Here is a 115,343-nt window from a genome sequence, read left to right on the forward strand (position 1 = left end):
CGCCCGGTTACATTCCGAACCCGGAAGCTAAGCCTCACAGCGCCGATGGTACTGCAGGGGGGACCCTGTGGGAGAGTAGGACACCGCCGAACAATTCTTGGGAAAACCCCCGCACCACACGGTGCGGGGGTTTTCTGCGTTTCAGGCCACGGGTGGCCCGGCAGGCCGGCGCTTCAGAGTCGCCCCGCCGCCTTGAGAGACAAATACGCATCGGCCAGCGCCGGAGCCAGATCATCCGGTGCCGCGTCGACGACCGTCACACCATGACGACGGAGTTGCTCGGCCGTCCAGTGCCGTTCGCTCTGGGCCTGGGCGGCGGCAGCAGCCTCGTACACCGCCTCGGCGCTTCCACGAGCCGTCGCCATGCGCGCGACATGCGGATCTGCCGCCGAGGCCAGCAGTACGGTGTGGCGCTGGGTGAGCTGCGGAAGGACAGGGAGCAGACCCTGCTCGACCGGGGCCGCGTCCAGGGTGGTGAACAGGACGATCAAGGAGCGGCGCGGGGCTGCCCTCAACGCCGTGGCCGTGAGGCCCCGGGCGTCGGTCTCCACGAGTTCGGGTTCCAGGGTCGCCATTGCATTGACGAGGGACGGCAGCACGTCCCCCGCGGCACGGCCCTGCACCAGGGCGCGGATCCGGCGGTCGTAAGCGAGAAGGTTCACGCGGTCGCCGGCCCGGGAGGCGAGAGCCGCGAGGAGCAGCGCCGCGTCCATGGAGGCGTCCAGCCGGGGTGCGTCGCCGACGCGTCCCGCAGAGGTGCGGCCAGTGTCGAGAACCAGGAGGATGTGCCGGTCGCGTTCAGGACGCCAGGTGCGTACCGCGACCGCCGACTGCCGGGCAGTGGCCCGCCAGTCGATGGAACGGGTGTCGTCGCCTGGAACGTACTCGCGCAGGCTGTCGAATTCGGTGCCTTCGCCGCGGGTCAGCACGCTGGTGCGGCCGTCGAGTTCACGCAGTCGAGCGAGTTTCGACGGAAGGTGCTTGCGGCTGGTGAAAGGAGGCAGGACCCGTACGGTCCACGGAATTCGATGCGCGCCTTGGCGGGCGAACAGACCGAGGGGTCCGTACGAGCGGATGGTCACACGGTCGGCCTGCCGGTCGCCCCGGCGAGTGGGCCTCAGCCTGGTCGTCACGCGGCGCCGCTCGCCCGCCGGCACGGTGAGGCGGTGCCGGGATGCCTCGACCTCCGTGCCGGGCAGCCAGCTGCTCGGCGGCCAGGCATCCCTCAGCCGGGCCCGCAGCGGGCGCCGGGACGGGTTGGTGACGGTGAGTGTCACGTCGACGCTCTCGCCCAGGCGCACGGAAGTGTCTCCGGAGCGGGTCAGCACGAGGCGTCGTACGGGCGCCGCGAGGGCGAAGTCGCAGGCGCAGGCCACGGCCAGCGGTGCATTGACCGCGAGGATCCCCGTCCAGCCGGGTCCCCAGATGCCGACGGGAACCGAGCCGAGGGCCGCGAGGAGAGCGGCGCGTCCGGTGAAGGCCATCAGCGGGGCACCGGGACGTGGGCGAGGATCGCGTTGATGACGGAGTCGGCCGTGACGCCTTCCATCTCGGCCTCCGGGCGCAACTGGACGCGGTGGCGGAGAGTGGGCAGGGCCAGGGCCTTCACGTCGTCGGGGATGGTGTAGTCGCGGCCGGTCAGCCACGCCCAGGCGCGTGCGGTGGCCAGGAGGGCGGTCGCGCCGCGGGGCGAGACGCCGAGGGTCAGCGACGGGGACTCGCGTGTGGCGCGGCAGATGTCGACCACGTAGGCGGTGATCTCGGGGGAGACCGTCGTCTCGGCGACGGCGGCGCGCGCGGCTTCCAGATCGGCGGGGCCTGCGACGGGGCGTACGCCGGCGCCGCGCAGGTCGCGTGGGTTGAAACCCTCGGCGTGGCGGGTGAGGACGTCGATCTCGTCCTGGCGTGAGGGGAGAGGGATCGTCAGTTTGAGGAGGAAGCGGTCCAGTTGTGCCTCGGGCAGGGGGTATGTGCCTTCGTACTCGACCGGGTTCTGGGTGGCGGCGACCAGGAACGGCTCGGGGAGCGGACGGGGAGTGCCGTCGACGGTGACCTGGCGCTCCTCCATGGCCTCGAGGAGGGAGGACTGGGTCTTGGGGGGCGTGCGGTTGATCTCGTCGGCGAGCAGCAGGTTGGTGAAGACCGGGCCGGGCTGGAAGGAGAACTCGGCGGTGCGGGCGTCGTAGACGAGGGAGCCGGTGACGTCGCTCGGCATGAGGTCGGGGGTGAACTGGACGCGCTTCGTCTCGAGTTCGAGCGCGGATGCGAGGGCGCGGACGAGCAACGTTTTGGCGACCCCGGGGACTCCTTCTAGTAGTACGTGTCCGCGGCAGAGGAGGGCGACGACGAGGCCGGTCACGGCGGGATCCTGACCGACCACGGCTTTGGCGATCTCGGCGCGCAAGGCCTCCAGGGAGGCCCGGGCGGCGCCCGGATCCCCGGTGTACCCGGCGTTGTCGGTGGTCGGATCCATCATGGACGGCGTACCTCTCTTTCGAGGGCGTCGAGTTGGTCGGTGAGTGCGACGAGAGCGGCGTCGTCGCCGGGCGGCGGGCCGAACAGGAGGGAGTGCAGGGACTGTCCGTCGCCGTGGAGATGGGCGGACAGTGCGGGCAGCAGGGCCTCGGGCGCGTGTGCCTGGGTGACGGGGACGCCGACGAGGGGGGCGAGGCGGGCGCGGGCGGTGGAGCGCAGCGCGGCGGCGGCGCGGTCGCGGGCGTTGGCCTTGCGGTAGAGGCGGGCGCGGCCTTCCACGGTTTCGGAGGCGCGGATCGCTACGGGGAGTCGTTCGGGTACGAGGGGGCCGAGCCGGCGTGCCCGCCAGAGGGCGGTGAGGGCGGCGGCGATGAAGAGCTGCAGTGTGCCCCAGAGCCAGCCCGAGGGGAGCAGGTCGAAGAAGCTTCTGCGGTCGCTCGTGTCGGTGGCCGAGGTGTCGGAGAGCGAGGGGAGGTACCAGACCAGATGGGGGCGCGAGCCGAGGAGTTGCAGGGCGAGCGAGGCGTTGCCCTGCTCGTCGAGACGGTCGTTGAAGAGGATGTCGGGCGCGCCGAGGACGACGGTGTCGCCACCCCCGGAAGCCGCTGGCAAGCGGATCAGGGTGGCCAGGCGCTCGCTGGGGTAGCAGGAGTCGGCGTCGAGGTGGCTGGTGGTGTAGCGGATGCCGCCCGTGTCGGCGGTGCCCGCGCGCCGGGCGGCGGGCAGGGCGCAGTGGGGGGTGAGCGTGGAGTCGAAGCTGTGGGCCGGGTCTGCGGTGACGCCGGGGGCGAGCCGCCCGACGGACGAGTTGCCCGCGGCGACGAGGACGGTGCGGCCGCCGGAGTCGGCGGTGGCGGAGTGCAGTTCCGACTGTTGCCGACGGGTCAGCAGGTCGGGTTCGGCGACGAGGAGCGTGGTCTTCGGGCCGGCCGAGGCGCGCGCCTCGGCAAGGGTGGTGACCACACGGGTGGAGACGCCGCGTTGGGCGAGGAGCGCGGAGACCGCTCGGCTGCCGTAGGGGTCGGCCGAGCGGGGGTCGAGCTCGCCGTGTCTGGCGCCGGAGCGGACGACGGCGATCGCGACGGCACCGATGAGGAGCAGCACCACAGCGATGGCCACGCCTCGAGCACGGGCCCACACCTGGCGGGCGGTGAGCGAGGCGGAGGTGGACGGAAGGGCGGCCCCGGCGGTCATCCGGCGGCCCCTCGGCGGTTGTCGGCAGGCGCGCTGCCGGCGCTGCTCGCCAGGGCCGGGCGGGTGCTTTCCAAGTCCTGGTCGAGTTCGGCGATGCGGTGGTACGACTGCTGGCTTGCCCGGCGTCCGCCGTATGTGACGTCGTCGAACTCGCGGGCGGCGGCCCGCAGCCGGTCGGTGTGCGAGGGCAGCGAGCGGCCGGCCTCGGCGGCTGCCTCGTCGGCCGTGCGGCCGGGCCGGACGTCGAGCAGGGCGCGTTCCTCCAGGGCGCGGACGATGGCGCGCATGCGTTCCTGGACGGCCTGGTTCCAGTGGCCCTGGGCGGCGTGTGCCTCGGCGGCCGCACGGTGCTCGGCGGCACTGCGGGGCCGGTCGTCGAACAGGGCTGCGGCGGATGCCGGTCGGCGGCGGGGGGTGCCCAGGCGCCACCACAGCGCGACCAGGACGGCGACGACGGCCAGAATGGCGACGGCCAGGCCCAGTGTGCCTCCGGGGGTTGCCGACGAGGCGGCGTCGAGTACCCGGCCGACCCAGTCCCAGAAGGCGTTGAGGGCGCGTTCGAAAAGGCTGGGGTCGTTCTGGTGGTACATCCGCTTGGCCAGTTCGCGCCGTGCCGCCTCCCATGCGGGGTCGCGTGAAATGGTCACCGGCGGCTCGTCGCCGGAGCTCGCCAGTGATGCGAGAACTCCCCCCGTGAGGCTCACCGCATCAGCTCCCCGAGGTCGTGCCGGTGCCGTAGCCCTGGACGCCGGCGGCGCGGGCCAGTTCGAGGTCGAGGGCCTCGCGGCGGATGCGCTGGTCGATGTACAGGAGTACGGTGACGCCCGCCGTGATCGGGAAAGTGATCATGGAGCCGATCACCGAGCCGATGCCGCTGATGATCAGGAAGGTCCAGCCGAGGTCGCCACTGGTGCCGCTGACGAAGTCGGCGAGACCGTTGCCGCTGACCGCGGCCGCGATCACGGCGAAGGGGATGGCGATGATCGAGGCGACGATGTTCGCGATGATCGCGGCGAGCAACTGGATGCCGAAGACCCGCCACCAGGCACCGCGGACCAGCTTCGCGGACCGGCTCATCGACTTCAGGATGCCCTGCTTCTCCAGCATCAGCGCCGGCGAGGCGAGGGAGAAGCGGATCATGAGCCAGAGCGCGACGATCGCGGCACCGAAGAGACCGAGGACGGCGAGCGCGGCTGCGCCGTCCGTGCTTCCGCCTGCGACCGCGACGAGGATGCCGGGCAGTGCTCCCGCGAGAGCGATGCCGAAGGTGATGAGCAGCAGCAGGAAGATGAGGCCGAACAGCTTCGGGATCTGCGGGCGGGCGTCCCGCCAGGCCTCGCCGGTGGTCACCGACTTGCCCAGTACGGCTCGGCTGGTCACGGCCGTCAGCATGGCGGTCGCGACGATCGTGCCGATCAGGGAGATCAGGACGACGGCGCCGGAACTGAGCATGACGTCACCCATGGCGCGGGTCACTTCGCTGAGGGTGGCGCTCGAATCGTTGAGGGCCGCGCTGTCGGCGGTGTTGTCGAGGACGAGGCCCTGGAGGAGGACGACGAGGGTTTCGGTGAGCACCGCGACGGTCAGCGAGATGCCGAGGACGGTGCGCCAGTAGGTGCGCATGGTGGAGACGGCGCCGTCGAGGATCTCTCCCACGCCGAGCGGGCGCAGCGGGATCACGCCCGGCTTGGCCGCGGGCGGGGGACCGCCCCAGCCGCCCCACGCACCGTATCCGCCGGGCCGGCCGTAGCCGCCGTGGCCTCCGGGAGCACCGGGGCCCGCGTACCCACCGGGAGGTCCGTATCCGCCGGGCCCCGGCTGCCCGCCGCCGGGGTACTGGCCGCCCCAGCCCGGGCCGGGGGGTGGAGGCGGCGGTGCAGGTGCCTGCTCCGGGCCGGAAGCGCCTGCGGGTGCGGACCACTGGCCGGGCGGCGGCTGCTCCTTGGACCACTTCGCGCCGGGGTCCTGCGCGTCGGTGCCCGGTTGTCCGGCAGGCTGTGCGGGGCTCGGCCGGTCGGCTGGCTCGGGAGGCTGGGGCGGGCCGGCTTCCTGCCCGTCGGAGGGGACGGATCCGGGCGAGGCCCAGCCCGGAGTGTCTTTCATCGAAGCTCCTTCACGGTGCCCGCCCGCGGTCGCGGCGGAAGGTTGGCAGCCATCGTGCCATGGGGCGGTCCTGGGGGGATCGGCCGCGGTATGCGCTGCGCACCTTCAATTGTCCGCTGGATCCGGGGCAGACTGACGGCATGGCTGATCAGTACGCGCAAGCCCACGAGGACACACGGCCGACCGAGAAACCGGCGATCCGATGGGAGGAGCCACCCGAAGGCCCCGTACTGGTCCTTCTCGACCAGACGAGGCTGCCGACCGAGGAGGTCGAGCTGGTCTGCACGGACGCGGCGGCGCTGGTCGAGGCGATCCGTTCGCTCGCCGTGCGCGGTGCGCCGCTGCTCGGTATCGCGGGTGCGTACGGTGTTGCGCTGGCCGCCGCGCGGGGGTTCGACGTGGAGGAGGCCGCCGGGGCGCTCCAGGGTGCACGGCCCACCGCGGTGAACCTGTCCGTCGGCGTGCGCAGGGCCCGGTCCGCGTACCAGGCCGCGCTCAGCAGGGGCGGGGACGGGCGGCAGGCGGCTGCGGCGGCGCTGGCGGCGGCGCGGGCCCTGCACCGGGAGGACGCCGAGGCCAGCGCCCGCATGGCCGAGCACGGGGTGGCGCTGCTGGACGAGTTGTTGCCCGGCGGCGGGCACCGGATCCTCACCCACTGCAACACGGGATCCCTGGTGTCGGGTGGTGAGGGCACGGCGTTCGCCGTGGCGCTGGCCGCGCACCGGACCGGCCGCTTGCGTCGGCTGTGGGTGGACGAGACGCGCCCGCTGCTGCAGGGTGCCCGGCTGACGGCGTACGAGGCGGCCCGCAGCGGCATGGCGTACACCTTGCTGACCGACAACGCGGCGGGCTCGTTGTTCGCGGCCGGGGAGGTGGACGCGGTGCTGGTCGGGGCTGATCGCATCGCGGCCGACGGTTCGGTGGCGAACAAGGTGGGCAGCTACCCGCTGGCGGTGCTGGCGCGGTACCACCATGTGCCGTTCATCGTGGTGGCGCCGGTGACGACGGTCGATCCGCAGACGCCGGACGGTACGTCCATCGAGGTCGAGCAGCGTCCAGGCTTCGAGGTGACCGAGGTCGCCGCGCCGCAGATGCCGGTGACGGGACCGGGCGGCGGGATACCGGTGGCCCCCTTGGGGACGCAGGCGTACAACCCGGCGTTCGACGTGACGCCGCCGGAGCTGATCACCGCGATCGTCACCGAGGAGGGCGCCGTCTCACCGGTGACGGCCGAGGCGCTGGCGGAGCTGTCCGCCGGGTCCCGCGGGGCGGTGATCGGCTGACGAGGGGGGAGCGCAGACAGTAGTAGTCCCGTACGACTATCGTCACAGGCCAGTGACCCTGCTCACCAGCGCCCCGGTCACCGTTACGAGAATGGGATGATGTCGTTTATGAAGGGACGAGTCCTTGTCGTCGACGACGACACCGCACTGGCCGAGATGCTCGGCATCGTGCTGCGTGGTGAAGGTTTTGAGCCGTCTTTCGTAGCCGACGGCGACAAGGCGCTGGCTGCGTTCCGGGAGGCCAAGCCGGATCTGGTGCTGCTGGACCTGATGCTGCCCGGGCGGGACGGCATCGAGGTGTGCCGCCTGATCAGGGCCGAGTCCGGGGTGCCGATCGTGATGCTCACGGCGAAGAGCGACACCGTCGACGTCGTCGTGGGCCTGGAGTCCGGCGCCGATGACTACATCGTGAAGCCTTTCAAGCCGAAGGAGCTGGTGGCCCGGATCAGGGCGCGGCTGCGGAGGTCGGAGGAGCCGGCGCCGGAACAGCTGGCCATCGGCGACCTGGTCATCGATGTGGCCGGTCACTCGGTGAAGCGGGAGGGGCAGTCGATCGCGCTGACGCCGCTGGAGTTCGACCTGCTGGTCGCCCTCGCGCGCAAGCCGTGGCAGGTGTTCACGCGCGAGGTGCTGCTGGAGCAGGTGTGGGGTTACCGGCACGCGGCGGACACCCGGCTGGTCAACGTGCATGTGCAGCGGCTGCGCTCCAAGGTCGAGAAGGACCCCGAGCGGCCGGAGATCGTGGTGACGGTGCGGGGTGTCGGTTACAAGGCGGGACCGAGCTGACATGTCAGGAGACAGTGCCGCTTCGGCTCCCGGCCGATCCGGGGACCGTCCGGGGCGGTCTGTCGGCCGTAAGGCCGCGGCGTCGCGCTGGGGTCGTCTCCTAGAGGGCGGACTGCTGCAGGGCGGGGTCCAGGGCAGCCCGGTCCTCCGGTTGCTCATGCGCTGGGTGCGTCGGCCGTTGCTGCCGATGATGCGGCTGTGGCGGCGCAACATCCAGCTGAAGGTCGTCGCCACGACGCTGCTGATGTCGCTGGGCGTCGTCCTGCTGCTGGGCTTCGTCGTCATCGGGCAGGTGCGCAACGGCCTGCTGGACGCCAAGGTGAAGGCGTCGCAGAGCCAGGCCACCGGCGGGTTCGCGGTGGCCAAGCAGAAGGCCGACGAGGCGGCGGGAAGCACCAACATTACCGACGACTCCTCGACCGCGGACGGACGGCAGTCCCAGAACGTCACCCCGTGGATGAGCGATCTGGTCGAGTCGCTCTCCAGCGGCGGTCAAGGCGCGTTCGACGTGGTGACGCTGCCGGCCGGCGACGGGAGCGGAGGCGGGCGCAGCCCGCGCGGCCCGCGGTACGTGGACGCCACGAACAGCGTGCCGGACGACCTGCGCGCGCGGATCGACGAGAACACGACGGCGGCCCAGAGCTACACCCGCATCGTCTACAACAACGGCCAGGAGTCCCAGCCGGCGCTGGTCATCGGCAAGCAGGTCAACGACCCCAACGGGGACCCGTACCAGCTCTACTACCTCTTCCCGCTCACGCAGGAGGAGAAGTCCCTGAGCCTGGTCAAGGGCACGCTGGCGACCGCCGGGCTGTTCGTGGTCGTGCTCCTCGGGGCCATCGCATGGCTGGTGGTCCGGCAGGTCGTCACGCCCGTGCGGATGGCGGCCGGGATCGCCGAGCGGCTGTCCGCGGGGAAGCTGCAGGAGCGGATGAAGGTCACCGGCGAGGACGACATCGCGCGGCTCGGCGAGGCCTTCAACAAGATGGCGCAGAACCTGCAGCTGAAGATCAGCCAGCTGGAGGACCTGTCACGGATGCAGCGGCGGTTCGTGTCGGACGTGTCTCACGAGCTGCGCACCCCACTGACGACCGTGCGGATGGCCGCCGACGTCATCCACGAGGCCCGCGAGGACTTCGACCCGGTGACCGCCCGGTCGGCGGAGCTGCTGGCCGACCAGCTGGACCGGTTCGAGTCGCTGCTCGCGGACCTGCTCGAGATCAGCCGCTTCGACGCGGGCGCGGCCGCCCTGGAGGCCGAGCCGATAGACCTCAGGGAGGTCGTACGGCGGGTCGTCAGCGGTGCCGCGCCGCTCGCGGAGCGCAAGGGCACGCACGTACGTGTCGTCGGCGACCAGCAGCCGGTCGTGGCCGAGGCGGACGCCCGGCGCGTGGAGCGGGTGCTGCGCAACCTCGTGGTCAACGCCGTGGAGCACGGCGAGGGCAAGGACGTCATCGTCAAGCTGGCCGCGGCGGGCGGCGCGGTCGCGGTCGCGGTACGCGACTACGGCGTCGGGCTCAAACCCGGCGAGGCGACCCGCGTCTTCAGCCGCTTCTGGCGTGCGGACCCGGCACGCGCGCGTACCACCGGCGGTACGGGTCTGGGCCTGTCGATCGCGCTGGAGGACGCCCGGCTGCACGGCGGCTGGCTGCAGGCCTGGGGCGAGCCGGGCGGTGGTTCGCAGTTCCGGCTGACGCTGCCGCGGACCGCGGACGAACCGCTGCGGGGCTCGCCGATACCCCTGGAACCCAAGGACTCGCGACGCAACCGCGGACTGGACGACGCCGGCCTGCCGGGCGGGGGCGACGACAAGCGCGCCACCGTCCCGATGCAGCCGACCGGCGGGCAGACGCCGCCGCTGCCGCCGCGCGCCCCGATCGTGCCCCGGCTGGCCACGGTGACCCCCGCTGCCGACCCGACGGCGCTGCCCGGCAACGGCGCGCGCGTGGTGCCTCGGCCCACCGGGGGCGCACGGCGGCAGGACGACCCGTCGGCAGGGACGGCACGCGAGGATGCCGTGAGCCGTGAGGACGTCGTTGAGGACTCGAACGAGCCAGGGGAGGCATTTCGTGGGCGCTGACCACGAGGGGGGCGTGCGTCGGCGGCCGGTGCGCGCGGTGGTGTACGCCGCGTGTGGCGTCGTACTGCTGGCGGGGTGCGCCTCGATGCCCGACAGCGGAGACCTGCGCGACGTCGAGTCCACGCCCCGGCAGGACACCCAGGTGCGGGTCTTCGCGATGCCGCCCGCCGAGGGCGCCCAGCCCTGGGAGATAGTGCAGGGCTTCCTGGAGGCGCTGACCAGCGACGACCCGCACTATGACACGGCACGCAAGTATCTGACCGCCGACGCCGCGCGCCGCTGGCAGCCGGAGGAGTCGGCCACCGTGCTCGCGGACGGGCCGAACATCGAACCCGACGGACGGCCGGGCGGTCGTGAGAACTCCGGCAGCCGCTCGTACACGCTGGCCGGGGACAGCGTCGCCACGGTGAACGCGCAGCAGGCCTACGCGCCCGCCGACAGGCCCTACAGCAAGAAGGTGCGCCTGGCGCTGGACGCGAAGACCAAGCAGTGGCGCATCAGCGAGCTGCCCCAGGGCGTGGTGATGGGCCAGTCCGACTTCCAGCGCAACTACAAGTCCGTCAACAAGTACTACTTCGCCTCGAACACCTCGGTCGGGGCGAGCGGGCAGCCGGTGGCCGTCGCCGACCCGGTCTTCGTGCGTGAGGGCGTGGACCCGATGACCCAGGTGGTGCGATCCCTGATCGACGGACCCACGACCCGGCTGTCGCCCGTGGTCCGATCCAGCTTCCCCACCGGTGCGGCGCTGCGTAAGGGCACCGCCTCGCTGACACCCGACGACCAGAACAAGCTGACGGTGCCGCTGAACGGCAAGGCCTCCCGGGTGGGCAGGGCACAGTGCGCCGAGATGGCCACCCAGCTGCTGTTCACCCTGCGCGACATGACGCCCGTGGTGGACACGGTGGAACTGCGGGGCGCCGGCGGCGAGAGGCTGTGCGACCTCGACGAGGAATCCGCCGAGCGCACCACCTGGGACGCCGCGGCGAAGAGCCCCGCGTACCTGTACTTCCTCGACGGCAAGCACCGGGTGGTACGGATGGCCGGCCACAGCAGCGGGGCCGGCGCCACGCCGGTGCCGGTGCCGGGCGCGCTGGGCGAGACCGTCAAGGAGCTGCGCTCGGTGGCCGTCTCCCGCGACGAGCGGACCGCGGCCGGGGTCGGCATCGACGGCAAGTCGCTGTACGTCGCGTCGCTGACCCCGGGGAGCCCCATCGGTGACCCGTTGGTCACCAGCCAGGGTGCGACCGAGGCCGACCGGCTGACCACGCCGAGCTGGGACGCCCGGGGCGACCTGTGGGTGGCCGACCGTAATCCGCACAGTCCCAGACTGCTCCTGCTGGAGCAGGGCAGAGGGGAGCCGGTCACCGTGCAGACCCCCCAGCTGCCCGGACGCATCAAGGACGTGCGGGTGGCCGCCGACGGGGTGCGGATGGCGCTCGTGGTGGAGAAGGACGGCAAGCAGTCCCTGCTCGTCGGCCGCATCGAGCGGGACGAAGGGGCGGCGGGGCACTCGGTCTCGGTCACCGAACTGCGTTCGGTGACACCGGAGCTGGAGCAGGTCACCGCCATTTCCTGGGCGGGCGACAGCCGGCTCGTGGTGGCGGGACAGGAGCACGGGGGCGTGCTGCAGATGCGGTACGTCCAGATCGACGGTTCCACACCGGACGGGCCGGCGCCCGCTGCTCTTTCGGGTGTGCGGGCGATCACCGCGTCCGAGGACGACCAGCTGCCGCTCGTGGCGTACTCGGAGGACGGGATCGTACGGCTGCCGTCGGGGGCCCAGTGGCAGAAGGTGGTCAAGGAGGGCTCCGCGCCGGTCTATCCGGGCTGAGGTTGTCCACAGGGAGTTGTCCACAGGGGTGGCCGGTCCGGTCGGGCGTTGGCACAGTGGAGGCCATGCGGGGGTGGTGGCAGGACCTCACCGACCTGGTGCTGCCGGCCGAGTGCGGAGGCTGCGGAAGGCCTCGCACGGTGCTCTGCCCTGAGTGCCGTGCCGCCCTGAGCGGGGCCGCACCGCGCCGGGTGCGACCGGTGCCGGAGCCGGCTGGGCTGCCGGAGGTCCATGCGGCGGCTCCCTACGGGGACGAGGTGCGGGCGGCTCTCCTCGCCCACAAGGAGCGCGGCGCGCTGACCCTCGCGGGTGCCCTCGGGACGGCCTTGGCGGGGGCTGTGCGGGCGGCGGCCGCCGGGCCGGACGGTGGGCCCGTGCTGCTCGTGCCGGTGCCTTCCGCACGGCGGGCCGTGCGGGCGCGCGGGCACGACCCGGTGCGCCGGATCGCGTTGGCGGCGGCCGGCGAGCTGCGGCGCGTCGGGACGCCGGCCCGGGTGGCGGCGGTGCTGCGGCAGCGGCGTTCCGTGGCCGACCAGTCAGGGCTCGACTCGCGCCGGCGGCTGGACAATCTCGCGGGCGCGCTGGAGGTGCGGGCGGGCGGTGCCCGGCTGCTCGGCGGGGGGCGTCTCGTGCTCGTCGACGATCTGATGACTACGGGCGCCTCCCTGACGGAGGCGGCGCGTGCCGTACGGCACGCCCTCGTCCACGAGGGCGCGAGAACGGCTGTGTACGCCCACCCAACCCGGGAAGAGATGGGGGAACGGATGGCTGGATCAACGGGAGGAACGGTGGTCCGCGCGGCAGTGATCGCGGCGCCGCCGGATTCCTTCGAAACGAACCGGAACTGACTTAGAACTTACGACGTTGCAGGTTGTGAGAGGGCTAATTCACCTGAACGGAGGTACGCCGCAGTAGAGGGTGACGACATCCGTCCGGGCGAGATATGTTCGGTTGTGAGGGAAAGCCGCAGGCCATACCCCTCGTATTCCAATGCCGTGCCGCGGGTTTCCTGCAATCACCCGCACCGGCGGGGTGGAGATCTCGCCCGTGGGGGAGGAGGTGGACGTCACCGAGTCCGAGGGTTCCGGGGCTGACCGGAACCGGGTGCAAAAAGGAGATGCTCCGCCGTTGATGCGGAGCGATCCGGGAACGGAGTTCTGCGTGGACATCGTCGTCAAGGGCCGCAAGACCGAGGTGCCCGAGCGGTTCCGCAAGCACGTGGCCGAGAAGCTGAAGCTGGAAAAGATCCAGAAGCTCGATGCCAAGGTGATCAGCCTCGATGTCGAGGTGTCCAAGGAGCCCAACCCCCGACAGGCCGACCGCAGCGACCGGGTGGAGATCACTCTGCGCTCCCGCGGTCCGGTGATCCGGGCGGAGGCAGCGGCCAGTGATCCGTACGCGGCGCTCGACCTGGCGGCGGAGAAGCTGGAGGCCCGGCTGCGCAAGCAGCACGACAAGCGTTTCTCGCGTCGTGGCCGCCGGATCTCGGCAGCCGAGGTCCCCGACCACGTCCCGGACGCGGCGACGCTCAACGGCAACGGCCATCCGGTCCACGAGGAAGAGACGGGCGGAGTACCGACGAAGAAGATCGGCTCGCTGGAAGTGCAGGGCGAAGGCCCCCTCATCGTCCGCGAGAAGACCCACGTCGCCTCCCCGATGACCCTCGACCAGGCTCTCTACGAGATGGAACTGGTCGGGCACGACTTTTATCTGTTCGTCGACTCCGAGACCAAGGAACCGAGCGTCGTCTACCGACGGCACGCCTACGACTACGGCGTCATTCACCTCAACACCGACCCGATGGTCGCTCAGGCGCAACCCCCGGCGGCCGGCGGCACGCTGGGCGGCTGAATCATCCGGCTGACAGCCGATCAGGTGCCCCTGGAGCGCTGTGCGCCCCCAGGGGCACCGGTGTGCGACCAGTTCGCGCCCCGCTCTGTCACCGCAGCGGCGTCCCGGCATGAAATCATGGCCGCACCGGCCCAACCGGTGGGCCGCTGCCTTGGGTTGGCGATGGCACAGGACCACAGGCCACAGCCTTCAGGGGGAGGAACGATGGCGGACAGTTTCGGACCGATGCAGGAGGAGGATGCCGACGACGGCGTCGTCGGCATGGGCCCGGACGCGGGCACTCCACGCAAGGAGCCGATCAGAGTCCTGGTCGTGGACGACCATGCCCTCTTCCGCCGTGGTCTGGAGATCGTGCTCGCCGCCGAGGAGGACATCCAGGTCGTCGGAGAGGCGGGCGACGGCGCCGAAGCCGTCGACAAGGCCGCCGACCTGCTGCCCGACATCGTCCTGATGGACGTACGGATGCCCAAGCGCGGCGGGATCGAGGCGTGCACCTCCATCAAGGAGGTGGCCCCCAGCGCGAAGATCATCATGCTGACGATCAGCGACGAAGAGGCCGATCTCTACGAGGCGATCAAGGCCGGCGCGACCGGATACCTCCTCAAAGAGATCTCCACCGACGAGGTGGCCACCGCCATTCGCGCGGTTGCCGACGGGCAGTCGCAGATCAGCCCCTCCATGGCGTCGAAACTCCTCACCGAGTTCAAGTCGATGATCCAGCGCACGGACGAGCGCCGACTGGTGCCTGCGCCGCGGCTCACCGACCGGGAGCTCGAGGTGCTCAAACTGGTCGCCACGGGCATGAACAACCGGGACATCGCCAAGGAGTTGTTCATCTCCGAGAACACCGTGAAGAACCATGTCCGCAACATCCTGGAGAAGCTGCAGCTGCACTCCAGGATGGAGGCGGTGGTCTACGCGATGCGGGAGAAGATCCTCGAGATCCGGTGAGCCGGCCCTCCGTCGAGGCTCACGCGAGCAGGCGGGCGAGTTCCACGGTGAGGGGCTCGCGCAGTTCCGGCGCGTCGACGCGTTCCACCCGTACGTCCGTGCAGTCCACCCAGCTCGCGGCCTCGACGAGGGCCTGGGCCACGGCCTGGACCGCCTTCGGGCCGTCCAGCGTCACCTGCTTGGCCACCAGGGTGCTGCCCTCGCGGGCCGGGTCCACCCGGGCGACCAGATGGCCACCGGCCAGGACCGGCATGGCGAAGTAGCCGTACACCCGCTTCGGCTTGGGGACGTAGGCCTCCAGCCGGTGCGTGAAGCCGAAGATCCGTTCCGTGCGGGCTCGCTCCCAGATCAGTGAGTCGAACGGGGACAGCAGTGTGGTGCGGTGCCGGCCGCGCGGGGGCGTCTGAAGAGCCGCGGGATCGGCCCAGGCGGGCTTGCCCCATCCCTCGACCGTGACCGGGACCAGGCCCGAGTCCGCGATCACCGCGTCGACCTGCTCCCCCTTGAGGCGGTGGTAATCGGCTATGTCCGCGCGCGTGCCCACACCGAGGGACTGGCCCGCGAGCCGGACCAGACGGAGCAGGCATTCGGTGTCGTCCAGCTCGTCGTGCAGCAGCGCTTCAGGGATGGCGCGTTCGGCCAGGTCGTACACGCGCTTCCAGCCGCGGCGCTCCACACAGACCACCTCGCCGTACATCAGCGCACGCTCGACGGCGACCTTCGTCCCGGACCAGTCCCACCACTCGCTGGTCCGCTTGGCGCCGCCCAGCTCCGTGGCCGTGAGCGGGCCTTCGGCGCGCAGTTGCTTGATGACCTGGTCGTAGACGCCGTCGGGCAGCTGGTGGTGCCAGTGCGGGCGGTCGCGGTACGCGCGGCGGCGGAACGCGAAGTGCGGCCACTCCTCGACCGGGAGGATGCAGGCGGCGTGGGACCAGTACTCGAAGGCGTGGGTGTCCCGCCAGTAGGCGTGCTCCACCGTCTTGCGGCCGACGGCGCCGAGGCGCGCGTAGGGGATGAGCTCGTGGGAGCGGGCGAGCACGGAGATGGTGTCCAGCTGGACCGCGCCGAGGTGGCGGAGGACGCCGCGGACGCCCGTCCGACGGTCCGGTGCGCCGAGGAAGCCCTGTGCGCGCAGGGCGATACGGCGGGCGTCGTCTGCGGAGAGTTCGGTGGCGGGTCGCGGGGTCGTCATGGGTTCGGACGATAGGGGATGCCACTGACATTGATGTCGCGCGCGGGCAGGTAGGGGGACGTGGACGGCAGGCCCAGGTCCGACGGGAGCAGGGAGCCCACCCAGCAGTCGCGTCGCACGCCCTTGTTGTTGATCGCGGAGCGCAGGGTGCCCTCGACGGTGAAGCCGACGCGTTCGGCCACCGCGCGGGAGAGTCCGTTGCCGACTTCCGCACGCCACTCCAGGCGGTCGACGGCCAGTGCGGTGAAGGCCCAGCGGGCGGCGGCGAGCGCGGCCTCGGTGACGTAACCGTGTCCGCGGTGCTCCTTGGTGGCCCAGAAGCCGATCTCGCCCACGCCCAGGCCGCGCATGGTGATGCCGAGCATGCCGGCCAGCCGGCCGTCGGGCAGGAAGAGGCCGAAGGTGTACATCGAGTCGTGCGCCCAGCCGTCCGGTGCCGTCTGCCCGGTGAAACTCTCGGCGTGCTCGCGCAGGTAGGGCGAGGGGAACTGGGCGATCCAGCGCTGCGTGTCGGGGTCCTGGGCGGCGGCGTACACCGCCTCGGTGTCCTGCGGGCCCACGGTGCGCAGCAGGAGACGGTCGGTGGTGAGCGTCACGGGTTCCATCGGCCGATTGTGCTCGGGCGGGAGGTGGGAACGCCATGGGATATGCCGTGCGTGAGCGCGTGATCACGGTTCGCGCAAATCCGTGCGACGATGCGGCACCATCCGCGTGGCCCGTCCGTTGTCCCGGGTGGAGCAGCCCCCGGACGGCCAGGCCCTCCCGGCGTGGCCGGGTCCTCGCATACGATGGCCGTTGCTCAGTACGTCAAATGGAAACCGACCGTCCCAAGGCCCGACCGGCAAGGAGACCAGCCCCCGTGTCCGTCCTCTCGAAGATCATGCGTGCAGGCGAAGGCAAAATCCTGCGCAAGCTGCACCGCATCGCGGACCAGGTCAACTCCATCGAAGAGGACTTCGTCGACCTCTCCGACGCCGAGCTGCGGGCTCTCACCGAGGAGTACAAGCAGCGGTACGCCGATGGTGAGACCCTCGACGACCTGCTCCCCGAGGCGTTCGCCACCGTCCGCGAGGCCGCCAAGCGCGTCCTCGGCCAGCGGCACTACGACGTGCAGCTGATGGGCGGCGCCGCCCTGCACCTCGGCTACGTGGCCGAGATGAAGACCGGTGAGGGCAAGACCCTCGTCGGCACGCTGCCCGCGTACCTGAACGCTCTTTCCGGTGACGGCGTCCACCTCATCACGGTCAACGACTACCTGGCCGAGCGCGACTCCGAGATGATGGGCCGCGTCCACAAGTTCCTGGGCCTGAATGTCGGTTGCATCCTCGCCAACATGACGCCGGCCCAGCGCCGCGAGCAGTACCTGTGCGACATCACGTACGGCACGAACAACGAGTTCGGCTTCGACTACCTGCGCGACAACATGGCGTGGTCCAAGGACGAGCTCGTCCAGCGGGGCCACAACTTCGCCATCGTCGACGAGGTCGACTCCATCCTCGTCGACGAGGCCCGTACGCCGCTGATCATCTCCGGCCCGGCCGACCAGGCCACCAAGTGGTACGGCGACTTCGCCAAGCTGGTCACGCGCCTGAAGAAGGGTGAGGCCGGCAACCCGCTCAAGGGCATCGAGGAGACCGGCGACTACGACATCGACGAGAAGAAGCGGACGGTGGCCATCCACGAGTCCGGCGTCTCGAAGGTCGAGGACTGGCTGGGCATCGACAACCTGTACGAGTCGGTGAACACCCCGCTGGTGGGCTACCTGAACAACGCCATCAAGGCGAAGGAGCTCTTCAAGAAGGACAAGGACTACGTCGTCATCGACGGCGAAGTCATGATCGTCGACGAGCACACCGGCCGTATCCTCGCCGGCCGCCGCTACAACGAGGGCATGCACCAGGCGATCGAGGCGAAGGAAGGGGTGGACATCAAGGACGAGAACCAGACGCTCGCCACGATCACCCTGCAGAACTTCTTCCGCCTCTACAAGAAGCTCTCCGGCATGACCGGTACGGCGATGACCGAGGCCGCCGAGTTCCACCAGATCTACAAGCTCGGCGTGGTCCCGATCCCGACCAACAAGCCGATGATCCGCAAGGACCAGTCGGACCTGATCTACCGCACCGAGGTGGCCAAGTTCGAGGCGGTCGTCGACGACATCGCCGAGAAGCACGAGAAGGGCCAGCCGATCCTCGTCGGTACGACGTCCGTCGAGAAGTCGGAGTACCTGTCGCAGCAGCTGAGCAAGCGCGGCATCCAGCACGAGGTGCTCAACGCCAAGCAGCACGACCGTGAGGCGACGATCGTCGCCCAGGCCGGCCGCAAGGGCGCGGTCACGGTCGCCACGAACATGGCCGGCCGCGGTACGGACATCAAGCTCGGCGGCAACCCCGAGGACCTCGCCGAGGCCGAGCTGCGCCAGCGCGGCCTCGACCCCGAGGAGCACATCGAGGAGTGGGCGCACGCCCTGCCCGCCGCCCTGGAGAAGGCCGAGCAGGCGGTCAAGGCCGAGAAGGAAGAGGTCGAGGAGCTCGGCGGCCTGTACGTGCTGGGTACCGAGCGGCACGAGTCGCGCCGTATCGACAACCAGCTGCGCGGTCGTTCCGGCCGTCAGGGCGACCCCGGCGAGTCCCGTTTCTACCTCTCCCTCGGCGACGACCTGATGCGGCTGTTCAAGGCCCAGATGGTCGAGCGCGTGATGTCCATGGCGAACGTGCCGGACGACGTGCCGATCGAGAACAAGATGGTCACGCGCGCGATCGCGTCGGCGCAGTCGCAGGTCGAGCAGCAGAACTTCGAGACCCGTAAGAACGTCCTGAAGTACGACGAGGTGCTCAACCGGCAGCGCGAGGTCATCTACGGCGAGCGCCGCCGCGTCCTGGAGGGCGAGGACCTGCAGGAGCAGGTGCAGCACTTCATGGACGACACCATCGACGCGTACGTCGACGCGGAAACCTCCGAGGGCTTCTCCGAGGACTGGGACCTGGACCGGCTGTGGGGCGCCTTCAAGCAGCTCTACCCGGTGCGGGTCACCATCGAGGAGCTGGAGGAGGCGGCCGGCGACCGGGCCGGGCTGACCGCCGAGTTCATCTCCGAGTCCATCAAGGACGACATCCGCGAGCAGTACGAGGCCCGTGAGGCGCAGCTCGGCTCCGAGATCATGCGTGAGCTGGAGCGCCGGGTCGTGCTGTCGGTCCTGGACCGCAAGTGGCGTGAGCACCTCTACGAGATGGACTACCTCCAGGAGGGCATCGGCCTGCGCGCGATGGCGCAGAAGGACCCGCTGGTGGAGTACCAGCGTGAGGGCTTCGACATGTTCCAGGCCATGATGGAGGGCATCAAGGAGGAGTCCGTCGGCTACCTGTTCAACCTGGAGGTCCAGGTCGAGCAGCAGGTCGAGGAGGTCCCGGTCGAGGACGCCGCGCCGTCCCTCGAGAAGCAGCCGCAGGACACGGTTCCGGCGCAGGCCGGGGCCCGTCCCGAGATCCGCGCCAAGGGGCTGGACGCCCCGCAGCGCCGGAACCTGCACTTCTCCGCCCCGACCGTGGACGGTGAGGGCGGCACGATCGAGGGCGACTTCGAGAACGACGACGAGCCCGTGCGCTCCGAGGCCGACGGTCTCACGCGTGCCGAGCGGCGCAAGCAGGCCAAGGCGGGTCGTCGCCGCAAGAAGTGACCGCACCGCCGGTGACGCACCGGTGACGGGAAGGGCCGGGACCCCTCGAGGGCCCGGCCCTTCGGCTTGCCCTCCCGGTGCTTCAGTCGTCGTCCGGGTGCGGGGTGCGCGGTCCGTCCAGTTCCACCGCCGTGCAGCGCCAGCGGAGGTCGGGGCCCTGCTCCAGGCGGAAGGCCATGGCGCGCAGTTGGTCGCCCGCGCCGATACGGGCGAAGGCCTCGACGGCGCCCGGTCGGGGGACGTAGTAGCCGATGTCCCGGACGACGGGATGGGCGCCACGGGTGCGCAGGGGGCCGGCTTCGGCGAGCCGGGCCAGGTCGTCATAGGCGCGGCCGACGGTGTGCCGGAGCATCCAGTGGACGGGGCGCCGACCGCTCAGCACGGCGAGGAGACGGTCGGCGAAGAGGTCGGTGGGGCGGGGGAGCGGGCGCGGCGCCGCAGCGGTGCGGCCGCCGCCCGGGGCCGTGCCGGCCGTCGGCCTGGCCGGGTCGCGAGGAGGGGCGCCGCCCGGGCGGCGGGGGTCGCGGCGGCTCGGCGGGCGGGTGCCCGGGCGGTGCTGCGCCGCTGCTCTGGTCATGACCTTGTTCATGGGAGTCCCCGTTCGGCGGGCCCGGCTGGTACCGGGCGGTAACTTGCTGGTGGGGACCTTGTACGGGGCCCGGGACGGCATCGGCAAGGAAGGCCCGGCCGGTGTCGGGGGGCGGGGAAGTTCACCTATCCGAGTGGTCGGGAGGGGTTTGGGCCCGGTGCCGAGGGGGTGTGCACGGGTGAACCGGGGGGCGGCGGGTGGACGTGTGGGGCGTCATGGGCGGCAACTCGAAAGAGGACTCCCGCGCGTATCCTGTAGGCCGCTCCTGGAGCGGAGCCCGTCGACCAGAAAGAGCGGCCAGCATGCGCGTCTACGTCCCCCTGACCCTGACCGGGCTCGCCGAGGCGTACAAGACGGGTGAACTGGGAGGCGGCCCGCTCGCCGCGTACGCCGTCACGCCCGGGCTGCGTGAGTGGTACCTCTCCGACGACATCGAGGAACTGGAGTACGCGGCGCTGAGCCGGGCCGCGCTGGCCTCGCTCCGGCTGCTCGCGGCGGATCCGGATGCGGCGCGGCGGCGCGTCGTGGTCGCCGTCGACGTGCCCGACGGCGCGGCCACGGCCGACCCGGACCGCGGGCTCGACCCGGCGGCACTCGGCGAGGTCCGGCTGGCGGGGCCGGTGCGGCTGGCGAAGGCGGCCGCGGTGCACGTGGACGCGGAGGACGCGGAGGACGACGTGGCCGCGGCGGCCGGGGCGCTCGAGGCGGCGGACGGCGGGGACGACGACGCGCAGTTCGTGGTGGACGGTGCCGAGGACCACGAGCTGCTGTGGTTCGCGACGCAGGAGATCCCGAACCTGGTGGGGCTCGGCTGACCCCATCCGTCCCTGATCGTCACTGATTGTCAGTGGCGGCGGGTACGTTTTCAGGCATGGGGATGCACTCAAGCGCGCACATCGTGTGGGACTGGAACGGAACGCTGTTCCACGACAACGAGGCGATCATCGGGGCGACGAACGCGGCCTTCGGCGAGCTGGGACTGTCGCCGATCACACTGGAGCAGTACCGGGCGCTGTACTGCGTGCCGGTGCCGAAGTTCTACGAGCGGCTGCTGGGCAGGCTGCCCACCGACGCCGAGTGGGAGGTCATGGACGACGTCTTCCACCGGTACTACGCCGAGCATCGGGTGCGGTGCGGGCTGACCGAGGGGGCGGTGGAACTGCTGGCGGGGTGGCGGTCCGCGGGGCGCAGCCAGTCGCTGCTGAGCATGTACGTGCATGACGAGCTGGTGCCGCTGGTGCGGGGGTTCGGGATCGAGGCGCACTTCATACGGGTCGAGGGGCGGACCGGGCCGTCGGGCGGCAGCAAGGCCGAGCACATGGTGCGGCATCTCGAGGCGCTGGCCGAGAACGGGGTGGAGCCGGCGCGTACGGTGGTGATCGGCGACGCGGCCGACGACGCGGTGGCGGCGCGGCACGTGGGGGCGCGGGCCGTGCTGTACACCGGCGGGTCGCACAGCCGGGCCAGCCTGGAGTCGGTGGGGGCGCCGGTGGTGGACACGCTGGCGGAGGCCGTGGCGGAGGCGGAGCGCTGCGCGGCTCCGGCGAATTGATCTGCGCCGGGACCGCTCGAGCGAAGCCGAGAGTGGGGGGACCCCCACCGCCCACGTGCCACCCTGGGGCCCCCAGGCCCTTAAGGCACTGGGGGAGGCACGATTGCCCGCAGCCAGGGCGGATGCGCTCGCACGGGCGGATACGCCACCTAGCTCCTCGCCGCCCCTGTGCAGAACGTCAAACTTCCACCCCCCGTTTTGTACGCGAGTGGCTCATGACGAGCCCCCCTCGGGGAGCGATAGCCTTGTGGCGTGATCAGCGCGATAGTTCGCGGGGGCCCTGGTGTCTCCGCCCCGCGCCCGGGGAGCACGGACCGCATCCGTGACCGGGCGGCGGTCGCTGGTCTTCGCGGGCGGGACGGGGGCACGAGGGTCCCCGAGGCACCGCGCACCCCCCGGGCCATGACGTCGCAGAGAGCAGCGTCACACCCGTCGGGCACGCCGAGAATGGCTGATAACCCCCCGCTCATCTCCCCTTGCGGCATAGCGTCGGATCGGACCGGACACCCCGGGCCGTGGCGTCGAGCCGGAAGGAAAGGGACCGTACTTCCTTCTACGTCACGCAACGGCGCGCGACAGGAGCCAGAGGACAATGCAGACCAAGCTGGACGAAGCCAAGGCCGAGCTGCTCGAGAGGGCTGCTCGGGTAGCTGAGAACAGCCCGGTCGGGGGGCACCTACCGACTGGGACCGCGGGCGAGGGCGTACCGGGCACCCCGGGCAGCCCTGACCAGGAATCCACGCTCGCGTTCCTCCAGCGCTACTACCTGCACACCGCCCCCGAGGACCTCGCCGACCGCGACCCGGTCGACGTCTTCGGCGCCGCGGTCTCGCACTACCGCCTGGCCGAGAACCGACCCCAGGGCACGGCCAACGTGCGGGTCCACACCCCGACCGTCGAGGAGAACGGGTGGACCTGCAGCCACACCGTCGTCGAGGTCGTCACCGACGACATGCCCTTCCTCGTCGACTCGGTCACCAATGAGCTGACCCGGCAGGGACGCGGCATCCACGTCGTCATCCACCCGCAGTTCGTCGTCCGGCGCGACCTCACCGGCAAGCTCATCGAGGTGCTGCCCACTGCGCCCGCTGGCGGCGAGCGCCCGCACGACGCGCACGTCGAGTCCTGGATCCACGTCGAGATCGACCGTGAGACCGACCGCGCCGACCTGAAGCAGATCACCTCGGACCTGCTGCGCGTGCTGTCCGACGTCCGCGAGGCCGTCGAGGACTGGGAGAAGATGCGCGACGCGGCCCTGCGCATCGCCGATGAACTCCCGAAGGAATCCGTCCCCGGCGATCTCGCCGCGCCCGAGGTCGAGGAGGCCCGCGAGCTGCTGCGCTGGCTGGCCGCCGACCACTTCACCTTCCTCGGCTACCGCGAGTACCAGCTGCGCGGAGACGACTCCCTGGCCGCCGTCCCCGGCACCGGCTTGGGCATACTGCGCTCGGACCCGCACCACTCCGACGACGAGCAGCACCCCGTCAGCCCCTCCTTCGAGCGGCTCCCGGCCGACGCCCGCGCCAAGGCCCGTGAGCACAAGCTGCTGGTGCTCACCAAGGCCAACAGCCGGGCCACCGTGCACCGGCCGTCGTACCTGGACTACATCGGCGTCAAGAAGTTCAACGAGAACGGCGACGTCGTCGGCGAGCGCCGCTTCCTCGGCCTGTTCTCCTCCGCCGCCTACACCGAGTCGGTCCGCCGGGTACCGGTGATCCGGCGCAAGGTGGACGAGGTGCTGGAGCGCGCCGGCTTCTCGCCGCACAGCCACGACGGCCGCGACCTGCTCCAGATCATGGAGACCTACCCGCGCGACGAGCTCTTCCAGACCCCGCCCGCCGAACTGCAGGCCATCGTCACATCGGTGCTGTACCTGCAGGAGCGGCGACGTCTCCGCCTCTACCTGCGGCAGGACGAGTACGGGCGCTACTACTCCGCGCTGGTCTACCTGCCCCGCGACCGCTACACCACCGGTGTCCGGCTGCGGATCATCGACATCCTGAAGGAGGAGCTGGGCGGCACCAGCGTCGACTTCACGGCCTGGAACACCGAGTCGATCCTGTCCCGGCTGCACTTCGTCGTCCGTGTCCCGCAGGGCACCGACCTGCCCCAGCTCAGCGACAGCGACAAGGAGCGCATCGAGGCCCGCCTGGTGGAGGCCGCCCGGTCCTGGGCCGACGCGTTCGCCGAGGCACTGACGGCCGAGTGCGGCGAGGAGTACGCGGCCGAGGTGCTGCGCCGCTACAACAACGCCTTCCCGGAGGGCTACAAGGCCGACCACAGCCCGCGCGCCGCCGTCGCCGACCTCGTCCACCTGGAGCGGCTGAGCGAGGACAAGACGTTCTCCCTGAGCCTGTACGAGCCGGTGGGCGCCGGGCCCGAGGAACGCCGCTTCAAGATCTACCAGAAGGGCGGCACGGTCTCCCTGTCCGCGGTGCTGCCCGTGCTGAGCCGGCTCGGCGTCGAGGTCACCGACGAACGGCCGTACGAACTGCGGTGCACCGACCGGACGACCGCGTGGATCTACGACTTCGGCCTGCGCATGCCCAAGTCCAAGGCGGCCGGCGGCGCGGAACAGTTGGGCGACGACGCCCGTGAGCGCTTCCAGGACGCCTTCGCCGCCACCTGGACCGGTCACGCGGAGAACGACGGCTTCAACTCCCTGGTGCTCAGCGCCGGCCTGACCTGGCGGCAGGCGATGGTGCTGCGCGCGTACGCCAAGTACCTGCGGCAGGCCGGCTCCACCTTCAGCCAGGACTACATGGAGGACACCCTCCGCAACAACGTCCACACCACCCGGCTGCTCGTCTCCCTGTTCGAGGCGCGGATGTCGCCGGAGCGGCAGCGCGCCGGCCTGGAGATCGTCGAGGCCCTGCTGGAGGAGCTCGACGCGGCCCTGGACCAGGTGGCGAGCCTCGACGAGGACCGCATCCTGCGGTCCTTCCTCACCGTCATCAAGGCGACGCTGCGCACCAACTTCTTCCAGGAGACGCTCGGCGGCAAGCCGCACGAATACGTCTCCATGAAGTTCGACCCGCAGGCCATCCCCGACCTGCCGGCGCCGCGCCCGGCGTACGAGATCTGGGTGTACTCACCGCGCGTCGAGGGCGTGCACCTGCGCTTCGGCAAGGTCGCCCGGGGCGGCCTGCGCTGGTCGGACCGCCGTGAGGACTTCCGTACCGAGATCCTCGGCCTGGTCAAGGCGCAGATGGTGAAGAACACCGTCATCGTGCCGGTCGGCGCCAAGGGCGGCTTCGTCGCCAAGCAGTTGCCGGACCCGAGCGTGGACCGGGACGCCTGGCTGGCGGAGGGCATCGCCAGCTACAAGACGTTCATCTCGGCGCTGCTGGACATCACCGACAACATGGTGGCCGGCGAGGTCGTGCCGCCGCAGGACGTGGTACGGCACGACGGGGACGACACCTACCTGGTGGTCGCGGCCGACAAGGGCACCGCGACGTTCTCCGACATCGCCAACGAGGTCGCGCAGTCCTACAACTTCTGGCTCGGTGACGCCTTCGCCTCCGGCGGCAGCGCGGGCTACGACCACAAGGGCATGGGCATCACCGCCCGCGGCGCCTGGGAGTCCGTCAAGCGGCACTTCCGGGAGCTGGGTGTGGACACCCAGAGCCAGGACTTCACGGTCGTCGGCATCGGTGACATGTCCGGTGACGTGTTCGGCAACGGCATGCTGCTGAGCGAGCACATCCGGCTGGTCGCCGCCTTCGACCACCGGCACATCTTCATCGACCCGAACCCCGACGCGGCCGTGTCCTACGCCGAGCGGCGCCGTGTGTTCGAACTGCCCCGCTCCAGCTGGGCCGACTACGACACCGACCTGCTGTCGGCGGGCGGCGGCGTGTTCCCGCGCAGTGCCAAGGCCATCCCGGTCAACGCACACATCCGCGAGGCCCTCGGTATCGAGGGCAAGGTCACCAAGCTGACCCCGGCCGACCTGATGAAGGCGATCCTCAAGGCCCCGGTGGACCTGCTGTGGAACGGCGGCATCGGCACGTACGTCAAGGCGTCCACCGAGTCCAACACGGACGTCGGTGACAAGGCCAACGACGCCATCCGCGTCGACGGCGCCGACCTGCGCGTCAAGGTCGTCGGCGAGGGCGGCAACCTGGGCCTGACCCAGCTCGGGCGCATCGAGTTCGCGATGCACGGCGGCAAGATCAACACGGACGCGATCGACAACAGCGCGGGCGTGGACACCTCCGACCACGAGGTGAACATCAAGATCCTGCTCAACGGCCTGGTCACCGACGGCGACATGACCGTCAAGCAGCGCAACAAGCTGCTCGCCGAGATGACCGACGAGGTCGGCCGTCTCGTCCTGCGCAACAACTACGCGCAGAACACGGCGATCGCCAACGCGCTGGCCCAGTCCAAGGACATGCTCCACGCCCAGCAGCGCTTCATCCGCCACCTGGTGCGCGAGGGCCACCTCGACCGGGCGCTGGAGTTCCTGCCCACCGACCGCCAGATCCGCGAGCGGCTCGCCCAGGGCCAGGGCCTGACCAGCCCGGAGACTGCCGTCCTGCTGGCCTACACGAAGATCACCGTCGCCGAGGAGCTGCTGCACACCTCGCTGCCGGACGACCCGTACCTGCGGGTCCTGCTGCACGCCTACTTCCCGACCGAGCTGCGCGAGCAGTTCGCCGACCGGATCGACAGCCACCCGCTGCGCCGCGAGATCACCACGACGGTCCTGGTCAACGACACGGTCAACACCGGCGGTACGACCTACCTGCACCGTCTGCGCGAGGAGACCGGCGCCTCCCTGGAGGAGATCGTCCGGGCGCAGACCGCGGCCCGTACGATCTTCTGCTCCGCGCCGGTGTGGGACGCGGTCGAGGCGCTCGACAACAAGGTCGACGCCGACGTCCAGACCCGCATCCGGCTGCACTCGCGCCGCTTGGTCGAGCGTGGCACGCGCTGGCTGCTGAACAACCGGCCGCAGCCGCTGCAGCTCGCGGAGACCGTCGAGTTCTTCGCCGAGCGGGTGGAGCAGGTCTGGCAGCAGCTGCCCAAGCTGCTGCGCGGCGCCGACCTCGAGTGGTACCAGCACGTGTACGACGAGCTGGCCGGCGCCGGTGTCCCGGACGAGCTGGCCACGCGGGTCGCCGGGTTCTCCTCGGCCTTCCCGACGCTCGACATCGTCTCGGTGGCCGACCGCATGGGCAAGGAGCCGCTGGACGTCGCCGAGGTCTACTACGACCTCGCCGACCGGCTGCACATCACCCAGCTCATGGACCGCATCATCGAACTGCCCCGCCACGACCGCTGGCAGTCGATGGCCCGCGCGTCCATCCGCGAGGACCTGTACGCGGCCCATTCGGCCCTCACCGCGGACGTCCTGGCCGTCGGCAACGGCACCTCGACCCCCGAGCAGCGCTTCAACGCCTGGGAGGCGAAGAACGCGGCGATCCTGGGCCGGGCGCGCACCACCCTCGAGGAGATCCGCAGCTCGGAGACCTTCGACCTCGCCAACCTGTCGGTGGCGATGCGGACGATGCGCACCCTGCTGCGCACGCATTCATAGGTCGCCCCCCTCACCGGGCGACGCAGGCACCCCCCGAGCCGCACGGCTCGGGGGGTGCCTCACTTGGATAGAGTCCGGAATGTGAGTTTTCGTCGGACGAGCGTCGCACTGCCCGGCAGAGCCCTTCCGCAGGCCGCCGCCGCGCTCGTCCTGCTCCTGATGCTCCTGGTGATCGTCCGCCTTCCCTGGGTGGGCGACCTCGGGATGCACGCGGCGACGATCCAACGCCTGCGGCACAGCCTGCTGCACCCCGGCAACCCGCTGGTCGACGCGGACACGCCCAGCCCGTACTACTCCCCGTGGATGCTGCTGCTCGGCTGCCTCGCCCGGGTCACCGGGCTGTCGGTGTTCGTGGTGCTGCGCTTCGCCGCGGTCATCGGACTCGGGCTGCTGGTCAGCGGGGTGTGGCGGTACGTCCGGACGCTCAGCGCCGCGCGGGCCGCGCCGGCGGTGGCGCTGCTGTGCCTGCTCCTGCTGTGGGGGCCGAGCCTGTTCGAGTGGAGCGGGTTCCTCGGGCTGAACTCGCTGGCGCTGACGGTGTCGTACCCGAGCGTCTTCGCGCTCGGTCTCGCCTTCCACTTCTGGGCCTGGCTCACGAGGGCGCTGCGCGGCGGTGCCGGGACCGGGCGGGCGGTGTGGCCGGGGCTCGGAGCGCTGTGGGCGCTGATCCTGCTGTGCCACCAGTTCACCGGTGTCGTCGCGTCACTGGGCGCGCTGGCCACGCTGATCGCGGCACGGCCCGGGCGGGCGGTCCTCGTGCGGTCGGCGGTGGCGGTGCTGCTCGGCCTGTTGGTGCTCTGGCTGTGGCCCTACTACGACTTCTTCTCGCTGTTCTCCGCCGGAGCCGGTCTCGAGGCGATCCACCGACCGCTGTACGGGCATCTGCTCGGCCGGTTCGGGCTGGTGCTGCTCGGCGTGGTGGCACTGGGACTGCGGTTCAGGCGTGACCGGTGGGATCCGCTGGTGATCTTCTTCGCGCTGGGGGTGCTCGTGTTCGCCGCGGGCGGGGTGAGCGGCCACTACTCGTGGGGACGGGTGCTGCCGGCCGCGCTGATTCCGGCGCAGCTCGCGGCCGCGCTGGAGGCGGTGGACGCGGTGAACGCGGTACGGGGCGGGCGGCGGAGGACGGTGTGGGCGTGTGCGCTGGGCGCCGCGCTGGCCCTCGGGGTGTGGACGCAAGCGGGGACGGTCGGATATGTCGTGCGGCCGAGTGCCCTGCCCGAGGTGGTGGCGGCACGGTACCGGGCGCCGTGGGCGGGATACCGGTGGATCACCCCGTGGGTGAGGTACGGGGACGTGGTGATGGCCCGGACGAGGCCGGCGCGGCAGATCCCGGCGTACGGGGCGTACACCGTGGCGCCGGGGTATCCCGATGTGTTCCTGACGGACGCGGGGCGCAGGGAGACGGCGGTGCGGCGGTACTTCGCGGCGGGCACTGCGGGGGACGTGCGGCGCGGGATCCTGCGGGCGTACGGGGTGCGGTGGGTGGTGGACCGGGGGAGCGACGCGGGGACCGGCCCGGGGCTGCGGGTGGTGGCCCGGGGGCCGGACGGGCAGGTGCTGTACCGGGTGGCCGGCTCTTGAGTCACCGCAGGGCTTGAGTCACCGCAGGACGCTCGCCACCAGCCGCGCGGCCCTCCGGATCCGGGGTCGCGCCATCCGTCGTACGACCGGCCGCACGACTCTCGCCGTCACGCCCGTCGGCTCCCACCGCACCTGGAGACGCCCCGGGTTATGGGGTTCGGGTTCCACCGTCAGCCGGTGCCGGCCGACCCGGTAGGAGAGGGACGGGAAGGCGATGGGGGCGAGGAGCATGCCCGTGTGGGCGAGGTCCTGCTGGGTGATGCGCAGGACCGGATGCCGTATGCCTTCGAAGCCGTGCGGGGGGAGCGACGCCGCGGTCAGGTCCAGGTGGACCCGGCCCTCGTAGACACCGGGGCGGACGGGGGTCAGCCGGAAGGGGACCGTGACGCGGCGGCGGCCCGGGGTGAGGAGGAGGGCGGCGCGCTGGGGGCCGACGGGGAGCCGCAGGCCCGGGTCGTAGGTGCGGATGCCCAGGTCGATCGAGGCGCCGGGGCCGGGGGTGAGCTCCGTGATCTCGTGGCGGAACAGGGCGCTGTGGAAGGGGCGCGCGTCCAGTTCGAGGTCGGTGACGTCCAGTTCGCAGCGGGCCCGGACGGTCCCGGGGATCCGGTCGCCCCAGTACGTGGCGTCACCCTCGGGCGAGGGGGTCACCTGTCTCGGCGCGACCGCGTGCCCCAGACCCCTTGCCGCCTCCCGTGCCTCGGGCAGGCGGCGATCCCGGACGAGCTGCAGGACGACCCGTTCCGGGCGGGGCAGCCGGGCGTAGGCGCCGGGCGCGAGCGTGCCGAGGTACGGGGTGACGATGTCGGCGAAGGACGCCAGCCACGCGTCGTCGCGATAGGGCAGGTCTCCGGCGTACATGCGGAAGTCGTGCTTGAGGAACTTGTAGTCCTTGTCCTCCCGCAGCGACTCGTGCCCGCTCTCCCTCAGGAACCCGTCGATCAGGCGCTGGACGTGGATCCGGTCGCGGACGTTGCCGAGTCTGTGGCGCTGGTTGGAGATCGAGGCCGAATCGGCGGCCGCGTGCGGCTCTATGTACCAGTGGTAGACCGGCTCGGGGATGACCGTGAACGACTTCGCCAGGCAGTACGCCTGCGCGGTGAAGAGCTGGTCCTCGTAGTGGATGCCCTCGGGGAACCGCAGGTCGTGGCGGTCGAGAAAGGAGCGGGCGTACATCTTGCTGGTCGACAGGTGCTCGAACAGCAGCCGCGGTTCCGACTCTATGCCGTTCACCGTGCGGCGCTCGGCCACCAGGTGCGGCATCCAGGTCGAGCGGTGGCCGTTGTCCACCCGTATCCGCCGTACCGCGCCCATCGCGAAGTCGATCTCCCGCTCCCGGTGGGCGGACAGCAGGAGCTCGACGGCGTTCTCGGGCAGTTCGTCGTCGCTGTCCAGGAACATCAGGTACGGCGCCCGGGCGATCTCCAGGGCCCGGTTGCGCGGGGCGCTGCAGCCACCGCTGTTCTCCGGCAGCCTCAGGCAGCGGATACGGCGGTCGCCGGCCGCCAGCCTCCGTGCCACGGCCGGGGTGTCGTCCGTCGAGTGGTCGTCGCTGATGATGATCTCGATGCCGGGGTGGGTCTGCCGCCGCAGCGAGGCGACCGCCCGGGGCAGGCGCGCCGCGTCGTTGTGGACGATCACGGTGACGGTGACGTCGGGGGTCATGCGTCGGCCTCCTCCGGACGGGGCGCCGGTGTGCGTTCCTCGAGCGGGACCACCGGGGGGAGCGACTCCTCGCTCTCGCCGAGGAAGACCCGCCGTACGACCCGCTCGGAGGCGCGCCCGTCGTCGTACTCGCAGAAACGCCGCCGGAAGGCGGCCCGTGCCTTCGCGGCGCCCTCGTCCCGCCAGGCGCCCGTGGTGAGGATCTCCGCCAGTTCCTCCTGGGTGCGGGCCACCTGGCCCGGCGGTTCGGCCATCAGGTCGAAGTAGACGCCGCGGGTCGTCGCGTACGTCTCCCAGTCGTCGGCGTAGACAACGATCGGGCGGTCGAGGTTGGCGTAGTCGAACATGATCGACGAGTAGTCGGTGACCAGGACGTCCGCCGCCAGGCACAGCTCCTCGACCGGGTCGTACGCCGAGACGTCCACGACCCTTCCCGCGCGGCGCAGTCCGGCCAGGGGGGAGGCCGCGCCACCGTAGAAGTAGTGGGCGCGCACCAGCAGGACGGTGTCCTCGCCGAGGCGGTCGGCCAGGGCCGCGAGGTCGAGCCGGGGGGTCCAGCCCGCCTCGTAGTCGCGGTGCGTGGGGGCGTACAGGACGGCCCGCCGGCCGGGGGCGATGCCGAGGCGCTCGCGGACGGCGCGCACTCCCCGGGCGTCGCAGCGGTAGTAGACGTCGTTGCGCGGATAGCCGTAGTCGAGGGACGTGTAGCGGGACGGGTAGGCCCGCTCCCACATGCGGGTGGAGTGGCTGTTGGCGGAGACGCTGTAGTCCCACTTGTCGACGCGGGCCAGCAGCGCGGCGAAGTCCATGCCCTGGGCGGCGGCCGGGTGCCGCATCTGGTCCAGGCCCATGCGCTTGAGCGGGGTGCCGTGGTGCGTCTGGAGGTGGACGGCGTCGGGGCGCTTGACCACCGCGTTCGGGAAGTTGACGTTGTTGGTGAGGTACTTGGCGGTGGCCAGCACCTCCCAGTAGCGGCGGGTGCCGGGGACGACGTGGTCGGTGCCGGGCGGCAGGAGCGGCACGTTCTCCTTGGCCACCACCCACACCGGGTGTATGTGCGGGGCGAGTTCGCCGAGCTTGGCGGCGATCGCGGCCGGGTTGCAGGCGACCCCCCGGTCCCAGTAGGCGGCGAAGACCGCCAGACCGGGGTCGACCGGCCGGCCGAGCGCGCGGCGGTACTGCTGCTCGCGCAGCTTGGTGCCGAGCTGCCGTTTGCGGGTTCCCAGGGTCGCCTTCGCCGCGCGGCGGGTGCGGTTGGCGGCCTGGAAGGCGCGGTAACGGGTGTAGGCGCCCTCCTCGAGCAGGGCGCGGCGCACGCCCTCCAGGCCGGCCGGGCGGCGGTGGTCCGCAGGGCGCCAGCGGACGGCCGCCAGGGAGGCCCGGCGGAAGAACTCCCGGGCCACCGGCTCCGGCAGGTCCTCCCGGGCGAAGGTGCGCAGCAGGTCGCGGACCATGAGGTCGTAGAGGACCGCGCGAGTGGCGGGGCGGTCCTTGACCAGGGGGAGCAGCCTCTCGTAGCGGTCGACGAGGCCGTAGCGGTCCTCGGGGGCGACGGGCGGGAGGCTCTCGGGGCGCAGCAGGCGGTCCTCGTACGCCACCTGGTTCAGGCAGGCGACCCGGCCGGCGTGCAGCAGTGCCGTGTACGCCGCGTGGGGTTCGTCGTCGGTGGCGAGCCGTTCCTGGTGGGCCTGCCAGAAACCGGCGCGCAGCGCTCGGTTGCCGAGCAGCGGGGGCAGGCGCAGCAGGTGGGGGGCTTCGTCCAGGGGGAGTTCGGCGCGGCCCGCCCGGGCCAGCAGGCGGCCTCCGCCGGAGGGCCTGCCGGAGGTCTCCCAGGTGCTGGTGACGTGGTCGAACAGCAGGACGTCGACCTCGTCGGGCAGTTCGGCGGCCCGCTCGGCGACCATGCGGGGGGCGCCGGCCGGCAGGCCGTCCTTGGCGTGGACGAAGTGCAGCCAGCGCCCGGTGGCCCGTGCGGCGCCCGCCGTCCGGGCCACCGCGTCACCCGTTCCGGCCGGCAGGGGCAGCACCACCGTCTCCGGGGAGTGCGCCTCGGCGGTCTCCCGGGCCCAGTCGCCGACCGCGGCCACGATCACCTCGGCGTCCGGGAGCGGGTGGGCGTCGAGGGAGTCGAGGAGTCCGGTCAGGTGTCCCTGGGTGTTCGGCCCGTAGACGATGACGCTGAGCTCGGGCATCGCGGGCAACTCCTTCACCTCGTCACCGGGTCGCATCTATCAGCTCATAGTGCCACCAACGGGATGAAAGGCGCGGGGCCTGTTGCGCCGACCGGGGGAGTCGGGTCAGGCGGTCTGCAGGGCCGTCGGCTCCGGCTTCTTCGGCGCGGCCTTCGGCCCCTTGTCGCCGGTGAAGGCCTCGTACTCCGCCATGACCTCCTCCGTCGGCCCGTCCATGCGCAGTTCGCCGCGCTCCAGCCACAGCACCCGCTCGCAGGTGTCGCGGATCGACTTGTTGTTGTGGCTGACCAGGAACACCGTGCCCGCGTGCTGGCGCAGCTCACGGATGCGTTCCTCGGAACGCTTCTGGAAGGAGCGGTCGCCGGTGGCCAGTGCCTCGTCGATCAGCAGGACGTCGTGATCCTTGGCGGCGGCGATGGAGAAGCGCAGGCGGGCGGCCATGCCGGAGGAGTAGGTGCGCATCGGGAGGGTGATGAAGTCGCCCTTCTCGTTGATGCCGGAGAACTCGACGATGTCCTCGTAGCGCTCCTTGATCTCCTCACGGGACATGCCCATGGCGAGGCCGCCGAGGTAGACGTTGCGCTCTCCGGTCAGGTCGCTCATCAGGGCCGCGTTGACGCCGAGCAGGGACGGCTGGCCGTTGGTGTAGATCTGGCCGTTCTCCACCGGAAGCAGACCGGCCACCGCCTTCAGCAGGGTCGACTTGCCGGAGCCGTTGGTGCCGATGAGCCCGATCGCCTCACCCTTGTAGGCGACGAACGAGACCTTCTTGACCGCGTGCACCGTGCGCACGCCCGCCGCCTTCTCGGCCTGCTTGCGGCGCAGCATGCGGTTGAGGGCGGCGGTGGCGGTGCCGCGTCCGGCGCCGGTGCCGTTGACCCGGTAGACGATGTCGACGCCGTCGGCGACGACGGTGGGGATGGGGGTGTCGTTCATGGTGTCAGCCACGGCCGTACGTCTCCTCAGCCTTCCAGAAGTAGATGAAGCCGCCGACCCCGGCGAGCAGGGCCCAGCCGGCCGCAGCCGGCCACACGTGCGGGGGGAGCTGGCTGGAGTGGAAGCTGTCGATCAGCGCGTAGCGCATCAGGTCGATGTAGACGGCGGCCGGGTTGGTCTCCAGGGCGACCGTCACGATGTGCGGCAGGTGGTCCTTCTTGGTGAGCTTGTCGATGCTCCACATCACGCCGGAGACGTACATCCAGGTGCGCAGCACGAACGGCATCAGCTGTGCGATGTCCGGGGTCTTCGCACCCATCCGGGCCATGATCATCGACATGCCCGCGTTGAACGTGAACTGCAGGACCAGTGCCGGGACCGCGAGCAGCCAGGAGGCGGAGACCGGGACGCCGAAGCAGAGCAGGATGACGACCAGTGCGGCCATCGAGAACAGCAGCTGCTGGAGCTGCTGGAGGCAGAAGGAGATCGGCAGCGCGGCCCGCGGGAAGTGCAGCGCCCGGACGAGGCCGAGGTTGCCGGAGATGGCCCGGGTGCCCGCCATGATCGAGCTCTGGGTGAACGTCCAGATGAACACGCCCGTGACCAGGAACGGGATGTAGTCCGGAACGCCGTGCTTGGTGCCCAGCAGTACACCGAAGATGAAGTAGTAGACCGCCGCGTTGAGCAGCGGGGTCATGACCTGCCAGACCTGGCCGAGCTTCGCCTGGCTGTACTGGGCGGTGAGCTTGGCGGTGGCGAAGGCACTGATGAAGTGCCGCCGTGCCCAGAGCTGGCGGACGTACTCGGGCAGGGAGGGGCGGGCGCCGCTGACCGTGAGGCCGTGCCGTGCGGCCAGGGCCGCGAGGTCGTCGTCGGCCGGGACCTCGGTCGGGGGCGGTGTGTGGAGAACCTGGCTCACATCCGCTGCTTTCACTCGGGGGGAGAGGGGGGTGCGTGCGGGCTGCCGCCGGGGCCGCGTCGCCCGGCGTTTCCTTACGCTTCTCTTCACGTTTTCTTACGTCGGGACGGGACCGTATCGTCGCAACGTGAGAGTAGGGCCAATCGACGTCGCAACGCAACCGTTTCGTCGCAACGGCCTATGCTGGACGCATGACGACGAACGCCGACGAGCCCCAGACGCGTCCGCGCCGCAGGACCCCTGCCGGGGCGGCCGTACTGCGGGAGGACGTGACCGAGGCGATCCGGGCGGCTGTCTTCGAGGAACTCGCGGCGAGCGGCTACGCGCGCATGTCCATCGAGGGCATCGCGCGCCGCGCCGGGGTCGGCAAGACCGCCGTCTACCGGCGCTGGCGCTCCAAGCTGCACCTCGTCCTCGACGTCGTCTCGGCGCTCGCCGTGATGGGCCTGCCCGTGCCGGACACCGGCTCCCTGGAGGGCGACCTGCGACTGCTGTACGAGCTGACCTCCCGCGCGCTGCGCCACCCGGTCGCCTCGCAGATCATCCCCGACCTCCAGGCCGAGGCGGCCCGCAACCCCGAGATCGCCGAGGCCATGCAGAAGGCCCTGCGGGACGGCCAGGAGGGCGTCGCCAGCAAGATCATCGCGGCGGCCGGACAGCGCGGCGAACTCCGCGTGGCCGCCGACGACGAACTGGCCCTCGACCTGATCTCCGGCCCCCTGTACTGGCGCTCGGTGGTGATCCGCAGCCCGAAGCTGCCCAAGGACTACCTGTCCGCCCTGGCCAAGGCGACCACCGCGGCCCTCAAGGCGCTCTGAGTCGTTCGGGTACGGCACCGCTGCCGTGCCCGGCCCCCGGGGCTCACCCGCCCGCCTCCGCATCGGCGGCCTCGAGCAGTCCGCCGGCCAGCCGGGCCAGCTCCGCCGCACGCAGCACCCGCCCGAACCCGGGCAGCGGCACGTGCAGCGCCTCGGTCCACCGCGCCGGCACCGCCCTGATGCCGTACACGGCCCCGGCCAGCCCACCGGTGACCGCCGCGACGGTGTCCGTGTCGCCGCCCAGGTCGACGGCCGCGCGTACCGCCTCCTCGTACGAGGAGGTCGTACGCAGCGCCCAGACGGCGGAGCCCAGACAGGGCCAGACCGCCCCGTTGAACTCGGTGGCGAGATCCGGGTGCCAGTCGGGCGCGAGGACGACCGCGTACCGCTCCCGGTGGTCGGGATGGACCGCCCGCAACGTCTCCGGCACGGCGGCGAGGGGGTCGCCCCCGTCCACGGCGGCCCGCACCAGATCGTGGAAGACGGCCGTGCCCTCCCAGGCCGCGCGATCCCCGTGGGTGAGCGCGGACAGACGGCGGGCGGCGTCCATCGTCGCCTGCCGCCCCAGGGTGGCGAAGCGCACGGCGGAGGGCGCCGCCCGCATCAACGCCCCGTTCCCGGCGGCCCGCTGACTGCTCTGGAAATGCAGCGCCGCCGCGAGATCCCACGGATCGCCGCTGCCGAGCACCGCCTCGGTCTGCAGTCCGATGTCCTTTGGGTCGGCGGCGGCCCACCGCCGGAACCGCCGGAACACGTCCGGCGGATCCAGTCCGCCCCGCTCCAGCAGCGACTCGGCGGTCAGCACGGCCATCTGCGTGTCGTCGGTCGCCTCGCCGGGATCCCAGCCGCCGCCCCCGCACATCTCGCCGCCCTGCCCGGACCGCGGGAAGCGTGCCGAGAAGGCGCCCTCGGGTCCGAACTCGAAGGGTGCGCCCAGGGCGTCGCCGACGGCGGAGCCGACGACGGAGCCGACGGCGCGCTCGACGCGGTGTGGATCGGTCACCCGGGCAGCGTAAGGGCGCCCGGCCGCCCCGGGCTCAGGAACGTGCCGACCTGCGGATCAGGAACGCGCCGCCCGCGGATGCAGGTGTACCCAGCCCTCCCAGGCCGAGGTGATCATGTCCTCGACGTCGTGCTTGGCCTGCCAGCCGAGTTCCGCGGCGATGCGGTCGGCGGAGGCGACCACGCGGGCGGGGTCGCCGGGGCGGCGCGGGGCGATCGTCGGGGGGTGGTCGTAGCCGGTGATCGCGTTGATGCGGTCGATCATCTCGCGCACCGAGACGCCCTCCCCGCGGCCGATGTTGAAGGTCAGGTGGGCGCCCGGGGAGGACTGCAGGGCACGGGCGGTGGCCACGTGCGCCTCGGCCAGGTCCACCACGTGGATGTAGTCGCGGACGCAGGTGCCGTCCGGGGTCGGGTAGTCGTCGCCGAAGATCCGCGGCGAGGTGTTCTCCGTGAGCTTCTCGAAGACCATGGGGATGAGGTTGAAGGCGCCCGTGTCCGCCAGCTCGGGGGCGGCCGCGCCCGCCACGTTGAAGTAGCGCAGCGACGCCGTGGACAGCCCCGTGGCCCGGCCGGTCGCCCGCACCAGCCACTCGCCGGCCAGCTTGGTCTCGCCGTACGGGGACATGGGCGCGCACGGCGTCTCCTCCGTCACCAGGTCCCCGGGGCCCGAGGTGTCCGGCGCGCCGTAGACGGCCGCCGAGGAGGAGAACACGAAGGACAGGACACCCGCCGCCGTCACCGCCTCCAGCAGGACGCGCAGGCCCTCCACGTTCTCCCGGTAGTAGTGCAGCGGGCGGTCCACCGACTCGCCCACCTGCTTCTTGGCCGCGAGATGGACGACCCCGGTGACGGAGTGCTCGGCGAGCGTGCGCGCCAGCAGGCCGGCGTCCAGCGTGGAGCCCACCACCAGCGGCACCCCGTGCGGGACGCGGTCGGCGATGCCGGTGGACAGGTCGTCGTACACGACGGCCCGTTCCCCCGCCTCGGCCATCGCCCGCACGACGTGCGCCCCGATGTAGCCGGCGCCGCCGGTGATCAACCAGGTCATGTGAGGTCGTCTCCTCGTTCCGTGGCCGCGGTGGTGCGTCGGTCGGCTGCCGGCGCCGGCTCTCAGTGAAGCAGGCGGTGCAGTCGTCCGCGGACAAGCTTGCCGACTCCTCGTGCCCCCGTGGCCACGCGCAGTGCCAGCGCGCCGGAGCGTGTGGCGTACGGCCGTACCAGCAGCACGCCGTGCCGGACGCTTGGGAGGGCGCGTGGGCGCAGCAGACCGGCGCCCGCGACAGCGTGCGCCGTCACCTCGCGCTGCGCGCCGTCGGCGAAGCGCACGCGCAGCCGCAGGTCCCACGTGCCCGCGCCGAGCGCGCCCGGATCGACGGACGCCTCCGCGGTCCAGGAGACGCCGTCACCGGCCGGCGTGAGCACGGACGTACGGTGCCGGTCCGGGTGCCCGCCCTCCCGTCGCCGCCACTCCACGTCCACCGCCTGCGGCCCGGCGCGCGCCACCCGGCCGTACAGGTCGTGCAGCCGCAGCCGCAGGCTCGTGGCCCCCGCGCGGGGGCGCAGTTCCGCGTCGACGGCGAGCGGCAGCGACGGGAGCGGGCGGGTGAGGAAGGGGGTGAGGGTGACCTGCGGGATGTCGCCGGCCCAGACCGGGGTGCCGTCCGGGGTGCGGGCGTAGGGCGGGAGCAGCCGGGCCGGGCGGGCGGCGAGCTCCCTGAGGCGGGGCAGGTCACGGGGTTCTGGGGACTCCAAGACGACTCGTGCGATCAGCCGACCGGGTGCCGTCGGGTTGAGCTCCCAGTCGGCTGCGTCGTACGCGGCGAGGTACGCGCGCGTGTGCGCCCACCACGCCCGCCGGTACTGCGCGTCCCGGTCCGGAAGCTCGCGTACGTACATGCGCAGCTCGTGGTCGAGGAACTTGGCGCGGGCCGCCCGGGCCAGCGCCTTCTGCCCCGCTTCCAGCAGGATGTCGTACACCAGGGCGCACGCCCGCGTCCGTGCCCGCCAGTTGTCGATGCCGGCCCGGTCGAGGGAGAGCGACAGCCGGCCGGCCGAGCGGCGCACGTGCCAGACGTACACCGGATCCGGCACCAGGGCGATGCGCGGTCCGGCGGCGAGCACGCGCGCGGTGAAGACGAAGTCCTCGTAGAGGAAGCGCCCCTCGGGGAAACGGATGCCCTGCTCCCGCAGGAAACCGGTGCGGTAGAGCTTGTTGACGCAGAGGGTGTCGTGGACCAGGCGGGGGAGCCGGGCGGGGTGCGCAAGGACGGCGTGCGCCTGGTACAGCGGCGCCTGCCACGGCTGTTCGAGCCCCGAGGGCAGCTCCCGGCGCACGCACAGTCCGGACGCGACCTCCGCGCGGGCTGCCGTCGCCGCCGTGAGCAGTGCGTCCACCGCGCCGGGCGGCAGCACGTCGTCGCTGTCGAGGAACATCACGTACGGCGCCGTCACCGCGTCCAGCCCCATGTTGCGCGGGCTGCCGCACCCGCCGCTGTTGACCGGGCGGCGCAGCACCTTCAGCCGCGGCTCCTCGGCGGCCAGCCGGTCAAGGGCCGCCACGCTGCCGTCCGTCGAGCAGTCGTCGACGGCCAGGACCTGCTGGACGGCCGGCCCCTGAGCCAGCGCGGAACGCACCGCGTCCCTCACATGGGCGGCGTCGTTGTACCCGATGACGACCACACCGACGTGCGGAGACTGAGGGGCACCCTGGTGCATAGCGCGCATACCGTGCATAGCGGTCATATAACGGAATCGTACGAATGATGACCGGTCATTCGCTAATGGGGGACCGGTGCTCGATGGGGAAGGCGGGCGGAGGCGGGGCGGGGTCCGGTCACGGGCGCGGCGTCCGCCGCCGGGAGCCGTGTGGAGCGCCACAGCCGGACGAGGGACAGTGCGGCGGCGGCCGCGAGGAGTCCGTTGCGCAGGAGCATCAGCGCGCATCCCGTCCAGGTGCAGCCCACGACCTCCCGGTAGAGCGCGGGATAGGCCACGGCGCTGACCGCGCTCGCCGCCACCACCAGCGCGGCCACCGGACGCTGCACGGTGTGCCGGGAGGTCAGGCAGACGGCGGCCAGGCCGAGCAGCCAGACCATGTACTGCGGACTGATGACCCGGCTGGTGACGGTGAACAGCAGCACGGCGCACAGCGCGGTGTCGTACGGCGTCGACTCGGTCCAGCGCCGGGCCCGTACGCGCCACAGCACCAGGAGCCCGAAGGCGATCGCGGTGAGCGCGAGGCAGGCGGTGGCGACGGCGGAGACGTGCGGGCCGACGAGCTCGACCGCGCCGTACCGGTAGCGGGACCTGCCGCTCCAGCCCGCGTGGGTGGCCAGGCTGAGCGCCGTACCGCCGAGGGACTCGATCTGGATCCCGCGGCCCCCCTGCTGACGCAGAAACGCCAGGGGGTTGTCGAACAGTCCGGCGAGGATCCCGAAGGCGAGCACCCCCGCTCCCGCCGCCCATGTCCACGCCGACCGGGTCGCACGCCCCCTCTCCACCCCGAGCAGCACCAGCGCCGGCCACACCTTCACCAGCCCGCCCAGCACCGCGAACACCCCGCCCGCGCGCGGGGAGCGCGGCAACGTCAACAGGGCGATGACGGCGAACGCCGTGACCTGCACGTCGTAGCGGGCGAGTGGGAGGTGCAGCAGCAGCGGCAGGGCGCCGACCCACAGCGCGGCCCCTCGCAGGCTGCGGCCCGGCCGGGTGCCCGCGCGGACCAGCGCCAGCGCGATCAGCGCGTCGGCGGCGAGCGTGAGCACGACGAACGCCTGGAAGTACGTCAGCCCGGGCAGCAGCCCCGGCGCCAGCAGCACCGCGCCGGCGCCCGGCGGGTACTGCCACAGCGTGTCGTGCGCCGGGAAGGCGCCGCGCGACAGGACGCCGAACCAGTGGAAGTACAGCCGCCACACCTCACGCGCGACGGAGCCCCGGCCCAACAGGGGGACGGAGTCGTGGACGAGCAGCCACAGCATGGTGGCGCGGGTCACCGGCCAGGCGACGGCGAGGGAGAGCACACGGCGGTTCATCCCAGGGAGGGTAAGCCGCGCGGATGGTGTATTCATGCTGATACGCCGTCAATACACACCAAACGTTTGCTAATCGCAAAAGATCGGGCTGTGGTGAGCATCCGTTCCCTGGTCGACCCGGAGTCGAGTCGTGTCCGCCGTGGCGCGGCGGTGGCCGTCCCCGCGACCGTGATGCTCGTGGTCGGGCTGTGGGGGATCGACCGCGGCGGCATGTGGCGCGACGAGGCGGTCACCTTCCAGGTGGCGCGGCGCACGGTGCCGCAGATCTGGCGCCTGCTGCACGGGGTCGACGCGGTGCACGGCCTCTACTACCTCTTCATGCACGCCGTCCTCGCCCCCCACCCCGGCGAGGTCCTGCTCCGGCTGCCGTCGGTGTGCGCGGCGGTGCTGGCCACGGGGCTCGTCGCCGCACTCGGCAGCCGGCTGGCCGGGCCCCGCGCCGGGCTGTGGGCCGGGCTGCTCTACGCGGTCACGCCGATGGTCGGCCACTACGCGCAGGAGGGCCGCTCCTACGCCATGGTCGCGGCCGGAGCGGCCGGGGCCACCCTGCTCCTCGTGCGCGCGGTGCCGGCCGGCGGCCGGTCCTGGTGGGCGTACGGCACGGTCCTCGGCATCACCTGCTGGCTGCACGAACTCGCGGTCCTGCTCCTGCTCGCCCACGCCTCGACGCTCGCCCTGGCCCGGGTGCCGAGGAGGGTGTGGCGCGGATGGGGCTGCGCGGCCGCGGCCGTGGTGGTCGCGCTGCTACCGATGGTGGTGGTCTCGCACGCCCAGTCGGCGCAGGTCGCCTGGGTGCGGGAGCCGACGGCGGACACCGCGTGGGAGCTGCTGCGGCAGTTCGCGGGACCGACCGACGGCGTGTACTGGACCTGCCTGGTGCTGGCCGCCCTCGGGCTGACCCGGCTCGTGGGCGGACGCGGGGAGCTGACGTGCGCGGGCGTCGCGCTGCCGCTGGCGGTGGTGCCGCCCGGGGTCCTCATGCTGGCCTCGCTCCTCACCCCGCTGTACGTCCCCCGGTACGTGCTGTACGCGCTCGCGGGGGCGCCGCTGCTGGTGGCGGCCGGGGCCGACCGGGTGGCCTGCCTGCTGACCCGAGCCGGCGGGCCGGAGCTCCTGCGGGCCCGCCTTCCCCTCCTCGCCCTCACCGGTGCCCTGGCCGTGGCCCTCGCCTTCGTCCACCAGCTCCCGGTGCTCCGCCAGGACCGCTTGCCGGAGCACCGCCCCGACAACCTCGCCGCGATGTCCTCGGACGCCGCCCGCGCACTGCGCCCCGGCGACCCGGTGCTGTTCCTCCCGTCGCAGGCGCGGAGCGCGGCGCTGGCGTACCCGGCCGGGTTCCGCGGCACCCGGGACGTGGCCCTGGCGGCCGGCGCGCCCGCGTCCGGCACCCTGTACGGGCGCGAGGTGGGCCCGGGGCTGCTGCGTCGCAGACTGGCCGGCCTCGACCGGGTCTGGGTCATCGCCGACCGGCGCACCGCCGGCGGAACCCGCTATCCCCCCGACCCCACCGACCGGGCCAAACTGACCGTCGTACAGGACCGTTTCGTGCTGCGGGAGGAGTCCGCACGCGACGGGGTGATCATGCGGCTCTATGTCCGCGGCTCCCTCGCTACAGGCGCTCGGGCATGTCCAGTGCGGCAGCGTCCAGTGCGCTCGTGAGCCGGTCGAGGCGGGCGCGCAGCTCACCGATCTCGTCGAGGTCCAGGCCGGTCACCTCGACGATACGGCGCGGCACCTGAAGGGCCCGCTCACGCAGCGCGGTGCCCTCCTCGGTCAGCCGCACCTCCACCGAGCGCTCGTCGCGCGCGCTGCGCTCCCGGCGGACCAGCCCGGCCCCCTCCAGGCGCTTGACCAGCGGCGAGAGCGTGCCGGAGTCCAGACGCAGGTGTTCGCCCAGCTTCTTGACCGGCTGGTCCCCGTGCTCCCACAGGACCAGCATCACCAGGTACTGCGGGTAGGTGAGGCCGAGGTCCTTGAGGATCAGGCGGTAGACGCCGTTGAAGGCGCGGGACGCGGCGTGCAGGGAGAAGCAGATCTGGCGGTCCAGGCGGAGCCAGTCGGCCTCGGCGATCGGGGAGGGGGACGAAGTGGCGGTCATGGTTCCAGGATAGCGCTGGCGAATGATTTAGTTGTGCACAACTGAATTGTGTGCTCTACTTGTGGTCGTGCGGCGGCCACCGAAGGACCGCCGGGACATGACGTTTCGAGAGGGATGGTCATCCATGGACGCGCTCTACACCGCCGTCGCCACCGCCACCCACGGCCGTGACGGCCGTGCCTTCACCAACGACGGCAAGATCGACGTGAAGCTGGCGCCGCCGGTGGAGCTGGGCGGCGACGGCCAGGGCACCAACCCGGAGCAGCTCTTCGCCGCCGGCTACGCCGCCTGCTTCGGCAGCGCCCTGGGCCTCGTCGGCCGCCAGGCGAAGGTGGACGTCAGCGACGCCGCGGTGACCGCCGAGGTCGGCATAGGCAAGCAGGGCGAGGGCTTCGGCCTGAAGGTGACGCTGCGGGTGGAACTGCCCGACACCGTGGACGAGGCGACCGGCCGCAAGCTGGTCGAGACCGCCCACCAGGTGTGCCCCTACTCCAACGCCACCCGCGGCAACATCGAGGTCGACCTCGTCATCGAGTGACCGACGTTTCCCTCGGCCTTCCTCACTTCGCCGAGTGAACCTCCCGGCCGGCGTGTCCCTGCGCGGGCACCGGCAGCGGACGCCGGCCGGGGCGTTCCAGCAGAAGCGGCACGCCGACCACCGGAAGCAGCCAGGCCAGCACGATCAGCCGGTCGCCCCCGATGGAGATGTCGGGGTGCGCGGCCTGGGTGAGGACGCCCGTGAACGCCGCCCCCAGCAGGAAGCAGCCGAACGCGGGCCGGCGCACCGCACCCCACGCCCCGGCCGCGAGCGCCGCCGCGAACAGCGGCTCCCTCAACTGCCGACGCGTCCACTCCAGCCAGAAGTTCCCCTCCAGCTGCAGCAGCTCAGCCCACGGGTGGACGCGGTCCGGACGGGCGAAGTGGCCGGTCAGCAGATCCTGCACGCTCATCGACTCGGACGGGTAACCGAGCAACCGCGCCAGCAGCACCGTCCCCAGCGCGGCACAACAGCCCACCGCCGTGACCGCCACTACCCCGCGCCCCGGGGGCCCGCCGCGGCACCGGCGCCGTACGGCCACCACCGCACCCGCACCGGCCAGGCACAGCCCGAGGAACAGCGCCTGTGAGTGCTTGACCGCGAACAGCGAGACCAGCGAGCAGGCGGTCAACGCCGTCCCGGCCCGCGCCCGGCCGGTCAGGGCGAGCGCGCAGCCCCACACCGCCGCCAGGGACAGCGCCAGCAGGAGACCCTCCGTCATCGGGCGCATCGCCGTCGCCCCGCACGGCAGGACGTAGAACAGGGCCTGGCCGGCCAGCGCCCACCGCACGGACACGGACAGGGCGCGCAGCACCAGGAACGCGAGGACCCCGCCTGCCGCCGCGACGACCACACTCGCCAGCCACACACCCCAGGTCACACCGAAGACCACCACGAACGGCAGCAGGAACAGCGGGTAGCCGGGCCGCACCTCGAAGATCGGCCGCATCCGGGCCGACATGAACGGCGCCACATGTCCCACGGACTCCCCGGCCCGCAGCCGCCGCTCCACCCGCCGCCACTCGTCGGCCCGGCACTCGGCCAGCACCCGCGGGGCGGGGTCCGGCCGGTGGAAGTGCACCACGTCCACACTCTGACCGCGGCGCGCGAGGGAAGCCTGGCCCGCACACGACCAGTCGATGGTGGCGCGGGTCGCCGACCGTGTGTCCTCGCCGCTCAGACTCAGCGCGTACGACACGTAGTTCTCGGAGTCGGGGGTTCCGCGGCCGTCCACGTTGGCCGACTGCAGCAGCGCGAAGACGGCGGCCAGGACCGCGGCCCAGGTGCGTGCCCTCATGTCGAGGCGAGCTGGTCGTGACCGGCGGTCGGCTCCGGCACCCGGACCGCGGCGGCCGGCTCCGGCATCGACTCACCCAGCAGCAGGGTCCGCACCACCCGTTCCGCGGCCCGCCCGTCGTCGAACTCGCAGAAACGTGCCCGGAACTCCGCCCGCAGCCGCGCCGACTCCTCGTCCCGCCAGCCTCCGGAGGCGAACAGCCACACCAGCTCCCGGTGGGAGCGGGAGACATGGCCCGGCGCCTGGGCCGTGATGTCGAAGTAGGCGCCGCGGGAGGCCGCGAACGCACCCCAGTCGTCGGCGTGGACCACGATCGGCCGGTCGAGGTTGGCGTAGTCGAACATCAGGGACGAGTAGTCGGTGACCAGGACGTCGGAGGCGAGCATGACCTCCTCCACGTGCGGTTCGTCCGTCGCGTCGACCAGCGCCCCGCGCCGGTGCAGCTCGGCGAGCCCGAAACGGCGTGCCGGGCCGGTCGCCAGCGACGGATGCAGACGGACGACGAGGGTGTGCCCCTCCCCGAGGTCCGCGGCGAACCGGGCCAGGTCGATCCGGTCGACGTGGCCGCCCCGGCGGTAGTCGCGGCGGGTGGGGGCGTAGAGCACTACCGTGTGGTCCTCCGGGATGCCGTGCCGGGACCGGAATTCCGCCCCCGCCCCGTCGGGCGCGGCCACGAGGACGTCGTTGCGCGGGCTCCCGGTCCGCAGCGAGGTGAAGTGGCACGGATACGCCCGGTCCCACACCAGTTCGGAGTGGCGGTTGGCGACCAGGCTGTAGTCCCAGCGGTCGGCGCGGCGCAGCATCTGCGGCACGTTGAACCCGTGCCGGGCACCCGGCTTCGTCAGCAGATCGGCCGCCATGTACTTCAGCGGCGTGCCCAGATGGGTGTGGATGTGGACGCTGCCGGGCCGCTTGACGACCGTGCCGGGCCAGTTGACGTTGTTCACCCAGTACGTCGCCCGTGCCATGACCTGGTGGTAGCGGCGGGAACCCGGCGGCACATGGTCGATGCCGGGGGGCAGCGAGGCGACCGCGTCCTCCCTGACCACCCACACGCCGTGGATGTGCGGCGCGATCTCAAGGGCCTTGGCGTGGATCGCGGCCGGGTCTCCGGACACTCCCCCGTGGTGGAGCGCCGAATAGACGGCCAGGTGCGGGTCGAGCGGGCGCCTCGACTGGGCCGCGTACCACGCCTTCCGGGCGGGCCGCGCGACCGTCCCCGCCGCACGCCGGCCCTGGTTCGCGGCGGCCCTGCCCAGCCTGCCCAGACCGGTCAGCGCCGCGTACGACACGTAGGGCGCCGTCGCCAGCAACCGCATCTTCAGGCCGGAGTCGCCGTCCGGCGCGGTGAACCCCGGGGGCAGGTGACGGCGGTGGAAGGAGCGGATGGCGCGGTAGAAGTCCGGTCGGTCCGCCGGGGTGACGCGGTCCTCCTGGGCCAGCACGAACAGCATGTGGTTCAGGGCCCGTTCGAACAGCAGCGGGCGCGCCCAGGCGAGGTCCGGACGCTCCGCCAGGAACGCGAACAGGCCCTCGTACTGCTGGAAGATGTCGAAGTGCCGGCGCCCCGGGGTCTTCGTGATCGCGCCCTGCCGGCGTTGCCGGTACTCCACCCCCACGCGGTCCAGGCAGACGATCCGGTCCGCCAGCACCATCGCCCGGTACGTGACCGGCGCGTCCTCGTACAGACCGGGCGCGTACCGCAGACCGTGCTCCAGGAAGAAGGACCGCCGGAAGGCCTTGTTCCAGGCGACCAGGAACAGATGCAGATACTGCGGGCTCTGCCGGATGCTGAAGGCGTCCGTGCCCGCGGCGGCCAGCAGCTCGGCCGTCGCGCTGGGGCCGCCCCGGCCCCACCAGTGGGTGCGCACATGGTCGAAGACCAGGATGTCCGGGTCCCCGGCCGCCCCGAGACGTGCCGCGACGGCTTCCAGCAGTCCCGGCGTGTAGTGGTCGTCGCTGTCGAGGAAGAGGACGTAGTCGCCGCTCGCCTGTTCCAGGCCCGCGTTCCGGGCCCGGCCGAGGCCGACGTTCTCGGGCAGGTGCAGCACCCGCACCCGGGAGTCGCGGTCGGCGTACTCGTCGAGGATCGCGCCGCAGCGGTCGGGAGACCGGTCGTCGACCGCGATCACCTCGAAGTCCGCGAAGGACTGGCCGAGCACCGAGTCCAGGCACTCGTGCAGGAAGCCCTGCACCTTGAAGACGGGGACGATGATGCTGAAGCGAGGCACTTCGGTCAGCTCCTCTCGAGGACGGGCGTCGGGGCCGGAATCCGCTCGGCCAGCGGGATCACGGGCGGGATCGACTCGGGCGGTTCGCCCAGCAGCACCCGGCGCACCACACGCTCGGCCGCGCGTCCGTCGTCGAACTGGCAGAAACGCTCCCGGAAGGCGGCGCGCAGGGCGGCGGCGCGCTCGTCCGCGTAGGAGCCGTCACGGAAGAGGGCTGCCAGTGCCTCGGGTGTCGCGGCCACCCGGCCCGGAGGGGCCTCCATGAGGTCGAAGTAGACGCCCCGGACCTCCCGGTAGACGTCCCAGTCGTCCGCGTACACGACGATCGGCCGGTCCAGGTTGGCGTAGTCGAACATGATCGACGAGTAGTCCGTGATCAGGGCGTCGGCGGCCAGACACACGTCCTCGGAGGAGCGGTGGCCCGTGACGTCGATGATCCTGCCGTCGGCGCGGGCCGCTCCCCGGTCGTAGAAGTAGTGGGCGCGCAGCAGCACGACGTAGTCGTCACCGATCGCCTCGCAGAACGCCTCCAGGTCCAGGCGGGCGTCGAAACCGGAGGCGTGGTCGCGGTGCGTGGGGGCGTACAGGATCGCCGTCTTGCCTTCCGGGACGCCCAGTTCGCGGCGGACGCGGACGACGTCGTCGGCGGTCGCCGTGTAGTAGACGTCATTGCGCGGATAGCCGTATTCGAGGGCCTCGTACGAGCTGGGGAACGCCCGTTCCCACATCTGGGTGGAATGGCTGTTGGAGGACAGGTTGTAGTCCCAGCGGTCCACCCGGGCCAGCAGCTTGGCGAAGCTGCCGGTCGCGGCCGCCACCACGGGATACGTCGACTGGTCGACGCCCATCTTCTTCAGCGGGGTGCCGTGCTGGGTCTGCAGGTGCACGCTGCCGGGGCGTTTGACGACGGCGTCCGCGAAGTTGGCGTTGTTGATCAGGTACTTGGCGCGGGCGAGCACGTCCCAGTACTTCCGGCTGCCGATGATCGCGTGCTCGACGTCCGCCGGCATGCTGTCCACCGCGTCCGGCTCCACCAGGAACACCGAACGGACGTGCGGGGCGAGTTGACGGGCCTTGGCGTGGATCGCCGCCGGGCTGCAGGCGTATCCGCGGCCCCAGTACGCGCAGTACACGGCGAGGTTCGGGTCGATCGGGCGGCGCAGCCGGCGCCGGTAGAACAGCCGGGTGCGCAGCATGCGCGGGCGCGGGCCGAGCTGGGCGGCCCGCGCCGCGAGCTGGTTGCCGGCGCGCAGCGCGCGGAACGCCGTGTACGCGCCGGCCGCCAGCAGCCGGTGCTGCACCCCCAGGCTGCCGCCCGGCGCCCGGAAGCCGGCGGGGCGGTGCCGCCGGTAGAGCCGGCCTGCCTTTCGGAAGAAGGTGCGGCGCAGCCGCGGGGGCAGCCGCCGCGGATAGGCGACCGCCTTGAGGACCGTGGCGACGACCTGCTCGAACAGCGCCGCCGACCGCTCCGGCGACAGCCCCGCCTCCGCGGCGAGGGCGAGCACCAGCTCCGCCTGGTCGAGCAGGTCGAGCTGGTGCTCTCCCGGCGCGTTGAGCCGGTTGCCCTGCCGGCGCAGCCGGTGCCGTACGACCACCCGGCGCAGCACCGCCACACGCTCCGCCCGGATCGCGCTCAGCCCCCCGAAACCGAGGTCCGTGAAATGCCCGGCCGGGAAGGTGAGTCCGTGGTCGGCGACGAACGCCGCGCGGTAGGCCGCGCTCCAGGCGGGAAGCCGCACGCCGGTCAACCGGGGGGCCTGGTCGGGGGAGAAGGCGCCGTCCGGGGCCCGCTCCAGCAGCGGGGCGGCCGTGTTGGCCGGCTCGCCCGTCCACCAGGGCGCCCGCTCGTGCTCGAAGTACAGCACGTCGACGTCGCCGGTCTCCCGCAGCCGGGCGTCGAGTTCGGCGAGCGCGCCCGGGACGAGCATGTCGTCGCCGTCGAGGAACAGCAGCCAGTCACCGGTCGCCGCCCGCATCCCGGCGTTGCGCGCCCCCGCCAGCCCGTCCGACGGCGGCGAGTGCACCGGGGCCACCCGGGGATCCCGCTCGGCGTACCCGGAGGCGACACCGCTCGCCGGTGCGTCAGGCGCGTCGCAGACCGGAAGCAGCTCGAAGTCGCCGAAGGACTGGGCGAGAACCGAGTCCAGCGCCTGGGACAGCCGGCCGGCGGCCCCATGGGACGGGACGATGATGCTGAAGCGGGGCATTCTGTTCTTTCTGTTGTTGTCCTGATCCCCTGGGGCCGACTCGGTCCGCCCTGGTGCTCAGGCCGTACGGGCGCGGCCGGGCCGCCCGGCCGGCCGCCAGGTGGACGGCCGGGACGGAGTGGGCCGCGAGGTGCTGCGGGGCATGGGAACTCCCGGAAGGGCAAACGGTGTTCAGCGGCTATCGGTGACGGGGAGGGAGCCGGAAGGTTGCGGCACGGTGGCGAGCGGGGAGCGCGCGAGCCCCGACGCCGCCGACGGCACCGGGTGCCGGGCCTCCAGCGGCACGACTCCTGGCAGCCCCGCCGACTCGCCCAGCACGACGTGCCGTACGACCCGCTCCGCGGCGCGTCCGTCGTCGTGCGGGCAGAAACGCTCCCGGAACGCGGTGCGCAGCTGGGTGGAGCGGGAGCCGCGCCAGTGGCCGGTGGCGAAGATGTCGATCAGTTCGTCCTCGCTGCGCGCGACCGCGCCGGGCGGGAAGGCACGCAGGTCGAAGTAGGTGCCGCGGGCCGCGTCGTACGCCTCCCAGTCCTCGGTGTGCACGACGATCGGGCGGTCCAGGTTGGCGTAGTCGAACATGATGGACGCGTAGTCGGTGAGCAGCGCGTCCGAGGCGAGGCAGAGCTGTTCGACGCTCGGGTGGTCACCGACGTCGATGATCCGGCCGCCCTCACCCGGCCGGCCGGCGTCCCGGTGGTGGGTGCGGGCCAGGATCACATGGCGCGGGCCCAGCCGGCGCAGGATCCGTTCCAGGTCGAGGGCGGGCTGCTGGGTGCGGCGGTAGTCGCGGTGGGCGGGGACGTACAGGATCGCCACCGCCCCGTGCGGAACGCCGAGCGACTCGCGCAGCCGGGTCACGTCCGCGGTGGTGGCCCGTTGGAAGACGTCGTTGCGCGGCCGGCCGTACTCCAGGGTGGTGTAGCGGCCGGGGAGGACACGCTCCCAGGTGAGGGTGGTGTGGCGGTTGGCGGACAGGACGTAGTCCCACTTGTCGACCTCGTCGAGGAGTTCCGCGAAGTCGGTGTCCCGGGCGGCCGCCGGGCGTTCCTGGAGGTCGAGGCCCATGTGCCCCAGCGGGGTGCCCTGCAGGGTCTGCACGAACACCTGGCCCCGGCGCTTGACCATGCGCCGGTCGAAACCGGCGTCGTTGACCAGGTACTTGGAGCGGGCCAGCGCCGTCCAGTGGGCGGCGCTGCCGGGACGCACCCGGCGCGTGCCCGGCGGGATGGTGTGGTGCTGCTCGGGACGGGCGATCCAGACGGTGCGGATGTGCGGGGCGTGCGTGCGGAACGCGGCCTCCAGCGCGCCCGGGTCGCCGCCGTGACGGCCGTGGTGGGCGGCGAACACCGCCCGGTCGGCGCGCAGCGGGAGGCGTAGCTGGATCCGGTAGTGCAGCCGGAGCGCGGCGGACCGCACGATGCGGGCCGGCTTGGCGGCGAGCCTGCCCGTGCGACGGCACCCGGCCCCCGTGAGCCGGAGGGCGCGGTAGGTGCGGTGCAGGCCCAGGCGGAGCAGGGCGTGGCCGAGGCGGGCACGCAGGGGGGCGGGAGCGCCGGGGGCGTGGTGGCGGCGGAGCCGGTCGCGGGCCAGCCGCAGGAACTCGGCGCGGGTGCCGCGCGGCAGCCGGTCACGGCGGGTGAACACCGCAGCGAAGTGGTCGGCCATGCGGCGGAACAGCGCCGGCCGCCACCGGGCGAGCTCCGGCCGCTCCTCGACGTAGGCGAACACCCGGTCGTACTGGTCGAAGACGTCGAAGTGCCTGCGGCTGGTGGTGCGCAGGATGCTGCCCTGCCGGCGTTGCCGGTAGTGCACGCACACCCGGTCGAGCGTGGCGATCGACTCGGCCGTCATCAGTACCGGGAACGTCCAGGGGGTGTCCTCGTAGTAGCCCGGCGGGAAGCGGAAGCCCGCGCGTTCCACGAACTCCCGTCGGCACGCCTTGTTCCAGGCCACCATCAGCACCTTCAGCAGACCGGGCCGGTCCTCCAGGCGGAAGGGCGCCGGGCCCTGCTCGGCCAGCTCGGACGCGACGTTGTTGCGGACCGCCTCACCCGTCCAGAACGTACGCGCGTAGTCGTAGACCAGGACGTCCGGCTCGCCGGTCTCCTTGATCCGGTCGGCGATCGCCCGCAGCGCGCCCGGGGTGAGGGTGTCGTCGCTGTCCAGGAAGACCAGGTAGTCGCCCCCGGCCTGCGCGATGCCCGCGTTGCGGGCGCGGCCGAGGCCCTGGTTCTCCGGCAGGTGCACCGCCCGCACACGGGGATCCCGGGCCGCGTACTCGTCGATGATCTCCCCGCAGGCGTCCGGTGAGCAGTCGTCCACGGCGATCAGTTCGAGGTCGGGGTACGACTGCGAGAGCACCGAGTCCAGGCACTCGGGCAGGTACGCCTGGACCTTGTACGCGGGGACAATGACACTGAACCTGGGCAAGGGGCATCCATCGGTCGGTCGGCGCGGACGTTGTGGCCGGGAACGGCCGATGGAGTGATTTGGTTACGGTTCGTACGGCATGTGGGGGACATCCGGGCGAATGCGAAGGGGTGGGCCCACGTGTCGGCCCACCCCTTGCGAACAGCGCTGCGGCCGCGTCTACTTCACCGCGCCCGCCATCACGCCCGTCACGAACTGCCGCTGGAAGGCGAAGAACACGGCCAGCGGGATCACCATGGAGATGAACGCGCCGGGTGCCAGGACGTCGATGTTGTTGCCGAACTGGCGTACCTGTGTCTGCAGCGCGACCGTGATCGGCTGGCTGCCCGACTTCGTGAACACCAGCGCGACCAGCATGTCGTTCCACACCCACAGGAACTGGAAGATGCCCAGGCTGGCGATGGCCGGCCCGCCGAGCGGCATCACGACCCGGGCGAACAGGCGCAGTTCACCGGCGCCGTCCAGGCGGGCCGCCTCCAGCAGCTCGCGGGGGATCTCCGCGAAGAAGTTCCGCAGCAGGAACACCGCGAAGGGCAGCCCGAAGCCGACGTGGAACAGCACCACCCCGAGGATGGTCCCGAACAGGCCGATCTTGCCGAACAGTTCGGCGATCGGGATCAGCGCCACCTGTACCGGCACGACCAGCAGGCCGACGACGCCCAGGAACCACCAGTCGCGGCCCGGGAACTCCATCCACGCGAAGGCGTATCCGGCGAGGGAGCCGATGACCACGACCAGGACGGTCGCCGGGACGGTGATCAGGACGGTGTTCCACAGGGAGCTGGTGATGTCGCTGTTCTCCAGCAGCTTCTGGTAGCTGTCGAAGGTGAGTTGCGACGGCTTGCTGAAGACGTGCCACCAGCCCGTGGCGCTCATGTCCTCCGGTGCGCGCAGCGAGGAGACGAGCAGACCGATGGTGGGGACCAGCCAGAAGAGGCCGACCACGATGAGGAAGACCCGGACCAGTCCGCCGCCGAGCTTCTCCACGAGCCTGGACCCCGGCGACTGCCTGGCCTTCACCCCCTCCGCGGGCGCCACCTTGCCGATGCTCCCGGCGTGCGTGGTCATCGCCGCACCTCCCGCCGCAGCCGACGAATGTTGCTGTGTCTTCCCGGGGGGCGCCCCCCGGACCCCCGGCAGTTGCGCGGCCGGCGTGTCGTCATCGCCGCACCTCCCGCCGCAACCGACGGATGTTGAACAGCATCACCGGGATCACCAGCAGCAGCAGGAACACCGCGATGGCGCTGGCGATGCCCGGCTGGCTCTCCGCGAAGCCCTTGCGGTACAGCTCCAGGGCCAGCACGTTCGCGTCGTCCTGGGAGGAGCCCGGCGCGATGATGAAGACCAGGTCGAACACCTTCAGCACGTTGATCATGAGGGTGACGACGACGACCGCGAGGACGGGCGCGAGCAGCGGCACGGTGACCTTGCGGAACACCTGCCACTCGTTGGCCCCGTCCACCCGGGCGGCCTCCAGCAGCTCCCGGGGGACGCCCGCGAGCCCGGCCGCGATCAGCACCATCGCGAAGCCCGCCCACATCCAGACGTACGACCCGATGATGGCCGGGGTGACCAGTGACGGGCCGAGCCAGTCGACGCCGTTGTACGGCTCCTTGAAGTTGCTCGCGGGCAGCCGCAGTTGCGCCCCGTCCGCCTTCCCGGGCAGGGAGAACGTGCCGTCGTCGGCGGCCTTCGTGGAGGCCACCACCTTGCCCTCCTTGACCGCCTCGATCCGCATGCCCGCATAGCCCAGCTCGGACGGGTCGGGGGCGCCCAGCTTGCCGACGCCCTTGCCACGGGTGAAGTCCTGCCAGGTCGTGCCGGTGACCTTCCCCGGCTCGGACTTCGCCGCCACCGCCTTCTTCGCGCTGTCCGGCATCTGGTCGGGGGCCACACCGACCAGCGGCAGGGTGACGACCTGGCCGGTGTGCACGGGCGCCGAGGTGATGAAACCGCCGCCGTCGGGCTTGAGCGGCGACTCGCGGCCCGGGTGCGCCCTCGGGAACGCCGACGACTGGGCGAAGGTGTCGTGGACGCCGACCCACACCGCGTTGGCGACGCCCTTGTCCGGGTCCTGGTCGTACACCAGCCGGAAGATGATCCCCGCCGCCAGCATCGAGATCGCCATCGGCATGAAGACGACCAGCTTGAACGCCGTGCCCCAGCGCACCCGTTCGGTGAGCACCGCGAAGATCAGACCGAGCGCGGTGGAGACCGTCGGCGCGAACACCACCCAGATGATGTTGTTCTTCAGGGCGGTGCGGATGCCGTCGTCGGTGAACAGGGCCTTGTAGTTGTCGATTCCGGCGAAGCCGTCACCGTTCGCGTTGTAGAAGCTGCGGACGAGCGAGTACCCGATCGGGTAGACCACGAGCGCGCCGAGCAGCACCAGGGCGGGCAGCAGGAAGAGGGCTGCCACGGCTTTGCGGGTGCCGGTCACGCTCTTGCGGTTCTTCGGTGCGGCGGGGCCCGGTGGGGCGCCCGCCGCCGCTGCCGACGCCATGGCCGGATCAGCTCCCGTTCCCGTACGCGGCCGCCGCGTCCTTCTCCAGCTTCGCCTGGGTTCCCGCGACGTCCTTCGGGTTCGTCAGGAAGTCCTGCAGGTCCTTCCACTCGCCCTTGCCGGGGGTGCCGCCGAAGGCCTGCGGGGCCTGGTCGGACATGTCGAACCGGAAGTCGTCACCGGCGGCGATCAGCGCCTTGGCGATGGTCTGCTGCACCGTGTTCGGGTACGCCGAGTTCGGCACGTTCTTGTTCGGGGACAGATAGCCGCCGAGCTTCGCCTGGATCGTCGCCGCGTCCGGCGAGGCCAGGAAGGTGACCAGCGCCTGGGCCGCCTTGGAGTCCTTCAGGACGACGGCCGCGTCACCGCCGGAGACCACCGGCGCCGAGGAGCCCACCGCGGGGAAGGGGAACACCTTCGCGTCCGTGCCCACCTTGGCCTTGGTGTCGCCGATGTTGACCTGAGCGAAGTCGCCCTCGTAGACCATGGCGGCCTTCGGCTGGTCGCCACCGGTGAACGTCTGGGTGACGGACTCCGGGAACTCGGTCTGCAGGGCGCCCTTCGCGCCGCCCGCGACGTAGTCCTTCTTGCCCCAGATCTGCGCGAGCGTGGTGAGCGCCTGCTTCACCGAGGGATCGGTCCACTTGATCTTGTGCTGGGCGAGCTGGTCGTACTTCTCCGGGCCCGCCTGGGACAGGTACACGTTCTCGAACCAGTCGGTGAGGGTCCAGCCGTCGGCGCCGCCGACGGAGAACGGGGTGACACCGGAGTCGTACACCGCCTGCGCCGTCTTCAGCAGGTCCTGCCAGGTCTTCGGCTCCTTGGCGCCCGCGTTCTCGAACGCCTTGACGTTGTACCAGACCAGCGACTTGTTGGCGGCCTTGTAGTAGGCGCCGTACTGCTTGCCGTCGACCTTGCCGATGTCCTGCCAGCCCTGCGAGTAGTTCTTCTGCAGCTCCTTGACCGCTTCCGCGCCGAGCGGCTTCGCCCACTTCTTGTCCACGGCCTGCTTGATGGCGCCGGGCTGCGGCAGCAGCGCGACGTCCGGCGGCTGACCACCGGCGATCTTGGAACCGAGGAAGTTGATGATCGGGTCCTGGGCGGGTACGAACGTGACCTTGGCGCCCGTGCGCTTCTCGAACTCCGCGAGGACCTTCTTGAAGTTCTTCTGCTCGGTACCCGTCCAGACGGCGGCGATCTCCAGCTTCGCGCCGTTCAGCTTCGGGAGGGAGACGGTGGCGCCGTTTCCGGTGGCACCGGTGCTGCTGCCGCCGTCGCCCTTCTTGTCGTCGCTGCCGCTGCAGGCGGTGAGCGCCAGGGCTCCCGCGAGCAGCGTGGCGATGGTCGCGACGGCCCTGTTTGTCCGGATGGTGTTGCTTTTGCTACGCATCACTGCCCCGTTCTTCGTTCTTCGTTGAACGCATGAGCACTGTCCCGTGACGTCCGGTCTACGCCGGGTGACTTGACGCCTGCAAGAGCGCCTGCCGTGTCGACCGGGAGATCGTGACCGGCTCGTGATTACGCCCGCGACTACGCCCTGAGGCCTACAGGAGGGACGGCACTTCCGCCGCCGCCACTTCCCGTGCCGCCCGCTCCACCGCGCTGGCGAGCAGGGCCAGGTCCGTCGGGCCGTTGCCCAGCTCGCGGACCGGTCGGCGGGTCGGCGGGTCGCCCATGCGGTGCCAGTCCAGGGGGACGACCGTGGGGCGCTGGGTGGCGGTGCGCGGTATACGGCCGGTCACGCGGCCCCCCTGGAAGGGGGTTATCTGCCCGTCGGCGCGCGTCAGGCGCCCGCGCCCCGGCGCCGGCTCGTCCGGGCCGGAGGACGGTGCGTCGAGCGTGACGCGGAGGCTGGCCCGGCGGGCCGGTTCCGTCTCCGCCGTGCGGCCGCCGGGGCCGGTCGCGGCCACCAGGTGGACGCCGAGCCGCTCGCCTTCCTTGGCCACCGCCTCCAGCGCGCGTATCACCGAGCCCGCGGCGGGCCGGCCCGGTGAGCCGAGCGCGGGGGAGACCAGCGCGTCCAGGTCGTCCACGACCACCACCAGCCGGGGCAGCGGCGGTGCCGCCTCGGTCCGGCGCCGGGAGGCCGCTCCCGGCCGCAGCCGCATGGTCGAACTCGGCGGTGAGTCGAGGTCCCCGGCCCCGCCGGAGCCGGACGCAGCTGTCCCGGACGCACCTGTCCCGGAGCCGCCGGATCGTCCGGCGGGCGTGCGCTGCGCGACGATGCGGCCGGACACCTCGCGGTGCGTGTGCCACTCGGTGAAGTCGACCCGCCCGAGCAGCTCGGCCCGCCGCTTCAGCTCGGCGCTCAGGGACTGGGCGAACTCCCGCATGCGGACCGGGTCGTTGGCCGTGAGATGGGTGGTGACGTGCGGTATGTCCGTGCACGCCCGCAGGCCCTCGCCGTGCGCCGGGCCGGTGCCGACGCCGTCCCGGCCGTCGATCAGGACGACGCCGAGGCGGTCGGGGCGCTCCGCCGCGGCCAGCGAGGCGACCACCGCGCGAAGCAGCTCCGTACGGCCGCTGCCGGGTGGTCCCTCGACCAGCAGATGCGGTCCCTCGGCGACGAGGTCGACGCTGAGCGGCCCGCGCGGCCCGGCGCCGAGCACCGCCCAGGCCCGCCCGCCGAGCGCCTCCGTGTCGTCGGCGGCGTCGGCCCAGCGCGCCATCAGTGAGGCCGGGGTCGCCCGGGCGAGACCCAGCTCGTCCAGGAGCCGCGCCGACAGCGGCAGCGGTGCCGCCACGCGCGCCTGCCCCTCACCGAGGGTGCCGTCCGTCCTGAGCGGCGCCAGCGCCCGCGCGAACCGCTCCGCCCAGGCCGGGGAGACCGCGTCGACGGCGGCGACCGTACCGTGCCCCACCGGTCCGGCGGGGGCGGTGGGGGTGTCGGTCCGGGCGACGCGCACCAGCCGCAGGGCGGTGGCGACATCGCCGCTCAGCAGCGCGACGGCCCCGCACGCGCGGAACGTCGGCGCCGCCGCGCACGCCGCCTCGTACGTCTCCGTCACCGGCGAGGCGGGCGAGGCCGGTGCCGTCTCGGCCAGGCACACCACGTGGACCCCGGCCCGCGGTCCCTCCAGGGCCAGCCGCGCCACCGACTCGCGCAGGCCGGCGCCCCCGGGGTCGCCGTCCACGACCACCACCGTGTACGGCCCCGGGACGCCGGGGTCCTTCTCGTCCGCGCCGGTGTCGCCGCGCGCCCAGGAGGGGCGGGGGCGGTCGTCCGGCTCGGTGGGCCTCGCGGGAGGCGGCCGGTCGAACGCCGTCCGGGTCACCGGGTCGTCCACGCGGCGCAGGAGTTCCTCGGTGCGGGCCGCCGCCTGCTCCCGGTCGTAGGCCAGCAGGAGGCGGCAGTCCTGGCCGTGCCCGGGCCGTACATGGGGCAGCCAGCCGAGCCAGGACCACTCGGCGGTGCGCTCCTCCAGGGAACGGCCGCGGTCCGGGCTGATCAGCACGATCTCCAGCACGTCGGGGGAGTGCAGCGCGGCCAGCTGGGCCAGCACCGCCCGCGCCAGCCCGGACAGCCGCGCGCGGGGTCCCGCCAGACCCAGCGCCCCGGCCTCGCGCAGATCGGCGGTCACCGGTACGGCGGGCAGCAGGCCCGAGCCGTCCGGCACGGCCCGGTCGGCGGTGCCGAGCCGCACCGTGAGCGTCTCCGGGTGGCCCGGCCGGCGCTCCCACAGCCGGGGCCCGGGGCCGAGCGCCGTGAGCAGCAGTGCCGCCGGGTCCGGCCAGGTGTCCGGCTGCTGCGCGGGGACAACGGCCGGCGGTGGGACGGCTCCCTCGGGGCCCTCCTCCTCGTACGTCCGCGGGCCGGCCGCCGGCGGCTCGCTCCGGCCGCCGGTCAGGCGCCGCGCCCACAGCGGGCCGGCCGCCGGCGGCTCGCTCCGGCCGCCGGTCAGGCGCCGCGCCCACGCGCCGAGCCCGCCGCGTCTGCGTACGCCCTGCGGGATGTCGGTGCCGCGCAGGGGCGTGGCCTTGCGGCCGCCCGCGGCTGGGTCCTGGAGGTCCTGGGCGGTGGGATCGTCCGCCGGGACCCGTGCCGCGAAGGCTCCGGCCACTCCGCCGACGCCGAAGGGACCGGCGTGCGTGTCCCCGCCGTCCCGGCTCTCGATCCGGTGCGCCGCGCCCTGTCCCGGCACGACCGGCTCCCCGGGCCCGTGGCCCCGGGCGTCCGGTGCGGCGCCGGGGGCGCCCCAGCCCGCCGAGCCGTAGGCGTGGTGCGTGCGCTCCAGCAGCGTGTCGCCCACGCGCGTGTGCGCCGTCCCGGCCCCGGGGGCGACCCGGACGCACCCCTCTCCGTCCGGCGTCGTCTCCAGCCGTGCCCCGGGTCCCCCGGACGGAGTCAGCCGCAGCGCCGACTCGCCGATCCGCAGCAGCGCCCCGGCGGAGAACCGCACCGGCTGGTCGCCCACGCGCGCGCCGTCCAGCGCCGTGCCGTTGGTGGAGCCCAGATCGGCGACGGAGACGCGGCCGTCGGCGGCGACCGTGACCGCGCAGTGCAGCCGGGAGACGTCGGGGTCGTCCAGCGGGACGTCGGCGTCGGCGGAGCGGCCGATGGTGACCTGGCCGCCGTGCAGCAGATGGACGCCGCCCGCGTCCGGGCCCGCGACCACGTGCAGCTGGGTCGGGGCGTCGTCGAGCTCGGGGTGCGGTTCCGGCTCGGCGGGAGCCCCGAGGGACAGCACGGCGCCGTCGACCAGCGGGGGCTCGCCGACGGTGGCCCGGCCGGCGTCCAGCCGCTCCGCGCCGGCGTACAGCACGACCGGGGCGCTTCCGGTCTCCCGGCCACCCTCACCGGCGACCGCCGCGGCCAGCCCCGACGCCACCACGGCCAGGGCCGTGCCGGCGGGCGCTGTGACCAGCACGTCGCGGCTCGCCGCGCGGCCCCGCTGCGGGGACGGGGCCAGCGGGTCTACGACGGTCAGCCGGATCTGCATCGCCGTCAGCGGTCCCTTCTGCGCGGGCGCGGAGAACCCCCCACCACACACGAGCACGTCGGCCAGTACGCCAGCATCCTCGCACCTGCCACTGACAACGCACCCCTCGCCCGGCGTCAAGTGATCTTGATTGGTCAGCTCTGCCCTGAAAAGTGCCTGACCGGTAATGCACCGGCGATCACTTGAGATCGGTCACGTCCGAGCCCGGCAACCTGGAGACCGAGGCGAGCGTCTTTCCTTCGAACGTGCACCGGAAGGCTTACGTAGTGCCTTGGGGGGCGGCACTACAGTGGGTCGGAACAGGTAAGCAAGCAGCAGGGAGCGCATGACGTGCGGCCGGTAGGCAGCAAGTACCTGCTCGAGGAGCCGCTCGGACGCGGCGCCACGGGCACCGTCTGGCGAGCCCGCCAGCGCGAGACCGCGGGCGCCGAGGCGGCCGTGCCCGGCCAGCCCGGCGAGACCGTCGCCATCAAGGTCCTCAAGGAGGAGCTGGCGAGCGACCCCGACGTCGTCATGCGGTTCCTCAGGGAGCGGTCCGTCCTGCTCCGGCTCACCCACCCGAACATCGTCCGGGTGCGCGACCTGGTCGTCGAGGGCGATCTGCTCGCCCTCGTCATGGACCTCGTCGAGGGCCCCGACCTGCACCGCTACCTGCGCGAGAACGGCCCCTTCACACCCGTCGCCGCCGCGCTGATGACCGCGCAGATCGCCGACGCGCTCGCCGCCAGCCACGCCGACGGGGTCGTCCACCGGGACCTGAAACCCGCCAATGTGCTGCTCCAGCAGTACGACGGCCAGCTGCACCCCCTGCTGACCGACTTCGGCATCGCACGTCTGGCGGACTCCCCGGGGCTGACCCGCACCCACGAGTTCGTGGGCACGCCCGCGTACGTCGCCCCGGAGAGCGCCGAGGGCCGCCCCCAGACCTCCGCCGTGGACATCTACGGCGCGGGCATCCTGCTGTACGAGCTGGTCACCGGCCGTCCGCCGTTCTCCGGCGGCTCCGCCCTGGAGGTCCTGCACCAGCATCTGAGCGCCGAACCGCGCCGCCCGTCCACGGTCCCCGACCCCCTCTGGACGGTCATAGAGCGCTGCCTGCGCAAGAACCCCGAGGAACGACCCAGCGCCGAGAACCTCGCGCGCGGTCTGCGCGTCGTCGCCGAGGGCATCGGCGTCCACGCGAACAGCGCGCAGATCGCCGCCGCCGAGGGCGTCGGGGCCCTGCTCGCCCCCGACCCGGCGCCGACCGCCGTCCCGGGCGTGCCCGGGGCCGCCGACCCCACCCAGGTGCTGCCAACGGGCTCGGCGCAGGGTGCGTACGACCCGAACGCGGCGACCAGCTACCTGCCCCACACCGGAGGTCCGCCGGGCGCGGCCGACCCCACCGCCGTACTGCCGAACACCGGCGCGGCCGACCCCACCGCCGTACTGCCGAACACCGGCGCCGCGGACCCGACCGCCGTCATGCCGCCGGTGCCGCCCAACCAGCCCGGCGCCGGGCAGCAGGGGCAGCAGCCGCCGGATCAGCCGCACCCCTGGCAGAACCAGATGCGCGCCGCCCGCGACCGCAACGAGCAGACGCAGGTCCAGTACCTCGACCCGGACGAGGACCCGCTGCGCCGCCGCCCGCAGCGCCAGGTGGCCAGGCCGCAGCAGCAGCCGCGCCAGCCGCAGCAGGGCCGCCCGCAGCAGCCGCAGCCGCGCCAGGCCCGGCAGCGCCGGCAGCAGGGGCCGCCGCCCGGGTACGCCCAGCAGCAGCCCCAGCAGTACGCACCGCAGCAGCAGCCGCAGCGGTACGCCCCGCCCGCCCCGGCGGAGCCCCGGCGGCCGGCCCGGGAGCCCCGGGAACCGCGGCAGCGCAGCGCCAACCCGATGAAGATCCCCGGCCTCGGCTGCCTGAAGGGATGCCTGTTCACGATCGTCATCCTGTTCGTCGCGGGCTGGCTGATCTGGGAGCTGAGCCCCCTGCAGGACTGGATCGGGACCGGCCGGAGCTACTGGCAGGAGCTGAGCAACCTGATCGGCACGGCGACGAAGTGGGTCAAGGACCTCGGGAACGCCACCGGCAAGTGAGCGCGGCGACTGATCACGGGGTTGGGGATTTGTCGACATCTGACGGGTGATTTCCGCCTCCGCCGTGAAGGTTGGCTCGTCGGACGCGTAGTTTTAACGACAACACGCGTCTGTAGGAGCAGCCTTGGCACGGAAGATCGGCAGCCGGTACACCGCCCACCAGATCCTGGGGCGGGGCAGCGCCGGCACGGTGTGGCTGGGCGAGGGGCCGGACGGCCCCGTCGCCATCAAGCTGCTGCGCGAGGACCTCGCGTCCGACCAGGAACTCGTCGGACGCTTCGTCCAGGAGCGCACCGCGCTGCTCGGCCTGGAGCACCCGCACGTCGTGTCGGTGCGCGACCTGGTGGTCGACGGCAACGACCTCGCGCTCGTCATGGACCTGGTCCGCGGCACGGACCTGCGCACCCGCCTCGAGCGTGAGCGGCGCCTCGCGCCCGAGGCGGCAGTGGCGATCGTCGCGGACGTCGCCGACGGGCTGGCGGCGGCGCACGCGGCCGGGGTCGTGCACCGGGACGTGAAGCCGGAGAACGTGCTGCTGGACATGCAGGGCCCGCTCGGCCCCGGCGGCGCGCACCCGGCGCTGCTGACGGACTTCGGCGTGGCCAAGCTGATCGACTCGCCCAGGCGGACCCGGGCCACGAAGATCATCGGCACCCCGGACTATCTGGCACCGGAGCTCGTGGAGGGCCTGCCGCCGCGCGCCTCGGTCGACATCTACGCCCTGGCCACGGTGCTGTACGAGCTGCTGGCCGGCTTCACCCCCTTCGGGGGCGGGCACCCCGGGGCCGTGCTGCGGCGGCACGTGACCGAGACGGTCGTACCGCTGCCCGGGATCCCCGAGGAGCTCTGGCAGCTCCTCGTCCAGTGCCTGGCCAAGGCGCCGGCCTCGCGCCTGCGGGCGTCGGAGCTGGCGGCCCGGCTGCGGGAGCAACTGCCGGTGCTGGCCGGAATGCCGCCGCTGGAGGTGGACGAACCGGACGCGGAGACCTCCGAGGAGACCACGGCCGAGGAGCCGGCGTCCCCGGCGTCGCCCGGAGGCGAGCCGGTGCGGCGGCGCGGGGCGGTGTCCCTGGTGCCGGGGGCCAAGCCGGACTCCAACCGGGACACGCACACCTCGATGCGCGTGCCGGGGCCGGACGAGCTGGCCGGAGGCGCGCGAGGCACCGCACGTGCCCCCCGGGCCTCCGGAGCGCCCCGCCCCGGCTCGGCACGGCACCGGGCGGCGGCGCGGCGGCGCAGGATCACTCTCGGGGTGGCCGCGGCGGCGCTCGCGGCGGCGCTCGGGGTCGGCGCGTGGCTGGCGACGTCGGGCGACGACCCGGAGACGTCCCCGCAGAACACGCACACCTCTTCGACGCCATGAGACGAACGAGCCGAGGCGGGGGCCCGGAGGCGGCAGCCCCCGGAGCCCGCCCGCACCGGCCCGGGCGCCCCCTTTCGGCCGGGGACGCCTGAAGGAACCGTTAGTCTGGATGACGTGGCAGTCGTCGATGTATCCGAAGAGCTCAAGTCCCTCTCCTCGACCATGGAGTCGATCGAGGCCGTTCTGGACCTCGACAAGCTGAGGGCAGACGTCGCCGTGCTCGAGGAGCAGGCGGCCGCGCCGTCCCTGTGGGACAACCCGGACGAGGCGCAGAAGATCACCAGCAAGCTCTCCCACCTCCAGGCCGAGGTCAGGAAGGCGGAGGCGCTGCGCGGACGGATCGACGATCTCGCCGTGCTCTTCGAGATGGCCGACGAGGAGGACGACCCGGACACCCGTGCCGAGGCCGAGTCCGAGCTCGCCGCCGTCCGCAAGGCGCTCGACGAGATGGAGGTCCGCACGCTGCTGTCCGGCGAGTACGACGCCCGGGAGGCGCTGGTGAACATCCGCGCCGAGGCCGGTGGCGTCGACGCCGCCGACTTCGCGGAGAAGCTCCAACGCATGTACCTGCGGTGGGCCGAGCAGCACGGCTACAAGACCGAGGTCTACGAGACCTCGTACGCGGAGGAGGCGGGCATCAAGTCCACCACCTTCGCCGTACAGGTCCCCTACGCCTACGGCACCCTCTCCGTCGAGCAGGGCACGCACCGGCTGGTGCGCATCTCGCCCTACGACAACCAGGGGCGCCGCCAGACCTCCTTCGCGGGCGTCGAGGTCCTGCCCGTCGTCGAGCAGTCCGACCACGTCGAGATCGACGAGTCCGAGCTGCGCATCGACGTCTACCGGTCCTCCGGTCCCGGCGGTCAGGGCGTGAACACCACCGACTCCGCCGTCCGCATCACGCACCTGCCCACCGGCATCGTCGTCTCATGCCAGAACGAGCGGTCGCAGATCCAGAACAAGGCCACCGCCATGAACGTCCTCCAGGCCAAGCTGCTCGAGCGGCGCCGGCAGGAGGAGCAGGCCAAGATGGACGCCCTCAAGGGCGACGGCGGCAACTCCTGGGGCAACCAGATGCGGTCGTACGTGCTGCACCCGTACCAGATGGTCAAGGATTTGCGTACGGAGCACGAGGTCGGCAACCCGGAGGCCGTGTTCAACGGCGAGATCGACGGGTTCCTCGAGGCTGGTATTCGCTGGCGCAAGCAGCAAGAGAAGTAACTTTGTCGACTTGGCAACTGCCGCCTTCCGGGCGGCAGTTGCTGTTTTGTCTGGGTTTTACATCACACTCACACGCTGCAACTCCCGGCATACGCACCACGGTCGGACATTGCGCACGCAACGGCCTTGACGTTGCTTTGAAAAATGGAAAAGGTGAGCGTGGCATGCGTATCTCAGGGGCGCATGTGAACCGGGGGACCCACACGGAGAGTTGAACTTCTCCAGCCGCCCCCCGTCGATCACGGCAGACCCCGCGCGCCGCCCCATTGACCGACAGCTACTGGGGGTAGCAACCATATGACGAAGAAGACGCGGATCCGGATCGCGCGGATAGCCGCCGGCGCCGTGATCGCCGCGGGTGCCTCGCTGACCGCCGCGGGTGTCGCCTCCGCCACGGAATCGGACTGCACGCTCGGCATCCTGTGCGCCGACGGACCGGCCCCGGCCCCGGGCGACCCGACGCCCCCGACCGACCCGGGCGACCCGGGCGACCCGACGCCCCCGGCGCCGACCACGATCCCGGGCGACCCGACGCCGCCCGCCGACCCCACGGACCCCACGGACCCGACGGAGATCCCGACCGAGCCCACCGAGGACCCGGCGACGACCCCGCCCCCCGCCACCTCCGCGCCCACGCAGGGCCCCGGTCACCACGGCAACGGCGGCGGCAACGGGAACGGGCACGGCAGCAGCGGCGGCGGCAACAAGACCAACCCCGACGGCGGCTCCAACACCTCCGCCCAGGACGAGGGCACCTCCGCCCTCACCGACACGGGCTCGGACGCCACCCCCGCCGGTACCCAGGCCCAGGGCGGCGGTGACCAGCTCGCCGAGACCGGTGCCGGTCAGACCGCGTTCCTGGTCATCGGCGCCGCCACCATGATCGCCGGCGGCATCGGCTTCCGCGTCCTCCCGCGTCTCGTGGGCGGCCGTGGCGGTGCGGCTGCCTGACGGTAGTCATTCGGGTACCATGCGTGCCCACCGCTTACCGCGAAGGGCCCGGAGCTTGGCGCTCCGGGCCCTTCGGGCGTACTCGCAGTGTCTTTACGCGGTCTGGTGCGCCAGCAGCGCGACCGCGGCGATCAGCATCGCCAGCAGCGCGATCAGCGCCATCGGGTTCAGCCCCGCGAAGAAGTTCTCCTGCTGCAGTCGCTCACGGTTGGCGCGGCACACGGGGCACCGGCCTTCGTTCACGGGCGCCGCGCAGTTCGCGCACACCAACCGGTCGTACGTCATGCGCTCGCCCTCCTTGCACCGGCCATCACTCGTTCAACGCTTCCGGAACCGAGAACGTTCCCCCTCCACTTTGCCAGGTTCCGGCGATTCCCGCGGGGCCGGTGCGAAGATGCGGTGCGTGACCCGGGGAGACGTCACCCGGTACAAAAGCGCACAAGGCCCCCACAAACGCGACCGGCGACTGCGCTTCCATACCCGATTCGCGTATGGTCACGCACATCTACCCCCGGCGACCCGTGGTGCATCCGTGATCCGATTCGACAACGTCTCCAAGGTCTACCCCAAGCAGACCCGCCCCGCACTCAGGGATGTATCCCTGGAAGTGGAGAAGGGCGAGTTCGTGTTCCTGGTGGGGTCCTCCGGCTCCGGAAAGTCCACCTTCCTGCGGCTGGTCCTCCGCGAGGAGCGGTGCAGCCAGGGCCAGGTGCACGTACTGGGCAAGGACCTCGCACGCCTCTCCAACTGGAAGGTGCCGCAGATGCGGCGCCAGCTGGGGACGGTCTTCCAGGACTTCCGGCTCCTGCCCAACAAGACGGTCGCCGAGAACGTGGCCTTCGCGCAGGAGGTCATCGGCAAGTCCCGCGGCGAGATCCGCAAGTCCGTGCCGCAGGTGCTCGACCTGGTCGGGCTCGGCGGCAAGGAGGACCGCATGCCGGGCGAGCTGTCCGGTGGTGAGCAGCAGCGCGTGGCCATCGCCCGGGCCTTCGTCAACCGCCCCAAACTGCTGATCGCCGACGAGCCCACCGGCAACCTCGACCCGCAGACCTCCGTCGGCATCATGAAGCTGCTCGACCGGATCAACCGCACGGGTACGACCGTCGTGATGGCCACGCACGACCAGAACATCGTGGACCAGATGCGCAAGCGCGTCATCGAGCTGGAGAAGGGCCGCCTCGTCCGCGACCAGGCACGCGGCGTCTACGGCTACCAGCACTGACGAACCCCCAGGGGGTCCTGGATCACGGAAAGGCTTGACAAGACGCCATGCGCGCCCAGTTCGTACTCTCGGAGATCGGTGTGGGTCTCCGCCGCAACCTCACCATGACCTTCGCGGTCATCGTCTCCGTCGCCCTGTCCCTGGCCCTGTTCGGTGCTTCGCTGCTGATGAGCGACCAGGTCAGCACGATGAAGGGCTACTGGTACGACAAGGTCAACGTCTCGATCTTCCTCTGCAACAAGAGCGACGCCGAGTCCGATCCCAAATGTGCCAAGGGCGCGGTCACCGACGACCAGAAGAAGCAGATCCTCGCCGACCTGAAGAAGATGGCGGTCGTCGAGAAGGTGACGTACGAGTCGCAGGACGAGGCCTACAAGCACTACAAGGAGCAGTTCGGCGACTCCCCGCTGGCCAGTTCGCTCACCCCGGACCAGATGCAGGAGTCGTACCGGATCAAGCTCAAGGACCCGCAGAAGTACCAGGTCGTCGCGACCGCCTTCGACGGGCGTGACGGCGTGCAGTCGGTACAGGACCAAAAGGGCATCCTGGACAACCTGTTCGGGTTGCTGAACGGTATGAACTGGGCCGCCCGGATGGTGATGGCGCTGATGCTGGTGGTCGCGCTGATGCTGATCGTCAACACCGTGCGCGTCTCGGCGTTCAGCCGTCGGCGGGAGACCGGCATCATGCGGCTGGTCGGTGCCTCCGGCTTCTACATCCAGGCGCCGTTCATCGCCGAGGCCGCGGTCGCCGGCCTGATCGGCGGCACGGTGGCCTGCGCGTTCATGGTCGGCGCGCGGTACTTCATCATCGACCACGGCCTGGCCCTGTCGCAGAAGCTGAACCTGATCAACTTCATCGGCTGGGACGCCGTGTTGACGAAGCTTCCGCTCATCCTGGCCACGAGCCTGCTGATGCCGTCGCTGGCCGCGTTCTTCGCGCTGCGCAAGTATCTGAAGGTGTGACGCACGTCAAGAGGGCCGTACGTTCAACCGAGCGTACGGCCCTTCACGTTGTCCTAGACTCACCCGCATGTCGGGCCGCGACCTGTTCTGCCAGCCCCGCCGTTTCGGCCGCGGGGCCGCCCTGACATTGGTCTTCGCGGGCGTGCTGGTCGCCGGAGCCGCCACCGGCTCCCTCCCGGACGGCGACCACCCGGACACCTCCGGCCGCAAGGCCGCGCAGGCGGCCGCCCGCACCGGCACCCGGCACGACGACGTCGAGAAGGCCGCCGCCGACGCCATGGCCGACGGCAAGTCCCCCATGGAGGCCGCCGAGCGGGCCGTCAGCCGCAGCGGCGACCGCTGGGGCGCGGTGTACTCCGAGGGCGAGTACCAGGAGTTCCAGGAGGCACTCGACGGCGAGTACACCGGCGTCGGCCTGTGGGCGCGGCGCGAGCGGAACGGGCGGATCGAGGTGACCCGGGTGCAGTCCCGGTCGCCCGCGGCCGCCGCTGGGATCCGCAAGGGCGACCGGCTGCGCAGCGTCGACGGCCACAGGGTCGACGGGCGCCCCATCACCGAGGTGGTCGCCTTACTGCGCGGTGACGCCCAGGACGCCCCGGCCGGCACCACTGTCCGCCTCGGCCTAGAGCGCGGCACGCGCGCGTGGAGCGAGACACTGCGCCGGGCCCGCCTGTCCACCGACTCCGTCACCGTCCGCAGGCTCCCCGACGGGGTGACCGTCATCAGGATCGCCGCCTTCACCAAGGGCTCCGGCGACGACGTCCGCGCCGCCGTGCGGCAGGTCCCGGCCGACGGCGGCATCGTCCTCGACCTGCGCGGCAACTCCGGCGGCCTGGTCAGCGAGGCCACCACCGCCGCCTCCGCCTTCCTCGACGGCGGCCTGGTCGCCACCTACGACGTCGACGGCAAGCAGCGCGCCCTGCACGCCGAGTCCGGCGGCGACACCGCCCGGCCCCTGGTCACGCTGGTGGACGGCGGCACGATGAGCGCGGCCGAGATGCTCACCGGCGCCCTCCAGGACCGGGGGCGCGCGGTCGTCATCGGCTCCCGCACCTTCGGCAAGGGCTCCGTGCAGATGCCGAGCAAGCTGCCCGACGGCTCCGTCGCCGAGCTGACCGTCGGCCACTACCGCACCCCTGCCGGCCGCGCCGTCGACGGCCGGGGCATCACGCCCGACCTGGAGGCCGGGCAGGACGCGCTGCAGCGGGCGGAGACGGTGCTCAGCGGCCTGGGCGACCCGTCGTAAACGGCTTTCCCGGGCCCCCCTCCGTAGTGCGAAAATGGACGGCACTATGAGCAAGGGAATGTACGTACCGAAGGAGTCCCAGCCCAAGCAGGGCGGAGGGGCCGCGAAGGCGGCCAAGGACGGCAAGCGCAAGATCGTGGCGCAGAACAAGAAGGCACGGCACGACTACGCGATCATCGACACCTACGAGGCCGGGCTCGTCCTCACCGGCACCGAGGTGAAGTCGCTGCGCCAGGGGCGCGCCTCGCTGACCGACGGCTTCGTCCAGATCGACGGGAACGAGGCGTGGCTGCACAATGCCCACATCCCCGAGTACAGCCAGGGCACCTGGACCAACCACTCCGTGCGCCGCAAGCGCAAGCTGCTCCTGCACCGCGAGGAGATCGACAAGCTGGAGTCGAAGTCCCAGGAGACGGGTCACACGATCGTGCCCCTCGCCCTGTACTTCAAGGACGGCCGCGCGAAGGCGGAGATCGCCCTCGCGCGAGGCAAGAAGGAGTACGACAAGCGGCAGACCCTGCGCGAGAAGCAGGACCGGCGGGAGTCGGACCGGGCGATCGCGGCGGCGAGGCGCAAGCAGCGCGGCTAGTACCGCCCGGTCGCCCGGCCGGGGGAATACGCTGGCACCGACCCGCGTTGGTCACGTACGATGGCATCTGCACCGCACAGCAGGTGCGTGAGCCTCTCCGCTCCGGCGGGGAGGGTTGAAAAAACAACATGGGGATGATCGGTTTCGACAGCGGCTGTCGAAGCAGGGGAAGCGTGTCGAGGAAGCGGCAATGATCTCGTAAACCATATGTCGCAAAAAATAATCGCCAACACCAAGCGCGATTCCTCCTCGTTCGCCCTCGCTGCCTAATTAGCAGCTAGCGAACTCTCATAGGAGTGTCAGCCCGGGGCTGTTCCCGACCCGGATCCTGGCATCAGCTAGGGGACTAAACCTTGATCCCGGTCACGGGGTGAAGAGGGAAACCAAACAGTGACTGAGCCCGTCGGAGACTTGTCCGCGTGATCTCCGGGGCCGAGAAAATCGAAGCGGACTGCACACGGAGAAGCCCTGATTCCGCACCGTTGGACGCGGGTTCGATTCCCGCCATCTCCACTCATCCCATGTGGCCGAGGCCCTGTCGCTCGCGAGCGGCGGGGCCTTTGTCGTGCCCCGCGTTCCTGCGCGGCCCGGCCGCCCCGGCGAGTGGTGGGCCGTCGACCGGACCCGTCGTGGTCGTACTGGCGCCCGCCGGCCGTCGACACCGTCCGGGACGGGATCCTGGCGGAGATCCGGGCGTCCACCGGAGAACTACCCGGCCTGGCGCCGGCGCTCGAGGAGATCGCCGCCCGGGTCGACCTCGATCTCGGCTTCCGGCTCTACCTCAGGGCGCTCAAGACGGCGGCGGTGCCGGTCCCGGAGGAGCGCTGCATCCAGTTCGGCGACCTCAGTGCACCGTTCGGATATCCCTTCAGTGTCGTCTACGAGGGTCTCACCGTCGTATGGCGGCCCCTGGAGGTCGCTCGGCGTTGCTTCGACGAGGACTTCGGGTTGTCCGAACTGGCCAGGGAGTGCAACCCGGGGTGGGAGCTGTATGTTCCTGCGCCTGAACTCCTCCACCGGGCCGTCGTCGCCGACGGCTATCACATCCCCGGCGTCCAGGCGCTCGTACTGTGGGAGGACGCCGTCCGGCTGCTCGAGTCCCCGTTGTCCGGCGACACTCTCACCATGCTCTGGACCGCCGCGTCGGACACGCACCCCGAGAGCTTCGGAACCGACGGACCGGGCTGGCTGCGCCGGATCGCCGAGGCGTGCCGGCATCGGCTCACCGAGGTCGCCCCCGAGCACACCCCCGTGCTGCCCCCGGTGCGGGCCGACCTCGCGGACGCTGTCCTGCACGAAGTCCGGGAAGCCGCACCCCAGCTGAAACCCGAGCACGCGACCGCGTTGGAGCAGGTCGTCGTCAAGGTCGACCCCGACCTCGGATTCCGGCTGCTGCTGAGAATCCTGCAGGCGGTGTGGGGGGAACTCACCAAGCGGCAGTACACCCGCTGTCTGGCCCTCGGTGAACGCTTCGGCTACGGCGAGGATCACGTGCCCTACACGATCGAGTACCTCGCCCAGGACGAGTGACCCCGCGGCACACGCACCGCCGTACGGGCCTGACCGAACGGAGTGCGGTGAACGCATACGGTCACGGCGCGCGTGCATATGCCGCTAACCTTGCCCCGTGACGCACCCGACGGGTGCGTCCTCCCTTCACACCGGGTCCCGTCCCCTCGGGGCCCGGCCCGACGAGAGCGGTCCCGGGACCCTGTGAGGCCGCCTCACGTCGAAGGGAGGACGCCTCCAGATGGGGTGTCACCGTGAGCAAGAGCCGACTCTCGTCATGCGGCTGGTCCGGCGCCTGCCGGAGCGGGCGGCAAGGCACGTGAGGAGGTGGCTGCTCTGGTGGCTCAGCAGGTAGTCGGATGTCCCCATACAGGGTGGGGGCATCCGACCAGCTCCGGCTGAGCTTGGGCCTCCGCGCGGATAACCGGTCCGGTGCGGGGGCCCTCCTTGCGTCCCAGTACAGCACACCGGGCGCCCCGATGGCAGCACACACCGACGGCTCATCACGCGAGCGCCCGCGGCGCCGTGCTGGCCCGTTCCGTCATCCGGGGCGGCAGCAGCGTCGCCCCGGGTACGTCCGACCCGCCCAGCTTGGCGATGAGCAACTCCACCGCCTTTTCACCCAGTTCGGTGGACGGCAGGGCCGCCGAGGCGACGGGGCAAGGAGGGGGGGCGGCAAGTCGTCGGGGCAGATCACGGGGATCGACAGGTCGGTCGGCCCTCGCTCGCAGTCGCCGTACAGCTCCGCGTGCTGTTTGGAGTGCCCTGCCGGTGGGACTGGCTATGGGACTCACGCACTGATGCACCGGTGGGGGATGCCGCGCTTCCCTGCCGGGCTCTGCAGGGCGGACACCCGGAGTCCTGCCTCCGCGCGACGCAGTCGATTCCTTGCGTGTGGTCCTTGCTGCTCTGGGCTTACTACTTGCCGTAGCCGCGAGGAGACGCACCGGGGACCCAGCGCTTCGCCGACGGGCAGGGGCTTGCCGAGGCAGGTGGCCAGGGTTGGCGTCTCGCCTCAGCCGCAGATCACGGCACGGCGTGTACGTCGAGTTCGGCCCAGATGCCTTTCCCGGAGCGGCGGAGCTCGATGCCCCAGCGGTCGGCGAGGAAGGCCACCACGGTCAGGCCGCGCCCCGATTCCGCACCGTCGGCAGCCTTGCCCGGGTGGGGCTTGTCACGGGAGCCGCCGAACACCCACAGGCGGACCGTGTGGGGGCAGAGGCGTTCGATGGTCAGCCGGTAGTGGCCGGGGCCCTCGGGACTGGAGCGGCGCGTGTGTCTGACGGCGTTGGTGGCCAACTCCGAAGCGATCAGTTCGGCATCACCGACGAGGGCGTCCAGACCCCAGCACGTCAGAGTGTTGCGGATGCTGAGTCGGGCCGACGCCACCGACTCCGCGGTGCACGGGAGCGTCTGGGTATATGCGGGGACGCCGCGGGTGGATGGGGTGAGCGGTGGTGCTGTTCTCGTCCTGGTCGTCGCCGTCATCTCGTCGTTCACCTCGTCGGCAGGGACGCTGCCCACACCCGTCGGCAGACAGACGCGGACAGCAGGGGCACATGAGCCGTGTGGGCGAGGGCGAGCTTGGCCGGACCCGAACGGCTGACACATAGCCAACTCGGGTAAGGGCCCGAAGAGTAGGGAGCACACTGGGCCAAGGGTTGAACTGGTTGAACGCTTAGGGGCTGACTCGGATGGCAGCAGCACGCTCACGCACACCGAACGAACCCCTGGCGCGGCTGATGGCCGAGGCCGGGGTGGGAAACGCACAGCTCGCGCGCAAGGTGAATGCGGTGGGCAGGGAGCTGGGCGTCCCCCTGCGCTATGACAAGTCATCGGTCTCGCACTGGCTTGCGGGGAGCACACCGAAGCCGGAGGCGCGCCCAGCGATCACAGAAGCTCTCTCCCGGCTCCTCAAGCGCCCCGTGACGTCGGTGGAACTCGGGTGGTCGGCGGTGGCTGCCGAGGAGCCGGACGACATGGTGGAAGGAGTGATCGACCTGGGCCGTGCGGACATGGACCCGTCGAGGCGGAGTGTCCTGGCGGGCGGGTTGTACTCCTTGGCGCTGCTGGTGCCCGACTTCAATGATCTGACCGGTGCGCCGAGGCAGAGGACGGACGCGGGCCGCACCCTGCACATCGGGGCGTCGGACGTGGAGACGGTCCGCACCATGACGGACAAGATCGCCGACATCCTGGACACCGTCGGCGCCGGGCACGCACGGCCCATGGCGGCGGCGTTCCTGGTCAACACCGCAGGCCCCTACCTGCGGGCATCCGGGCGTGAACGGGTCCAGATGGACATGCGGGCCGCCGTGGCAGACCTCGTCTACCTGACCGGGTGGATGGCAATGTACGAGGAGAAGCAGGGTCTCGGGCAGCGCTACTACCTGAAGGCACTGGACCTGGCCGGGGCGGCGGAGGACCACGTCACCTACTGCCGCACCCTGCGCGGTATGAGCCTTCAGGCGTCCCACCTCGGGCACGGGAAGAAGGCGCTGGAACTGGCGGACGCGGCAGCGGAGGCAGCCCCTTCCGCGGGCCCGCGTCTGGTGGCGTTCCTGCGAGGGCAACAGGCGGCATCGGCGGCCCTGACCGGTGACCGGCACACCGCGCTCACCCGGCTCCGGGAAACGGAAACGGCGCTGGCTCAGGCGGACAGCCGCCGGGATGCGGTGGGCGGATACGACGAAGCCGCCTTCCACTTCCACGTGGCGGGGGTGCGCTGGCACCTTGGCGACCAGGAAGGCTCCATCCGGGCCCTGCGCCAGTCCAACCGGGCGCGCTCCCCCCAGGAGCGGCAGGGCCGTCTGCACTGCCTCGGTGTGATCGCCGAACGACAGTTCCGCATGCGGCACGTCGAGGCATCCTGCGAGACATGGGGCGCCTTCCTCGACGAGCACATGACCATCAGTTCCGCCCGAGGAGACGAACACCTGAAAACGCTGCTCAAGGCCGTGCCCACCTACCGGGGTGTACGGGCGGTACAGGAGCTGGAGGAACGCGCCCGGCACGTCGCCACCCTCAAGGCTGCGTGAGCGCCCCTGGGTTTCGGACGCTGCGTTGGGGCCATCGTCTGCGCCAACCGTTGACGCCCCGACTTGAAGCTCGGAGCTCGAAGTCCCCGCTTCGGGATGCCCGCTGACGCCGAAGTTGTATTCCGTGCGCAGCCTTCCACGAAACCTGAGCCCCGGGCTTCGGGCCGCGAGGTCCGAGCGCCTTTTCCAAGGAACGGGTAGGTGGGTATCTCCCCACCCACCCGCCATGATGACATTTCGTGATCGGGTTGCGACGCAACGTCGCGACCCTCTAGCGTTCGCGGCAACAAACAACCCCGGCCGGGTGCTACCAACACCCGCCGGGGTCTCACCCCAAGATCCGCTCAGGACGGTCTCGTGGCTTACCAAAACTCTAGCGCCGCCGCGCCCGCGCTCGCAGTGCATCCCATGGCCAATCCCGGCTACGGCAAGCGCTCCGCCCCGGACCAGTCGCCGCCCCGGCCCGATGACTTCGCCCACCTCCCCGCCCGCGAGGCGTACCTGGCGAGCTTCATCGACCAGCTCTGCGAGAACGCGGCGATGGATGCCAAGACCATCGCCAAGGCACAGGCCCTGTACGGACAGCAGGCCGTTCGCTCCGCGCTCAAGGAGCTCAGCCGGGCCGGACATCTGCGTCGTGTACGGCGACGGGTCGTACCGAGCCAGGAGTCCGCCACCGGTACCCGGTGGGTCTTCAGCACGTACTGGTCCCGTACCGCACGTGCCAACGAGTGGTGGTCCCGGTTCCTCGACGGTGACGCGAGCGGTGGGACGCCCGAGGTGGCGCCCGCCCAATCGTCATGCGCCTCCGGAGCCGACACCACCCGCACCGGTGCGGCATCGCAGGCCGAACAGCCGACCCCGTCAGGTGAGGCCCACACGTCCATCGCCTACACCACCCTTGCGCGGCTTGGCCTGCGCGATCCGCGCCTGGCCCTCTCCTCCGCCGACTGCGCCGCGTTGGAACAGTTGGTCGTCGACTGGTTCGCTCGCGGGGTGACCCCCGAGCACCTGACGCAGACTCTCGTCGCCGGCCTTCCCGGACAGATTCATTCGCCGGGGGGAATCGTCCGGCGCAGGCTCGTCGACAAGATGCCTCCTGAAGTCCCCACCACCGAATCCCGCGCGCCTCGCTCTCTCATGGAGTGCACCGGCTGCGGCGTGCCTGGCCGTCCGGAAGCCCTGCCAGGGGGCCTCTGTCGACCCTGCCATGTCGGGGACGGGGGTGCGCCCCTGGGACCACCCCGGACGGAGCCCGTGGACGTACGTGCTCGGGCAGCCCAAGTGCGGGCCTCCATCAGTGCGCCGCAGCCGGTCTGAAGTCGCCGTCTGCATCCGCTGGGGCGGACGCCGCCTCACCACCGTTGGCTGAGGAGTCGCACTGTGGCCCAGGCTGATTCTGGAACGTCCTGATCGAGCTGGGGCCTCACCCTCGACCACCTGCCATAGTGAGCGTATGCGCTTGATCAAATATGGCCATGCCTGTGTGCGTCTGGAGGATGACGACCGGGTGCTGGTGATTGACCCGGGGACGTTCTCCGAGGCCGAAGCCCTCGACGGGGTCGACGAGGTGCTGGTGACGCACGAGCACCCTGACCACCTCGACGTCGGCAAGCTCGTCGCGGCAAGTCAGCGCAACTCCGCGTTCCGGGTGCACCTGCCGTCGGCAGCGATCGAATCGGCCCCCGAGCTGGGCGGCGCGGCGGTCGCCGTCGAGACGGGGCAGCGGTTCACGGCAGCCGGGTTCGCCGTCGACGTCGTGGGCGGGGAACACGCCGAGATCTACGACGGCCTGCCCGGCTGCGCCAACGTCGGCTTCGTCGTCGACGGCACGGTCTACCACCCGGGCGACTCGCTGTTCGTCCCGTCGTCGCCGGTGGAGACGCTGCTCGTGCCGGCCGCCGCGCCCTGGCTCAAGCTCGCCGAGGCGCTGGACTTCGTGCGGGCGGTGCGGCCGAAGAGGGCGTTCCCGATCCACGACGCCACGCTTAATGACCTGGGACAGCAGTACTTTGACGACTGGTTGGACTACAAGGGCGGTACCGAGTACGCGCGTATCCCGGTCGGGGAAGCCATGACAGTCCGCTAGGAGCAGCACGTGAGGAGGTGGCTGCTCTGGTGGCTCAGCAGGTAGTCGGATGTCCCCATACAGGGTGGGGGCATCCGACCAGCTCCGGCTGAGCTTGGGCCTCCGCGTGGAACCGGTCCGATGCGGGGGCCCTCCTTGCGTCCCAGTACAGCACACCGGGCGCCCCGCTGGCAGTACGCACCGGCGACTCCTCACGCCAGCGCCCGCGGCGCCGTGCTCGCCCGTTCCGTCATCCGGGGCGGCAGCAGCGTCGCCCCGGGTACTTCCGTGCCGCCCAGCTTGGCCATCAGCAACTCCACCGCACGTTCACCCAGTTCGGTGGACGGCAGGGTCACCGAGGTGACGGGGACGCGGAGGGAGGCGGCGAGTTCGTCGGGGCAGATGGCGGTGATCGACAGGTCGGCGGGGACGCGCAGGCCGAGTTGTTCGAAGGCGTCGATCAGCGGTTCGAGGACGGCCTCGTTGTGGACGACGACCCCGGTCAGCGCGGGGTGTTCGCGCAGCAGTTGCTCGGCGACCCGGCGGGCGGCGTCGGGCTGGGCGTCGCAGGGGTGGACGGAGGAGGCGAGCCCGCCCCGGGCGGCGGCGGCCGTGAAGCCCTGGACGACCCGCTGGGCGAACGCCGTCCGACGTACGTACACCTCCGGCGGTGAGCCGATCAGCGCCACCACGCGGTGGCCGAGCCCCGCGAGCCGCTCCACGCACAGTTCCCCGGCCGCCTTGAAGTCCAGGTCGACGCACGTCAGCCCGTCCGCGTCCTGCGGGAACCCGATCAGCACGGACGGCAGGTCCAGCGACCGCAGCAGCGACAGCCGGGGGTCGTGCAGCCCGACGTCCATCACGATCAGCGCGTCGACCAGGGCCGTGTCCGCGACCCTGCGCAGTCCGTCCTCGCCCTCCTCCTGGGTGAGGAGGAGGACGTCGTGGTCGTGTCTGCGCGCGGTGGTGACCACGGACACCGCGAACTGCATGGCGACCGGGACGTGGATGCCGGTCCGTAAGGGGACGACCAGCGCCAGCACGTTCGACCGGCTGCTGGCCAGGGCCCGGGCACCCGCGTGCGGCCGGTAGCCGAGTTCCCGGATGGAGGCCTCGATACGCAGCCGGGTCTCCTCCGAGATCGGGCGCTTGCCGCTCAGCGCGTAGGAGACGGTGCTCGGGGAGACCCCGGCGTGCCGCGCCACATCGGTGATCTTGACCATCAGTCCAGCTCCAGGGTGAGAAAGCCGGTGCCCGCCGCCGCCCGTGCCGTCCGCTCCCCGCAGCGAAGCGCCCAGGGTGCCGACGGGTCACTGGACGAGGCCCGCAGCGTGTCCCCCTCCCGTACGACGGTGAAGGTGACGCCCCCCACCGGCACCGTCACCTGCGCGCCCCGCCGCAGCCCGAACGCCCGCAGGGTCACCCCGTCCGGGTAGGGATAGTCGGGCCGGTCGTCCACCGCCCCCACCGGGATCACCGCCCCCGGCCGGACCAGCAGCGGCACGCTGGAGAACCCGTGCCGTTCGCGCACCCAGCGCGGCCCGGTCACCGTCCGCCCGCTCAGGTAGTGCGTCCAGGTGCCCTCGGGCACGTAGTAGGTGACGTCCCCCTCGTCGCTGAACACCGGCGCGACCAACAGGTCCGGCCCGAGCATGTACTGCCGTTCCAGATGCGCGCACCCGGGGTCGTCCGGGAACTCCAGCACCATCGCCCGCATCAGCGGCACGCCCTCGGCATGCGCGGCGCGGGCGGCCTCGTACAGGTAGGGCATCAGGCTCAGCTTCAGCCGGGTGAAGAGGCGCAGCACGTCGACGGACTCCTCGTCGAACAGCCACGGCACCCGGTACGAGGAGGAGCCGTGCAGGCGGCTGTGCGAGGAGAGGAGTCCGAACGCCAGCCAGCGTTTGAAGAGGGCGGGCGTCGGGGTGCCCTCGAAGCCGCCGATGTCGTGGCTCCAGTAGCCGAACCCGGACAGGCCGAGGGACAGCCCGCCGCGCAGCGACTCGGCCATCGACTCGTACGTGGCCTCGCAGTCCCCGCCCCAGTGCACGGGGAACCGCTGGCTGCCGGCCGTCGCCGAGCGGGCGAAGACGACCGCCTCGCCCTCGCCCCGGTGTTTGCGCAGCACCTCGAAAACCGTGCGGTTGTACAAATACGAGTAGTAGTTGTGCATCCGCTCCGGATCGGAACCGTCCGACCAGGCCACGTCGACGGGGACGCGCTCGCCGAAGTCGGTCTTGAAGCAGTCGACGCCCTGCGCGAGCACCGCCTCCAGCTTCGCCGCGTACCAGTCGCGGGCGGCCGGGCTGGTGAAGTCGACCAGCGCCATGCCCGGCTGCCACAGGTCCCACTGCCACACGCTGCCGTCCGGCCGCCGCAGCAGGTGCCCGAGCGCCTTGCCCTCGGCGAACAGCGGGGAGCGCTGGGCGATGTAGGGGTTGATCCAGACGGAGACCCGCAGTCCCTTGTCCTTCAGGCGGGCCAGCATCCCCACGGGGTCGGGGAACACGCGCGGGTCCCACTGGAAGTCGCACCAGTTGAACTCGCGCATCCAGAAGCAGTCGAAGTGGAAGACGGACAAGGGGAGTTCGCGCTCCCGCATGCCGTCGATGAACGAGGTGACCGTCTCCTCGTCGTACGACGTCGTGAAGGACGTCGACAGCCACAGGCCGAACGACCACGCGGGCGGGAGGGCCGGGCGGCCCGTGAGGGCGGTGTACTTGCGCAGGATGTCCTTCGGGGTGGGGCCGTGGATCACGTAGTACGTCAACTGCTGTGACTCGACGCTGAACTGGACCCGGGACACCGCCTCCGAGCCGACCTCGAAGGACACCTTGCCGGGGTGGTCGACGAAGACTCCGTAGCCGGCGTCCGTGAGGTAGAACGGGACGTTCTTGTAGGCCTGTTCGGTGGCCGTGCCCCCGTCGGCGTTCCAGATGTCGACGACCTGCCCGTTCTTCACCAGCGGCCCGAACCGCTCCCCGAGGCCGTACACGCTGGTCCCGACGCCGAGGCCGAGCTGCTCCCGCAGGTAGTGGGCGCCGGACGCGTCCCGCATGATGCCCATGCCCTTGGGGCCACTGGAGGTCAGCAGGCGGCCGTGGGCGAGGAAGTCGACGTGCCACGGGCCGGTCCGGGCCACCCGGACCGACAGCGCGCCGGAGGTGAGGGTGGCGTGCTCGTCGTCGTACTCGGTGTGGGCGGCGGTCTCCGCCCCGGTGAGCTCGAACTCGGGCCCGCGCGGCTGCTCCCCCTGGAAGTGGGTGAGGGTCACCCCGATGACGTTGGGCATCGGGGTGTGCGCGGTGATCGTCACGACCGGTCCTTTCAGCAGGTCGCCGCGGTGGCGGATGGGCTGGGTCGGCGCGTGGATCTCCAGCGCGCCGTCCGGAGCGGTGACGTCGAGGACCTGGACCGGGTGGGCCGCGGTGACGCCCTCGCGCAGCAGCCAGTAGCCGTCGGTGAACTTCACACGCGCACCCCTTTACTTGACCGCGCCCACGGCGATGCCGCGGGTGAGCGTCCGCTGGAAGACGAGGAAGAAGACGATCGCGGGCAGCACGCCCAGCAGGGCGGCGGCATTGGTCATCGTGGCGTCCATCAGACGCTGGCCCTGCAGGACTCCGAGCGCCACCGACACGGTCTGGTTGTCGTTGGAGATCAGCATCACCAGGGGCAACAGGAACTCGTTCCAGGTCCAGATGAAGAAGAAGACCAGCAGCACCCCGAGGGTGGGGCGGCTGACCGGGACCACGATCCGCCACAGCACCTGCCACTTGTTCGCACCGTCGATCCGGGCGGCCTCGATGATCTCGCGCGGGAACTGCCCGAGGACCGACGAGAGCAGATACGTGCCGAAGGCCGCCTGTATCACCGTGAACACGATGATCACGCTGAGCCGGGTGTCGTACAGGCCCACCTGCTTGCTCAGGTAGTACACCGGGTAGACCAGCGCCTCCTGCGGCAGCATGTTGGCCAGCACGAAGAAGGCCAGCACCCAGGCGCGGCCCCGGATCCGGCCGATGCCGATCGCGTACGCGTTCAGCACCGACAGCACCGCGGCGAGCACCGCCACCGAGCCGCTGATCAGCACCGAGTTGACCAGTTTCTGGCCGTAGTCGACCCGCTGCCAGAAGTCCTTCAGGCCGTCCAGATAGAGGCCGTCGGGCAGGCTGAGCGGGCCGTGCGCGGAGTACTCGGCCGGCGACTTGACCGCGTTGACGGCCACGATCACGAACGGCACCACCATGAACAGGGCGGCGATGCTCAGGGCCACCAGTACCGGGTAGCGGCGCAGGGCGGCGGTCATGCGCGGGCCCCTTCCTCGGCGGTCATAAGCGAACCCCCTCCTCGGCGTCCTCGGCGCGGGTCTGGAGTTTCAGGCCGATCAGGGAGAGCGCCAGGATGATCACGGTGAGGATCGTGGAGATCGCGGCGCCGTAGCCGACCTGGGTCTTCTCGAAGAAGGTGGAGAAGGAGAAGTACGACGGCACGTCCGTCGCCCCGCCCGGGCCGCCTTTGGTCAGCACGTACACCGCGCCGAACACCTTGAGCGCGGCGATCGTGCACCAGGTCAGCACCACGTAGATCTCCGGGCGGATCTGCGGCAGCGTGATGTGCCGGAAGCGGCGCCACCAGCCGGCCCCGTCCAGTTCGGCCGCCTCGTGCAACTGCGGGTCGACGCGCTGCAGGCCCGCCATGAAGACGACCAGCGGGAACCCGAGCTGCACCCACACCATCACGCCCATCACGCTGTACAGCGCGATGTCCGGATCGCCGAGCCAGTCCTGCCGCCAACTGCCGAGCCCCACGGCCTTCAGCAGTTCGTTGAGGGAGCCGTTGTCGGGGGCGAGGATCCAGCTCCAGACGATCCCGGCGACCGCGATCGGCAGCACCTGCGGGAGGTAGAAGCAGGCGCGCAGGACCGCGACCACCTTGCTGCCGAAGTGCTTGCCGATGTAGTCGAACAGCGCGGCGGCCAGGACCAGGCCGATCGCCGTCGGTACGGCCGCCATGGCCACGACCATGAACAGGCTGTGCCGGAAGGACGCCCAGAACTCCGAGTCGTCCATCAGCTCCCGGTAGTTGGCGAGCCCGGACCACTTCGGGCTGCCGACGCCCTGCCATTCGGTGAAGCTCACGCCCGTGTTCATCAGGAACGGGACGACGACGACCGCCAGGAAGGCGAGGATCCCGGGGAGCAGGAAGAGGGCGTACGAGTCGCGGGTACGGGGGCGGCGCGAGCCGGCGTGGACGTGCTTGCCGACGGCCCGCGTGTCCCGTTCGACGGTGACCGTCATTGCTTCGGGGCGCCCTTGTCGTACGCCTGCTGTAGGGCGCTGAGGTAGCCGTCCGGCTTCTCGTTGCCCGTCATCAGCTTCTGCGTCTCGGAGACGAGGACGTCGTAGAAGCCGTTCACCGGCCAGTCCGGGTAGAAAGCCAGGCCGTCCCGCCGGCTCAGCGTGTTGAAGTCGGTGATGAGCTGCTTCGACTTCGGGTCCGTGATGGCGGAGGCGTCGGCCGAAACCGGGATACCGCCCTTGTTGCCGAGCAGGTTCTGGATCTTCTTCGACATGGTGATGTCGATGAAGTCGTAGGCGAGGTCCTTGTTCCCCGCGTTCTTGGGGACCACCCAGAGGTTGCCGCCGGAGCCCAGGGTCAGGTTCGAGCCGGGCCACAGCGTGGTGTCCCAGTCGAACTTGGCCTCCGACTGGAAACGGCCGTACCACCAGCTGCCGGAGAACAGGATCGGCGCCTTGCCCTGGATCCAGGACACGCCCGCGTCCTCGGCCTTGGTGCTGGTGGACTTCTCGCTGATGTACCCCTTCTTCACCCAGTCGGCGAAGGTCTGCGCGGCGTAGGTCCAGGCCGCGTCGTGGAAGTCGGTCTTCCCCTTGTACAGCTCGTACTTGTCGACCCACGAGCGGTCGGCCTTGGACAGGGCGAGCTGGTAGAGGTACTGCTGGGCGATGTACTCGGCGCCGCCGTTGGCGAGCGGGGTGACGCCCTTCTCGGCGAAGGCGGCCATGGCGGCGGTGAGCTGGTCGAAGGTCTTCGGCTCGGTGATCCCGTACTTCTTGAAGAGATCCTTGTTGTAGTAGACCATCGTGTACTCGGCGTAGTTGGGCACCCCGTACCACTTGCCGGAGCCCATCACGCCGTCCGAGTCGTACATGCTGGTCGTGCGCACACCGGCGCTGAGCTTCTTGTCCCAGCCGCGCTTCGAGGCCTCGGCGGTCAGGTCGGTCAGCAGGCCCTGCTTGGACAACTGGCCCGCGGTCGCGTTGCCCTTGTTGTACTCCATGATGTCCGGCGCGTCCGAGGAGTTCAGGACCATGGGCGCCGTCTTCTGGATCTGCTCGAAGCCCTTCTCCTCGAACTTCACCTTCACGCCCGGGTGCTTGGCCTCGAACTCCTTGATGGCCTCGTTCCAGGCCGCGCCCATCGCGCTGTCGGGCGACTCGTAGTGCCACAGCCGGAGGGTCTTGCTGTCGGACCCACCGCTGTCCGAGTCGCCGCAGGAGGCCAGGAGCAGCGATCCGGACAGGATCACCGCCGCGACCGCCCATCGCCTTCGTGCCGTCAACATCCAGTGCCTCCAGGGGAGTCGGAGTCGGATGGTTCTCGGGGTGCCACGCAGCGCTCGTCGACGCGATTCGATACGTGGCGTCGAAGCGCTTCGACGGAGGAAGGTATGTTGCGGGTGGGAGAGCGTCAATGACTCCGGTCAGAATTGCTGCAAGCGGTTCGACGGAGCGAACGCAGGGCGTTCCCCGCCGTGTTGCTCAGCAGGGCCGTCAGGGCCGCCGCGACCGGCACCGCGAAGCCGGCCGCCGGTGCGGTGTGCTCCGCCGCCCAGCCCCCGGCCGCCGAGCCGCAGGCGATGCCCATGAGCAGGGCGGTGACGACCAGGCTCATCCCCTCGTTCAGGCGGTCCGCGGGGGTACGGTCCTGGACCAGCGTCATCGCGGTCACCATCGTCGGTGCGGTCGCCATGCCCGCCCCGAGCAGGGCCACGGCCAGCGCGGGAAGCGTGCCCGCGGTGCGGGCGGCGAGCAGCGGCAGGGCCATCAGCGCGGCCATGGCCACCAGACACCACGGCAGCCTGCGCTCCGCGGGCCCGGCCGGCTTCCGCGCCCCGTACAGCAGGCCCGCCGTGCAGGAGCCCGCCGCCTGCAGCGCGAGGACGATCCCGGCCGCCGAGCGGTGCCCCTGCGCGTCGGCGTACGCGATGGTGACGACCTCCATCGACCCGAACACCGCGCCGGTCGCGACGAAGCACGCCAGCAGCGGCGGTATGCCGGGGGTGCGCAGCGGTGACGCGGCCCGGGTACGTCCCCGGGGCGGCGGCTCGGTGGACCGCTGCGCGGCGAACAGCAGCACCCCGGCCAGCAGCAGCACCCCGCCCACGAGCGTGCCCGCCTCCGGGAAGAACGTGCCGGTCAGGAAGGACGCCAGGACCGGGCCCAGCATGAAGCACAGCTCGTCGGCGGCCTGCTCGAAGGAGTTCGCGGTGTGCAGGGCCTCGGGGTCGTCCCGCAGCAGGTGGGCCCAGCGGGCCCGGGACATGCCGCCGATGTTCGGGACGGTGGCGGTGGCGGTGTACGCGGCGAACAGGGTCCAGTCCGGGGCGCCCAGGCGCACGCACAGCAGCAGGGCGAGAGCGCCCAGTACGGCGGTGACCGTGGCCGGCACGGCGACCCGGGCCTGACCGTGCCGGTCGACGAGCCGGGCGATCCAGGGACCCGCCACCGCCGTCGCCGCGAGACCGGTCGCGGTCACGGCACCGGCGAGCGCGTACGAGCCCCGCGACCCCGCGATCATGACGACCGCGCTCACCCCGAACATGCCCATCGGCAGACGGGCGACCAGGTTGCCGGCGGTAAAGGCACGGGTGCCGGGGTGGCCGAACAGACGGCGGTACGTGCCGGGGGAGAGGGGAGGCATGACCTCACCGTCGCCCGAGGCGGATCACGGGGTCCAACACCTGATCCGTACCGATTCACGCACCCCTGTTGTAAGTTCACGCGGTGACCGCTCCCGCCCACCTCGACCCCCGCCTCCTGCGCGCCTTCGTCGCCGTCGCCGAGGAGCTGCACTTCACCCGCGCCGCGGCCCGCCTGTACGTCGCCCAGCAGGCGCTCAGCAGGGACGTACGGCGCCTGGAGCGGGAGCTGCGCGCCGAACTGTTCGTCCGCACCACCCGGCAGGTCGCGCTGACCGCCGACGGCGAGCGCCTCCTGCCGCACGCCCGCCGCGTCCTCGCCGCTCACGAGGACCTGCTCGCCGCCTTCGGACAGGCCCGCGCCCTACTGGTCGACCTCAACTCCCCGGACCTGGACACCGGCCGCCGCGTACTGCACCGGGCGCGCGAACTCGCCCCCGAGCACGAGCTGATGGCCCGGTACGAGAGCGGCCTCACGGGGGCCGCCGCCGAACTGCTCGCCGGGCGCCTGGACGCCTCGTTCGGCAGGTTCGCGGGCCTCGACCCGGCGCTGCGGGCCGGGCTGGACCACCAGCTCGTACGGTACGAGCCGATGGCGGTCGTCCTTCCCGAGGCACACCGGCTGGCCCCACTGGAGGCGGTACCGCTGCACGCGCTGGCGGGCGAGACCGTGTACGCCGGTGCGGGGAACCCCCGCACGCCGGAGTGGACCGACCTCGCGCACCGGCTCTTCGCCGGACGCCGCATCGAGGTCGCGCCGCCGGCCCCGCTGGCCGTGGGCGTGGAGGAGTTCCACCGGCTCATGGCCAAGACCGGGCACCCGGTCCTCGCGGTGACCGACTTCTCGGCCCTGCCGAGGACGGTGGTGCGGCCGCTCGTCGACCCCGTACCGTTGTCGCCCGTGTCGCTCGTGTGGCGTAAAGGGCTGGCACATCCCGCGTTCGACGCGGTTCGACGCGCGGCGGTTCAACTGGCGGCCGAGCGAGGCTGGTTGAGACGACCCGAAAGCGCATGGGTTCCAGCCATCGATGAAACGATCAGTAAATCGGACAGTTCCGTTCACCATTGAAACTCTGCAAGCCCGACGCCCGGACCGGCGCTACGTTCGTGACAGCCGAGCACAGTGAGACGTGGGGGGCGCTCGGACCGGTGGGGGCCGGGTCCGGCGGCGGGGGCTCGGAGTCGTATGCGCACCCGGAAACATTCCCGTGGAGGGAACGCAGGTGCGCGTGAAGAAATGGGCGGAAGACGCCCGGACGGAGTGGCCCGATCCCGAACCAGGGGGCCGCGGTCTGCCGGTGACAGGTGCGGAGGCCCAGAGCTTCCCGGAGACCGTGACGACGGACGTCCTGTCGGACGGAGCCGTGCCCGACGCCGCTCCCACCGAGGTACTGCCCGCCGCGCAGGCCCCCGGCTCCGCCGGGCCGGCCGACGACGACCCGCACGAGCTGACGGTCCGGCTCGACACCGACCGGATCGCGGAGCTACGCCTGTCGGGTGCGAAGGCCGTGGGCGACGCCGGCCGGAGACGCCCGGCCGAGCGCGGGCGGCCGCCGCACGCCGGTCGCCGGGACGCCCCCGACGGACCGGTGTTCGTCGACGCGTCGGGCCGCCGCAGCCGCACCTTCCGCCGCCTCGGCATGTTCGTCGGCATCGCCTGCGCGGCCTACGCCGTCGTCATCGCCGCCACCCTCCTGTCCGGCAGCTCGGACGCTCCCTGGCTGCCGGTGCCGGGCCAGAAGGAGAACAAGCCGGCCGGCCAGGTCGACATCTCCCCGGTGCCCGCCGACCCCGCCCGGCCCTCCGGCCGCGTCGGCGCCGCGCCCGGCACGAGGCCGACGCCGCCCGCCGCCCCGGCACCGGGCGGCAGCGCGGCCGTACCCGGCACCACCCGCGGCACCGTCAAACAGCCGGACACCTCCGCCGACCCGCGACCCACGCCGACGGCCCCCTCCGGCCCGGCCACCGGCGGCTCCTCCCCGGACCCCGAGCCCTCGGCCCCGACGCCCTCGGTCACCCCGCCGCCCCCGACCGGCCCCGCCGTCGGTTCCGGCAGCCCGTCGCCATCCCTGTCCTCGGGCCCGGACACGGGCACGGGCTCCGGCACCGGCACCGGCACACACATCTGATGGCCCGCCGCACACGCATCCAGGGAGCCGGAGCGGGACGTGGGCCCGAAGCCGGGCACGGACCCAGAACCGGACGTGACCCCGGATCCGGACGGGGCTCCGGAATCGCACCCCCGACCCAGGACCGCCCCCGCCCCCGTCCCCGGCGCCGCCGCCTCCCCCTGCGCCTGCTGCTCCCCCTCCTCGTCCTCCTGGTCATGGTCGCCATGCTGATGCTGCGCGGCTACGTGCACAGTGAGATCCTCGCCGACCACCGCATCCGCCCCGAGGCCTCCACCGGCAAGGTGCCGGAGAAGATCCTGACCGGCGGCCCGGTCATCGACACCCGCGAGGGCCGCACCACCAGCCTGCGCGTCCCCGACCACCGCCTGGTCCTCACCTTCGACGACGGCCCCGACCCCACCTGGACCCCGAAGGTCCTGGACGTGCTGCGCAAGCACCACGCGCACGCGGTCTTCTTCGTCACCGGCACCATGACCTCCCGTCACCCCGAGCTGGTCAGGCGGATGGTGGCCGAGGGCCACGAGGTGGGCCTGCACACCTTCAGCCACCCCGACCTCTCCTACCAGTCCAGGAAGCGCATCGACTGGGAGCTGTCCCAGAACCAGTTGGCGATCACGGGCGCGGCCGGCATCCGCACCTCCCTCTTCCGTCCCCCGTACTCGTCCTTCGCCGACGCCATGGACGACAGGTCCTGGCCGGTGACCCGGTACATCGGAACCCGCGGCTACATCACGGTCGTCAACGACACCGACAGCGAGGACTGGCGCAAGCCCGGTGTCGCCGAGATCGTCCGCCGGGCCACCCCGCACCACGGCAAGGGCGCGATCGTCCTCATGCACGACTCGGGCGGCGACCGGCACCAGACGGTGCAGGCGCTCGACAGGTTCCTGCCCCTGATGCAGCAACAGGGCTACACCTTCGACAACCTCACCGAGGCCCTGAACGCCCCCAGCGCCCACACCCCGGTGACCGGCCCCGGCCTGTGGAAGGGCAGGGCATGGATCTTCCTGGTCCAGGCATCGGACGACGTCACCGACGTCATGGTGGCCGGACTCGCGCTGATCGGCTCCCTGGTCATCGGCCGCTTCGCCCTCATGCTCCTGCTCTCCGGCGCCCACGCCCGCCGGGTCCGCCGCCCTGGCTTCCGCTGGGGAGAGCCGGTCACCGAACCCGCGACGGTACTGGTCCCGGCGTACAACGAGGCCAAGTGCATCGAGAACACCGTCCGTTCCCTGACCGCGAGCGAACACCCCGTCGAGATCATCGTCGTCGACGACGGCTCGACGGACGGCACGGCCGGGATCGTCGAGGCGATGGGCCTGCCCGGGGTCCGGGTGGTGCGCCAGGTCAACGCGGGCAAGCCCGCCGCGCTCAACCGGGGCCTGGCGAACGCCAGTCACGACCTGATCGTGATGATGGACGGCGACACCGTCTTCGAGCCGTCCACGGTCGGGGAGCTGGTGCAGCCCTTCGCGGACCGCAGGGTCGGCGCCGTGGCCGGCAACGCGAAGGTCGGCAACCGGGACTCCCTCATCGGCGCCTGGCAGCACATCGAGTACGTGATGGGCTTCAACCTCGACCGTCGGATGTACGACGTCCTGCGCTGCATGCCGACGATCCCCGGCGCAGTCGGAGCCTTCCGGCGGTCAGCCCTGGAACGGGTCGGCGGCATGAGCGACGACACGCTCGCCGAGGACACCGACATCACGATGGCCCTCCACCGGGACGGCTGGCGGGTGGTGTACGCGGAGAAGGCCCGCGCCTGGACCGAGGCCCCGGAATCCGTCCAGCAGCTCTGGTCCCAGCGGTACCGCTGGTCGTACGGCACCATGCAGGCCATCTGGAAACACCGCCGGGCGCTGCTGGACCGCGGCCCGTCGGGCCGCTTCGGCCGGGTGGGCCTCCCGCTGGTCTCCCTGTTCATGGTGCTCGCCCCCCTCCTGGCCCCCCTGATCGACGTCTTCCTCCTCTACGGGATCGTCTTCGGCCCGACCCGGAGGACCATCGCGGCCTGGCTGGGCGTCCTGACGGTCCAGGCCGTGTGCGCCGCGTACGCGTTCCGGCTCGACCGCGAACGCATGACCCACCTGATCTCGCTGCCGCTGCAGCAGATCCTCTACCGCCAACTCATGTACGTCGTCCTGCTGCAGTCCTGGATCACGGCACTCACCGGGGGCCGGCTGCGCTGGCAGAAGCTGCGGCGCACGGGAGTCGTCGAGGCGCCGGGCGGCGGCCGGGTGCCGGGCCCGCGAACGCCCGACAGCAGTGAACGGAGGCCGGTGTCATGACCGGTACGGAAGCCGTGGCCCCCTCGTCCGCGGTCCGCAAACCACCGGCCGGCCGGGACCGCTACCTGGACCTGCTCCGCTCGATCGCCCTGGTCCGCGTGGTGGTCTACCACCTCTTCGGCTGGGCGTGGCTCACGGTCCTCTTCCCCTCCATGGGCGTGATGTTCGCACTGGCCGGCTCCCTGATGGCCCGCTCCCTGAACCGCCCGGCGGCGAAGGTGATCCGGGACCGGGTGCGCAGGCTGCTCCCGCCGCTGTGGGCGTTCAGCGCGGTGGCGTTGGCGCTGATGTTCATGGGCGGCTGGAACCCGGTGAAGGACCCGGACAACGGCGGCACCTGGGGCCTGGTGAAACTGCTGGACTATGTGATCCCGGTCGGTGCCCCTCCCTACCCCTGGCACCTGGGCTCCGAGTCGGGCCTCCTGGAGGACAGTTGGGCGGTGCAGGCGGTGGGCCCGCTGTGGTACCTGCGCGCGTACCTGTGGTTCGTGGCGGCGTCCCCGCTGCTGCTGTGGGCACTGCGCAGGGCGCCGTGGCCGACCCTGCTTGCCCCGCTGGGCCTGACGGCGCTCGTGGGTACGGGCCTGGTCACCATCCCCGGTGAAACGGGCAACGCCGTCACGGACTTCGCGGTGTACGGGGGCTGCTGGGTGCTCGGCCTCGCCCATCACGAGGGCCTGCTGCACCGCGTCCCCCGCTACCTGGCCGTCTCCGCCTCGGCCCTGCTGATGTCCTTCGCCCTGTGGTGGGCCTCGGGCCACCTCGGGCCGGACGGCTGGGACCTGAACGACATCCCGCTGGCACAGGCGACCTGGTCCTTCGGTTTCGTCGTGATCCTCCTCCAGTACTCCCCGTCGTGGCAGGAACTCCCGGCCCGTCTGCACCGCTGGGACAAGCTCGTCACCCTGTCCAACAACCGCGCCGTCACCATCTACCTGTGGCACAACATGCTGATCATGGCCACGGTCCCGATCATCGACCGGGCGTACGACCTCCCGTTCATGCAGGGCGACCGCGCGGTGGCCGCACTGGACGCCACCTACATGCTCTGGATGTTCCTCCTGGTCTGGCCCCTGATCGCCCTCACGATCCTCGCCCTGGGCTGGATCGAGGACCTCGCGGCCCGACGCAGCCCCAGGCTGTGGCCGAACGGGGCACAGCGCGCGGGCACCCGCCGAAGGCCCTGATCCGCAGCGCCGAACGCCGCTGCCGCGCGACCTCTCACCCCACCTCCGGGCGGGGTGAGAGCAACGTTCCCTTGCGGTCACCCGTGGCCACAGGCAGGAAACGAGGCCTCCCTACCTTCGGGACTCATCACCGCTCATCATCCGCAGGCAGCACCGAGCCCCGGAGCACCGTGGAGGCCTCATGACAGCCCCTAGTACAGCCCCCGCACCCCCGAGCAGGGGCGGCCGCTGGATCCAGCACTGGGATCCGGAGGACGAGACCTTCTGGAACGCGACCGGCGAGAAGATCGCCAAGCGGAACCTGCTGTTCTCCGTTCTGTCCGAGCACATCGGGTTCTCGATCTGGACCCTGTGGTCCGTGCTGGTCCTCTTCATGGGGCCCGAGTACGGGCTGACCCCGGCGGACAAGTTCCTGCTCACCTCGATGGTGACCCTGGTCGGAGCCGTCGTCCGTGTCCCCTACACGTTCGCCGTCGCCCTCTTCGGCGGGCGGAACTGGACGGTCATCTCCGCGAGCCTGCTGCTGATCCCGAGCATCGCGGCCTTCGCCGTGATGAAGCCGGGGACGTCGTTCGACACCTTCCTGCTGATCGGACTCCTCGCCGGTGTGGGCGGCGGCAACTTCGCCTCGTCCATGACCAACATCAACGCCTTCTTCCCGCTCCGTAAGAAGGGATGGGCCCTCGGGCTCAACGCCGGTGGCGGCAACATCGGGGTGGCGGCGATCCAACTGGTGGCCCTCGCCGTCATCGGCGCGAACGGCGGGCCGCGGGTGCTGCTCGGGATCTACATCCCGCTCATCGTCGTCGCCGCCGTCCTCGCCGCGCTCTTCATGAACAACATCGAGAATGTCAAGAACGACACCGGCGCCGCCAAGGACGCCGCGAAGGACGCGCACACCTGGATCATGTCCTTCCTCTACGTCGGGACCTTCGGCTCGTTCATCGGCTACAGCTTCGCCTTCGGTCAGGTGCTCACCAACCAGTTCGGGCGTACCCCGCTGCAGGCCACGTACCTCACCTTCATGGGGCCGCTGCTCGGCTCCCTGATCCGTCCGGTGGGCGGCTGGCTGGCCGACAGGTACGGCGGCGCGAAGATCACCCTCTGGAACTACGTCGCGATGGCTGCCGCCACGGCCGTGCTCGTCGTCGCCAGCATGCAGAAGTCGCTGCCGCTGTTCGTCGTCGTGTTCGCCATCCTGTTCTCGCTCACCGGGATCGGCAACGGCTCCACCTTCAAGATGATCCCCGGCATCTTCCAGACCAAGGCACTCGCCAAGGGCCTCGAAGGTGAGGCAGCCGTCAAGTACGGACGCCGGCTCTCCGGCGCTTCGATGGGCCTCATCGGCGCGGTCGGCGCGCTCGGCGGCGTGGGCATCAACCTGGCGTTCCGGCAGTCCTTCCTCTCCTACGGGTCCGGCACCGGTGCGTTCGTCGCCTTCCTGGCCTACTACGGTGTCTGCTTCGCGGTGACCTGGGCCGTATACCTTCGCCGCCCCGTCGGCCAGAGCAGGGCGGCGACCGCCGCCGAGACGAAGCCGAAGCTCAGCTACGCCGAGGTGTGACGTAACACCGGCGACATCAGCCCGAACCGAGCCTGTCACGCGCTGTTGACAGGCTCGTTCGGCATGCAGGCCAGCTAGGAGAGCCATGTACGACGAAACGCAGCGACCGGACCCCGGCCCGCACGGACCCCTCGCCGGGTTCACCGTGGGCGTGACGGCCGCGCGCCGGGCCGAGGAGCTCGGGGCGCTGCTCCAGCGGCGGGGCGCGGTCGTGCTGCACGCACCCGCCCTGCGCATCGTGCCGCTCGCCGACGACGGCGAACTGCTCGCCGCCACCAAGGAGCTCATCGACCAGGTGCCGGACGTGGTGGTCGCCACCACCGCGATCGGCTTCCGGGGCTGGATCGAGGCCGCCGACGGCTGGGGGCTGGGCGAGCATCTGCTGGGCCGGCTGCGCGGGGTGGAACTGCTGGCGCGCGGACCCAAGGTCAAGGGTGCGATACGGGCCGCCGGGCTGACCGAGAAGTGGTCCCCGTCGAGCGAGTCGATGGCCGAGGTGCTGGACCGGCTGCTGGAGGAGGGCGTCGAGGGACGCCGGATCGCCGTACAGCTCCACGGTGAGCCGCTGCCCGGGTTCGTGGAGGCGCTGCGGGAGGGGGGAGCGGAGGTGGTGCCGGTGCCGGTGTACCGGTGGATGCCGCCGGAGGACAGCGGTCCCCTCGACCGGCTGCTGGACGCGGCCGTCTCGCGCGGACTGGACGCGCTGACCTTCACCAGCGCGCCGGCCGCCGCCTCACTGCTGTCCCGGGCCGAGGAGCGCGGGCTGCTGTCGGAACTGCTCACCGCCCTCAGCCACGACGTGCTGCCCGCGTGCGTCGGCCCGGTCACCGCGGTGCCCCTCCAGGCACGCGGCATCGACACGATCCAGCCGGAGCGCTTCCGTCTCGGGCCCCTCGTCCAACTGCTCTGCCAGGAACTGCCCGGCCGGGCGCGCGTGTTGCCGATCGCCGGGCACCGGGTGGAGATCCGCGGGCACGCGGTGCTGGTGGACGGCGACCTGAAGCCCGTACCGCCGGCCGGGATGTCCCTGCTGCGGGCGTTGTCCCGGCGGCCGGGCTGGGTGGTGGCGCGGGCGGACCTGCTGCGGGCGCTGCCGGGGGCCGGGCGGGACGAGCACGCGGTGGAGACGGCGATGGCCCGGCTGCGTACGGCGCTCGGGGCACCGAAGCTGATCCAGACGGTGGTGAAGCGGGGCTACCGGCTCGCCCTGGACCCGGCGGCCGACGCGAAGTACGCCGACGCCTGACGGGTACCGACAGGAGCCGGTGCGAGGGGTTCCGGCCCCGCGTGTGGGCGGGCACTGTGGGAGGGGGAACGGTTCCCCAGCCCAAGGCGGTGGCGCATGGCACTGGGTACGGCCACGGACGGGTACGAGCTGCGGTTCGACGCGGGGCGGATCTGCCTGGATCTTCTCTCCACCTCCCACCCCGGTGAACGGCTGGACTCCGTCGAGCCGTTGCGCGCCTGGATCACCGGCTCGGGGCTCGTCCCGCCCGGCACCCCGCTGGCGCACGCCGACGGCTCCTGGCTCGGGGGCTTCAGGGAACTGCGGGACTGTGTCGGCGTGTTGGTCCGGGCCGTGGCGAAGGCGCAGGCGCCGGGGCCCGGCTACGAGAGACGGCCGCACGACCTCGCGCTCGCCCGCCTGAACGAGATCGCCCGGCCCGCGCCCCCGGCCCCGCGCGCGGTCCCCGGCGAGGACGGCCGGTTCGTACGGGAGTTGGACCGCCCGCCGCACTGCGCGGCGCTGCTCGCGGCCGTCGCCCGGGACGCCGTGGAGCTGCTGACCGATCCGGTGGTCCGGGCGGCCGTGCGGGAGTGCGAGGGGGGCAATTGCACGATCATGTATCTGGACACGTCCCGCGGACGTCGTCGGCGCTGGTGTTCGAGTGAGATCTGCGGGAACCGGGAACGGGTGGCACGGCACCGCCGACGGGCGGCTCTCACTCGGGCCTGAGTGTCCGTTAGGGGCTTTCTGTGCGGTAAGTGCCAGTCTGGCGTCGAAGTGATTTCGATAACACCGCGTTTGCCTCCGCCGCCGCGCGGGCAACTCCGCACCCCTTGGCGATGTGTCGGAAATGTAAAGATCACGCGGTGGGAATGTGCGCCCATGTCCAGCTCGTCACACCACCCCCGAGAAATTTGTCACCCGGGTTTGAACACGCCGCGGACCACATCCGTACGTCTGGGGGAGCGACCGACTGGGGGAACCCCCGGACACCGGAGGTGGGCGTGCGCAAGGATGCGGCCGTGGCCAATGAACGTGGATCGAGGGCCCGACATCGCATGTCCCAGCCCTCGGAGCCTGATGAGGAGCTGATGCGTGCCCTGTACAGGGAGCACGCCGGACCCCTGCTTGCGTATGTCCTGCGCCTGGTTGCCGGAGACCGGCAGCGTGCCGAGGACGTCGTGCAGGAGACGCTCATCCGTGCCTGGAAGAACGCCGGTCAGCTCAATCGAGCGACCGGATCGGTACGCCCCTGGCTGGTGACGGTCGCACGCCGCATCGTCATCGACGGCCACCGCAGCCGGCAGGCCCGGCCGCAGGAGGTCGATCCGTCGCCGCTGGAGGTCATCCCCGCGGAGGACGAGATCGACAAGGCGCTGTGGCTGATGACGCTGTCGGACGCGCTCGACGACCTGACCCCTGCCCATAGAGAGGTCCTCGTCGAGACGTACTTCAAGGGGCGTACCGTCAACGAGGCGGCCGAGACGCTGGGCATACCCAGCGGCACGGTCCGCTCTCGGGTGTTCTACGCCCTGCGGTCGATGAAGCTCGCACTGGAAGAGCGGGGGGTGACGGCGTGATGAGTGTCTACGGTGGATTCGGAGCGGGTGGTCCGGGTATGTCTGGACCCATGACCCCCAGGCAGGGACCTCCGGTGCCCAACGAGCACGAGACCGTGGGCGCCTACGCCCTCGGCATCCTCGACGACGCCGAAGCGACCGCTTTCGAAGCGCACCTCGCCTCCTGCGAGTGGTGCGCCCAGCAGCTCGACGAGCTCGCCGGGATGGAGCCGATGCTGGCCGCGCTCGCGGACATGCAGGGCCCCGGAACACCCTCGATCGGCGAGTCCCTGTCCGCCAAGCCCGCACCGCGGCTGATGGACAAGCTCGTCGACGAGGTCGCGGTGACCCATGCCAAGAAGCGCCGCCGCAACATCTTCATGCTGGCGGCCGCCGTCGCGCTGATCATCACCGGCCCGGTGGCCGTGATGGCGGTGAACGGGGGCAACGACTCCGGCGGCCAGACCGCCACGCCGCTGGCGGCCACCGCCAAGGACACGTTCAACACGATGTCCGACAGGGTCACGGCGACCGACGCGAGCACCAAGGTCACCGCGACCGTGGCGATGGCGCAGAAGGCCTGGGGCACCGCCGGCGCGGTGAAGATCAGCAACGTCAAGGGCCCCCTGAAGTGCTCCCTCATCGCCGTCGGCAAGAACGGCGAACGCGAGACGATGACCTCCTGGTCGGTCCCGAACGAGGGCTACGGCATCCCGAACGCCAAGTCCGAGATGGCGAAGGAACCGCTCTACGCCCAGGGCGGCGCCGCCTTCAAGCCGAACGAGATCGACCACTTCGAGATCATGACCTTCGACGGCAAGAAGCTGGTGTCGGTCAACGCCTGACGGCACAGGCGGACAGGGCCTGGTGCGCACATCCGCGACCTCGTCGCGGGTGTACGTGCCGGGCCTGCGTGTTTTGCGGGGAAATCGGCCGGGCGGGCCCCTCGCCTCGATGGGCTTCCTTCGCGTACGGTTGACGGCTGCCCAGCACGTCAGAAGGGGGCCCGGTGGCCGCTCAGGCTCAACAGGAAACCGCGGTCGGCTCGGTTCACGACCTGGCGCAGGACTCCCTGCGCGACCGAGAGATCAGCGTGGAACAGGAACACCTGGACCGGGTGTACCGGCGCCTCGAGGAGAAGATCCACGAGGCCGAGTTCCTCATGCACGACGCGGCCAAACGCGGCCAGGTCGGCACCCCCGGCGCGCTCGCCGAGCGGGACGCTCAGGTCTTCAGGGCGGGTGTCCACCTGAACCGGCTGAACAACGAGTTCGAGGACTTCCTGTTCGGCCGGATCGACCTGCTCCTCGGCAAGGACGGCAAGAAGGGACCCGACGGCGCGTACACCGCGGTCGAACCCGCGGAGGGAGCCGTACGCGAGGACGGCACGGCCGACATCGCCGAGACCCTGCACATCGGCCGCATCGGCGTCCTCGACCAGGACTACACCCCCCTCGTCATCGACTGGCGGGCACCCGCCGCGGCCCCGTTCTACCGCTCCACCCCCGTCGACCCCGGACGGGTCGTCCGCAGACGCGTCATCCGCTCCAAGGGGCGCAGAGTCCTCGGCGTCGAGGACGACCTGATGCGCCCCGAACTGAAGGCCTACCTGCAGGGCGACGAGCTGCCGGCGATCGGCGACGGCGCCCTGATGGCCGCCCTCGGCCAGGCCCGCACCCACACCATGCGGGACATCGTCGCCTCCATCCAGGCCGAGCAGGACCTGGTGATCCGCGCCCCCGCCGCATCCGTGACGTACGTCGAGGGCGGACCGGGCACGGGCAAGACGGCCGTCGCCCTGCACCGGGCCGCCTACCTCCTCTACCAGGACCGGCGCCGGTACGCGGGCGGCATCCTGATCGTCTCCCCGACCCCGCTGCTGGTGGCGTACACCGAGGGCGTGCTGCCCTCCCTCGGCGAGGAGGGGCAGGTCGCCATCCGCGCGATCGGCTCGCTGGTCGAGGGCGCCGAGGCCACGCTGTACGACTCCCCGTCCGTGGCCCGCGCCAAGGGGTCGTACCGGATGCTGAAGGTGCTGCGGAAGGCGGCGCGCGGGGCGCTGGAGTTGGGGCCGGGCGGCGGTGCCGCGCCTCCCGCCGGTGCCGGCCGGGCCGGTACCGGTCAGCTCGCCTTCGGCGACGACGACACCGACGTACCGGCGCAGACGCACACCGGCCCGCCCACCCGGCTCCGCGTCGTCGCCTTCGGGCGGCGCCTGGAGCTGGAGGCCGACGAGCTGGAGCACGTCCGCCGCACCGCCCTGGGCGGAACCGCGCCCGTGAACCTGCTGCGTCCCCGCGCCCGCAAGCTGCTGCTCGACGCCCTGTGGGACCGGTCCGGAGCGGGCAGCCGGCACACGGACCCGGAGCTGGCCGCCGAGCTGCGGTCGTCGTTCGACGAGGACGTGAGCTCGGAGGACAGCTTCCTGGCGTTCCTCGACGCGTGGTGGCCCGAGCTGACCCCGAAGGCCGTCCTCACGGCCATGGCGGACGAGCGCCGGCTCGGCCGCTGGGCCCGCAGGATCCTCAACCCCGGCGAGGTCCGCAGGGTCGCCCGCTCGCTCAAGCGGGACGGCCACTCCGTGCACGACATCGCGATGCTCGACGAGCTCCAGGCGATCCTCGGCGCCCCCGCCCGCCCGAAGAAGAAGCGCGAGGCCGACCCGCTGGACCAGCTCACCGGCCTCGAGGAGCTGATGCCGGTCCGCGAGGAGTCGCAGCGCGAGCGGGCCGAGCGGCTGGCGCAGGAGCGCACCGAGTACGCGCACGTCATCGTCGACGAGGCGCAGGACCTCACGCCGATGCAGTGGCGCATGGTCGGCCGCCGGGGCAGGCACGCCACCTGGACGGTCGTCGGCGACCCCGCCCAGTCCTCCTGGTCCGACCCGGACGAGGCGGCCGAGGCCCGCGACGAGGCCCTGGGCACCCGGCCGCGCCGCCGCTTCGAGCTCACCGTGAACTACCGCAACCCGGCGGAGATCGCCGAGCTCGCCGCGAAGGTCCTCGCGCTCGCCATGCCCGGCTCGAAGGCCCCGTCGGCCGTACGGTCCACCGGGATCGAGCCCCGCTTCGGCGTCGTACAGGACACACTGGAGCAGACCGTGCGCGCCGAGGCCCAGCGGCTGCTCGACCTGGTCGACGGCACGGTCGGCGTGGTCGTCGCCATGCACCGGCGCGCGGAGGCCGCCCGCTGGCTCGCCGGGCTCGGCGACCGGGTGGTGGCGCTGGGCAGCCTGGAGGCCAAGGGGCTGGAGTACGACGCGACGGTGGTCGTCTCACCCGCGGAGATCGCCGACGAGTCGCCGGCCGGGCTGCGGGTGCTGTACGTCGCGCTGACCCGGGCCACCCAGCAGCTGACGGTCGTCTCCGGGGAGCGGGACCAGCCGGACGCGGCCGGGGTGCCCGATCTGCTCAGGGACTGAGCGTCGCTGGGGTTTCGGTGGTTCCGGCGTCCCGGTTTCCTGTGAACCGCCCGTAGGGGAATGGCCTTACGGGATCCGTTTGTTAGCCTGGGTGTGGCACCGGCCCGATCCAAGCCCCCGGGCCCAACCTTAGTCGCTGCGAGCGACCACTTGCCGCGAGGCGAGCATGGCGGGTCGGTGTCACTGAACCTCCCAGAGGCCCACGTCAGATGTGACGTGGGCCTCTTTCGTTGAGAACAAAACGTTCTCAATACAGCCCGGCTAACGCCTACTCGGCGGTAGGTGCGACGATCGGACGGCATTACCCGCGACACCGGTGAAAGCAGAGGAAGTCGGCCATGGCAACGGCGCCCAGCGTCTCCTACTCGATGACCATCCGGCTGGAGGTGCCCGCGAGCGGAACCGCGGTCTCCCAGCTCACCACCGCCGTGGAGTCCTCCGGAGGCTCGGTCACCGGCCTCGACGTCACCGCGTCCGGGCACGAGAAGCTCCGTATCGACGTCACCATCGCGGCCACGTCGACCGCGCACGCCGACGAGATCGTCGAGGAACTCCGCGGCATCGACGGTGTCACGCTGGGCAAGGTCTCCGACCGTACCTTCCTCATGCACCTCGGCGGCAAGATCGAGATGGCGTCGAAGCACCCCATCCGCAACCGTGACGACCTCTCCATGGTCTACACGCCGGGTGTGGCCCGCGTCTGCATGGCGATCGCCGAGAACCCCGAGGACGCCCGCCGCCTCACCATCAAGCGCAACTCCGTTGCGGTCGTGACGGACGGCTCGGCCGTGCTGGGCCTCGGCAACATCGGCCCGAAGGCCGCGCTGCCGGTCATGGAGGGCAAGGCGGCCCTCTTCAAGCGCTTCGCCGGCATCGACGCCTGGCCGATCTGCCTCGACACCCAGGACTCCGACGCGATCGTCGAGATCGTCAAGGCGATCGCCCCCGGGTTCGCCGGCATCAACCTCGAGGACATCTCCGCGCCCCGCTGCTTCGAGATCGAGGCGCGACTGCGCGAGGCCCTCGACATCCCCGTCTTCCACGACGACCAGCACGGCACGGCGATCGTGGTCCTCGCCGCCCTGACGAACGCACTTCGCTGCACAGGCAAGGCGATTGAGAACATCCGCGTCGTCATGTCCGGCGCCGGCGCGGCCGGTACGGCCATCCTCAAGCTGCTGATCGCCGCGGGTGTGAAGAACGCCGTCGTGGCCGACATCGCCGGTGTCGTGCACGCCGACCGCGAGGACCTGGTGGACGCCCCGGCCGGCTCGGCGCTGCGCTGGATCGCGGACAACACCAACCCCGAGAACCTCAGCGGCACGCTGAAGGAGGCCGTGCGCGGCGCCGACGTCTTCATCGGCGTCTCCGCCCCGAACGTCCTCGACGGCGACGACGTGGCGGCCATGGCCGACGGCGCGATCGTGTTCGCGCTCGCGAACCCGGACCCCGAGGTGGACCCCGCAATCGCCCGGCAGACGGCGGCGGTTGTGGCCACCGGCCGCTCCGACTTCCCCAACCAGATCAACAACGTGCTGGTCTTCCCGGGCGTCTTCCGCGGTCTGCTGGACGCGCAGTCCCGCACGGTGAACACCGAGATGATGCTCGCCGCCGCGCAGGCGCTGGCCGACGTGGTGACCGAGGACGAGCTGAACCCGAACTACATCATCCCCAGCGTGTTCAACGACAAGGTCGCGGGCGCGGTCGCCGGTGCGGTGCGGGAGGCCGCCAAGGCGGTGGGTGCGGCGTCGTAGAGCGGGTATGCGCCGTCGTGAGGGGTGTGCATAGCCTGTGAGCATCCCCACGGCGGGGCGTCGTACCGGCGCGTCGTGGAACCCGGTACCCAGGGCAGGCGTCTAGGGTGTCGGCCACGTTCCGGCGCTCTTTTCGTGTGACTCCCTAGGGTGTTCTCACGACTCCTACGGGTGCCGGATTGGCTTTCCCGCCGCAGGTAGGGGCAGGATGCGTCCCTGGGCGCGGGGTCTGACGAGGGACCCGGGTCCGGGGACTCACCGAGGACCCTGGCAGCATCGGCATGGCCGTGCCCGACATGCGGCTCAGCCGCGTGGCACGCCTCAACGGCAAGAAGAACACGGGAGTAAGAAAATGAACCGCAGTGAGCTGGTGGCCGCGCTGGCCGACCGTGCCGAGGTGACCCGCAAGGACGCCGACGCCGTGCTGGCCGCGTTCGCCGAGACCGTCGGCGAGGTCGTCGCCAAGGGCGACGAGAAGGTCACCATCCCTGGCTTCCTGACCTTCGAGCGCACCCACCGTGCCGCTCGTACCGCTCGTAACCCGCAGACCGGTGAGCCCATCAACATCCCGGCCGGCTACAGCGTGAAGGTCTCCGCGGGCAGCAAGCTCAAGGAAGCGGCCAAGGGCCAGTGACCTTGCCGTCCGTATGCCACGGGACGGTGTACGGCCTGTAGAACCCCGATGGGGCGGCACCCGGATCTCCGGGCGCCGCCCCATCGTGATTAGGGCCTCGAACCCCTTACAGGCCGCCCCTCAGCCGGGCTGGGCTGCCCGGGGGACGCCCCCCGGACCTACCCCCCGGCCGGGAGCGGGCTGCTCCGGGCGGGGGTGGGTGGCGTGCCGGGTTCAGCCGAGGGCTTTGCCGGGGAGCTCGACCTTCGCGCCCAGCTCCACCGGCTTCTCCATGCTGTGCCTGCCCGGGGGACGCCCCCCGGACCCCCGGCCGGGAGCGGGCTGCTCCGGGCGGGGTGGGTGGCGTGCCGGGTTCAGCCGAGGGCTTTGCCGGGGAGCTCGACCTTCGCGCCCAGCTCCACCAGCTTCTCCATGAAGTTCTCGTAGCCCCGGTTGATGAGTTCGATGCCGTGGACCCGGGACGTGCCCTGGGCGGCCAGCGCGGCGATCAGGTACGAGAAGCCGCCGCGCAGGTCGGGGATGACCAGGTCGGCGCCCTGGAGCTTGGTGGGGCCCGACACGACCGCGGAGTGGAGGAAGTTCCGCTGGCCGAAGCGGCAGTCGGAGCCGCCCAGGCACTCGCGGTAGAGCTGGATGTGCGCGCCCATCTGGTTCAGGGCGGAGGTGAAGCCCAGACGGGACTCGTAGACCGTCTCGTGGATGATCGACAGGCCCGTGGCCTGCGTCAGGGCCACCACCAGCGGCTGCTGCCAGTCCGTCTGGAAGCCGGGGTGCACGTCCGTCTCCAGAGCGATCGACTTCAACTGCCCGCCGGGGTGCCAGAAGCGGATGCCCTCGTCGTCGATCTCGAAGGCGCCGCCCACCTTCCGGTAGGTGTTCAGGAACGTCATCATCGAGCGCTGCTGGGCGCCCCGGACGTAGATGTCACCCTCGGTCGCCAGCGCCGCCGACGCCCAGGACGCGGCCTCCAGGCGGTCCGGGAGGGCGCGGTGGGTGTAGCCGCCGAGCTTGTCCACACCGGTGATGCGGATCGTGCGGTCGGTGTCCATCGCGATGATCGCGCCCATCTTCTGCAGAACGCAGATCAGGTCCTCGATCTCCGGCTCGACGGCCGCGTTGGACAACTCGGTGACGCCCTCGGCGAGTACGGCCGTCAGCAGCACCTGCTCGGTCGCCCCGACGGACGGGTACGGCAGCTGGATCTTCGTACCGCGCAGCCGCTGCGGAGCCTCCAGGTACTGGCCGTCCGCGCGCTTCTCGATCGTCGCGCCGAACTGCCGCAGCACGTCGAAGTGGAAGTCGATGGGCCGGCCCCCGATGTCGCAGCCTCCCAGGCCCGGGATGAAGGCGTGGCCGAGACGGTGCAGCAGGGGACCGCAGAACAGGATCGGGATGCGGCTGGAACCCGCGTGGGCATCGATGTCGGCGACGTTCGCGCTCTCCACGTACGTCGGGTCGAGCACCAGTTCGCCGGGCTCCTCGCCCGGACGGACCGTCACCCCGTGCAGCTGCAGCAGGCCGCGCACGACGCGCACGTCACGGATGTCCGGAACGTTGCGCAGTCGGCTCGGCGCACTCCCCAGCAGGGCGGCGACCATGGCCTTGGGCACGAGGTTCTTCGCGCCGCGGACACGGATCTCGCCCTCCAGCGGGGTGCCGCCGTGGACAAGCAGGACATCGTCGTTGACGGTCATGAATCTCGCGTTCCATGGAGTCGGGCAGGGTTCGGCCGATCACTTTGCGCAGGGCCGGAGAAGACAGGGTAATCGCCGATTACCCCCCTCCCGTAAGCCCAAGTACCGCCCAGCTAGGTCATAGCTGTGTCACAACACGAACCGTTCACCACCGGCCACATCGCGTCACCACCGGCCGGGCGCGCGCCCGGGTGCACCAATGCACCCTCCCGTCTCCCACCACCGCCCTCAAACGAGGCCCTACCGGGCCAGACCTTTCGATTCATAGCTGCATTCACTCCCCGGCCCCGATTGGCTCCCCACACCACGGGAAGATGCGGGATCATGTCTGGCATGACCGAGGTGTCCTCGCTCACAGGGCGGCTGCTCGTGGCTACCCCCGCCCTGGCGGACCCGAACTTCGACCGTGCGGTGGTGCTGCTCCTCGACCACGACGAGGAGGGCTCGCTCGGTGTCGTCCTCAACCGTCCCACCCCGGTGGACGTGGGCGACATCCTGGAGGGCTGGGCCGATCTCACCGGCGAACCCGGCGTGGTCTTCCAGGGCGGCCCGGTGTCGCTGGACTCGGCACTCGGCGTCGCGGTCATCCCCGGTGGCGCGGGCGGCGACCGCACCCCGCTCGGCTGGCGCCGGGTGCACGGCGCGATCGGGCTCGTCGACCTGGAGGCCCCGCCCGAGCTGCTGGCCTCGGCCCTCGGCTCGCTGCGGATCTTCGCGGGATACGCCGGCTGGGGCCCCGGCCAGCTGGAGGACGAGCTGGCGGAGGGCGCCTGGTACGTGGTCGAGTCTGAGCCCGGGGACGTCTCCTCGCCGTCCCCCGAGAGACTCTGGCGCGAGGTCCTGCGCCGCCAGCGCAACGAGCTGGCGATGGTGGCCACCTATCCGGACGACCCTTCGCTGAACTGAAGGGCGCGAGCTTCAGTACTCTGGGGCTTATGAGCACTCTCGAGCCCGAGCGCGGGACTGGTACGGGGACCCTCGTAGAGCCGACGCCGCAGGTGTCCCACGGCGACGGCGACCACGAGCGCTTCGCCCACTACGTCCAGAAGGACAAGATCATGGCGAGCGCCCTCGACGGCACCCCCGTCGTGGCGCTCTGCGGCAAGGTGTGGGTGCCGGGCCGCGACCCGAAGAAGTACCCCGTGTGTCCCATGTGCAAGGAGATCTACGAGTCCATGGACAGCGGCGGCGACGAGGGCGGCAAGGACAAGTAGTGGCCGCTGGGGTTCAGTCCCCAGCCGCCGACGAGGCCCCCGGGGTGTCCGGCACGCCCGGGGGCCTTCGCGCGCTCGGGCGGGCGAGTGGTCGAGACCTCTTGTAGGCGGGTCGGCGCGCCCCTAGCCTCGTGCTGTTGTGATCTGCGGAACGCTCGTTGCGCATGGTGCAACAGCTTCGGGTACCGGCTGGGGACGAGGACTGACGTGAGCGAACTGATTCCGGCACCGCGCGCCATCGAGGGCCCGATGCGCTGCGCCGTCACGCTCGACCGGGACACCACCCTGTGGGCCGGCCCGGGTACCGGCACCACGGAGCGCTGGCTGCGCGCCACGCTCGGCGCGGCCCTCGGCCTGCCCCTGCCGTCGGGGCCGCAGGACGCGCGCAACTCCGTCCGCCTGCACCTGGACGACACGCTCGGGCCGGAGGCGTACCGGCTCGGTGTCGTATCCGGCCGGGGGGTCGAAATCCGTGGTGGTGACGCGGCCGGGGTCTTCTGGGGCGCCCAGACCCTGCGTCAGCTGCTCGGCCCCGACGCCTTCCGGCGGGCTCCCGTGCGCCCGGGAGCCGTCCATGTGATCCCGCACCAGATCGTCGAGGACGCACCGCGCTTCGCCTGGCGTGGCCTCCTGCTCGACGTCGCACGGCACTTCATGCCCAAGGACGGCGTGCTGCGCTACCTGGACCTCCTGGCCGCGCACAAACTCAACGTCCTCCATCTCCATCTGACGGACGACCAGGGCTGGCGGATCGAGATCGAGCGATATCCGGGACTGACCGAGGTCGGATCCTGGCGGGCGCGGACGAAAATCGGGCACGGGGCCTCACCGCTGTGGGACGAAAAACCGCACGGCGGCTACTACACCCAGGACGACATCCGGGAGATCGTCGCCCACGCCGCCGAACGGCATATCACCGTGGTTCCGGAAATCGACGTACCGGGCCACTCGCAGGCCGCCATCGCCGCGTATCCGGAGCTCGGCAACACCGACGTCATCGACACCACCGCCCTTTCCGTCTGGGACACCTGGGGAATCAATCCCAACGTACTCGCCCCCACCGACAGCACCCTCCGCTTCTACGAAGGGGTGTTCGAGGAAGTTCTCGCTCTCTTCCCCTCGGAATTCATCCACATCGGCGGCGACGAATGCCCCAAGGAGCAGTGGAGACGATCGCCGGCCGCCCAGTCCCGGATCAAGGAACTCGGTCTCGCGGACGAGGACGAACTGCAGTCCTGGTTCATCGGCCACTTCGCGAAGTGGCTCTCCGTGCGCGGCCGCCGGCTCATCGGCTGGGACGAGATCCTCGAGGGCGGGCTCGCCGAGGGCGCGGCCGTGTCCTCCTGGCGCGGTTACGCGGGCGGGATCGCCGCCGCGCGGGCCGGCCACGACGTCGTCATGTGCCCCTCGCAGCACGTGTACCTCGACCACCGCCAGGCGCCCGGCGAGGACGAGCCCGTACCGATCGGCTACGTGCGCACCCTGGAGGACGTCTACCGGTTCGAGCCGGTTCCACCGGAACTGGACGAAGAACAGACCCGGCATGTGCTGGGCGCCCAGGCGAACGTGTGGACGGAGGTGATGGACGACTCCGCGCGCGTGGACTACCAGACCTTCCCGCGGCTCGCCGCCTTCGCCGAGGTGGCGTGGAGCGCGCTGCCCGCCCCGGCGGAACGGGACTTCACCGGCTTCGAGCGCCGGATGGCCGCCCACTACCGGCGGCTCGACGCCCTGGGTGTCGCCTACCGCCCGCCCGCCGGCCCCCGGCCCTGGCAGCGGCGGCCCGGGGTGCTCGGACGCCCGGTCGACGGCCCGCCCCCGAACGGGTAGGGCGAACGCAACGGAAGAACCCCGTAAAGACCTGCGAAATGCGTCAATCTCCGTACGTCGATGATGTCGTATGAAAACGGACCATCTCCGCAGCGACGGGTGTGAATCACTCCTAGCGGACCCCCGCGTCCGGGCCCTGCGAAGATGTGCCAGAGTTGCCACGTCCGCCCTGTCAGCACGTACCGTACGGCAGCACAGGTAGGACCAGGTGGGGCAGCGGGAAGGGGCAGCCGGTTTGACCACGCACGCACCGCAGGCGGCGCAGGCCGTGACGCTGCCCACGACACTGGACGAGGCCGTGGCGGCGCTCGCCGCCATGCCCACGGCCGTGCCCGTGGCCGGCGGCACCGACCTGATGGCCGCCGTCAACGCCGGGCAGCTCAGGCCGGCCGCCCTGGTGGGCCTCGGCCGGATCAGCGAGATCCGCGGCTGGCAGTACCAGGACGGCCACGCGCTGCTCGGCGCCGGCCTCACGCACGCGCGCATGGGCCGCCCCGACTTCGCGGCCCTCATCCCGGCGCTCGCCGCCGCCGCGCGCGCCGCCGGTCCGCCGCACATCCGCAACGCGGGCACCCTGGGCGGCAACATCGCCTCGGCCGCGCCGACCGGTGACGCGCTGCCGGTCCTGGCCGCCCTGGAGGCGACGCTGATCATCGCGGGCCCGGGCGGGGCCCGCCGGGAACTCCCGGTCTCGCACCTGCTGGCCGGGGTCGACATGCTGCGCGGCGGCGAGCTCATCGGCTACGTGCGCGTGCCGCTGCTGCACGCCCCGCAGGTCTTCCTGAAGGCCACCGGACGGACCGGTCCCGGTCGGGCGGTCGCCTCCGTGGCGCTGGTCCTCGACCCGGCCCGGCGCGGAGTGCGGTGCGCGGTGGGTGCCATAGCGCCGATGCCCCTGCGGCCCCTGGAGGCCGAGCAGTGGGTCGCCCGGCTCATCGACTGGGACGGGGACCGCGTGATCGTGCCGGAGGCGCTGAGCGCCTTCGGTGAGTACGTCGCCGCGGCCTGCATCCCCGACCCGGCCCCGGAGCAGGACGGCTCCGTACCGCAGCTTCCGCCCGCCGTACTGCACCTGCGGCGCACCGTCGCCGCACTGGCCCGACGAGCACTGGGGAGGGCGCTGTCGTGACCGACGACCAGCACGGAGAGGGCACGCCCCAGGGAGGCGGGCGCTGGGACCCGCTGCCCCAGGGCGACTACGACGACGGCGCCACCGCCTTCGTCAAGCTCCCCGAGGGCGGCATCGACGCCCTCCTGGCCGCGCCGGGTCACGGCTACGTGCCGCCGCAGATAACGGTGGCCCCCGGAGTCGACCCGGGCGCCGACCCGGCGGCGGGCGGCACCTGGGCGGTGCAGGACGCCGGCGCCCAGTGGCCTGACCCGAACGCCGTGCCCCGGGGGACGGGCGCGGAGCCGGACGACCGGTTCACGTACAACCCCGCCGCCACGCAGCACTGGACCTACGACGAGCCCGTGGCCCCGCCGGCCCCCGGGCACGACGTGACCGGTGAGTGGTCCATCCCAGTGGCCGGGGGCGACCTCCCGGACGAATCGGGCGAGTTCACCACCTCCTCGCTGGTCGAGCAGTGGGGCGCCGGCGGCAACCCTCCGGCCACCCTCCCGGGTGGCGCGCCCGCGCCCTGGGCGACGGAGGGGCCGGGGCAGCCCTGGGGGCAGCAGACGGGGGAGGTGCCCACCGGACATCCGGGCCACCCGGTGCCCGAGCACTCCGCCCACGAGGAGTTCCGGCCCGCCGCGACCTACCCCGAGCACCCGGCCGAGCAGACGCCGGAGCCCGCGCAGGCGGACGGCCCCGAGGCGGCCCCGGACACCCAGGAGGCCGCACAGGCACCTGACGGGCTCGCTGGGTCGCCCGCGGATCCGGAGACGGACGAGGGGCCCGCCGACGAGCCGGAGGTCGCGCAGGAGGCCGCCACGGCCGACGAGGCCGCGCCGCCGGACGAGACGCCCGCCCCGGGGCCCGCCGCGGCGGACGAGGCGACCCCGCCGCCCCCGCACGACGAACACCCGCTCGCCTCCTACGTCTTGCGCGTGAACGACACCGAGCGGCCCGTCACCGACGCCTGGATCGGCGAGTCGCTGCTTTACGTGCTGCGCGAGCGGCTCGGGCTCGCCGGGGCCAAGGACGGCTGCTCGCAGGGCGAGTGCGGGGCCTGCAACGTCCAGGTCGACGGGCGGCTCGTCGCCTCCTGCCTGGTCCCCGCCGTCACCGCCGCCGGTAGCGAGGTGCGCACCGTCGAGGGCCTCGCGGTGGACGGCCGGCCCTCCGACGTACAGCGGGCGCTCGCCAGGTGCGGTGCGGTGCAATGCGGTTTCTGCGTCCCCGGCATGGCGATGACCGTGCACGACCTGCTCGAGGGCAACCCGGCACCGACCGACCTGGAGGCGCGTCAGGCGCTGTGCGGCAACCTGTGCCGCTGCTCCGGCTACCGCGGTGTCCTGGACGCCGTCCAGGAGGTCGTCGCCGAACGCGAGGCACACACCGCGGCCGAGACCGAGACGGACACGGACGGCGTACGTATTCCCCACCAGGCGGGCCCGGGAGCCGGCGGCGTCAACACGTCGGCGTTCGACTCACCGGGGACCTTCGGCGGTGCCGGAGGGGTCTTCGGTGGTTCCGGAGGGACCTTCGGTGGGGCCGGAGGCGCCTTCGGCGGTTCCGGACCGCACGACCAGCACTACGGCCAGGACGGAGGCCAGGCGTGAGCAACGAGACCGCCACCGCGACCACCGCCGCGGAGGCCGCCCCCGCCGCCGACCCGGTGCCGCACGGCCTCGGCGCCTCCCTGCCCCCCGCCGACGCCCGCGCCAAGACCGAGGGCACCTTCCCGTACGCCGCCGACCTGTGGGCCGAGGGACTGCTCTGGGCGGCGGTACTGCGCTCCCCGCACGCGCACGCGCGCATCCTGTCCATCGACACCTCCCACGCGCGCGAGATGCCCGGCGTACGGGCCGTCGTCACCCACGAGGACGTCCCCGGCACCCCGCGCCACGGCCGGGGCACCCCCGACCGCCCGGTGTTCGCCTCCGACGTCGTACGCCACCACGGCGAGCCCATCGCCGCCGTCGCCGCCGACCACCCCGACACCGCGCGGATGGCCGCGGCCGCCGTCATCGTCGAGTACGAGGTGCTCGACCCGGTCACCGACCCCGAACAGGCCTTCGAGGCCGAGCCGCTGCACCCCGACGGCAACCTGATCCGGCACATCCCGCTGCACCACGGCGACCCGGACGCGCACGGCGAGATCGTCGTCGAGGGCCTGTACCGCATCGGCCGCCAGGACCCGGCCCCCATCGGCGCGGAGGCGGGCCTCGCCGTGCCCCGCCCCGACGGCGGCGTGGAGCTCTACCTGGCCTCCACCGACCCGCACACCGACCGGAACACCGCCGCCGCCGTCTTCGGCCTGGCCCCCGAACGCGTGAAGGTCGTCGTCACCGGCGTCCCCGGCGCCACCGCCGACCGCGAGGACCAGGGCTTCCAGCTCCCGCTCGGACTGCTGGCCCTGAAGACCGGCTGCCCGGTGAAACTGACCGCGAGCCGCGAGGAGTCCTTCCTCGGCCACGCCCACCGCCATCCCACACTGCTGCGTTACCGCCACCACGCCGACGCCGACGGCATGCTGGTCAAGGTGGAGGCGCAGATCCTCCTCGACGCGGGCGCGTACGCCGACACGTCCGCCGAGGCCCTGGCCGCCGCCGTCTCCTTCGCCTGCGGCCCGTACGTCGTCCCGAACGCCTTCATCGAGGGCTGGGCCGTGCGCACCAACAACCCGCCCTCCGGCCATGTGCGCGGCGAGGGCGCCATGCAGGTGTGCGCCGCCTACGAGGCGCAGATGGACAAGCTCGCCAAGAGACTCGGCCTGGACCCGGCGGAGGTGCGCCTGCGCAACGCCCTCGCGACCGGCGACGTCCTCCCGATCGGCCAGACGGTCACCTGCCCGGCGCCGGTCGCCGAACTCCTCCAGGCGGTACGGGACTTCCCGCTCCCGCCGCTGCCCAAGGACACGCCCGAGGACGAGTGGCTGCTGCCCGGCGGCCCCGAGGGCGCGGGCGAGCCGGGCGCGGTACGCCGGGGCGTCGGCTACGGCGTCGGCATGGTGCACATGCTCGGCGCGGAGGGCGCGGACGAGGTCTCGACGGCGACGGTGAAGGTCCACGACGGCATCGCCACCGTGCTCTGCGCGGCGGTGGAGACCGGCCAGGGCTTCACCACGCTGGCCCGGCAGATCGTCCAGGAGACGCTCGGCATCGACGAGGTGCACGTGGCACCCGTGGACACCGACCAGCCCCCGGCCGGCCCGAGCTGCCACGGCCGCCACACCTGGGTGTCGGGCGGCGCGGTGGAACGGGCGGCCAAGATGGTCCGCACTCAGCTCCTGCAGCCCCTGGCGCACAAGTTCGGCATGTCCACCGAGCTGCTCCAGATCACCGACGGCAAGATCACGTCGTACGACGGTGTGCTGTCCACCACGGTCACCGAGGCGCTGGAGGGCAAGGAGCTCTGGGCCACGGCCCAGTGCCGCCCCCACCCCACCGAACCACTGGACGCCTCCGGCCAGGGCGACGCCTTCGTGGGGCTGGCCTTCTGCGCGGTCCGCGCGGTGGTGGACGTCGACATCGAACTCGGCTCCGTACGGGTCGTGGAACTGGCCGTCGCCCAGGACGTGGGCCGCGTGCTCAACCCGGCCCAGCTCGAGGCCCGTATCGAGGCGGGCGTCACCCAGGGCGTCGGCATCGCGCTCACCGAGAACCTGCGCACCCCGCGCGGCCTGATCCGCCACCCCGACCTCACCGGGTACGCGCTGCCCACGGCCCTGGACGCCCCCGACATCCGGATCGTCAAACTCGTCGAGGAACGCGACGTGGTCGCCCCCTTCGGCGCGAAGGCGGCCAGCGCGGTGCCGGTGGTCACCTCCCCGGCGGCCATCGCCTCCGCCGTCCGCGCGGCGACCGGCCGTCCGGTCAACCGCCTCCCGATCCGCCCGCAGGCAGCGGTGGTGACGGCCCAGTGACCGGCCAGGAGCCTCAGGTGCCGCAGGAGTCGCCGGAGCCGCGCTACGAGCCGCCGCCGGCGGTCGGCAAGCTGCTGCTGTGGATCCTGCTGTTCGTGGTGGCGGCGGTCGTGGTCGTGCTGGGCGGGATCTACTTCACCTGAGGTACGGGGTCCGCTGATGCACGGGGTCGTGGTCGTCACCGGGGTGATGGCGTCCGGAAAGTCGACCGTGGCCCAGGCCCTGGCGGAGAGGCTCCCGCGCGCGGCGCACGTGCGCGGGGACGTCTTCCGCCGGATGATCGTCTCGGGCCGCGAGGAGTACGTCCCGGGCTCCGCCCCCGGCAGCGAGGCCGAGACCCAACTCCGCCTGCGCCGCAGCCTCTCGGCGGCGACCGCGGACGCGTACGCGGCGGCCGGGTTCACAGCGGTCGTGCAGGACGTACTGCTCGGCGGGGACCTGACCGCGTACCTCGCACTGGTCCGCACCCGCCCGCTGTACGCGGTCGTGCTCGTCCCGGCGCCCGAAGTGGTCGCGGCACGGGAGGCCGTGCGGCCGAAGACCGGGTACGGCGCGTGGACGGTGGCGCGGTTGGACGCGGCGCTGCGGACGGAAACGCCCCGCACGGGACTCTGGCTGGACACCTCCGAGCTGACGGTGACCGAGACGGTGGACGCGATTCTCGCGGGGGCGGAACGGGCCCGGGTCGCCTGACGTCCTCTCCTGAGGGGCGTTGTCAGTGGGTCGGCGTAGTGTTCCGATCAGTGAGGGACAGCTCGTGTCCCGCTCACGCACTACGCAGTGCGCACCACGCAGTGCGGCACCACGTACGACGCACCACGTACGACTGAATCGCGGGGGAGCGATGAGCACGACCGACGCCGGTGTAGCGGTGATCACCCTGACCGAGGACGACCTCGGTCCGTACGTCACGCACGCGCCGACCCGCCATTGGCTGACCGGCCCCGGACTGCCCGGCGACAGCGGCCTGTTGACGTTCGACCCGCTCCGCACGACAGGCCTGCGCACGCTCGCGGACGCCGCGGACGACCCGGCCGAGCATCTGCGGGACCGGCTGGTCATAGGCGAACTGCTGTACCCGGCCGGGATGGAGACGGAATCGCTCCTTCTCGACGGCGACACGGGCGAGATCACGACCACGTACCTCTTCGAGGCGATGGACAGCCGGCCCTTCGCGCCCTCGCTGGAGGCGCTGGTCCGGTTCGCCTCGGTCACGGAGGAACTCGCCGCACTCCGGGGCGAGTTCGCCGCATACGCGGGCCGTCACGGCACCAAGGCGGCCACGGAGGCGTCCCGCCGCCTCCTGGCCCTCTTCGAGGAGGGCACGGGCGGCGAGGTCCCGCCGTACTGGAAGGCGGCCGCACTCATCCGCCCCCTCGCACTGGTCGCCGGCCCCGGCACGGACTCCGGCCTCAGCCTGGACCTCCCCGCCCGTCTGCTGGACCAGGAGTTCGGTCAGGGCCGGGTGGCCCGCTTCGAGGAGGTCGACTTCCCGGCCGCGCTCACCCACGAGCCGACCCGCCGCTTCCTGCGCGAGACCGGCCTGCCGGAGAACGCGGTCCTCTTCCACCTGGAGACGGACGTCCCCCTCCCCACGCTCACGGAGTACTTCGCCTCGGAACGCGCCGACGACTACCCCCTCGAGGCTCTCCCCGCCCACGCCGACCACCTGATACGCCTCGGCCACCTGGTGGAGGAGAACAGCCTGGTGATCGACGGCAGGACGGGCGAGGTCCTGAACTTCAGCGAGCCCGAGGCGACCCTGCACCCCCTGAACACGGACGTCTCCACCCTCGCCTTCACCCTCTGGCTCCTCCACCACGAACGCAGGATCGACGCCCACCTGGGCCACGAACTGACCACCGAGGCCTACGACCAACTGGCCGCGGCGATGATCCAGACCCTGGCGTCCCTCGACCCGACCACCACCACGACGCACGCGTCCTGGCACTACTGGACGGACCTCTTCCAGGACGAGGCGGGCGGCGTGCTCTGAGCGGCCGGTCAGCGCTCGGGCAACTGGTCGTAGGTCTTGAAGGTGTAGGTGGCGTCGTAGGTCATCAGGTTGCCGCTCGTGGCCGGCAGGCCGAGCCGCCGGTTGAGCGGTCCGGTCAGCGGCCCGCAGTGCTCGGCGGCCGGCGCGGTGAAGGTGTCGTCGTACGCCGAGAACTTGATGACCGGCGGATCCTGCGACACCCACACGGAGGGCCCCGACCGCTTGAACTGGAAGTCGACCGGCGCGCCCGCCCCGATGACGCAGCTGTGCGGCAGCCATGGGCTCAGCAGGCGGAAGCGCAGACTGGACCGCCCGGTGTAGGCGTCGAACCGACCGCCGTACTCCGTCCGTATCGCCGGCAACCCGTCCCCCAGCGCGGTAGGCGCACTGTGCATCGCGCCCCACACCTGCCCGGAGGTACCGTCCGCGAGGGGTCCTTCGGCATGCGTCATGGTGATCGGCGCGAGCGCCACGCTGACCTTGCCGATCGTCAGCTTCGGCGCCGCGGTGTGCACCTCGCACCGCCACTTTCCCGGATCGACACCGGCGGGCAGGGCCGGGCAGTCACTGAAATCAGCGGCCGCCTGGGACTGGGCCGAGGCGACACCGGGTGCGTACACCCCCATGACACCGGCCAGGGCAGCGGCACCCAAGACGGACACGGCGGCGCGACGGACGAGGGAAGCGCGGGGACGATCAGCAGTGGCGTTCGACATGCCCACCAGCCTGCCGACCACGAGCAACACCCCACCATCGGTGACAGCCCCAAGGTCACCCTGACATAGCCCTGATGCCCAGTCAGGGACTTTGACCTTGGCGGTAGTCAGACCCAGCGAGCGTTTTCCAACTCACGGCTGCCGAGGCGGGTCCTCTGTGACCAGGCGGCGCGATACGACGGGCACGCGCTGGCGCCGCCTGACCGCAGACCGACAGGCCCTACTCGTCCTGGCCCACCTGCGCTGCGGGCACACGTAAGCCCAACTCGCGTTCGGCTTCGGGATCGGGCTGGCCACCGTCTACCGGTACATCGCCGAGGCGGTTGAGGTCCTGGCCGCCCTCGCCCCCACCCTTCAGCAGGCCATGACCGTCGCCGCCAACAAGGCGTTCGTGATCTTGGACGGCACCCTGCTTTTCATCGACCGCATCGCCGCTGACCGCCCCTTCTACTCTGGCAAGCACAAGCGCCACGGCATGAACGTCCAGGTCATCGCCGATACGTTCGGACGCCTGCTCTGGGCCTCACCTACCCTGCCGGGTGCCGTCCACGACATCAAGGCCGCACGCACCCACGGCATCATCGAAGCACTCACCCATGCCGGCATCCGGACGTGGGCAGACAAGGGATATCAGGGAGCCAGGGGGACGATCCTGCTGCCTTACCGGGGCCGCTGGAGCGCGCTCCCAGCCGGGAAGCGGGCGGTGAACTCCTCCCACGCCAGGATCCGAGCAGTCGGCGAGCAGGCCAACGCCACCCTGAAGAGTTGGCGGCTCCTGCGCAAACTCCGTTGCAGCACTGTCCGCATCACCGACATCGTCAAGGCCGTCCTGGCGTTGCACCTCGCCACGCCAGCCTGAGGCCGGTGCGGCCTGTGACATGGACAAGGGCAGCGCCGCCATCAACGACAGCAAGGGAGCCCGCCCACCGTGGCAGACTTCAGAGTCACCTACGACAAGACTGTGGACGCAGCGTACGTGTACCTCACCGAACCGCAGGCCCGCGTGAAGTCCGCGCGCATGTATCCCTGCGATCCGGTGGACGTTGACGCCATGATCAACCTCGACTTCGACGAGCAAGGCCGCCTCATCGGGATCGAGGTGCTGGCCGCCAGTTCAAAACTGCCCGAGTACCTGCTCCAGTCCGCGGAGCGGCTGGACAGCGAAGGCGCATGAACAGGCGAGCACCATGCTCTCGGCGACCGCAGTGCGCACTTTGCAGCAGGTTGGAAAAGGCTCACTACATGAGTGCATCCATGATTGTTCAGCCTGCTCGCCCTATTCATCTCATTGACGGCACTAGCAACATCTGTATCAGTGGCGCGCAAGCAGATCAGAGTATCCCACATCCCAAAAAATGATTCGCTGCAATCAGGGTCAGATCACGAACAGTGCGGCATAGAATGCACTGTGAATGGGAACGACCCTGAGTGAGTGAGTGAGTCCCGAAGGAATCCAAAGATCGATTAGGAGAAGCCGTGGGCTTGCGGCGCTGGATGAAAAAGCGGGCCGAGGAAGCTGCAGAAGCGAGGCGTCGCAACATGTGCCTTGCTTGCTCCGGGACCGGTGGTTACAACTACGAGAGCCCAAACATGTTTTGGGACGGTCAAAGCGTGAGCCAATTTGGTACAAATTCTAAACGGATCCGCTGCAAAGAGTGCAGCGGCTCAGGGCGTCGATATTGACAAGGAACGCGCCCGTGTCCGCAGCGAGAAAGGCATCCGCTGGGGCGGCCGGCCCGCTCTCGCCGCATGATCAGGCAACCTGGCGAAGGTTCCAGGTCACAGCACGACATCCGCCGCGGATCTGTCTGGGCTACTTGACCAACCGAAAGGCGGGGTGCCCAACCCAGGCCCGCAGGAACTCCGCCGTTCCCAGCGCCATCCAGTCGTCGTCCGCGATGCCCAACACCCCCGGAAGGCCAGCGACGACCGATGCCTGCCCGTCCAGCAGTTCGGCTTTGGCCACGCCTCCGATGACGTCCATGACAGCGGCGGTCAGCAGGGCCGTGGTCGCGTGGTCGATCTCGCGATTGCAGCCGGCGCTGACATTGACGGCATGGGTCGGTCTGAAGCCGAGGATGGCTTCCACCTCGGGCTCGTCCGCGTGCTCAGCCTCGAAGGTGCTCTCGTCGCCGACGCTCGGCCCCATCAAGTAGACCAGGAAGGGCCGACGCCAGTCCTCGCGCTGCGGATTGAATCCCACCAGGGCTGTGAGCTCCTCGTCCGCGATGGTGTTGCCGAGGAGCGGAAGCGGGAACGGCTTTCGCCAGTCCTTCTCTCGCCTGTCCTCGACGCCCAGTCGCTCTGCGGCCACGTTGACGTCGAAGAACCCGGGCCGCTTCTCGTCGAAGTGGGAGCAGAGCCCCACCATCAACGCGCGGAACTCCTGCAGCACAGCGGGGGAGAGCGGCTCCGCCAACTCGATCACCAACGTCGGACCAGACATGCTGGGAGCCTAGTTTGATTGGCCCCGCGACCGCGCAGATTGTTCCCTCGCCGAGTCCAGCCGGTCCGAGCACCGACGCCGCCAACCCGGCGCACCTATGCGGTCAGAGCACTAGCGACGTAGTTGTGCCGATTGAGACGCGAATTGAGACGGACCAATAGAAGGGCGGCACCCCAAGGGGTGCCGCCCTTCTATTTTGCCTGGTCAGGTACTGGAGGCCGTGGCGGGAATCGAACCCGCGTAACTCGCTTTGCAGGCGAGTCCCTGAACCACTCGGGCACACGGCCGTGTTGACGAGACGACCGTAGGGCGGGGCGGGGGAGGGGCTCAAGGGAAGCGCCGGGGCTGCAACGGGACTGCCATACGGCGTTCATGAACGAGGGGCGGGACAGACGGGGCGTACGACCAAGGTCGCAGGTCGTGGGCGACCTCGGACAGGGGTCAAACCAGGCCGTGCGCCTTACGCTGGCGGTCATGGACGCCCTTGAACGACGCGATGCCGAAGTCGCCGCCCCTGTCGACGGAGCAGCAGAGGACACGGTCCTCGGGCGGGCCTACCGGGCGCTGACCGTCGGGATCGTGTCCGTCGTGGTGCTGATCGCCTTCGAGGCGACCGCGGTGGGGACGGCGATGCCGGTCGCCGCGCGGGAGCTGGACGGGGTGTCGCTGTACGCGTTCGCGTTCTCCGGGTATTTCACGACGAGCCTGTTCGGGATGGTGCTCGCCGGACAGTGGTCCGACCGGCGGGGGCCGCTCGGGCCGCTCACCACCGGGATCGGGGCCTTCGCGGCCGGGCTGGTGGTGGCCGGGACCGCCGGGGCGATGTGGGTGTTCATCGTGGGGCGGGCCGTGCAGGGCTTCGGCGGCGGGCTGGTGATCGTCGCCTTGTACGTCGTCGTGGGCCGGGCCTATCCCGAGCGGCTGCGGGCCGCCATCATGGCGGCCTTCGCCGCCGGCTGGGTCGTGCCGTCGGTCGTCGGCCCGCTGGCGGCGGGAGCGGTGACCGAGCACCTCGGCTGGCGCTGGGTGTTCCTCGGCATACCGGTGCTGGTCGTCCTCCCGCTGGCCCTCGCGCTGCCGCAGATACGGCGGCGGGCCGCGGGACCCGTCGACGAGGAGACGGTGGCCACGTTCGACCGGCGGCGCATCCGGCTCGCGCTCGGGATCTCCCTCGGCGCGGGACTGCTGCAGTACGCCGCGCAGGACCTGCGGTGGGTCTCCCTGCTGCCCGGTGCCGCGGGCGCCGCGCTGCTCGTGCCGGCCGTGCTCGGCCTCCTGCCGCGCGGCACCTACCGGGCGGCCCGCGGGCTGCCGTCGGTCGTGCTGCTGCGCGGGGTCGCCGCGGGGTCCTTCATCGCCTCCGAGTCCTTCGTGCCGCTGATGCTGGTCACCCAGCGGGGGCTGTCGCCGACACTGGCGGGCTTCTCGCTCGCGGCGGGCGGGGCGACCTGGGCACTGGGCTCGTGGGTGCAGTCACGGACACGGTTCGCACCGCACCGGGAACGACTGATGACCGCCGGAATGCTGCTGGTGGCGGCCGCCATCACCACCGCGCCCAGTGTGCTGATCCCCGCCGTGCCGGTGTGGACCGTCGCCGTCGCCTGGGCTTTCGGCTGCTTCGGCATGGGACTGGTGATCTCCTCCGCCGGCGTGCTCCTGTTCCAGTTGTCCGCCCCGGAGGAGGCCGGCACCAACTCGGCCGCACTGCAGATCTCTGACGCCCTCGCCAACGTCGTCCTCCTCGCGGCGACCGGAGCGGCCTTCGCCGCCCTGGGTGGCGGCAGTCCGGCGGTCACGGCAGACGGCCACACCGGCGCACCTGCGGGCGCATTCGCCGCGGTGTTCCTGCCGATGGCCGGGGTGGCGCTGATCGGGGCCTGGGTGACGACACGGTTGAGGCAACGGTGAGCGGTACCAATATGACCCCATGGGGTAGTACCATTCTGGTATGG

General features: G+C 71.4%; 87 protein-coding genes, 1 tRNA gene, 1 rRNA gene, 1 other RNA gene and 1 pseudogene (1 of these 91 running past the window's edge). 54 read left to right on the top strand and 37 right to left on the bottom strand.

The window, feature by feature from the left end; genetic code table 11:
- Positions 1-92: ribosomal RNA gene (gene rrf / locus ACFYZQ_RS29170) — 5S ribosomal RNA — on the top strand; the annotation flags it as partial.
- 81 nt (positions 93-173) lie between these two features.
- Here rrf and ACFYZQ_RS29175 read toward each other — a convergent pair.
- From ACFYZQ_RS29175 to ACFYZQ_RS29195, 5 genes are all read right to left on the bottom strand, one after another.
- Positions 174-1,484, bottom strand: a complete 1,311-nt coding sequence (locus tag ACFYZQ_RS29175) for a DUF58 domain-containing protein (RefSeq protein WP_389153905.1) — start codon at positions 1,482-1,484, stop codon at positions 174-176.
- A complete protein-coding gene (locus ACFYZQ_RS29180; RefSeq protein WP_389154586.1) occupies positions 1,484-2,473 on the bottom strand; it encodes an AAA family ATPase in 990 nt (329 codons plus the stop codon). The genes ACFYZQ_RS29175 and ACFYZQ_RS29180 overlap by 1 nt, the downstream gene beginning before the upstream one ends.
- Entirely contained in the window at positions 2,473-3,669 is a 1,197-nt protein-coding gene (locus ACFYZQ_RS29185; RefSeq protein WP_389153908.1) for a DUF4350 domain-containing protein, read from the bottom strand. Before ACFYZQ_RS29185 ends, ACFYZQ_RS29180 begins: the two co-directional genes overlap by 1 nt.
- Entirely contained in the window at positions 3,666-4,316 is a 651-nt protein-coding gene (locus ACFYZQ_RS29190; protein WP_389153911.1) for a DUF4129 domain-containing protein, read from the bottom strand. The genes ACFYZQ_RS29185 and ACFYZQ_RS29190 overlap by 4 nt, the downstream gene beginning before the upstream one ends.
- Before the next feature lie 61 nt (positions 4,317-4,377).
- On the bottom strand, positions 4,378-5,772 hold the full coding sequence (locus ACFYZQ_RS29195) for a hypothetical protein (RefSeq protein ID WP_389153913.1): 1,395 nt from the start codon (positions 5,770-5,772) through the stop codon (positions 4,378-4,380).
- A 140-nt stretch (positions 5,773-5,912) separates the two neighbouring features.
- On the opposite strand from ACFYZQ_RS29195, the gene mtnA reads away from it, so the two are divergent.
- The 7 genes from mtnA to ACFYZQ_RS29230 all read left to right on the top strand — a co-directional run bounded on the left by mtnA (position 5,913) and on the right by ACFYZQ_RS29230 (position 14,554).
- On the top strand, positions 5,913-7,055 hold the full coding sequence (gene mtnA, locus ACFYZQ_RS29200; RefSeq protein WP_389153916.1) for an S-methyl-5-thioribose-1-phosphate isomerase: 1,143 nt from the start codon (positions 5,913-5,915) through the stop codon (positions 7,053-7,055).
- 96 nt (positions 7,056-7,151) lie between these two features.
- Positions 7,152-7,841: a two-component system response regulator MtrA gene (gene mtrA, locus ACFYZQ_RS29205; RefSeq protein WP_187281934.1), complete on the top strand. Its 690-nt coding sequence runs from the start codon at positions 7,152-7,154 to the stop codon at positions 7,839-7,841.
- A 1-nt stretch (position 7,842) separates the two neighbouring features.
- Complete coding sequence (gene mtrB, locus ACFYZQ_RS29210; RefSeq protein ID WP_389153918.1) at positions 7,843-9,921, top strand: MtrAB system histidine kinase MtrB; 2,079 nt, start codon at positions 7,843-7,845, stop codon at positions 9,919-9,921.
- Positions 9,911-11,752: an LpqB family beta-propeller domain-containing protein gene (locus tag ACFYZQ_RS29215; RefSeq protein ID WP_389153921.1), complete on the top strand. Its 1,842-nt coding sequence runs from the start codon at positions 9,911-9,913 to the stop codon at positions 11,750-11,752. The genes mtrB and ACFYZQ_RS29215 overlap by 11 nt, the downstream gene beginning before the upstream one ends.
- Before the next feature lie 65 nt (positions 11,753-11,817).
- Positions 11,818-12,600 carry a ComF family protein gene (locus ACFYZQ_RS29220; RefSeq protein WP_389153924.1) on the top strand — a complete coding sequence of 261 codons (783 nt, stop codon included), beginning with the start codon at positions 11,818-11,820 and terminating at the stop codon, positions 12,598-12,600.
- 313 nt (positions 12,601-12,913) lie between these two features.
- A complete protein-coding gene (gene hpf / locus ACFYZQ_RS29225; protein ID WP_389154588.1) occupies positions 12,914-13,603 on the top strand; it encodes a ribosome hibernation-promoting factor, HPF/YfiA family in 690 nt (229 codons plus the stop codon).
- A 204-nt stretch (positions 13,604-13,807) separates the two neighbouring features.
- Positions 13,808-14,554: a response regulator gene (locus ACFYZQ_RS29230; RefSeq protein WP_388805891.1), complete on the top strand. Its 747-nt coding sequence runs from the start codon at positions 13,808-13,810 to the stop codon at positions 14,552-14,554.
- Positions 14,555-14,573: 19 nt separating this feature from the next.
- Here the strand turns inward: ACFYZQ_RS29230 and ACFYZQ_RS29235 are convergent, their stop codons facing one another.
- Positions 14,574-15,746 carry a winged helix-turn-helix domain-containing protein gene (locus ACFYZQ_RS29235; RefSeq protein ID WP_389153927.1) on the bottom strand — a complete coding sequence of 391 codons (1,173 nt, stop codon included), beginning with the start codon at positions 15,744-15,746 and terminating at the stop codon, positions 14,574-14,576.
- A complete protein-coding gene (locus tag ACFYZQ_RS29240; RefSeq protein WP_389153930.1) occupies positions 15,743-16,351 on the bottom strand; it encodes a GNAT family N-acetyltransferase in 609 nt (202 codons plus the stop codon). The genes ACFYZQ_RS29235 and ACFYZQ_RS29240 overlap by 4 nt, the downstream gene beginning before the upstream one ends.
- A 254-nt stretch (positions 16,352-16,605) precedes the next feature.
- Here ACFYZQ_RS29240 and secA point away from each other — a divergent pair, with 254 nt between their 5' ends.
- Entirely contained in the window at positions 16,606-19,422 is a 2,817-nt protein-coding gene (secA, locus tag ACFYZQ_RS29245; RefSeq protein ID WP_389153933.1) for a preprotein translocase subunit SecA, read from the top strand.
- An 82-nt stretch (positions 19,423-19,504) separates the two neighbouring features.
- Here secA and ACFYZQ_RS29250 read toward each other — a convergent pair whose 3' ends face one another.
- Complete coding sequence (locus tag ACFYZQ_RS29250; RefSeq protein WP_389153936.1) at positions 19,505-20,011, bottom strand: Rv3235 family protein; 507 nt, start codon at positions 20,009-20,011, stop codon at positions 19,505-19,507.
- Positions 20,012-20,313: 302 nt separating this feature from the next.
- Between ACFYZQ_RS29250 and ACFYZQ_RS29255 the strand changes: the two genes are divergently transcribed.
- The 4 genes from ACFYZQ_RS29255 (at position 20,314) to ACFYZQ_RS29270 (ending at position 28,695) form a co-directional block, all read left to right on the top strand.
- Positions 20,314-20,826 (top strand): DUF6912 family protein, encoded by a 513-nt coding sequence (locus ACFYZQ_RS29255; RefSeq protein WP_389153939.1) that lies wholly within the window; start codon positions 20,314-20,316, stop codon positions 20,824-20,826.
- A gap of 56 nt (positions 20,827-20,882) precedes the next feature.
- Positions 20,883-21,563 (top strand): HAD family hydrolase, encoded by a 681-nt coding sequence (locus ACFYZQ_RS29260; protein WP_389153942.1) that lies wholly within the window; start codon positions 20,883-20,885, stop codon positions 21,561-21,563.
- 592 nt (positions 21,564-22,155) lie between these two features.
- Positions 22,156-27,111: an NAD-glutamate dehydrogenase gene (locus ACFYZQ_RS29265; RefSeq protein WP_389153945.1), complete on the top strand. Its 4,956-nt coding sequence runs from the start codon at positions 22,156-22,158 to the stop codon at positions 27,109-27,111.
- Between the two features lie 159 nt (positions 27,112-27,270).
- Positions 27,271-28,695, top strand: coding sequence for a hypothetical protein (locus tag ACFYZQ_RS29270; protein WP_389154591.1), 1,425 nt, complete (start codon positions 27,271-27,273; stop codon positions 28,693-28,695).
- Between the two features lie 18 nt (positions 28,696-28,713).
- Here ACFYZQ_RS29270 and ACFYZQ_RS29275 read toward each other — a convergent pair whose 3' ends face one another.
- The 4 genes from ACFYZQ_RS29275 to ACFYZQ_RS29290 form a co-directional block, all read right to left on the bottom strand.
- Positions 28,714-30,360 (bottom strand): glycosyltransferase family 2 protein, encoded by a 1,647-nt coding sequence (locus ACFYZQ_RS29275; RefSeq protein ID WP_389153948.1) that lies wholly within the window; start codon positions 30,358-30,360, stop codon positions 28,714-28,716.
- Positions 30,357-32,552 carry a CDP-glycerol glycerophosphotransferase family protein gene (locus tag ACFYZQ_RS29280; RefSeq protein WP_389153950.1) on the bottom strand — a complete coding sequence of 732 codons (2,196 nt, stop codon included), beginning with the start codon at positions 32,550-32,552 and terminating at the stop codon, positions 30,357-30,359. The genes ACFYZQ_RS29275 and ACFYZQ_RS29280 overlap by 4 nt, the downstream gene beginning before the upstream one ends.
- Before the next feature lie 105 nt (positions 32,553-32,657).
- A complete protein-coding gene (locus ACFYZQ_RS29285; RefSeq protein WP_389154593.1) occupies positions 32,658-33,488 on the bottom strand; it encodes an ABC transporter ATP-binding protein in 831 nt (276 codons plus the stop codon).
- Between the two features lie 4 nt (positions 33,489-33,492).
- Complete coding sequence (locus ACFYZQ_RS29290) at positions 33,493-34,407, bottom strand: ABC transporter permease (RefSeq protein WP_389153953.1); 915 nt, start codon at positions 34,405-34,407, stop codon at positions 33,493-33,495.
- A 191-nt stretch (positions 34,408-34,598) separates the two neighbouring features.
- Between ACFYZQ_RS29290 and ACFYZQ_RS29295 the strand changes: the two genes are divergently transcribed.
- Positions 34,599-35,225: a TetR/AcrR family transcriptional regulator gene (locus ACFYZQ_RS29295; RefSeq protein WP_388803805.1), complete on the top strand. Its 627-nt coding sequence runs from the start codon at positions 34,599-34,601 to the stop codon at positions 35,223-35,225.
- A gap of 43 nt (positions 35,226-35,268) precedes the next feature.
- Here the strand turns inward: ACFYZQ_RS29295 and ACFYZQ_RS29300 are convergent, their stop codons facing one another.
- The 4 genes from ACFYZQ_RS29300 to ACFYZQ_RS29315 form a co-directional block, all read right to left on the bottom strand.
- Positions 35,269-36,228 carry an ADP-ribosylglycohydrolase family protein gene (locus ACFYZQ_RS29300; protein WP_389153956.1) on the bottom strand — a complete coding sequence of 320 codons (960 nt, stop codon included), beginning with the start codon at positions 36,226-36,228 and terminating at the stop codon, positions 35,269-35,271.
- Between the two features lie 57 nt (positions 36,229-36,285).
- A complete protein-coding gene (gene galE, locus ACFYZQ_RS29305) occupies positions 36,286-37,278 on the bottom strand; it encodes a UDP-glucose 4-epimerase GalE (RefSeq protein ID WP_389153959.1) in 993 nt (330 codons plus the stop codon).
- A gap of 62 nt (positions 37,279-37,340) precedes the next feature.
- Positions 37,341-38,963 carry a glycosyltransferase gene (locus tag ACFYZQ_RS29310; RefSeq protein WP_389154596.1) on the bottom strand — a complete coding sequence of 541 codons (1,623 nt, stop codon included), beginning with the start codon at positions 38,961-38,963 and terminating at the stop codon, positions 37,341-37,343.
- Positions 38,964-39,007: 44 nt separating this feature from the next.
- A complete protein-coding gene (locus ACFYZQ_RS29315; RefSeq protein ID WP_389153962.1) occupies positions 39,008-40,261 on the bottom strand; it encodes a glycosyltransferase 87 family protein in 1,254 nt (417 codons plus the stop codon).
- Positions 40,262-40,354: 93 nt separating this feature from the next.
- On the opposite strand from ACFYZQ_RS29315, the gene ACFYZQ_RS29320 reads away from it, so the two are divergent.
- On the top strand, positions 40,355-41,920 hold the full coding sequence (locus tag ACFYZQ_RS29320; RefSeq protein ID WP_389153965.1) for a glycosyltransferase family 39 protein: 1,566 nt from the start codon (positions 40,355-40,357) through the stop codon (positions 41,918-41,920).
- Here the strand turns inward: ACFYZQ_RS29320 and ACFYZQ_RS29325 are convergent.
- Positions 41,871-42,359: a MarR family winged helix-turn-helix transcriptional regulator gene (locus ACFYZQ_RS29325; protein WP_389153968.1), complete on the bottom strand. Its 489-nt coding sequence runs from the start codon at positions 42,357-42,359 to the stop codon at positions 41,871-41,873. The genes ACFYZQ_RS29320 and ACFYZQ_RS29325 overlap by 50 nt on opposite strands.
- Positions 42,360-42,483: 124 nt before the next feature.
- On the opposite strand from ACFYZQ_RS29325, the gene ACFYZQ_RS29330 reads away from it, so the two are divergent.
- Entirely contained in the window at positions 42,484-42,897 is a 414-nt protein-coding gene (locus ACFYZQ_RS29330; RefSeq protein WP_389153971.1) for an organic hydroperoxide resistance protein, read from the top strand.
- Positions 42,898-42,919: 22 nt separating this feature from the next.
- On the opposite strand, the gene ACFYZQ_RS29335 is transcribed toward ACFYZQ_RS29330, so the two are convergent.
- The 8 genes from ACFYZQ_RS29335 to ACFYZQ_RS29370 form a co-directional block, all read right to left on the bottom strand.
- Positions 42,920-44,194, bottom strand: coding sequence for a hypothetical protein (locus ACFYZQ_RS29335; RefSeq protein ID WP_389153974.1), 1,275 nt, complete (start codon positions 44,192-44,194; stop codon positions 42,920-42,922).
- A complete protein-coding gene (locus ACFYZQ_RS29340) occupies positions 44,191-46,425 on the bottom strand; it encodes a CDP-glycerol glycerophosphotransferase family protein (protein WP_389153976.1) in 2,235 nt (744 codons plus the stop codon). Before ACFYZQ_RS29340 ends, ACFYZQ_RS29335 begins: the two co-directional genes overlap by 4 nt.
- A gap of 5 nt (positions 46,426-46,430) precedes the next feature.
- The gene (locus tag ACFYZQ_RS29345; RefSeq protein WP_389153979.1) at positions 46,431-48,632 is read right to left on the bottom strand and encodes a CDP-glycerol glycerophosphotransferase family protein; all 2,202 of its coding nucleotides are present in this window, start codon (positions 48,630-48,632) and stop codon (positions 46,431-46,433) included.
- 171 nt (positions 48,633-48,803) lie between these two features.
- A complete protein-coding gene (locus ACFYZQ_RS29350; RefSeq protein WP_389153982.1) occupies positions 48,804-51,062 on the bottom strand; it encodes a CDP-glycerol glycerophosphotransferase family protein in 2,259 nt (752 codons plus the stop codon).
- Between the two features lie 159 nt (positions 51,063-51,221).
- Positions 51,222-52,130: a carbohydrate ABC transporter permease gene (locus ACFYZQ_RS29355; protein WP_389153985.1), complete on the bottom strand. Its 909-nt coding sequence runs from the start codon at positions 52,128-52,130 to the stop codon at positions 51,222-51,224.
- 91 nt (positions 52,131-52,221) lie between these two features.
- Positions 52,222-53,565: a carbohydrate ABC transporter permease gene (locus ACFYZQ_RS29360; RefSeq protein WP_389153988.1), complete on the bottom strand. Its 1,344-nt coding sequence runs from the start codon at positions 53,563-53,565 to the stop codon at positions 52,222-52,224.
- A gap of 7 nt (positions 53,566-53,572) precedes the next feature.
- A complete protein-coding gene (locus ACFYZQ_RS29365; RefSeq protein WP_389153991.1) occupies positions 53,573-54,955 on the bottom strand; it encodes an ABC transporter substrate-binding protein in 1,383 nt (460 codons plus the stop codon).
- A gap of 154 nt (positions 54,956-55,109) precedes the next feature.
- Positions 55,110-58,505 carry an FHA domain-containing protein gene (locus tag ACFYZQ_RS29370; RefSeq protein ID WP_389153994.1) on the bottom strand — a complete coding sequence of 1,132 codons (3,396 nt, stop codon included), beginning with the start codon at positions 58,503-58,505 and terminating at the stop codon, positions 55,110-55,112.
- A gap of 330 nt (positions 58,506-58,835) precedes the next feature.
- Here ACFYZQ_RS29370 and ACFYZQ_RS29375 point away from each other — a divergent pair, with 330 nt between their 5' ends.
- The 4 genes from ACFYZQ_RS29375 (at position 58,836) to ACFYZQ_RS29390 (ending at position 64,113) form a co-directional block, all read left to right on the top strand.
- Positions 58,836-60,578: a protein kinase gene (locus ACFYZQ_RS29375; RefSeq protein ID WP_389153997.1), complete on the top strand. Its 1,743-nt coding sequence runs from the start codon at positions 58,836-58,838 to the stop codon at positions 60,576-60,578.
- 124 nt (positions 60,579-60,702) lie between these two features.
- The gene (locus tag ACFYZQ_RS29380) at positions 60,703-61,941 is read left to right on the top strand and encodes a serine/threonine-protein kinase (RefSeq protein ID WP_389154000.1); all 1,239 of its coding nucleotides are present in this window, start codon (positions 60,703-60,705) and stop codon (positions 61,939-61,941) included.
- A gap of 114 nt (positions 61,942-62,055) precedes the next feature.
- Entirely contained in the window at positions 62,056-63,162 is a 1,107-nt protein-coding gene (prfB, locus tag ACFYZQ_RS29385; RefSeq protein WP_389154003.1) for a peptide chain release factor 2, read from the top strand.
- Positions 63,163-63,459: 297 nt separating this feature from the next.
- Entirely contained in the window at positions 63,460-64,113 is a 654-nt protein-coding gene (locus ACFYZQ_RS29390; RefSeq protein ID WP_389154006.1) for a hypothetical protein, read from the top strand.
- A 93-nt stretch (positions 64,114-64,206) separates the two neighbouring features.
- Here the strand turns inward: ACFYZQ_RS29390 and ACFYZQ_RS29395 are convergent, their stop codons facing one another.
- Positions 64,207-64,398 carry a hypothetical protein gene (locus tag ACFYZQ_RS29395; protein WP_388803863.1) on the bottom strand — a complete coding sequence of 64 codons (192 nt, stop codon included), beginning with the start codon at positions 64,396-64,398 and terminating at the stop codon, positions 64,207-64,209.
- Between the two features lie 247 nt (positions 64,399-64,645).
- Here ACFYZQ_RS29395 and ftsE point away from each other — a divergent pair, with 247 nt between their 5' ends.
- The 6 genes from ftsE to ACFYZQ_RS29425 all read left to right on the top strand — a co-directional run bounded on the left by ftsE (position 64,646) and on the right by ACFYZQ_RS29425 (position 69,665).
- Positions 64,646-65,335, top strand: coding sequence for a cell division ATP-binding protein FtsE (gene ftsE / locus ACFYZQ_RS29400; RefSeq protein WP_388803866.1), 690 nt, complete (start codon positions 64,646-64,648; stop codon positions 65,333-65,335).
- 47 nt (positions 65,336-65,382) lie between these two features.
- Positions 65,383-66,300 carry a permease-like cell division protein FtsX gene (ftsX, locus tag ACFYZQ_RS29405; RefSeq protein ID WP_389154009.1) on the top strand — a complete coding sequence of 306 codons (918 nt, stop codon included), beginning with the start codon at positions 65,383-65,385 and terminating at the stop codon, positions 66,298-66,300.
- Between the two features lie 67 nt (positions 66,301-66,367).
- Positions 66,368-67,546, top strand: coding sequence for a S41 family peptidase (locus ACFYZQ_RS29410; RefSeq protein WP_389154011.1), 1,179 nt, complete (start codon positions 66,368-66,370; stop codon positions 67,544-67,546).
- A 46-nt stretch (positions 67,547-67,592) separates the two neighbouring features.
- Complete coding sequence (smpB, locus tag ACFYZQ_RS29415; RefSeq protein ID WP_355937342.1) at positions 67,593-68,135, top strand: SsrA-binding protein SmpB; 543 nt, start codon at positions 67,593-67,595, stop codon at positions 68,133-68,135.
- A 130-nt stretch (positions 68,136-68,265) separates the two neighbouring features.
- Positions 68,266-68,651: a transfer-messenger RNA gene (gene ssrA / locus ACFYZQ_RS29420) on the top strand.
- Between the two features lie 90 nt (positions 68,652-68,741).
- Entirely contained in the window at positions 68,742-69,665 is a 924-nt protein-coding gene (locus ACFYZQ_RS29425) for a hypothetical protein (RefSeq protein WP_389154015.1), read from the top strand.
- Between the two features lie 1,005 nt (positions 69,666-70,670).
- On the opposite strand, the gene ACFYZQ_RS29430 is transcribed toward ACFYZQ_RS29425, so the two are convergent.
- Positions 70,671-71,132: an ATP-binding protein gene (locus tag ACFYZQ_RS29430; protein WP_389154018.1), complete on the bottom strand. Its 462-nt coding sequence runs from the start codon at positions 71,130-71,132 to the stop codon at positions 70,671-70,673.
- 206 nt (positions 71,133-71,338) lie between these two features.
- Between ACFYZQ_RS29430 and ACFYZQ_RS29435 the strand changes: the two genes are divergently transcribed.
- The 3 genes from ACFYZQ_RS29435 (at position 71,339) to ACFYZQ_RS29445 (ending at position 74,771) form a co-directional block, all read left to right on the top strand.
- Positions 71,339-72,682: a hypothetical protein gene (locus ACFYZQ_RS29435; RefSeq protein ID WP_389154020.1), complete on the top strand. Its 1,344-nt coding sequence runs from the start codon at positions 71,339-71,341 to the stop codon at positions 72,680-72,682.
- Between the two features lie 408 nt (positions 72,683-73,090).
- Positions 73,091-74,002, top strand: a complete 912-nt coding sequence (locus ACFYZQ_RS29440) for a hypothetical protein (RefSeq protein WP_389154023.1) — start codon at positions 73,091-73,093, stop codon at positions 74,000-74,002.
- A 136-nt stretch (positions 74,003-74,138) separates the two neighbouring features.
- Positions 74,139-74,771, top strand: a complete 633-nt coding sequence (locus tag ACFYZQ_RS29445; RefSeq protein WP_389154026.1) for an MBL fold metallo-hydrolase — start codon at positions 74,139-74,141, stop codon at positions 74,769-74,771.
- A 191-nt stretch (positions 74,772-74,962) separates the two neighbouring features.
- On the opposite strand, the gene ACFYZQ_RS29450 is transcribed toward ACFYZQ_RS29445, so the two are convergent.
- The 6 genes from ACFYZQ_RS29450 to ACFYZQ_RS29475 all read right to left on the bottom strand — a co-directional run bounded on the left by ACFYZQ_RS29450 (position 74,963) and on the right by ACFYZQ_RS29475 (position 82,697).
- On the bottom strand, positions 74,963-75,973 hold the full coding sequence (locus ACFYZQ_RS29450) for a LacI family DNA-binding transcriptional regulator (RefSeq protein ID WP_389154029.1): 1,011 nt from the start codon (positions 75,971-75,973) through the stop codon (positions 74,963-74,965).
- Positions 75,973-78,222, bottom strand: a complete 2,250-nt coding sequence (yicI, locus tag ACFYZQ_RS29455; RefSeq protein WP_389154032.1) for an alpha-xylosidase — start codon at positions 78,220-78,222, stop codon at positions 75,973-75,975. The genes ACFYZQ_RS29450 and yicI overlap by 1 nt, the downstream gene beginning before the upstream one ends.
- Positions 78,223-78,234: 12 nt before the next feature.
- Complete coding sequence (locus ACFYZQ_RS29460) at positions 78,235-79,059, bottom strand: carbohydrate ABC transporter permease (protein ID WP_389154035.1); 825 nt, start codon at positions 79,057-79,059, stop codon at positions 78,235-78,237.
- A 22-nt stretch (positions 79,060-79,081) separates the two neighbouring features.
- A complete protein-coding gene (locus ACFYZQ_RS29465; RefSeq protein WP_389154038.1) occupies positions 79,082-80,050 on the bottom strand; it encodes a carbohydrate ABC transporter permease in 969 nt (322 codons plus the stop codon).
- Positions 80,047-81,339 carry an ABC transporter substrate-binding protein gene (locus ACFYZQ_RS29470; RefSeq protein ID WP_389154041.1) on the bottom strand — a complete coding sequence of 431 codons (1,293 nt, stop codon included), beginning with the start codon at positions 81,337-81,339 and terminating at the stop codon, positions 80,047-80,049. The genes ACFYZQ_RS29465 and ACFYZQ_RS29470 overlap by 4 nt, the downstream gene beginning before the upstream one ends.
- Before the next feature lie 125 nt (positions 81,340-81,464).
- Positions 81,465-82,697, bottom strand: a complete 1,233-nt coding sequence (locus ACFYZQ_RS29475) for an MFS transporter (RefSeq protein ID WP_389154044.1) — start codon at positions 82,695-82,697, stop codon at positions 81,465-81,467.
- Between the two features lie 83 nt (positions 82,698-82,780).
- Between ACFYZQ_RS29475 and ACFYZQ_RS29480 the strand changes: the two genes are divergently transcribed.
- The 12 genes from ACFYZQ_RS29480 to ACFYZQ_RS29535 all read left to right on the top strand — a co-directional run bounded on the left by ACFYZQ_RS29480 (position 82,781) and on the right by ACFYZQ_RS29535 (position 98,462).
- The gene (locus ACFYZQ_RS29480; RefSeq protein ID WP_389154047.1) at positions 82,781-83,764 is read left to right on the top strand and encodes a LysR family transcriptional regulator; all 984 of its coding nucleotides are present in this window, start codon (positions 82,781-82,783) and stop codon (positions 83,762-83,764) included.
- Positions 83,765-83,918: 154 nt separating this feature from the next.
- On the top strand, positions 83,919-84,824 hold the full coding sequence (locus ACFYZQ_RS29485; RefSeq protein WP_389154050.1) for a hypothetical protein: 906 nt from the start codon (positions 83,919-83,921) through the stop codon (positions 84,822-84,824).
- 104 nt (positions 84,825-84,928) lie between these two features.
- Positions 84,929-87,115: a glycosyltransferase gene (locus ACFYZQ_RS29490; RefSeq protein ID WP_389154598.1), complete on the top strand. Its 2,187-nt coding sequence runs from the start codon at positions 84,929-84,931 to the stop codon at positions 87,113-87,115.
- Entirely contained in the window at positions 87,112-88,302 is a 1,191-nt protein-coding gene (locus ACFYZQ_RS29495; protein ID WP_389154053.1) for an acyltransferase, read from the top strand. The genes ACFYZQ_RS29490 and ACFYZQ_RS29495 overlap by 4 nt, the downstream gene beginning before the upstream one ends.
- Positions 88,303-88,483: 181 nt before the next feature.
- Entirely contained in the window at positions 88,484-89,866 is a 1,383-nt protein-coding gene (locus tag ACFYZQ_RS29500) for a nitrate/nitrite transporter (protein ID WP_389154055.1), read from the top strand.
- A gap of 85 nt (positions 89,867-89,951) precedes the next feature.
- A complete protein-coding gene (locus tag ACFYZQ_RS29505; protein WP_389154058.1) occupies positions 89,952-91,112 on the top strand; it encodes a uroporphyrinogen-III synthase in 1,161 nt (386 codons plus the stop codon).
- A 96-nt stretch (positions 91,113-91,208) separates the two neighbouring features.
- Positions 91,209-91,823: a CGNR zinc finger domain-containing protein gene (locus ACFYZQ_RS29510; RefSeq protein WP_389154060.1), complete on the top strand. Its 615-nt coding sequence runs from the start codon at positions 91,209-91,211 to the stop codon at positions 91,821-91,823.
- 329 nt (positions 91,824-92,152) lie between these two features.
- Complete coding sequence (locus ACFYZQ_RS29515; protein WP_010039908.1) at positions 92,153-92,674, top strand: sigma-70 family RNA polymerase sigma factor; 522 nt, start codon at positions 92,153-92,155, stop codon at positions 92,672-92,674.
- A 50-nt stretch (positions 92,675-92,724) separates the two neighbouring features.
- Positions 92,725-93,498 (top strand): anti-sigma factor family protein, encoded by a 774-nt coding sequence (locus ACFYZQ_RS29520; RefSeq protein ID WP_389154063.1) that lies wholly within the window; start codon positions 92,725-92,727, stop codon positions 93,496-93,498.
- Between the two features lie 164 nt (positions 93,499-93,662).
- Entirely contained in the window at positions 93,663-96,074 is a 2,412-nt protein-coding gene (locus ACFYZQ_RS29525; protein WP_389154066.1) for a HelD family protein, read from the top strand.
- Between the two features lie 338 nt (positions 96,075-96,412).
- Positions 96,413-97,828, top strand: a complete 1,416-nt coding sequence (locus ACFYZQ_RS29530; RefSeq protein WP_389154069.1) for an NAD-dependent malic enzyme — start codon at positions 96,413-96,415, stop codon at positions 97,826-97,828.
- Positions 97,829-98,180: 352 nt separating this feature from the next.
- Positions 98,181-98,462: an HU family DNA-binding protein gene (locus ACFYZQ_RS29535; protein ID WP_067273695.1), complete on the top strand. Its 282-nt coding sequence runs from the start codon at positions 98,181-98,183 to the stop codon at positions 98,460-98,462.
- Between the two features lie 353 nt (positions 98,463-98,815).
- Here the strand turns inward: ACFYZQ_RS29535 and murA are convergent, their stop codons facing one another.
- Positions 98,816-100,156: a UDP-N-acetylglucosamine 1-carboxyvinyltransferase gene (gene murA / locus ACFYZQ_RS29540; RefSeq protein ID WP_388803930.1), complete on the bottom strand. Its 1,341-nt coding sequence runs from the start codon at positions 100,154-100,156 to the stop codon at positions 98,816-98,818.
- Positions 100,157-100,489: 333 nt separating this feature from the next.
- On the opposite strand from murA, the gene ACFYZQ_RS29545 reads away from it, so the two are divergent.
- The 9 genes from ACFYZQ_RS29545 (at position 100,490) to ACFYZQ_RS29585 (ending at position 110,229) form a co-directional block, all read left to right on the top strand.
- A complete protein-coding gene (locus tag ACFYZQ_RS29545; RefSeq protein WP_389154601.1) occupies positions 100,490-101,062 on the top strand; it encodes a YqgE/AlgH family protein in 573 nt (190 codons plus the stop codon).
- A 29-nt stretch (positions 101,063-101,091) separates the two neighbouring features.
- The gene (locus ACFYZQ_RS29550) at positions 101,092-101,370 is read left to right on the top strand and encodes a DUF3039 domain-containing protein (protein ID WP_388803936.1); all 279 of its coding nucleotides are present in this window, start codon (positions 101,092-101,094) and stop codon (positions 101,368-101,370) included.
- A 207-nt stretch (positions 101,371-101,577) separates the two neighbouring features.
- On the top strand, positions 101,578-103,200 hold the full coding sequence (locus ACFYZQ_RS29555) for a beta-N-acetylhexosaminidase (protein ID WP_389154072.1): 1,623 nt from the start codon (positions 101,578-101,580) through the stop codon (positions 103,198-103,200).
- 235 nt (positions 103,201-103,435) lie between these two features.
- Positions 103,436-104,329: an FAD binding domain-containing protein gene (locus ACFYZQ_RS29560; RefSeq protein ID WP_389154075.1), complete on the top strand. Its 894-nt coding sequence runs from the start codon at positions 103,436-103,438 to the stop codon at positions 104,327-104,329.
- On the top strand, positions 104,326-105,927 hold the full coding sequence (locus ACFYZQ_RS29565; protein WP_389154078.1) for a 2Fe-2S iron-sulfur cluster-binding protein: 1,602 nt from the start codon (positions 104,326-104,328) through the stop codon (positions 105,925-105,927). Before ACFYZQ_RS29560 ends, ACFYZQ_RS29565 begins: the two co-directional genes overlap by 4 nt.
- Positions 105,924-108,233: a xanthine dehydrogenase family protein molybdopterin-binding subunit gene (locus ACFYZQ_RS29570; protein ID WP_389154081.1), complete on the top strand. Its 2,310-nt coding sequence runs from the start codon at positions 105,924-105,926 to the stop codon at positions 108,231-108,233. Before ACFYZQ_RS29565 ends, ACFYZQ_RS29570 begins: the two co-directional genes overlap by 4 nt.
- Positions 108,234-108,250: 17 nt before the next feature.
- The gene (locus ACFYZQ_RS29575) at positions 108,251-108,376 is read left to right on the top strand and encodes a hypothetical protein (protein WP_389154084.1); all 126 of its coding nucleotides are present in this window, start codon (positions 108,251-108,253) and stop codon (positions 108,374-108,376) included.
- Between the two features lie 16 nt (positions 108,377-108,392).
- The gene (locus ACFYZQ_RS29580) at positions 108,393-108,926 is read left to right on the top strand and encodes an AAA family ATPase (RefSeq protein ID WP_389154086.1); all 534 of its coding nucleotides are present in this window, start codon (positions 108,393-108,395) and stop codon (positions 108,924-108,926) included.
- 151 nt (positions 108,927-109,077) lie between these two features.
- Entirely contained in the window at positions 109,078-110,229 is a 1,152-nt protein-coding gene (locus ACFYZQ_RS29585) for an SUKH-4 family immunity protein (RefSeq protein WP_389154088.1), read from the top strand.
- A gap of 8 nt (positions 110,230-110,237) precedes the next feature.
- On the opposite strand, the gene ACFYZQ_RS29590 is transcribed toward ACFYZQ_RS29585, so the two are convergent.
- On the bottom strand, positions 110,238-110,945 hold the full coding sequence (locus ACFYZQ_RS29590; RefSeq protein WP_389154091.1) for a hypothetical protein: 708 nt from the start codon (positions 110,943-110,945) through the stop codon (positions 110,238-110,240).
- A 166-nt stretch (positions 110,946-111,111) separates the two neighbouring features.
- On the opposite strand from ACFYZQ_RS29590, the pseudogene ACFYZQ_RS29595 reads away from it, so the two are divergent.
- Both ACFYZQ_RS29595 and ACFYZQ_RS29600 read left to right on the top strand, forming a co-directional pair.
- Positions 111,112-111,804 (top strand): annotated as a pseudogene (locus tag ACFYZQ_RS29595) (transposase family protein); the annotation flags it as partial.
- 69 nt (positions 111,805-111,873) lie between these two features.
- A complete protein-coding gene (locus ACFYZQ_RS29600; RefSeq protein WP_389154094.1) occupies positions 111,874-112,119 on the top strand; it encodes a DUF2283 domain-containing protein in 246 nt (81 codons plus the stop codon).
- A gap of 639 nt (positions 112,120-112,758) precedes the next feature.
- On the opposite strand, the gene ACFYZQ_RS29605 is transcribed toward ACFYZQ_RS29600, so the two are convergent.
- Both ACFYZQ_RS29605 and ACFYZQ_RS29610 read right to left on the bottom strand, forming a co-directional pair.
- Complete coding sequence (locus ACFYZQ_RS29605) at positions 112,759-113,391, bottom strand: DUF6368 family protein (RefSeq protein ID WP_389154097.1); 633 nt, start codon at positions 113,389-113,391, stop codon at positions 112,759-112,761.
- A 212-nt stretch (positions 113,392-113,603) separates the two neighbouring features.
- Positions 113,604-113,678, bottom strand: a tRNA-Cys gene (locus ACFYZQ_RS29610).
- Between the two features lie 187 nt (positions 113,679-113,865).
- Here ACFYZQ_RS29610 and ACFYZQ_RS29615 point away from each other — a divergent pair.
- Both ACFYZQ_RS29615 and ACFYZQ_RS29620 read left to right on the top strand, forming a co-directional pair.
- Positions 113,866-115,299, top strand: a complete 1,434-nt coding sequence (locus tag ACFYZQ_RS29615; protein WP_389154100.1) for an MFS transporter — start codon at positions 113,866-113,868, stop codon at positions 115,297-115,299.
- Between the two features lie 40 nt (positions 115,300-115,339).
- Positions 115,340-115,343: the beginning of a ribbon-helix-helix protein, CopG family gene (locus ACFYZQ_RS29620; protein WP_389154103.1), read on the top strand. The gene runs 197 nt beyond the window's last position; the window shows 4 of its 201 coding nt (coding positions 1-4); its start codon is at positions 115,340-115,342; its stop codon lies off the right edge, out of view.

Source organism: Streptomyces sp. NPDC001843, assembly GCF_042891955.1.
In the GTDB taxonomy this organism is placed as follows: Bacteria; Actinomycetota; Actinomycetes; order Streptomycetales; family Streptomycetaceae; genus Streptomyces.

What these genes read in the sequence shown, in the direction of transcription:
- ACFYZQ_RS29510 (WP_389154060.1), top strand. Translation starts at nt 91,209, where the DNA reads ATGGCACTGGGTACGGCCACGGACGGGTACGAGCTGCGGTTCGACGCG.
- ACFYZQ_RS29410 (WP_389154011.1), top strand. Translation starts at nt 66,368, where the DNA reads ATGTCGGGCCGCGACCTGTTCTGCCAGCCCCGCCGTTTCGGCCGCGGG.
- ACFYZQ_RS29230 (WP_388805891.1), top strand. Translation starts at nt 13,808, where the DNA reads ATGGCGGACAGTTTCGGACCGATGCAGGAGGAGGATGCCGACGACGGC.
- ACFYZQ_RS29580 (WP_389154086.1), top strand. Translation starts at nt 108,393, where the DNA reads ATGCACGGGGTCGTGGTCGTCACCGGGGTGATGGCGTCCGGAAAGTCG.
- ACFYZQ_RS29250 (WP_389153936.1), bottom strand. Translation starts at nt 20,011, where the DNA reads ATGAACAAGGTCATGACCAGAGCAGCGGCGCAGCACCGCCCGGGCACC.
- ACFYZQ_RS29590 (WP_389154091.1), bottom strand. Translation starts at nt 110,945, where the DNA reads ATGTCGAACGCCACTGCTGATCGTCCCCGCGCTTCCCTCGTCCGTCGC.
- ACFYZQ_RS29260 (WP_389153942.1), top strand. Translation starts at nt 20,883, where the DNA reads ATGGGGATGCACTCAAGCGCGCACATCGTGTGGGACTGGAACGGAACG.
- ACFYZQ_RS29520 (WP_389154063.1), top strand. Translation starts at nt 92,725, where the DNA reads ATGACCCCCAGGCAGGGACCTCCGGTGCCCAACGAGCACGAGACCGTG.
- ACFYZQ_RS29295 (WP_388803805.1), top strand. Translation starts at nt 34,599, where the DNA reads ATGACGACGAACGCCGACGAGCCCCAGACGCGTCCGCGCCGCAGGACC.
- ACFYZQ_RS29500 (WP_389154055.1), top strand. Translation starts at nt 88,484, where the DNA reads ATGACAGCCCCTAGTACAGCCCCCGCACCCCCGAGCAGGGGCGGCCGC.
- ACFYZQ_RS29390 (WP_389154006.1), top strand. Translation starts at nt 63,460, where the DNA reads ATGACGAAGAAGACGCGGATCCGGATCGCGCGGATAGCCGCCGGCGCC.
- ACFYZQ_RS29330 (WP_389153971.1), top strand. Translation starts at nt 42,484, where the DNA reads ATGGACGCGCTCTACACCGCCGTCGCCACCGCCACCCACGGCCGTGAC.
- ACFYZQ_RS29550 (WP_388803936.1), top strand. Translation starts at nt 101,092, where the DNA reads ATGAGCACTCTCGAGCCCGAGCGCGGGACTGGTACGGGGACCCTCGTA.
- ACFYZQ_RS29255 (WP_389153939.1), top strand. Translation starts at nt 20,314, where the DNA reads ATGCGCGTCTACGTCCCCCTGACCCTGACCGGGCTCGCCGAGGCGTAC.
- ACFYZQ_RS29440 (WP_389154023.1), top strand. Translation starts at nt 73,091, where the DNA reads ATGGCCAATCCCGGCTACGGCAAGCGCTCCGCCCCGGACCAGTCGCCG.
- ACFYZQ_RS29345 (WP_389153979.1), bottom strand. Translation starts at nt 48,632, where the DNA reads ATGCCCCGCTTCAGCATCATCGTCCCGTCCCATGGGGCCGCCGGCCGG.
- ACFYZQ_RS29275 (WP_389153948.1), bottom strand. Translation starts at nt 30,360, where the DNA reads ATGACCCCCGACGTCACCGTCACCGTGATCGTCCACAACGACGCGGCG.
- ACFYZQ_RS29220 (WP_389153924.1), top strand. Translation starts at nt 11,818, where the DNA reads ATGCGGGGGTGGTGGCAGGACCTCACCGACCTGGTGCTGCCGGCCGAG.
- ACFYZQ_RS29505 (WP_389154058.1), top strand. Translation starts at nt 89,952, where the DNA reads ATGTACGACGAAACGCAGCGACCGGACCCCGGCCCGCACGGACCCCTC.
- ACFYZQ_RS29535 (WP_067273695.1), top strand. Translation starts at nt 98,181, where the DNA reads ATGAACCGCAGTGAGCTGGTGGCCGCGCTGGCCGACCGTGCCGAGGTG.
- ACFYZQ_RS29195 (WP_389153913.1), bottom strand. Translation starts at nt 5,772, where the DNA reads ATGAAAGACACTCCGGGCTGGGCCTCGCCCGGATCCGTCCCCTCCGAC.
- ACFYZQ_RS29370 (WP_389153994.1), bottom strand. Translation starts at nt 58,505, where the DNA reads ATGCAGATCCGGCTGACCGTCGTAGACCCGCTGGCCCCGTCCCCGCAG.
- ACFYZQ_RS29240 (WP_389153930.1), bottom strand. Translation starts at nt 16,351, where the DNA reads ATGGAACCCGTGACGCTCACCACCGACCGTCTCCTGCTGCGCACCGTG.
- ACFYZQ_RS29585 (WP_389154088.1), top strand. Translation starts at nt 109,078, where the DNA reads ATGAGCACGACCGACGCCGGTGTAGCGGTGATCACCCTGACCGAGGAC.
- ACFYZQ_RS29450 (WP_389154029.1), bottom strand. Translation starts at nt 75,973, where the DNA reads ATGGTCAAGATCACCGATGTGGCGCGGCACGCCGGGGTCTCCCCGAGC.
- ACFYZQ_RS29445 (WP_389154026.1), top strand. Translation starts at nt 74,139, where the DNA reads ATGCGCTTGATCAAATATGGCCATGCCTGTGTGCGTCTGGAGGATGAC.
- mtrB (WP_389153918.1), top strand. Translation starts at nt 7,843, where the DNA reads ATGTCAGGAGACAGTGCCGCTTCGGCTCCCGGCCGATCCGGGGACCGT.
- ACFYZQ_RS29280 (WP_389153950.1), bottom strand. Translation starts at nt 32,552, where the DNA reads ATGCCCGAGCTCAGCGTCATCGTCTACGGGCCGAACACCCAGGGACAC.
- ACFYZQ_RS29175 (WP_389153905.1), bottom strand. Translation starts at nt 1,484, where the DNA reads ATGGCCTTCACCGGACGCGCCGCTCTCCTCGCGGCCCTCGGCTCGGTT.
- ACFYZQ_RS29285 (WP_389154593.1), bottom strand. Translation starts at nt 33,488, where the DNA reads ATGAACGACACCCCCATCCCCACCGTCGTCGCCGACGGCGTCGACATC.
- ACFYZQ_RS29360 (WP_389153988.1), bottom strand. Translation starts at nt 53,565, where the DNA reads ATGGCGTCGGCAGCGGCGGCGGGCGCCCCACCGGGCCCCGCCGCACCG.
- ACFYZQ_RS29430 (WP_389154018.1), bottom strand. Translation starts at nt 71,132, where the DNA reads ATGACGGCGACGACCAGGACGAGAACAGCACCACCGCTCACCCCATCC.
- ACFYZQ_RS29605 (WP_389154097.1), bottom strand. Translation starts at nt 113,391, where the DNA reads ATGTCTGGTCCGACGTTGGTGATCGAGTTGGCGGAGCCGCTCTCCCCC.
- smpB (WP_355937342.1), top strand. Translation starts at nt 67,593, where the DNA reads ATGAGCAAGGGAATGTACGTACCGAAGGAGTCCCAGCCCAAGCAGGGC.
- murA (WP_388803930.1), bottom strand. Translation starts at nt 100,156, where the DNA reads ATGACCGTCAACGACGATGTCCTGCTTGTCCACGGCGGCACCCCGCTG.
- ACFYZQ_RS29265 (WP_389153945.1), top strand. Translation starts at nt 22,156, where the DNA reads ATGCAGACCAAGCTGGACGAAGCCAAGGCCGAGCTGCTCGAGAGGGCT.
- ACFYZQ_RS29515 (WP_010039908.1), top strand. Translation starts at nt 92,153, where the DNA reads ATGTCCCAGCCCTCGGAGCCTGATGAGGAGCTGATGCGTGCCCTGTAC.
- ACFYZQ_RS29470 (WP_389154041.1), bottom strand. Translation starts at nt 81,339, where the DNA reads ATGTTGACGGCACGAAGGCGATGGGCGGTCGCGGCGGTGATCCTGTCC.
- ACFYZQ_RS29545 (WP_389154601.1), top strand. Translation starts at nt 100,490, where the DNA reads ATGACCGAGGTGTCCTCGCTCACAGGGCGGCTGCTCGTGGCTACCCCC.
- ACFYZQ_RS29365 (WP_389153991.1), bottom strand. Translation starts at nt 54,955, where the DNA reads ATGCGTAGCAAAAGCAACACCATCCGGACAAACAGGGCCGTCGCGACC.
- ACFYZQ_RS29185 (WP_389153908.1), bottom strand. Translation starts at nt 3,669, where the DNA reads ATGACCGCCGGGGCCGCCCTTCCGTCCACCTCCGCCTCGCTCACCGCC.
- ACFYZQ_RS29615 (WP_389154100.1), top strand. Translation starts at nt 113,866, where the DNA reads ATGGACGCCCTTGAACGACGCGATGCCGAAGTCGCCGCCCCTGTCGAC.
- galE (WP_389153959.1), bottom strand. Translation starts at nt 37,278, where the DNA reads ATGACCTGGTTGATCACCGGCGGCGCCGGCTACATCGGGGCGCACGTC.
- ACFYZQ_RS29235 (WP_389153927.1), bottom strand. Translation starts at nt 15,746, where the DNA reads ATGACGACCCCGCGACCCGCCACCGAACTCTCCGCAGACGACGCCCGC.
- ACFYZQ_RS29355 (WP_389153985.1), bottom strand. Translation starts at nt 52,130, where the DNA reads ATGACCACGCACGCCGGGAGCATCGGCAAGGTGGCGCCCGCGGAGGGG.
- ACFYZQ_RS29270 (WP_389154591.1), top strand. Translation starts at nt 27,271, where the DNA reads ATGCTCCTGGTGATCGTCCGCCTTCCCTGGGTGGGCGACCTCGGGATG.
- ACFYZQ_RS29475 (WP_389154044.1), bottom strand. Translation starts at nt 82,697, where the DNA reads ATGCCTCCCCTCTCCCCCGGCACGTACCGCCGTCTGTTCGGCCACCCC.
- ACFYZQ_RS29335 (WP_389153974.1), bottom strand. Translation starts at nt 44,194, where the DNA reads ATGAGGGCACGCACCTGGGCCGCGGTCCTGGCCGCCGTCTTCGCGCTG.
- ACFYZQ_RS29395 (WP_388803863.1), bottom strand. Translation starts at nt 64,398, where the DNA reads ATGACGTACGACCGGTTGGTGTGCGCGAACTGCGCGGCGCCCGTGAAC.
- ACFYZQ_RS29325 (WP_389153968.1), bottom strand. Translation starts at nt 42,359, where the DNA reads ATGACCGCCACTTCGTCCCCCTCCCCGATCGCCGAGGCCGACTGGCTC.
- ACFYZQ_RS29530 (WP_389154069.1), top strand. Translation starts at nt 96,413, where the DNA reads ATGGCAACGGCGCCCAGCGTCTCCTACTCGATGACCATCCGGCTGGAG.
- ACFYZQ_RS29460 (WP_389154035.1), bottom strand. Translation starts at nt 79,059, where the DNA reads ATGACCGCCGCCCTGCGCCGCTACCCGGTACTGGTGGCCCTGAGCATC.
- ACFYZQ_RS29315 (WP_389153962.1), bottom strand. Translation starts at nt 40,261, where the DNA reads ATGAACCGCCGTGTGCTCTCCCTCGCCGTCGCCTGGCCGGTGACCCGC.
- ACFYZQ_RS29435 (WP_389154020.1), top strand. Translation starts at nt 71,339, where the DNA reads ATGGCAGCAGCACGCTCACGCACACCGAACGAACCCCTGGCGCGGCTG.
- ACFYZQ_RS29310 (WP_389154596.1), bottom strand. Translation starts at nt 38,963, where the DNA reads ATGCACGGTATGCGCGCTATGCACCAGGGTGCCCCTCAGTCTCCGCAC.
- ftsX (WP_389154009.1), top strand. Translation starts at nt 65,383, where the DNA reads ATGCGCGCCCAGTTCGTACTCTCGGAGATCGGTGTGGGTCTCCGCCGC.
- ACFYZQ_RS29465 (WP_389154038.1), bottom strand. Translation starts at nt 80,050, where the DNA reads ATGACGGTCACCGTCGAACGGGACACGCGGGCCGTCGGCAAGCACGTC.
- ACFYZQ_RS29180 (WP_389154586.1), bottom strand. Translation starts at nt 2,473, where the DNA reads ATGGATCCGACCACCGACAACGCCGGGTACACCGGGGATCCGGGCGCC.
- mtnA (WP_389153916.1), top strand. Translation starts at nt 5,913, where the DNA reads ATGGCTGATCAGTACGCGCAAGCCCACGAGGACACACGGCCGACCGAG.
- ACFYZQ_RS29495 (WP_389154053.1), top strand. Translation starts at nt 87,112, where the DNA reads ATGACCGGTACGGAAGCCGTGGCCCCCTCGTCCGCGGTCCGCAAACCA.
- mtrA (WP_187281934.1), top strand. Translation starts at nt 7,152, where the DNA reads ATGATGTCGTTTATGAAGGGACGAGTCCTTGTCGTCGACGACGACACC.